The 113,946-nt window shown below is 71.1% G+C and carries 102 protein-coding genes, 1 tRNA gene and 1 pseudogene (2 of these 104 only partly in view); 68 read left to right on the top strand and 36 right to left on the bottom strand.

The features are described from left to right. Positions 1-935 carry the 3' portion of an ABC transporter ATP-binding protein gene (locus tag ACZ5VD_RS22080; RefSeq protein WP_468682988.1) on the top strand. Its footprint begins 190 nt before the window's first position, so the window shows 935 of its 1,125 coding nt (coding positions 191-1,125); the start codon falls outside the window, past its left edge; its stop codon occupies positions 933-935. Positions 936-963: 28 nt separating this feature from the next. Here ACZ5VD_RS22080 and ACZ5VD_RS22075 read toward each other — a convergent pair whose 3' ends face one another. After that, positions 964-1,707, bottom strand: coding sequence for a class I SAM-dependent methyltransferase (locus tag ACZ5VD_RS22075; protein ID WP_468547276.1), 744 nt, complete (start codon positions 1,705-1,707; stop codon positions 964-966). A gap of 121 nt (positions 1,708-1,828) precedes the next feature. On the opposite strand from ACZ5VD_RS22075, the gene ACZ5VD_RS22070 reads away from it, so the two are divergent. Both ACZ5VD_RS22070 and ACZ5VD_RS22065 read left to right on the top strand, forming a co-directional pair. Beyond that, on the top strand, positions 1,829-2,218 hold the full coding sequence (locus ACZ5VD_RS22070) for a VOC family protein (protein WP_468547275.1): 390 nt from the start codon (positions 1,829-1,831) through the stop codon (positions 2,216-2,218). 65 nt (positions 2,219-2,283) lie between these two features. After that, positions 2,284-2,787, top strand: a complete 504-nt coding sequence (locus ACZ5VD_RS22065; protein WP_468682987.1) for a DinB family protein — start codon at positions 2,284-2,286, stop codon at positions 2,785-2,787. Between the two features lie 144 nt (positions 2,788-2,931). Here ACZ5VD_RS22065 and ACZ5VD_RS22060 read toward each other — a convergent pair whose 3' ends face one another. The 5 genes from ACZ5VD_RS22060 to ACZ5VD_RS22040 form a co-directional block, all read right to left on the bottom strand. Then, positions 2,932-3,978 (bottom strand): ABC transporter ATP-binding protein, encoded by a 1,047-nt coding sequence (locus ACZ5VD_RS22060; protein WP_468547273.1) that lies wholly within the window; start codon positions 3,976-3,978, stop codon positions 2,932-2,934. Positions 3,979-4,004: 26 nt separating this feature from the next. Further along, positions 4,005-5,042 (bottom strand): ABC transporter ATP-binding protein, encoded by a 1,038-nt coding sequence (locus tag ACZ5VD_RS22055; RefSeq protein WP_468682986.1) that lies wholly within the window; start codon positions 5,040-5,042, stop codon positions 4,005-4,007. A gap of 48 nt (positions 5,043-5,090) precedes the next feature. Continuing rightward, positions 5,091-6,071: an ABC transporter permease gene (locus tag ACZ5VD_RS22050; protein ID WP_468547271.1), complete on the bottom strand. Its 981-nt coding sequence runs from the start codon at positions 6,069-6,071 to the stop codon at positions 5,091-5,093. Between the two features lie 96 nt (positions 6,072-6,167). Continuing rightward, complete coding sequence (locus tag ACZ5VD_RS22045) at positions 6,168-7,925, bottom strand: ABC transporter substrate-binding protein (protein ID WP_468547270.1); 1,758 nt, start codon at positions 7,923-7,925, stop codon at positions 6,168-6,170. 85 nt (positions 7,926-8,010) lie between these two features. Next, complete coding sequence (locus tag ACZ5VD_RS22040; RefSeq protein WP_468547269.1) at positions 8,011-9,045, bottom strand: ABC transporter permease; 1,035 nt, start codon at positions 9,043-9,045, stop codon at positions 8,011-8,013. Between the two features lie 506 nt (positions 9,046-9,551). On the opposite strand from ACZ5VD_RS22040, the gene ACZ5VD_RS22035 reads away from it, so the two are divergent. The 5 genes from ACZ5VD_RS22035 to ACZ5VD_RS22015 are packed head-to-tail and all read left to right on the top strand — an operon-like array spanning position 9,552 to position 15,145. After that, on the top strand, positions 9,552-11,183 hold the full coding sequence (locus tag ACZ5VD_RS22035; RefSeq protein ID WP_468547268.1) for a peptide ABC transporter substrate-binding protein: 1,632 nt from the start codon (positions 9,552-9,554) through the stop codon (positions 11,181-11,183). Between the two features lie 6 nt (positions 11,184-11,189). Continuing rightward, positions 11,190-12,113 (top strand): ABC transporter permease, encoded by a 924-nt coding sequence (locus ACZ5VD_RS22030; protein WP_468547267.1) that lies wholly within the window; start codon positions 11,190-11,192, stop codon positions 12,111-12,113. Next, positions 12,106-13,119: an ABC transporter permease gene (locus ACZ5VD_RS22025; RefSeq protein ID WP_468547266.1), complete on the top strand. Its 1,014-nt coding sequence runs from the start codon at positions 12,106-12,108 to the stop codon at positions 13,117-13,119. The genes ACZ5VD_RS22030 and ACZ5VD_RS22025 overlap by 8 nt, the downstream gene beginning before the upstream one ends. A gap of 9 nt (positions 13,120-13,128) precedes the next feature. Next, entirely contained in the window at positions 13,129-14,103 is a 975-nt protein-coding gene (locus ACZ5VD_RS22020; RefSeq protein ID WP_468547265.1) for an ABC transporter ATP-binding protein, read from the top strand. Beyond that, positions 14,096-15,145, top strand: a complete 1,050-nt coding sequence (locus tag ACZ5VD_RS22015; RefSeq protein ID WP_468682985.1) for an ABC transporter ATP-binding protein — start codon at positions 14,096-14,098, stop codon at positions 15,143-15,145. Before ACZ5VD_RS22020 ends, ACZ5VD_RS22015 begins: the two co-directional genes overlap by 8 nt. 245 nt (positions 15,146-15,390) lie before the next feature. Here the strand turns inward: ACZ5VD_RS22015 and ACZ5VD_RS22010 are convergent, their stop codons facing one another. Beyond that, positions 15,391-17,511 carry a S9 family peptidase gene (locus tag ACZ5VD_RS22010; protein WP_468682984.1) on the bottom strand — a complete coding sequence of 707 codons (2,121 nt, stop codon included), beginning with the start codon at positions 17,509-17,511 and terminating at the stop codon, positions 15,391-15,393. A gap of 199 nt (positions 17,512-17,710) precedes the next feature. On the opposite strand from ACZ5VD_RS22010, the gene ACZ5VD_RS22005 reads away from it, so the two are divergent. The 8 genes and pseudogenes from ACZ5VD_RS22005 to ACZ5VD_RS21970 all read left to right on the top strand — a co-directional run bounded on the left by ACZ5VD_RS22005 (position 17,711) and on the right by ACZ5VD_RS21970 (position 25,347). After that, positions 17,711-17,905, top strand: coding sequence for a hypothetical protein (locus ACZ5VD_RS22005; protein ID WP_468547262.1), 195 nt, complete (start codon positions 17,711-17,713; stop codon positions 17,903-17,905). Between the two features lie 137 nt (positions 17,906-18,042). Beyond that, positions 18,043-18,900 (top strand): N-acetyl-1-D-myo-inositol-2-amino-2-deoxy-alpha-D-glucopyranoside deacetylase, encoded by an 858-nt coding sequence (gene mshB / locus ACZ5VD_RS22000; protein WP_468682983.1) that lies wholly within the window; start codon positions 18,043-18,045, stop codon positions 18,898-18,900. Beyond that, complete coding sequence (locus ACZ5VD_RS21995) at positions 18,897-19,310, top strand: DUF6113 family protein (protein ID WP_468547260.1); 414 nt, start codon at positions 18,897-18,899, stop codon at positions 19,308-19,310. Before mshB ends, ACZ5VD_RS21995 begins: the two co-directional genes overlap by 4 nt. A 158-nt stretch (positions 19,311-19,468) precedes the next feature. Further along, entirely contained in the window at positions 19,469-21,808 is a 2,340-nt protein-coding gene (locus ACZ5VD_RS21990; protein ID WP_468682982.1) for a hypothetical protein, read from the top strand. Between the two features lie 158 nt (positions 21,809-21,966). Beyond that, a pseudogene (locus ACZ5VD_RS21985) lies at positions 21,967-22,839 on the top strand (ABC transporter ATP-binding protein); the annotation flags it as partial. Continuing rightward, positions 22,836-23,576, top strand: coding sequence for an ABC transporter permease (locus ACZ5VD_RS21980; protein WP_468547257.1), 741 nt, complete (start codon positions 22,836-22,838; stop codon positions 23,574-23,576). The pseudogene ACZ5VD_RS21985 and the gene ACZ5VD_RS21980, both read left to right, overlap by 4 nt. Beyond that, entirely contained in the window at positions 23,573-24,733 is a 1,161-nt protein-coding gene (locus tag ACZ5VD_RS21975; protein WP_468682981.1) for a sensor histidine kinase, read from the top strand. The genes ACZ5VD_RS21980 and ACZ5VD_RS21975 overlap by 4 nt, the downstream gene beginning before the upstream one ends. Next, on the top strand, positions 24,730-25,347 hold the full coding sequence (locus ACZ5VD_RS21970; RefSeq protein ID WP_468547255.1) for a response regulator: 618 nt from the start codon (positions 24,730-24,732) through the stop codon (positions 25,345-25,347). The genes ACZ5VD_RS21975 and ACZ5VD_RS21970 overlap by 4 nt, the downstream gene beginning before the upstream one ends. 105 nt (positions 25,348-25,452) lie before the next feature. On the opposite strand, the gene ACZ5VD_RS21965 is transcribed toward ACZ5VD_RS21970, so the two are convergent. Beyond that, positions 25,453-26,304, bottom strand: a complete 852-nt coding sequence (locus tag ACZ5VD_RS21965) for a transglutaminase-like and tetratricopeptide repeat-containing protein (protein WP_468682980.1) — start codon at positions 26,302-26,304, stop codon at positions 25,453-25,455. Positions 26,305-26,333: 29 nt separating this feature from the next. After that, the gene (locus ACZ5VD_RS21960; RefSeq protein ID WP_468547253.1) at positions 26,334-27,356 is read right to left on the bottom strand and encodes a GNAT family N-acetyltransferase; all 1,023 of its coding nucleotides are present in this window, start codon (positions 27,354-27,356) and stop codon (positions 26,334-26,336) included. A gap of 141 nt (positions 27,357-27,497) precedes the next feature. Here ACZ5VD_RS21960 and fdxA point away from each other — a divergent pair, with 141 nt between their 5' ends. Next, positions 27,498-27,818: a ferredoxin gene (gene fdxA, locus ACZ5VD_RS21955; RefSeq protein ID WP_010474859.1), complete on the top strand. Its 321-nt coding sequence runs from the start codon at positions 27,498-27,500 to the stop codon at positions 27,816-27,818. A gap of 138 nt (positions 27,819-27,956) precedes the next feature. Further along, entirely contained in the window at positions 27,957-29,054 is a 1,098-nt protein-coding gene (locus ACZ5VD_RS21950; RefSeq protein ID WP_468547252.1) for a bifunctional succinyldiaminopimelate transaminase/glutamate-prephenate aminotransferase, read from the top strand. Positions 29,055-29,221: 167 nt separating this feature from the next. Here ACZ5VD_RS21950 and ACZ5VD_RS21945 read toward each other — a convergent pair whose 3' ends face one another. Together ACZ5VD_RS21945 and ACZ5VD_RS21940 are read right to left on the bottom strand one after the other, a co-directional pair. Then, complete coding sequence (locus ACZ5VD_RS21945; RefSeq protein ID WP_468547251.1) at positions 29,222-29,659, bottom strand: ATP-binding protein; 438 nt, start codon at positions 29,657-29,659, stop codon at positions 29,222-29,224. Positions 29,660-29,943: 284 nt separating this feature from the next. Next, positions 29,944-30,942, bottom strand: a complete 999-nt coding sequence (locus ACZ5VD_RS21940; RefSeq protein ID WP_468682979.1) for a VldE C-terminal domain-containing protein — start codon at positions 30,940-30,942, stop codon at positions 29,944-29,946. Positions 30,943-31,027: 85 nt separating this feature from the next. On the opposite strand from ACZ5VD_RS21940, the gene dapE reads away from it, so the two are divergent. Next, positions 31,028-32,107, top strand: coding sequence for a succinyl-diaminopimelate desuccinylase (gene dapE, locus ACZ5VD_RS21935; RefSeq protein WP_468682978.1), 1,080 nt, complete (start codon positions 31,028-31,030; stop codon positions 32,105-32,107). A gap of 122 nt (positions 32,108-32,229) precedes the next feature. Beyond that, the gene (locus ACZ5VD_RS21930) at positions 32,230-32,988 is read left to right on the top strand and encodes an LOG family protein (RefSeq protein ID WP_468547248.1); all 759 of its coding nucleotides are present in this window, start codon (positions 32,230-32,232) and stop codon (positions 32,986-32,988) included. 152 nt (positions 32,989-33,140) lie between these two features. On the opposite strand, the gene folP is transcribed toward ACZ5VD_RS21930, so the two are convergent. Continuing rightward, a complete protein-coding gene (gene folP, locus ACZ5VD_RS21925; protein ID WP_468547247.1) occupies positions 33,141-34,001 on the bottom strand; it encodes a dihydropteroate synthase in 861 nt (286 codons plus the stop codon). A 153-nt stretch (positions 34,002-34,154) separates the two neighbouring features. Here folP and ACZ5VD_RS21920 point away from each other — a divergent pair, with 153 nt between their 5' ends. Continuing rightward, positions 34,155-34,505: a DivIVA domain-containing protein gene (locus ACZ5VD_RS21920; protein WP_468547819.1), complete on the top strand. Its 351-nt coding sequence runs from the start codon at positions 34,155-34,157 to the stop codon at positions 34,503-34,505. Further along, positions 34,502-35,086, top strand: coding sequence for a DNA-3-methyladenine glycosylase I (locus tag ACZ5VD_RS21915; RefSeq protein WP_468547246.1), 585 nt, complete (start codon positions 34,502-34,504; stop codon positions 35,084-35,086). The genes ACZ5VD_RS21920 and ACZ5VD_RS21915 overlap by 4 nt, the downstream gene beginning before the upstream one ends. 39 nt (positions 35,087-35,125) lie before the next feature. On the opposite strand, the gene chcB is transcribed toward ACZ5VD_RS21915, so the two are convergent. Further along, entirely contained in the window at positions 35,126-35,929 is an 804-nt protein-coding gene (gene chcB / locus ACZ5VD_RS21910) for a 2-cyclohexenylcarbonyl CoA isomerase (RefSeq protein ID WP_468547245.1), read from the bottom strand. 376 nt (positions 35,930-36,305) lie between these two features. Between chcB and ACZ5VD_RS21905 the strand changes: the two genes are divergently transcribed. Continuing rightward, positions 36,306-36,473 (top strand): DUF3117 domain-containing protein, encoded by a 168-nt coding sequence (locus ACZ5VD_RS21905; protein ID WP_003966491.1) that lies wholly within the window; start codon positions 36,306-36,308, stop codon positions 36,471-36,473. Between the two features lie 79 nt (positions 36,474-36,552). On the opposite strand, the gene ACZ5VD_RS21900 is transcribed toward ACZ5VD_RS21905, so the two are convergent. Next, the gene (locus ACZ5VD_RS21900; protein WP_468547818.1) at positions 36,553-37,251 is read right to left on the bottom strand and encodes an O-methyltransferase; all 699 of its coding nucleotides are present in this window, start codon (positions 37,249-37,251) and stop codon (positions 36,553-36,555) included. Between the two features lie 163 nt (positions 37,252-37,414). On the opposite strand from ACZ5VD_RS21900, the gene sigE reads away from it, so the two are divergent. From sigE to ACZ5VD_RS21875, 5 genes are all read left to right on the top strand, one after another. Continuing rightward, on the top strand, positions 37,415-38,188 hold the full coding sequence (gene sigE, locus ACZ5VD_RS21895; protein WP_468547244.1) for an RNA polymerase sigma factor SigE: 774 nt from the start codon (positions 37,415-37,417) through the stop codon (positions 38,186-38,188). Beyond that, complete coding sequence (locus tag ACZ5VD_RS21890) at positions 38,185-39,171, top strand: anti-sigma factor family protein (RefSeq protein WP_468682977.1); 987 nt, start codon at positions 38,185-38,187, stop codon at positions 39,169-39,171. The genes sigE and ACZ5VD_RS21890 overlap by 4 nt, the downstream gene beginning before the upstream one ends. Positions 39,172-39,321: 150 nt before the next feature. Continuing rightward, entirely contained in the window at positions 39,322-41,133 is a 1,812-nt protein-coding gene (locus ACZ5VD_RS21885) for a S1C family serine protease (protein WP_468682976.1), read from the top strand. 254 nt (positions 41,134-41,387) lie between these two features. Further along, complete coding sequence (locus ACZ5VD_RS21880) at positions 41,388-41,837, top strand: sec-independent translocase (RefSeq protein ID WP_468682975.1); 450 nt, start codon at positions 41,388-41,390, stop codon at positions 41,835-41,837. Positions 41,838-42,092: 255 nt separating this feature from the next. Further along, the gene (locus ACZ5VD_RS21875) at positions 42,093-42,746 is read left to right on the top strand and encodes a hypothetical protein (protein WP_468547240.1); all 654 of its coding nucleotides are present in this window, start codon (positions 42,093-42,095) and stop codon (positions 42,744-42,746) included. Between the two features lie 73 nt (positions 42,747-42,819). Here ACZ5VD_RS21875 and ACZ5VD_RS21870 read toward each other — a convergent pair whose 3' ends face one another. Genes ACZ5VD_RS21870 through ACZ5VD_RS21860 form a run of 3 tightly spaced genes read right to left on the bottom strand, consistent with a single transcriptional unit; the run spans position 42,820 to position 45,934 of the window. Further along, positions 42,820-43,953: an Mrp/NBP35 family ATP-binding protein gene (locus ACZ5VD_RS21870; RefSeq protein WP_468547239.1), complete on the bottom strand. Its 1,134-nt coding sequence runs from the start codon at positions 43,951-43,953 to the stop codon at positions 42,820-42,822. A 42-nt stretch (positions 43,954-43,995) separates the two neighbouring features. Continuing rightward, positions 43,996-44,601 carry a DUF1003 domain-containing protein gene (locus ACZ5VD_RS21865; RefSeq protein ID WP_468547238.1) on the bottom strand — a complete coding sequence of 202 codons (606 nt, stop codon included), beginning with the start codon at positions 44,599-44,601 and terminating at the stop codon, positions 43,996-43,998. Next, positions 44,591-45,934, bottom strand: a complete 1,344-nt coding sequence (locus ACZ5VD_RS21860; protein ID WP_468547237.1) for a magnesium transporter MgtE N-terminal domain-containing protein — start codon at positions 45,932-45,934, stop codon at positions 44,591-44,593. Before ACZ5VD_RS21860 ends, ACZ5VD_RS21865 begins: the two co-directional genes overlap by 11 nt. Before the next feature lie 262 nt (positions 45,935-46,196). Between ACZ5VD_RS21860 and ACZ5VD_RS21855 the strand changes: the two genes are divergently transcribed. Further along, positions 46,197-46,952 (top strand): hypothetical protein, encoded by a 756-nt coding sequence (locus ACZ5VD_RS21855; RefSeq protein ID WP_468547236.1) that lies wholly within the window; start codon positions 46,197-46,199, stop codon positions 46,950-46,952. Positions 46,953-46,956: 4 nt separating this feature from the next. Here ACZ5VD_RS21855 and ACZ5VD_RS21850 read toward each other — a convergent pair whose 3' ends face one another. Together ACZ5VD_RS21850 and ACZ5VD_RS21845 are read right to left on the bottom strand one after the other, a co-directional pair. Then, positions 46,957-47,499, bottom strand: a complete 543-nt coding sequence (locus tag ACZ5VD_RS21850; RefSeq protein ID WP_468547817.1) for a hypothetical protein — start codon at positions 47,497-47,499, stop codon at positions 46,957-46,959. A 38-nt stretch (positions 47,500-47,537) separates the two neighbouring features. Continuing rightward, on the bottom strand, positions 47,538-48,659 hold the full coding sequence (locus ACZ5VD_RS21845) for a magnesium and cobalt transport protein CorA (protein WP_468547235.1): 1,122 nt from the start codon (positions 48,657-48,659) through the stop codon (positions 47,538-47,540). Between the two features lie 478 nt (positions 48,660-49,137). Here ACZ5VD_RS21845 and ACZ5VD_RS21840 point away from each other — a divergent pair, with 478 nt between their 5' ends. Then, positions 49,138-49,722 (top strand): suppressor of fused domain protein, encoded by a 585-nt coding sequence (locus ACZ5VD_RS21840; RefSeq protein WP_468547234.1) that lies wholly within the window; start codon positions 49,138-49,140, stop codon positions 49,720-49,722. Between the two features lie 30 nt (positions 49,723-49,752). On the opposite strand, the gene ACZ5VD_RS21835 is transcribed toward ACZ5VD_RS21840, so the two are convergent. Beyond that, positions 49,753-50,979: an MFS transporter gene (locus tag ACZ5VD_RS21835; RefSeq protein WP_468682974.1), complete on the bottom strand. Its 1,227-nt coding sequence runs from the start codon at positions 50,977-50,979 to the stop codon at positions 49,753-49,755. A gap of 166 nt (positions 50,980-51,145) precedes the next feature. Between ACZ5VD_RS21835 and ACZ5VD_RS21830 the strand changes: the two genes are divergently transcribed. The 3 genes from ACZ5VD_RS21830 to ACZ5VD_RS21820 all read left to right on the top strand — a co-directional run bounded on the left by ACZ5VD_RS21830 (position 51,146) and on the right by ACZ5VD_RS21820 (position 53,548). Continuing rightward, positions 51,146-51,787 carry a DUF6758 family protein gene (locus tag ACZ5VD_RS21830; protein ID WP_468547232.1) on the top strand — a complete coding sequence of 214 codons (642 nt, stop codon included), beginning with the start codon at positions 51,146-51,148 and terminating at the stop codon, positions 51,785-51,787. 181 nt (positions 51,788-51,968) lie between these two features. After that, the gene (locus ACZ5VD_RS21825; RefSeq protein ID WP_468682973.1) at positions 51,969-52,826 is read left to right on the top strand and encodes a PHP domain-containing protein; all 858 of its coding nucleotides are present in this window, start codon (positions 51,969-51,971) and stop codon (positions 52,824-52,826) included. Between the two features lie 116 nt (positions 52,827-52,942). Then, complete coding sequence (locus ACZ5VD_RS21820; RefSeq protein ID WP_468547230.1) at positions 52,943-53,548, top strand: MarC family protein; 606 nt, start codon at positions 52,943-52,945, stop codon at positions 53,546-53,548. A gap of 105 nt (positions 53,549-53,653) precedes the next feature. Here the strand turns inward: ACZ5VD_RS21820 and ACZ5VD_RS21815 are convergent, their stop codons facing one another. Continuing rightward, positions 53,654-53,806 carry a hypothetical protein gene (locus ACZ5VD_RS21815; protein WP_467510682.1) on the bottom strand — a complete coding sequence of 51 codons (153 nt, stop codon included), beginning with the start codon at positions 53,804-53,806 and terminating at the stop codon, positions 53,654-53,656. 236 nt (positions 53,807-54,042) lie between these two features. On the opposite strand from ACZ5VD_RS21815, the gene ACZ5VD_RS21810 reads away from it, so the two are divergent. Continuing rightward, positions 54,043-54,936: an NYN domain-containing protein gene (locus ACZ5VD_RS21810; RefSeq protein WP_468547229.1), complete on the top strand. Its 894-nt coding sequence runs from the start codon at positions 54,043-54,045 to the stop codon at positions 54,934-54,936. A 25-nt stretch (positions 54,937-54,961) separates the two neighbouring features. Here ACZ5VD_RS21810 and ACZ5VD_RS21805 read toward each other — a convergent pair whose 3' ends face one another. Next, on the bottom strand, positions 54,962-55,858 hold the full coding sequence (locus ACZ5VD_RS21805) for an alpha/beta fold hydrolase (RefSeq protein WP_468682972.1): 897 nt from the start codon (positions 55,856-55,858) through the stop codon (positions 54,962-54,964). Between the two features lie 176 nt (positions 55,859-56,034). Continuing rightward, on the bottom strand, positions 56,035-58,581 hold the full coding sequence (locus tag ACZ5VD_RS21800) for a DEAD/DEAH box helicase (protein ID WP_468682971.1): 2,547 nt from the start codon (positions 58,579-58,581) through the stop codon (positions 56,035-56,037). Positions 58,582-59,045: 464 nt separating this feature from the next. On the opposite strand from ACZ5VD_RS21800, the gene ACZ5VD_RS21795 reads away from it, so the two are divergent. Beyond that, the gene (locus ACZ5VD_RS21795) at positions 59,046-59,801 is read left to right on the top strand and encodes a ferritin-like fold-containing protein (protein ID WP_468547226.1); all 756 of its coding nucleotides are present in this window, start codon (positions 59,046-59,048) and stop codon (positions 59,799-59,801) included. An 80-nt stretch (positions 59,802-59,881) separates the two neighbouring features. Here the strand turns inward: ACZ5VD_RS21795 and ACZ5VD_RS21790 are convergent, their stop codons facing one another. The 4 genes from ACZ5VD_RS21790 to ACZ5VD_RS21775 form a co-directional block, all read right to left on the bottom strand. After that, positions 59,882-60,148: a hypothetical protein gene (locus ACZ5VD_RS21790; protein ID WP_468547816.1), complete on the bottom strand. Its 267-nt coding sequence runs from the start codon at positions 60,146-60,148 to the stop codon at positions 59,882-59,884. Between the two features lie 224 nt (positions 60,149-60,372). Further along, positions 60,373-60,600, bottom strand: coding sequence for a DUF3107 domain-containing protein (locus tag ACZ5VD_RS21785; RefSeq protein WP_468547225.1), 228 nt, complete (start codon positions 60,598-60,600; stop codon positions 60,373-60,375). A gap of 146 nt (positions 60,601-60,746) precedes the next feature. Further along, a complete protein-coding gene (locus ACZ5VD_RS21780) occupies positions 60,747-61,388 on the bottom strand; it encodes a TetR/AcrR family transcriptional regulator (protein WP_468547224.1) in 642 nt (213 codons plus the stop codon). Positions 61,389-61,576: 188 nt separating this feature from the next. Continuing rightward, the gene (locus tag ACZ5VD_RS21775) at positions 61,577-61,801 is read right to left on the bottom strand and encodes a hypothetical protein (protein ID WP_468547223.1); all 225 of its coding nucleotides are present in this window, start codon (positions 61,799-61,801) and stop codon (positions 61,577-61,579) included. Between the two features lie 181 nt (positions 61,802-61,982). Here ACZ5VD_RS21775 and ACZ5VD_RS21770 point away from each other — a divergent pair, with 181 nt between their 5' ends. The 12 genes from ACZ5VD_RS21770 to moeZ all read left to right on the top strand — a co-directional run bounded on the left by ACZ5VD_RS21770 (position 61,983) and on the right by moeZ (position 76,650). Beyond that, on the top strand, positions 61,983-63,059 hold the full coding sequence (locus ACZ5VD_RS21770; RefSeq protein WP_468547222.1) for an alpha/beta fold hydrolase: 1,077 nt from the start codon (positions 61,983-61,985) through the stop codon (positions 63,057-63,059). Positions 63,060-63,067: 8 nt separating this feature from the next. Then, positions 63,068-64,513, top strand: coding sequence for a DUF3152 domain-containing protein (locus tag ACZ5VD_RS21765; RefSeq protein WP_468682970.1), 1,446 nt, complete (start codon positions 63,068-63,070; stop codon positions 64,511-64,513). Between the two features lie 78 nt (positions 64,514-64,591). Next, positions 64,592-64,684 carry an Ms4533A family Cys-rich leader peptide gene (locus ACZ5VD_RS21760; protein WP_468547220.1) on the top strand — a complete coding sequence of 31 codons (93 nt, stop codon included), beginning with the start codon at positions 64,592-64,594 and terminating at the stop codon, positions 64,682-64,684. A gap of 150 nt (positions 64,685-64,834) precedes the next feature. Next, positions 64,835-66,553, top strand: coding sequence for an ABC transporter substrate-binding protein (locus tag ACZ5VD_RS21755; RefSeq protein ID WP_468682969.1), 1,719 nt, complete (start codon positions 64,835-64,837; stop codon positions 66,551-66,553). A 4-nt stretch (positions 66,554-66,557) separates the two neighbouring features. Beyond that, positions 66,558-67,622 (top strand): ABC transporter permease, encoded by a 1,065-nt coding sequence (locus ACZ5VD_RS21750; protein WP_468682968.1) that lies wholly within the window; start codon positions 66,558-66,560, stop codon positions 67,620-67,622. Beyond that, positions 67,619-68,617, top strand: coding sequence for an ABC transporter permease (locus ACZ5VD_RS21745; RefSeq protein WP_468547217.1), 999 nt, complete (start codon positions 67,619-67,621; stop codon positions 68,615-68,617). The genes ACZ5VD_RS21750 and ACZ5VD_RS21745 overlap by 4 nt, the downstream gene beginning before the upstream one ends. Continuing rightward, complete coding sequence (locus ACZ5VD_RS21740) at positions 68,614-70,257, top strand: dipeptide ABC transporter ATP-binding protein (protein ID WP_468547216.1); 1,644 nt, start codon at positions 68,614-68,616, stop codon at positions 70,255-70,257. Before ACZ5VD_RS21745 ends, ACZ5VD_RS21740 begins: the two co-directional genes overlap by 4 nt. A gap of 214 nt (positions 70,258-70,471) precedes the next feature. Next, a complete protein-coding gene (locus ACZ5VD_RS21735; protein ID WP_468682967.1) occupies positions 70,472-72,175 on the top strand; it encodes a DUF3492 domain-containing protein in 1,704 nt (567 codons plus the stop codon). Continuing rightward, positions 72,172-73,404 carry a hypothetical protein gene (locus ACZ5VD_RS21730; protein WP_468682966.1) on the top strand — a complete coding sequence of 411 codons (1,233 nt, stop codon included), beginning with the start codon at positions 72,172-72,174 and terminating at the stop codon, positions 73,402-73,404. The genes ACZ5VD_RS21735 and ACZ5VD_RS21730 overlap by 4 nt, the downstream gene beginning before the upstream one ends. Positions 73,405-73,714: 310 nt before the next feature. Next, on the top strand, positions 73,715-74,674 hold the full coding sequence (locus ACZ5VD_RS21725; RefSeq protein WP_468547213.1) for an NAD-dependent epimerase/dehydratase family protein: 960 nt from the start codon (positions 73,715-73,717) through the stop codon (positions 74,672-74,674). Beyond that, positions 74,662-75,408: a spherulation-specific family 4 protein gene (locus ACZ5VD_RS21720; protein WP_468547212.1), complete on the top strand. Its 747-nt coding sequence runs from the start codon at positions 74,662-74,664 to the stop codon at positions 75,406-75,408. The genes ACZ5VD_RS21725 and ACZ5VD_RS21720 overlap by 13 nt, the downstream gene beginning before the upstream one ends. 63 nt (positions 75,409-75,471) lie before the next feature. Further along, the gene (moeZ, locus tag ACZ5VD_RS21715; protein WP_468547211.1) at positions 75,472-76,650 is read left to right on the top strand and encodes an adenylyltransferase/sulfurtransferase MoeZ; all 1,179 of its coding nucleotides are present in this window, start codon (positions 75,472-75,474) and stop codon (positions 76,648-76,650) included. 65 nt (positions 76,651-76,715) lie between these two features. On the opposite strand, the gene ACZ5VD_RS21710 is transcribed toward moeZ, so the two are convergent. From ACZ5VD_RS21710 to ACZ5VD_RS21700, 3 genes are all read right to left on the bottom strand, one after another. Next, entirely contained in the window at positions 76,716-78,263 is a 1,548-nt protein-coding gene (locus ACZ5VD_RS21710) for an alpha/beta hydrolase (RefSeq protein ID WP_468682965.1), read from the bottom strand. Positions 78,264-78,422: 159 nt separating this feature from the next. Beyond that, positions 78,423-79,967: an alpha/beta hydrolase gene (locus tag ACZ5VD_RS21705; protein ID WP_468682964.1), complete on the bottom strand. Its 1,545-nt coding sequence runs from the start codon at positions 79,965-79,967 to the stop codon at positions 78,423-78,425. Between the two features lie 89 nt (positions 79,968-80,056). Then, positions 80,057-82,822, bottom strand: coding sequence for a lysylphosphatidylglycerol synthase transmembrane domain-containing protein (locus ACZ5VD_RS21700; protein ID WP_468682963.1), 2,766 nt, complete (start codon positions 82,820-82,822; stop codon positions 80,057-80,059). A gap of 186 nt (positions 82,823-83,008) precedes the next feature. Between ACZ5VD_RS21700 and ACZ5VD_RS21695 the strand changes: the two genes are divergently transcribed. The 5 genes from ACZ5VD_RS21695 to nudC all read left to right on the top strand — a co-directional run bounded on the left by ACZ5VD_RS21695 (position 83,009) and on the right by nudC (position 93,222). Beyond that, the gene (locus ACZ5VD_RS21695; RefSeq protein WP_468547207.1) at positions 83,009-83,395 is read left to right on the top strand and encodes an MGMT family protein; all 387 of its coding nucleotides are present in this window, start codon (positions 83,009-83,011) and stop codon (positions 83,393-83,395) included. Positions 83,396-83,709: 314 nt separating this feature from the next. Next, on the top strand, positions 83,710-87,063 hold the full coding sequence (locus tag ACZ5VD_RS21690; protein WP_468682962.1) for an ATP-dependent helicase: 3,354 nt from the start codon (positions 83,710-83,712) through the stop codon (positions 87,061-87,063). A gap of 105 nt (positions 87,064-87,168) precedes the next feature. Continuing rightward, positions 87,169-90,699 carry a UvrD-helicase domain-containing protein gene (locus ACZ5VD_RS21685; RefSeq protein WP_468682961.1) on the top strand — a complete coding sequence of 1,177 codons (3,531 nt, stop codon included), beginning with the start codon at positions 87,169-87,171 and terminating at the stop codon, positions 90,697-90,699. Between the two features lie 10 nt (positions 90,700-90,709). Then, positions 90,710-92,122 carry a dipeptidase gene (locus ACZ5VD_RS21680; RefSeq protein ID WP_468682960.1) on the top strand — a complete coding sequence of 471 codons (1,413 nt, stop codon included), beginning with the start codon at positions 90,710-90,712 and terminating at the stop codon, positions 92,120-92,122. A gap of 155 nt (positions 92,123-92,277) precedes the next feature. Continuing rightward, entirely contained in the window at positions 92,278-93,222 is a 945-nt protein-coding gene (nudC, locus tag ACZ5VD_RS21675; protein WP_468547203.1) for an NAD(+) diphosphatase, read from the top strand. Positions 93,223-93,324: 102 nt separating this feature from the next. Here the strand turns inward: nudC and ACZ5VD_RS21670 are convergent, their stop codons facing one another. Further along, a complete protein-coding gene (locus ACZ5VD_RS21670) occupies positions 93,325-93,567 on the bottom strand; it encodes a mycoredoxin (RefSeq protein ID WP_468547202.1) in 243 nt (80 codons plus the stop codon). A gap of 184 nt (positions 93,568-93,751) precedes the next feature. Here ACZ5VD_RS21670 and ACZ5VD_RS21665 point away from each other — a divergent pair, with 184 nt between their 5' ends. The 5 genes from ACZ5VD_RS21665 (at position 93,752) to ACZ5VD_RS21645 (ending at position 97,651) form a co-directional block, all read left to right on the top strand. Then, on the top strand, positions 93,752-95,956 hold the full coding sequence (locus ACZ5VD_RS21665) for an ATP-dependent DNA helicase UvrD2 (protein WP_468682959.1): 2,205 nt from the start codon (positions 93,752-93,754) through the stop codon (positions 95,954-95,956). A gap of 165 nt (positions 95,957-96,121) precedes the next feature. Continuing rightward, a complete protein-coding gene (locus ACZ5VD_RS21660) occupies positions 96,122-96,442 on the top strand; it encodes a hypothetical protein (RefSeq protein WP_468547200.1) in 321 nt (106 codons plus the stop codon). A 175-nt stretch (positions 96,443-96,617) separates the two neighbouring features. After that, positions 96,618-96,986 (top strand): WhiB family transcriptional regulator, encoded by a 369-nt coding sequence (locus tag ACZ5VD_RS21655; protein ID WP_468547199.1) that lies wholly within the window; start codon positions 96,618-96,620, stop codon positions 96,984-96,986. Then, positions 96,983-97,306: a hypothetical protein gene (locus tag ACZ5VD_RS21650; RefSeq protein WP_468547198.1), complete on the top strand. Its 324-nt coding sequence runs from the start codon at positions 96,983-96,985 to the stop codon at positions 97,304-97,306. Before ACZ5VD_RS21655 ends, ACZ5VD_RS21650 begins: the two co-directional genes overlap by 4 nt. 135 nt (positions 97,307-97,441) lie before the next feature. Further along, complete coding sequence (locus ACZ5VD_RS21645; protein ID WP_468682958.1) at positions 97,442-97,651, top strand: hypothetical protein; 210 nt, start codon at positions 97,442-97,444, stop codon at positions 97,649-97,651. A gap of 16 nt (positions 97,652-97,667) precedes the next feature. Here the strand turns inward: ACZ5VD_RS21645 and ACZ5VD_RS21640 are convergent, their stop codons facing one another. Together ACZ5VD_RS21640 and ACZ5VD_RS21635 are read right to left on the bottom strand one after the other, a co-directional pair. Then, positions 97,668-99,074, bottom strand: a complete 1,407-nt coding sequence (locus ACZ5VD_RS21640; protein ID WP_468550935.1) for an ABC1 kinase family protein — start codon at positions 99,072-99,074, stop codon at positions 97,668-97,670. Next, positions 99,067-100,305, bottom strand: a complete 1,239-nt coding sequence (locus tag ACZ5VD_RS21635) for a TOMM precursor leader peptide-binding protein (protein ID WP_468550936.1) — start codon at positions 100,303-100,305, stop codon at positions 99,067-99,069. Before ACZ5VD_RS21635 ends, ACZ5VD_RS21640 begins: the two co-directional genes overlap by 8 nt. Positions 100,306-100,536: 231 nt before the next feature. Between ACZ5VD_RS21635 and ACZ5VD_RS21630 the strand changes: the two genes are divergently transcribed. The 4 genes from ACZ5VD_RS21630 to ACZ5VD_RS21615 all read left to right on the top strand — a co-directional run bounded on the left by ACZ5VD_RS21630 (position 100,537) and on the right by ACZ5VD_RS21615 (position 104,278). Then, positions 100,537-101,133, top strand: coding sequence for a M48 metallopeptidase family protein (locus tag ACZ5VD_RS21630; RefSeq protein ID WP_468550937.1), 597 nt, complete (start codon positions 100,537-100,539; stop codon positions 101,131-101,133). 139 nt (positions 101,134-101,272) lie between these two features. After that, complete coding sequence (locus ACZ5VD_RS21625; protein WP_468682957.1) at positions 101,273-102,838, top strand: TerD family protein; 1,566 nt, start codon at positions 101,273-101,275, stop codon at positions 102,836-102,838. A gap of 5 nt (positions 102,839-102,843) precedes the next feature. Continuing rightward, positions 102,844-103,521, top strand: coding sequence for an AIM24 family protein (locus ACZ5VD_RS21620; protein ID WP_468682956.1), 678 nt, complete (start codon positions 102,844-102,846; stop codon positions 103,519-103,521). Between the two features lie 19 nt (positions 103,522-103,540). Further along, on the top strand, positions 103,541-104,278 hold the full coding sequence (locus tag ACZ5VD_RS21615) for an AIM24 family protein (protein ID WP_468550940.1): 738 nt from the start codon (positions 103,541-103,543) through the stop codon (positions 104,276-104,278). Between the two features lie 56 nt (positions 104,279-104,334). On the opposite strand, the gene ACZ5VD_RS21610 is transcribed toward ACZ5VD_RS21615, so the two are convergent. Both ACZ5VD_RS21610 and ACZ5VD_RS21605 read right to left on the bottom strand, forming a co-directional pair. Continuing rightward, the gene (locus ACZ5VD_RS21610; protein WP_468682955.1) at positions 104,335-104,856 is read right to left on the bottom strand and encodes an NUDIX hydrolase; all 522 of its coding nucleotides are present in this window, start codon (positions 104,854-104,856) and stop codon (positions 104,335-104,337) included. Further along, entirely contained in the window at positions 104,853-106,301 is a 1,449-nt protein-coding gene (locus ACZ5VD_RS21605; protein ID WP_468682954.1) for a zinc-dependent metalloprotease, read from the bottom strand. The genes ACZ5VD_RS21610 and ACZ5VD_RS21605 overlap by 4 nt, the downstream gene beginning before the upstream one ends. A 191-nt stretch (positions 106,302-106,492) precedes the next feature. On the opposite strand from ACZ5VD_RS21605, the gene ACZ5VD_RS21600 reads away from it, so the two are divergent. The 4 genes from ACZ5VD_RS21600 to ACZ5VD_RS21585 all read left to right on the top strand — a co-directional run bounded on the left by ACZ5VD_RS21600 (position 106,493) and on the right by ACZ5VD_RS21585 (position 109,664). Then, positions 106,493-107,605, top strand: coding sequence for an SDR family oxidoreductase (locus ACZ5VD_RS21600; protein WP_468550943.1), 1,113 nt, complete (start codon positions 106,493-106,495; stop codon positions 107,603-107,605). Positions 107,606-107,741: 136 nt separating this feature from the next. Then, on the top strand, positions 107,742-108,203 hold the full coding sequence (locus ACZ5VD_RS21595) for a molybdenum cofactor biosynthesis protein MoaE (protein WP_468550944.1): 462 nt from the start codon (positions 107,742-107,744) through the stop codon (positions 108,201-108,203). Positions 108,204-108,324: 121 nt separating this feature from the next. Beyond that, positions 108,325-108,516 carry a hypothetical protein gene (locus tag ACZ5VD_RS21590; protein ID WP_468551156.1) on the top strand — a complete coding sequence of 64 codons (192 nt, stop codon included), beginning with the start codon at positions 108,325-108,327 and terminating at the stop codon, positions 108,514-108,516. A gap of 53 nt (positions 108,517-108,569) precedes the next feature. Next, positions 108,570-109,664, top strand: coding sequence for a YlbL family protein (locus tag ACZ5VD_RS21585; RefSeq protein ID WP_468550945.1), 1,095 nt, complete (start codon positions 108,570-108,572; stop codon positions 109,662-109,664). Positions 109,665-109,673: 9 nt separating this feature from the next. Here ACZ5VD_RS21585 and ACZ5VD_RS21580 read toward each other — a convergent pair whose 3' ends face one another. After that, positions 109,674-110,216: a PPA1309 family protein gene (locus ACZ5VD_RS21580; RefSeq protein ID WP_468550946.1), complete on the bottom strand. Its 543-nt coding sequence runs from the start codon at positions 110,214-110,216 to the stop codon at positions 109,674-109,676. Between the two features lie 163 nt (positions 110,217-110,379). Here ACZ5VD_RS21580 and ACZ5VD_RS21575 point away from each other — a divergent pair, with 163 nt between their 5' ends. The 3 genes from ACZ5VD_RS21575 to ACZ5VD_RS21565 all read left to right on the top strand — a co-directional run. Then, positions 110,380-113,343 carry a UPF0182 family membrane protein gene (locus ACZ5VD_RS21575; protein WP_468551144.1) on the top strand — a complete coding sequence of 988 codons (2,964 nt, stop codon included), beginning with the start codon at positions 110,380-110,382 and terminating at the stop codon, positions 113,341-113,343. 65 nt (positions 113,344-113,408) lie between these two features. Beyond that, a tRNA-Met gene (locus ACZ5VD_RS21570) sits at positions 113,409-113,482 on the top strand. 229 nt (positions 113,483-113,711) lie between these two features. Next, a protein-coding gene (locus ACZ5VD_RS21565; RefSeq protein ID WP_468550947.1) for a tetratricopeptide repeat protein crosses the window boundary here: on the top strand, positions 113,712-113,946 show its 5' portion. The gene runs 1,598 nt beyond the window's last position; the window shows 235 of its 1,833 coding nt (coding positions 1-235); its start codon is at positions 113,712-113,714; its stop codon lies off the right edge, out of view.

Genomic DNA, 113,946 nt, shown 5'->3' with positions numbered 1-113,946 from the left:
GCCTGGTCGGCGAGTCCGGCTGCGGCAAGTCGACGACCGGACGCCTGATCACCCGGCTCCTGGAGCCGACCGCGGGCCGGATCTCGTACCGCGGTCAGGACATCAGCCATGCGAGCCGCAAGGATCTGGCGCCGATCAGGTCCGAGATCCAGATGATCTTCCAGGACCCGTACTCCTCGCTGAACCCGCGGCAGACGATCGGGAAGATCATCTCCGGTCCGATGGAGGTCAACGCGATCGAGCCGGAGGGCGGCCGGGAGAAGCGGGTCCGTGAGCTGCTGGAGATCGTCGGCCTCAACCCGGAGCACTACAACCGCTTCCCGCACGAGTTCTCCGGCGGCCAGCGCCAGCGCATCGGTGTGGCGAGGGCGTTGGCCCTGGAACCCAAGCTGATCGTGGCCGACGAGCCGGTCTCGGCCCTCGACGTCTCCATCCAGGCACAGGTCGTCAACCTGCTCAAGGAGGTCCAGCAGGAACTGGGTATCGCGTTCCTGTTCATCGCCCACGACCTGGCCGTCGTACGGCACTTCTCGCACCGCCTGGCCGTGATGTACCTCGGCAAGGTGATCGAGGTCGGCGACCGCGAGTCCATCTACACCCGCCCCCGCCACCCCTACACCCACGCCCTGCTGTCCGCGGTGCCCGAGGTCAACCTCACGGACGCCGACGCGGGCCGCCGCGAGCGGATCCGGCTGGCCGGCGACGTGCCCTCGCCCATCTCGCCGCCCTCCGGCTGCCGGTTCCGCACCCGCTGCTGGAAGGCGCAGGACAAGTGCGCCACCGAGGAACCCCCGCTGGTCCGGATCTCCGGCAACCACGACGGCCATCTGACGGCCTGCCACTTCCCGGAGGAGCCGACGATCGAGGGCCGCGAGCAGGACATCGTCCTGGACCCGGCGCTGGCGGCGCTGGAGGAGGACACGGGGCGCCAGTAGCGGGCCGTACGGCCTGTGAGTGCGGCCGTCAGCGGGGGACGGCCTCCGCCACGACGATGATCTCGGGGCTCGCGGGGGTGCACGGCCCCCGCCCCCAGTCGCCGTAACGCTCGGTGACGCGGAGCCCGGCCTCGCAGAGGAACCGGGACAGGGTGTCGGCGTCGAGGAAGCGCAGGGTGGCCCGGCTGACCGCGGGCCGCTCCCACCGGTGCCCCTGGAACGTCTCGGTGAACGTCACCCGGTCCCCGAGAACCGGCCGCTCGACCTCGTGCCACACCCGTACGACGTCACCGTCCGGGCCGGTGATCTCGTACACGTGCTCCGGCGTCCAGGACTCCCAGGCGCGGGCCGCCGGGTTGCGGGTCTCGAACACGAACCGTCCGCCGTCGGCCAGCGCGGCCCGTATGCCCCGCAGCGCGAGCCGTATCTCCTCGTCGGATACGAGCACCTGGAAGGCGTGCCCGGTCATCACGACGAGCTCGAACTCCCCGTTCCACCGGTGCGTCCGCAGATCCCCGAGCTGCCACTCCACGGCCGGGGCGTGCCGCCGTGCCAGCACGAGCATGGCGGCCGCCGGATCCAGCCCCACCAGCCGCCCCCGGTGCCCGGCCTGGCGGGCCCGCCTGAGCAGTCGCCCGGTGCCGCAGCCGACGTCGAGCACGGACCTGGCGGCCGTCACGAAGCTGAGGCAGAAGTCGTCCCCCGCCCGCCACGGATTCAACGTCTCGTACAGCGCGGCGAGTTCGGGATCCGCGAACGACCGATCGACCATCGCGGCAGTCTGCCACACGGGGGTGCGGCGGATGACAGGATCCGGGGTTCGTACGGTCTTGTCCGTACGGCCTTGTCCGTGAAGTCGAGCCTGGCCCGTAGGGCCTTGAAAGGGGCGGGAGTTGCTGCACCACGTGGAGCTGTGGGTGCCGGACCTGGAGCGCGCGGTCGCCTCCTGGGGATGGCTGCTGGAGCGGCTGGGCTACGAGGAGTACCAGAACTGGGCCGACGGGCGCAGCTGGCGCATGGCGGACACCTATCTGGTCCTCGAACAGTCCCCGGCGCTGCGGCCGGGGGAGCCGCACGACCGGACCCGTCCGGGCCTGAACCACCTGGCCTTCCATGTCCCGACCCGCACGGACCTCGACGCGCTCGTCGAGGCGGCACCGGACCACGGCTGGACCCTCCTCTTCCCGGACCGTCATCCGCACGCGGGCGGGCCGGAGCACTACGCGGGCTATCTGGAGGACGCGGACGGGTTCGAGGTGGAGCTGGTGGCACGGAAGCACTGAGCCGGGCGGGTGGGATGCCGCTTATTCGTTCGACACGCGGGCGCCGGTCCGGGACGATCCACCCGATGACAAGAACAGACACTCCTCCCGCGTGGGACGAGCGCACCCAGCTGACCACGTTCCTCGACTACGCCCGCGACACCGCCGCCGCCAAGTGCGAGGGCGTCTCGGCGGAGAACGCCCGCAGGGCACCCCTGCCGGGCTCCCCGCTGATGACGATGAGCGGCGTGGTCAACCACCTCCGCTGGGTCGAGTACTCCTGGTTCCAGGTGGTCTTCCTCGGCGAGGAGGACGAAGGCCCCTGGACCGACGAGGACCCCGACCGCGAGATGCGCATCGCGGTGGACATGCCCCTCGCGGACGTGCTCTCGGAGTACGCCGAACAGTCCGCCCGCTACCGCGCGTTGGTCGCCGCCCACGACCTCGACACCAAGGCCGAGCGCACGATGCGCGACAACCGCGAGGTCGACCTCCGCTGGATCGTCCTCCACCTGATCGAGGAGACGGCCCGGCACAACGGGCACCTGGACATCATCCGCGAACTGCTGGACGGCGCGACGGGCTCGTAGGCGAGGACCGGCAGCGCCCACAGGTGAAGGCCCGCGCCTGGGTGGGCGCGGGCCTTCGTCCCCTGGATCGGACGCTCAAGGGCTCGGGTCAATGGGCCGGAGAAGTCCGCTCCTTCAGGTGCGGCTGACGGTAAAGGGGTGTTGTCAGGCCGCTGCCTGGGGGTCCTTGGAGAGACGGGGAGCCGGAACGGTTCCCTCCGTCTCGGGATAGTGGCACGCGGTGAGGTGGCCGGGCTTGTTGCCCTCGACCTGGACCAGCGGGGGCGCCTCGGAGGCGCACTTGTCGGTCGCCTTCCAGCAGCGGGTGCGGAACCGGCAGCCGGAGGGCGGGTTGATCGGGGACGGCACGTCGCCCTTGAGCAGGATGCGTTCACGGCGGGGCACGTCGTCCGCGGTGGCCTCCGGCACGGCGGACAGCAGCGCCCGCGTGTACGGGTGGCGCGGATTGCCGTAGAGGTCGTCGCGGTCCGCGATCTCCACGATCTTGCCGAGGTACATGACCGCCACACGGTGCGAGAAGTGGCGGACGATCGCCAGGTCGTGGGCGATGAAGAGGAAGGCGATGCCCAGGTCCTTCTGGACCTGCTGGAGCAGGTTGACGACCTGTGCCTGGATGGAGACGTCGAGGGCCGAGACCGGCTCGTCGGCCACGATCAGCTTCGGTTCCAGGGCCAGGGCGCGGGCGACACCGATGCGCTGGCGCTGGCCGCCGGAGAACTCGTGCGGGAAGCGGTTGTAGTGCTCCGGGTTGAGACCGACGATCTCCAGCAGCTCACGGACGCGCTTCTCGCGCCCGCCCGCCGGGTTGATGTCGTTGATCTCCATCGGGCCCGAGATGATCTTGCCGACCGTCTGGCGCGGGTTCAGGGACGCGTACGGGTCCTGGAAGATCATCTGGATCTCGGACCTGATCGGTGCGAGCTCCTTGCGGCCGGCGTGCGTGATGTCCTGGCCCCGGTAGGAGACCTTGCCGCCCGTCGGCTCCAGGAGCCGGGTGACCAGGCGTCCGGTCGTCGACTTGCCGCAGCCGGACTCTCCGACCAGGCCCAGGCTCTCGCCCTCGGCGACCGAGAAGTCCAGCCCGTCGACGGCCTGTACCGCGCCGACCGTGCGCCGGATCGGGAAGCCGCCCTTGATCGGGAAGTGTTTGGTCAGACCGCTGACGTCCAGGAGGGGGTTCGCGTTGCTCATGATGGTGAAGTCCCGTCTCGTGTCCGTCAGTTGTGCCGGGATCCGGCGAAGTCGGCGAAGAATTCCTGGCGCTGGCCCGGCGTGAGGTGGCAGGCGGAACCCCTGCCGCCCACGACCTCCAGCACCGGCTGCTCGGTCGAGCACAGCCCGCCCGCGACCTTCTCGGCGAAGGTGCACCGCGGGTGGAAACGGCAGCCCGACGGCGGGTTGAGCAGCGAGGGCGGCGAGCCCGGGATCGGCGACAGCGGCACGTCGACCGGACCGTCCAGGCTCGGCATCGAGTTCATCAGGCCCAGCGTGTAGGGGTGCTGCGGGCTGCGCAGCACCTCCTGCTTGGTGCCCCGCTCCACACACCGGCCGCCGTACATCACCAGCACGTCGTCCGCGATGTCGGCGATGACGCCGAGGTCGTGGGTGATGAAGACGATCGCCGTGCCGAACTCCTGCTGGAGGTCCTTGAGCAGGTCCATGATCTGCGCCTGGACGGTCACGTCGAGGGCCGTGGTCGGCTCGTCCGCGATCAGCAGTTCGGGGTCGCAGACCAGCGCCATCGCGATCATCGCGCGCTGGCGCATACCGCCGGAGAACTGGTGCGGGTAGTCGTTCACCCGAAGGTCGGGCTGGGGGATCCCGACCCGCTTCAGCATCTCGACGGCCCGCGCGTGGGCCTCGCTCTTGGAGGCACCGGTGTGCTTGCGGTACGTCTCGCCGATCTGCTTGCCGATGGTGTGGTACGGCGACAGCGAGGCCAGGGCGTCCTGGAAGATCATCGACATCTTGTTGCCGCGCAGCCGCTCCAGCTCCTTCTCGGAGGCGGTGAGCAACTCCTTGCCGTCGAGCAGGATCTCGCCGTCGATCGTGGTCCGAGCACGGTCGTGCAGGCCCAGGATCGTCAGGTTGGTGACCGACTTTCCGGAGCCCGACTCGCCCACGATGCCGAGCGTCTTGCCCTTGGCGACGTCGAAGCTCAGCCCGTCGACGGCCTTGACGATGCCGTCCTCGGTGGAGAAGTGGACTTTCAGGTCCCTCACGGAGAGGAAGGGCTGCTGATCGGTGCTCGTCACGGGGACGCTCCTGAGGGGGGAATGCGAGGGTCGGGGCTGGGGCGGAGGTCAGGCGAGCCGGATCCGCGGGTCGATGAGGGCGTACACCGCATCGACGACGATGTTGAACAGCACGATCGCGCCGGCCGCCACGATGGTGACACCGAGCAGCATGGGCAGATCGCTGTCGGTGACCGCGCGGATGGCGAGCTGACCGAGGCCCTGCAGGCTGAACGTCGACTCGGTGATGATCGCGCCGCCGATCAGGGTGCCCATGTCGATGCCGAAGATCGTCACGATCGGGCCCATGGCACCGCGCCAGGCGAACCGGAAGAAGACGTTGCGGCCGGAGAGGCCCTTGGCACGGGCCGTCCGTACGAAGTCCTCGCTGAGCTGCTCGACCAGCTGGGAGCGGGTCATACGGGTGTAGTTGGCGGTGAAGATGATGGACAGCACCAGCCACGGCAGCAGCAGCCCCGACGCCCAGGCGCCCGGGTTGTCGGTGAACGGCGTGTACGAGGGCTGGTCCAGCACGTGCAACTGCGTCACCAGGAAGAACATGGCGATGTAGCCGACGAAGTAGATCTGCAGCGAGGAACCGACCAGGGAGAACGAACTCGCCAGTTTGTCGAGCGGCTTGCCCTGCTTGACCGCGGCGATCATGCCGGCGCCGACCCCGAGGATCAGGAAGAAGAACGCGGCACCCACGGCCAGCGAGACCGTCAGGGGGAGCCGGTCCATGATCGTGCCGAAGACCGGCTCGCTGTTGATGAACGAGTAGCCGAGGCACGGTGCCTCGCAGTTCCCGACGCCCGCGTAGTCACGGCCCACGAAGATGCCCGCGAGCCAGTGCCAGTACTGCACCCAGATCGGGTCCGAGATACCGAGGTTCTGCTCGACCTGCTTCAGCAGGGGCTCGGGGCAGACCTTGCCGCACGCCATCCGCGCCGGGTCACCCGGGATGGCGTAGAAGAGGAAGAAGGTGACGGCGCTGATGATCAGCAGAATGACGAGCGCGCCGAGCACTCGACGGATCAGAAAACGGAACATGGGTGAGGGCTTTCCGGACGGGGCGCCGTCGCCGGGGGTGGGGAGCGTGGACGGGGCCGGGGCGGCGGTCGCGAGGACCGCCGCCCCGAGGAGGCGTCAGGCCTTGGCGAAGACCTTGCCGATGGCGACGCAGGTGTCACCGGCGTTGTAGACCACGCCGCCGACCTTGGAACCGTAGAAGTAGTTCCGGATCGGGTTGTAGTCCGGGACGCAGGCCGCGAGCTCCATGATCTGCTTGTCGATCGCGCCCCAGGCCGCGTTGGCCTTGTCCGGGTCGGTGATCGCGGTGGCCGTCGCGATGGCCTTGTTCACGCTCGTGTTGTTCAGCTGCGACCAGTTGACGCCGCCGTCGGCGATCTGGCTGCCGTCCCAGCAGGGCTGGATGACCGCGTAGCCGGCCGGCCAGTCCGGGCCCCAGCCCGCGGCGAACAGGTCGAAGCCGTTGTCCAGCTGGCTGATCTCGCTGTAGAAGGACGTCTTGTCGACCTGCTTGGTCACCACCGAGAAGCCCGCCTTGGTGAGGGCGTTCTTGATGGTGACGGCCTCCTTGACGGCCTTGTCGGACTGCTGGAAGGCGATGACGACCTTCTGGCCCTCGGCGCCGGCCTCCTTCAGCAGCTCCTTGGCCTTCTCCGGGTCACCGGTCGGCTTGGTCTTCTTGCCGTACAGGTCGAAGTCCACGTGGCCCGGGGTGAGCGGGGAGATGATCGTGGTCGCCGTCGCGGTGATGGCCGAACCGCCGCGCTGCTGCTTGAGCTGCTGCGCCGGCCACGCCCAGTTGAGCGCCTGGCGGACCTTGACGTCCTTGATGCGCGTCATGTTGATCGCGAAGTAGTAGCAGGTCGTGTCGACCTGGGTCAGCACGCGCTTCTTCAGCGTGGCGTTGCCGAGCACCTTGGTGATGCGCTCGGAGGCGACCTCGTTCAGCAGGGACAGGGCGTACTGGTCGTTGCCGGAGTCCGCGATGTAGCGGTCCGTGGAGGCCAGGCCCTGGAAGCCGAACTGCATGACGACCTTGTCCGGGTAGCCGTTGCGGACCGGGTCCTTGTCGGCCTCCCAGTGCTCGTTGCGCACCAGGGTCAGGGACTTGTCGATGCTGCGGGACTCGACCTTGTACGGGCCGCAGGAGTAGGGGCGCTTGTCGTACTTCTTCTGCGTGTCGTGCTTCTTCGGCACGAGGGCGAAACCGCGCATGGCCAGCATGTACGGGAAGTCGGCGTGCGCCTCCTTCAGACGGAAGGTGACGGTGTTGCCGTCCGTCTCGATGGAGGAGAGGTGCTTGCCCTCGTAGGGGCCCTTGTACTTGTCGCCGCCCTCCAGCCAGCCCTGCGGGTAGCGGGGGCCCTCGGTGACGAAGGAGGCGAAGAGGCGCTCGAAGGTGTGGCGGACGTCGTCGATGCTGACGTCGGCGCCGTCCTCCCACTTCACGCCGTCCTTCAGCGTGAAGGACCAGGTCTTGCCGCCGTCCTTCACCGTGCCCGCGTCCGTGGCGAGGTCGCCGACCAGGGTGGTGTTGCCCTTGGAGTCGACCCGGTAGCCGGTCAGACCGCGCAGGAAGAGGACCGAGCCGGCGCCCGTGTACGAGGAGTAGATCTGCGCCGGGTCCAGGTGGTCGAAGTCGATCTGGTCGAGCGTGTAGATCGTGCCGCCCTTGACCGCGCCGGGCATCTCCGGGGCGGGACCCTGGGAGTCCGCCTTGGTGCCGACGGTGATCTTGGCAGCCTTGCCCTGCGGAGCCTTGGTCGAGCCACCATCGCCGCTGTCGGCGTTGCCGCTGCTGCAGGCGCTCAGAACGGTGGACGCACCTGCCGCCACGGTGGTGGCTATCAGGAAGTTTCTGCGGGAAAAGGACATGGCTACCTGCCTAGACGAGGTGGATGAGAGAGACGGACTACGAGCTGCCGACTGCCGGACGACGATGACCGGGCCGGGGTGTGACTCAGCGCTTGGACTTCGGGTCGAGTGCGTCGCGGACCGAATCGCCGAGGAGGTTGAACGCCAGGACGAAGATGATCATCGAGACGCCCGGGAAGATCATGAAGGTGATGTCGTCCGTGTAGAACTGCGCGCCGCGCTGGATCATGACGCCCCAGTCCGGGGTCGGGTCCTGGATGCCGACGCCGAGGAAGGCGAGGCCCGCCTCCGCGGTCACGAACGCGGGGAGGGCGAGCGTCGACTGGATGAGGATCGGCGTCCAGAGATTGGGCAGCAGTTCCTTGAAGATGATCCGGGCCGACGACGCGCCGGTCACCTTCGCGGCCTCGACGAACTCCCGCTCGCGCAGGGCGAGTACCTGGCCGCGGAGCAGACGGGCGATGGACGCCCAGCCGAAGGCCGTCAGGAGGACGATCAGGCAGGTGACGCGCATGGAGGTCGGGATCTCCTCGTCCGCCGCGTAGAAGACGCCGTAGACGACCGGAGTGAAGGCGATGAAGAACAGCGTGGACGGGAACGACAGCATGATGTCGATGACCCGGCCGATGAGGTAGTCCGTCTTGCCGCCGAGGTAGCCGGCGGTGATGCCGATGACCACGCCGAAGAGGGTGACGAGCAGCGTGGTGGCCGTCGCGATGAGCAGCGAGGTCCGGATGCCGTAGATGAGGAACGTGAAGACGTCACGGCCCATCGAGGGCTCGATGCCGAACCAGAAGTTGCCGTCGATGCCGCCGTTGGGCTTGATCGGGAGGCCCGCGTCGTTGAGCAGCGTCCCGGGCGTAGCCTCCTGGCCGTACTGCGTGTACGGGTCCTTGCCGTAGAGGGCGGAGATCAGCGGAGCGCAGATCGCGATCACGAAGAAGAAGATCACGACGTAGGCGGAGATCACGCCTGTGCGATCCCGCTTGAACCGGGTCCAGGCCAGTCGGCCCGGGGAGCGGCTTTCGGCGCCCTTGAGGGTGGAGGACGCCTGAGGCTTCACGACGGTCTCGTCGGTCACCTCAAGCGGAACAGCCGCAGATGGAGTTGGGGGGGTCATGGCGCTCCTGGCCCACGGGAAAGTCTGATGACTCCGCAGGGCACTCCCCTACGGGCTACGCCGGACTTTTTCAACGCAATTCGTTCAAGGTCAATAAAATCTCGGGCGACTTGGGTTTCTCTTTACGTTTTTTACCCTGCCTTGACCGTACCGTAGCTACGCGTGTAGCGCGCTGTGATCCATCTGTGTCTTACATCCGACTAACAGGACTATCCGGTCAATGAGTTCGATATGCGGACGCCTCCGTGTCGGAATGCGTACACCGGGGGGTTGTTTTCCAACGGTTCTGCATCGCTTGGTGAAGATCCATTGTGCCACCGTCGGAGATCGACCAACTCGGAACCGGATCGTCCGTTTCGTCTCCCGGTGCGGGTGCGTGCATCCGGATGGCGCGTCCCCCCAAAGGGCCGAGTCCATGTGCGGCATCGGTTGTTTGCCCCGATATTGGCCGATAACGGATCGGCGCCCGCGCGCCGGTGTCACAGGGCAGTCATAGGAGGCACTCCATGCGTGGAGCCACGCACGCCAAATGGGTCGCATGCGCGGCGGCAGCAGCCCTCGCGGCGACGGCCTGCGGGGGTGGGGGGAGCGACAGCGGCGGCGACTCCGCGTCCGTGCTCAGTTCCTCCTGGGGAGACCCGCAGAACCCGCTGGAGCCGGCCAACACCAACGAGGTGCAGGGCGGCAAGGTCCTCGACATGATCTTCCGGAGCCTGAAGAAGTACGACCCGGAGACCGGCGAGGCCGAGGACATGCTCGCCGACGAGATCGAGAGCACGGACTCGCAGAACTTCACCGTCACCATCAAGGACGGCTGGACCTTCAGCAACGGCGAGAAGGTCACCGCCCAGTCCTTCGTGGACGCCTGGAACTACGGCGCCAGCCTCAAGAACAACCAGAAGAACGCGTACTTCTTCGGCTACATCGAGGGCTACGACAAGGCTCACCCCGAGGACGGCAGCAAGCAGAGCGCCGACACCCTCTCCGGGCTGAAGGTCGTCGACGCCAGGACCTTCACCGTCAAGCTCAACCAGAAGTTCTCGACGTTCCCCGACACCCTCGGCTACCCCGCCTACGCCCCGCTCCCCAAGGCGTTCTTCGACGACCACGACGCCTGGGTGAAGAAGCCGGTCGGCAACGGGCCGTACACCATCGACTCGTACACCAAGGGCTCGCAGATGTCCCTGCGCGCCTGGGACGGCTACCCGGGCGAGGACAAGGCCCAGAACGGCGGCGTGGACCTCAAGGTCTACACCGACAACAACACCGCCTACACCGACCTGATGGCCGGCAACCTCGACCTGGTCGACGACGTCCCGGCCGCCCAGCTCAAGAACGTCAAGAGCGACCTCGGCGACCGGTACATCAACACCCCGGCCGGCATCATCCAGACCCTGGCCTTCCCGTTCTACGACGACAAGTGGAACAAGGCCGGCATGGAGAAGGTCCGCACCGGACTGTCCCGGGCCATCGACCGCGACCAGATCACGAAGACGATCTTCCAGAAGACCCGCACCCCCGCCACCGACTGGACCTCCCCGGTCCTCGGCGAGGAGGGCGGCTTCAAGGAAGGGCTGTGCGGAGAGGCCTGCGAGTACGACGCCGACGCCGCCAAGAAGCTGGTCGAGGAGGGCGGCGGCCTCCCCGGCGGCCAGGTCAAGATCACGTACAACGCGGACACCGGCTCCCACAAGGAGTGGGTCGACGCGGTCTGCAACTCCATCAACAACGCGCTCGACAACGACAAGGCCTGCGTCGGCAACCCCATCGGCACCTTCGCCGACTTCCGCAACCGGATCGGCGACCGGAAGATGCCCGGCCCGTTCCGCGCCGGCTGGCAGATGGACTACCCGCTGATCCAGAACTTCCTGCAGCCGCTGTACTACACCAACGCCTCCTCCAACGACGGCAAGTGGACCAACAAGGAGTTCGACAAGCTCGTCGACGAGGCCAACGCCGAGACCGACACCGAGAAGGCCGTCGCGAAGTTCCAGGACGCGGAGAAGGTCCTCAGGGACAACATGGGAGCCATCCCGCTCTGGTACCAGAACGGCAGCGCCGGCTACTCGGACCGGCTCTCCCAGGTGAAGCTCAACCCCTTCAGCGTCCCCGTCTACAACGAGATCAAGGTCGGCTGAGCCCGGATGGGACGGTACGTCCTGCGGCGCCTGCTGCAGATGGTCCCGGTCTTCATCGGGTCGACCCTGCTGATCTTCCTCATGGTGAACGTGATGGGCGACCCCATCGCGGGCCTGTGCGGCGACAAGCAGTGCGACCCGGCGACGGCCGCCCAGCTGAAGCGGGACTTCGGCCTCGATAAACCGGTCTGGCAGCAGTACCTGACCTACATGGGGAACGTCTTCACCGGCGACTTCGGCACCGCCTTCAACGGCCAGAAGGTCACCGAGCTGATGGCGACGGCCTTCCCGGTCACCATCCGGCTGACGATCGTGGCGATCGTCTTCGAGGTCGTCATCGGCATCACGCTGGGCGTGGTCACGGGCCTCAGGCGCGGCCGGCCCGTCGACACCGCGGTCCTGATGCTCACCCTCGTCGTGATCTCCGTCCCCACCTTCGTCACCGGCCTGCTGCTCCAACTGCTGCTCGGCGTCGAGTGGGCCTGGATCAAACCGTCGGTGTCCACGGAGGCCACCTTCGGCGAGCTGATCGTGCCGGGCCTGGTCCTCGCGTCCGTGTCGTTGGCGTACGTGACCCGGCTGACCCGCACCTCCATCGCGGAGAACAGACGGTCCGACTACGTCCGTACGGCCGTCGCCAAGGGGCTGCCCAGACGCCGGGTCATCACCCGGCACCTGCTGCGCAACTCGCTCATCCCCGTCGTCACCTTCATCGGCACCGACATCGGCGCCCTGATGGGCGGAGCCATCGTCACCGAGCGCATCTTCAACATCCACGGCGTCGGCTACCAGCTCTACCAGGGCATCCTCCGCCAGAACACCCAGACCGTCGTCGGCTTCGTGACGGTCCTGGTCCTGGTGTTCCTGGTCGCCAACCTGATCGTCGACCTCCTGTACGCCGTCCTCGACCCCAGGATCCGTTATGCCTGAGCCCCTCCCGCAGGAGCCGTTCACGTCGGGCGGGGGCCGGGCCCCCGAGGACGGCGTCATCGCCGCGACCGGGATGGGCGGCGCGATGGACCTCGCCACCAGCGAGGGCGAGACGCTCGAACACGCCCGCGGCGGCCCCACCGGCGGCGGCCCCCAGGACCGGCCCCGCTCCCTCTGGTCCGACGCCTGGCGCGACCTGCGCCGCAACCCGGTCTTCATCATCTCGGCCCTCGTCATCCTCTTCCTCGTCGTCATCTCCCTCTGGCCGTCCCTGATCGCCTCCGGCAACCCCCTCAAGTGCAACCTCGCCAAGGCCCAGGAGGGCTCCCAGCCGGGCCACCCCTTCGGCTACGACGCCCAGGGCTGCGACGTCTACACCCGTACCGTCTACGGCGCCCGTACGTCCGTCACGGTCGGTGTCCTCGCCACCCTCGGGGTGTCCCTGCTCGGCTCGGTGCTCGGCGGGCTCGCCGGGTTCTTCGGCGGGTTCTGGGACTCGGTGCTCTCCCGGATCACCGACATCTTCTTCGCGATCCCGGTCGTCCTCGGCGGCCTCGTCCTGCTGTCGGTCGTCACCAGCAACACCGTGTGGCCGGTGATCGGGTTCATGGTGCTGCTCGGCTGGCCGCAGATCTCCCGGATCGCCCGCGGCTCGGTCATCACCGCCAAGCAGAACGACTACGTCCAGGCCGCCCGGGCGCTCGGCGCCTCCCACTCCCGGCTGCTGCTGCGGCACATCACACCCAACGCGGTCGCGCCGGTGATCGTCGTGGCGACCATCGCGCTCGGCACCTACATCGCCCTGGAGGCGACCCTGTCGTACCTCGGCGTCGGGCTGAAGCCGCCCACGGTCAGCTGGGGGATCGACATCTCCGCCGCCTCCCAGAACATCCGCAACGCCCCGCACATGCTGCTGTGGCCGGCCGGGGCGCTGGCGCTCACCGTGCTCGCGTTCATCATGCTCGGCGACGCGGTGCGCGACGCCCTCGACCCGAAGCTGAGGTGAGCCGCCGTCATGCTGCTCGAAGTGCGTGACCTGCACGTGGAGTTCCGGACCCGGGACGGGGTCGCCAAGGCCGTCAACGGCGTCGACTACGGCGTGGACGCGGGCGAGACCCTCGCCGTGCTCGGCGAGTCGGGCTCCGGCAAGTCGGTCACCGCGCAGGCGATCATGGGCATCCTCGACATCCCGCCGGGGCGGATCACCGGCGGCGAGATCCTCTTCCAGGGCCAGGACCTGCTGAAGCTCAAGGAGGAGGAACGGCGGAAGATCCGCGGCGCCGAGATGGCGATGATCTTCCAGGACGCGCTGTCGTCGCTGAACCCCGTGCTCTCCGTGGGCGACCAGCTCGGCGAGATGTTCGTCGTCCACCGGGGCATGTCGAAGAAGGACGCGCGGGCCAGGGCGATCGAGCTGATGGACCGGGTCCGCATCCCGGCCGCCAGGGAGCGGGTCAAGGACTACCCGCACCAGTTCTCCGGCGGGATGCGCCAGCGCATCATGATCGCGATGGCGCTCGCGCTGGAACCCGCCCTGATCATCGCCGACGAGCCCACGACCGCGTTGGACGTCACCGTCCAGGCCCAGGTCATGGACCTGCTCGCGGAGTTGCAGCGCGAGTACAACATGGGGCTGATCCTCATCACCCACGACCTGGGCGTGGTCGCGGACGTGGCGGACCGGATCGCGGTGATGTACGCGGGCCGGATCGTCGAGTCGGCCCCCGTCCACGACATCTACAAGGCCCCGGCACATCCGTACACGCGCGGCCTGCTGGAGTCGATCCCGCGCCTGGACCAGAAGGGCCGGGAGCTCTACGCCATCAAGGGCCTGCCCCCGAACCTCATGAACATCCCGCCGGGCTGCGCCTTCAACCCCCGCTGCCCGATGGCCCAGGACGTGTGCCGGACGGACGTACCCCCGCTGTACGAGGTGTCACAAGACCGCGACAGCGCCTGCCACTTCTGGAGGGAGTGCCTGCATGGCTGAGTCGATTCTGGAGGTCAGCGGCCTCGTCAAGCACTACCCGCTCACCACGGGCGTCCTCTTCAGGAAGCAGGTCGGCGCGGTGAAGGCGGTCGACGGCGTCGACTTCTCCCTGGGGCGCGGCGAAACCCTCGGCATCGTCGGCGAGTCCGGCTGCGGCAAGTCGACGGTCGCCAAGATGCTGGTCAACCTGGAGAAGCCGACCGCCGGTGAGATCCGGTACAAGGGCGAGGACATCGGCAAGCTGTCCGGCCGTGCCCTGAAGGCCGTCCGCCGCAACATCCAGATGGTCTTCCAGGACCCCTACACCTCGCTCAACCCCCGGATGACGGTGGGCGACATCATCGGGGAGCCCTACGACATCCATCCCGAGGTGGCCCCCAAGGGCGACCGGCGGCGGAAGGTCCAGGAACTCCTGGACGTGGTCGGCCTGAACCCCGAGTACATCAACCGCTACCCCCACCAGTTCTCCGGCGGCCAGCGCCAACGCATCGGCATCGCCCGGGGGCTGGCGCTGCGCCCCGAGATCATCGTCGCCGACGAACCGGTCTCGGCGCTGGACGTGTCGGTGCAGGCGCAGGTCATCAACCTGATGGCGAGCCTCCAGGACGAGTTCGACCTCAGCTACGTCTTCATCGCGCACGACCTGTCGATCGTCCGGCACATCTCCGACCGGGTCGGGGTGATGTACCTGGGCCGGATCGTCGAGATCGGCAGCGACGCCGAGATCTACGACCATCCCACCCACCCCTACACCCAGGCGCTGCTGTCCGCGGTGCCCGTGCCCGACCCCGAGGCCCGCGAACACCGGGAGCGGATCATCCTGGCGGGAGACGTGCCGTCGCCGACGAACATCCCCTCCGGGTGCCGCTTCCGCACCCGCTGCTGGAAGGCGCGGGAGCGCTGCGCACTGGAGGTACCGGCACTCGCGGTGCCCGCCGAGTTCCGCCTCGCCTCCGGCCCGGCGTCCCACGACTCGGCCTGCCACTTCGCGGAGGAGAAGCAGGTGGTGCCGGTGGACGATCACCCAGAGGGCGCGGCATAACAGGGCAAACGCGGGTGAACCGCGTTAACAAGCAGGCAACCCGGCCGACCCGATCTCGATATACGGACGCGTCAGTCTGAACGACGTACGGCCGTGCGGGTGCCGTGAACGGGCCGGAGCGCGCCATGTCGCTCCGGCCCGTTGCTGCCTTTTGCGCCTAAGCCGGCGCCGCTCTCGCGGACCTGGTTGGCGCTTCGTCGTGGTTCCTCAATCGTTGGTTGCGGTGCTCTGTGGGGAGTTGGGGCTCAGCCCAGTCCAAGAGCGCGGCGGAGGAAGTCCAGTTGGAGCCGCAGCAGGTTCTCGGCGACCGTCTCCTGCGGGGTCATGTGCGTCACCCCGGACAGCGGGAGCACCTCGTGCGGGCGGCCGGCGGCCAGGAGGGCCGAGGACAGCCGCAGGGAGTGGGCGACCACCACGTTGTCGTCGGCCAGGCCGTGGATGATCATCATCGGGCGGTGCGGTTCCACCGCGTCGACCAGACCCGTGTCGTCCAGCAGGGAGTTGCGCCGGTACACCTCGGGCCGCTCGCCCGGGTGCCCGAGGTAGCGCTCCTGATAGTGGGTGTCGTAGAGCCGCAGGTCCGTCACCGGGGCGCCGACCACGGCCGCGTGGAAGACGTCCGGGCGGCGCAGCACCGCGAGCGCGGCCAGATAGCCGCCGAAGGACCAGCCCCGGATGGCGACCCGGCCGAGGTCGAGGGGGAAGTCGGCGGCGAGCGCCTGGAGCGCGTCGACCTGGTCCTCCAGGACCACCTCCGCGAGATCGTCCCGCACCGCCTTCTCCCAGGCGGGGGAGCGGCCCGGGGTGCCCCTGCCGTCCGCGACGACCACCGCGAAGCCCTGGTCGGCGAACCACTGCGAGGTCAGGTGCGGGTTGTGTGCGGCGACCACCCGCTGGCCGTGCGGACCGCCGTAGGGATCCAGGAGCACGGGCAGGGGAGTGTCGCCGTGGTAGGCCGTAGGCATAAGCACGGCGCACGGGATTCGCCGTGCGCCCCCCTGGGTGAGGGTCACGCGCGGGGACATACCCGGATCTTCGGCGTACGTGGTGACAGTCGCCGTCGGCTTCCCCTCGTGCAGCACCTGTGCCCGGGCGCCCGGCCGGTCGAGCGTCGCGGACACCAGCACGGTCACGCCCCCGGCGCGCACCGCGGAGTGCACGCCCGGCTCCTGCGAGACACGCTCCAGGCCGAGTTCGTTCACCCGGTAGACGTGTACCTCGCCGATCTCCGGGGACGCGGCGCCCTCGCCCGCCGACGCCGAGACCAACACATCGTCGGCGGAGACGTCCAGGACCGCCCGTACCTGCAACTGGGCACCCGTCAGCGGCCGTTCACCGACCGCGAGCACCCGTGCGCCCCCTTCGTCGGCGATGCGCACCAGCTGTCCGGAGGGGCTCCACGCGGGCACCCCGGGGAAAAGATCAAGCCAAACTGGATCTTCGTCCGCGTGCACCATACGGGTCCCGCCCGTCTCCGGATCCACCGCCAGATACAGCTGACTCCGCTGGTCGCGCGCCTGTACGAGCAGCAGCGGCGCACCCGCCGCTGACCAGTGCACATGCGCCAGATACGGATAGCGTGCCCAGTCCCAGACGACCTCCGTGCGCACCCCGTCCAGCCCGATCACGAACAGCCGGACGTCCGCGTTGTCGGTGCCCGCCGCCGGGTACGCCACCGGGTGCGGCGCCCGCTCCGGATGGGCCGGATCCGCGATCCACCACCGCCGCACCGGCGTGTCGTCCACCCGCGCCACCAGCAGCCGGTCCGACTCCGGCGACCACCAGAAGCCCCGCGAACGGCCCATCTCCTCCGCCGCGACGAACTCCGCCAGACCGTAGGTGACCTGCTCGGACTCGCGTTCCGCCAGCGCCCGGTCGCCCTCGCCCCCGGCGCCCGTCACCCGCAGGGCACCCTTCGAGACGTAGGCGACATGCCGTCCGTCGGGGGAGGGGCGCGGGTCGATCACCGGCCCGGGGACGGGCAGTTCACGTGCCGTGCCGGCCCTGAGCTCCGCCGTGAAAAGCCGCCCTGACAAGGCGAAAGAGGCCAACTCGACGGCGGAGTCGGTGGCGTAGCCGATCACACCGGCGCCGCCCTCGCGACTGCGCTCGCGGCGCGCCCGCTCCTCGGGCGACAGACGCTCCTCGGCGCCGCCCAGCAGGGCCCGCGGATCGGCCGCCACCCGCTCCTCGCCGGCCGGGAGATCCAGCACCCACAGCGAGTTGGCCCGGTCCGTGCCGGAGCCCGAACGCAGGAAAGCGACACGCGAACCGTCGGGCGCCACGGTGAACGCGCGCGGCGCGCCGAGGGTGAACCGCTGGGTACGGGCGTGCCGACGGGGAAAGGAGTCAGGCTCGGTCGTCATGCTCCGACCATATTGGCCATGCGCCCCCTTGTGCGGCCCTTGTGCGGCCGTGCGCCGACCGATGCGCACGTACGGATAGTTATGATCACTAGCGCATAGTGGGTATCAACCTGCTGGCTGCTGTATGGATTTATCTGCCCCCATTGTTCCGTTCCCGTCCGACCCCCCACGTCCCTGGGTTCTTTGGAGGTGAGCCGCCGTGGCGCTCTCGATTTCGGCCGTGGTGCTGCTGGCGATCGTCGTCTTCCTTCTGGTCAAGAAATCAGGGCTGAAGGGCGGGCACGCGGTCGTGTGCGTCCTGCTCGGCTTCTACCTGGCTTCGTCGACCATCGCGCCGACGATCAGTGAGGTGACCACCAACATCGCGGGCATGATCGGCAGCATCAAGTTCTGACCCGCTCCGGTGCCCGCTGCCGGCCGGCGCTGCCGTTCCCGTGGTCGTGCGTGATCCTGTTCCCGCTCTCGTTCCCACTACCTTTCCCGCCTCCGCCCCTGCGCGGAAGCACCGTCGTGGCCTCGTAGGCTGAGGCCATGACGGAACTGCCCGACCGGCGTCTCCTCCTGGTGCACGCGCACCCGGACGACGAGTCGATCAACAACGGCGCGACCATGGCCCGGTACGCCGCCGAGGGTGCCCGGGTGACCCTGGTCACCTGCACGCTCGGCGAGCGCGGCGAGGTCATCCCGCCCGAGCTCGGGCATCTGACCGGCGCCGCCCTCGGCGAGTACCGGCTGCGCGAGCTCACGGCCGCCCTGCGTGAGCTGGGCGTCGAGGACTTCCGGCAGCTCGGTGGCGCGGGCCGCTACACCGACTCCGGGATGATGGGCCTCGCCGACAACGACGACCCCACCTGCTTCTGGCAGGCCGACGTCGACGAGGCGGCCGGACATCTCGTCGAGGTGATCCGCGAGATCCGCCCGCAGGTCCTCGTCACCTACGACGAGAACGGCGGCTACGGCCACCCCGACCACATCCAGGCCCACCGCGTCGCCACCCGCGCGGTCGAGCTGGCCGTTGAGGCGGGCATCGACATCCCCAAGGTCTACTGGAACCGCGTCCCGCGCTCCGTCGCCGAGGACGCCTTCGCGCGCCTCGGGCGCGAGCTGCCCGGCCTCCCCTTCACCGGGTCGGCGGCCGTCGACGACGTACCGGGTGTGGTCGACGAGACGCACATCACCACCGAGATCGACGGCACCGCGTACGTCGCCGCCAAGGCCGCCGCGATGCGGGCGCACGCCACCCAGATCACGGTCGCCGAGCCGTACTTCGTCCTCTCCAACGAACTCGCACAGCCTCTCTTCGCCAACGAGTACTACGAGTTGGTGCGCGGAGAGCACACTGGTACGCGAGAGACGGATCTCTTCGCCGGGATCGAGGAGGCGCGATGAGCGACCGGACGACATCCGCACTGGCCCAGCCCCTGCAACGGCCCTCGGCCGGGCGGGCCGCCGCCTGCCTCGGGCTCTTCGTGCTCGGCGCGCTGGTCGGGGTGGCCGGATCGCTGGTGCAGTCGGGCTGGTTCCCGGGCGGGCTGCTGCTGGCGTTGGCGGGTGAGGCCGGGCTCTGTCTCGGCGGTGCGAGAGCCGTCGGCAGCAGGGCCGGGGCCGTCGCGCCCGCCGGGGGCTGGGCGCTCGCGGTCATCCTGCTCACCGCCAGCCGCCCGGAAGGCGACTTCGTCTTCGCCGCGGGAAGCGGCTCGTATCTCTTCCTGCTCGGCGGTATGGCAGTTGCTGTGATCTGCGCCACCCTTGCTCAGGGGCGGCAACCGGACGGCGCCGCCGTCCGACTTGGCAAGTGACGTACCACTTCGCGGTACGGAGTCCGTGGGAGTCCGGTGATGGTTTCCCCAGCGGTCGTGGGATACACGCCAGAAGTGGCCAGTATGGTGGTGCGCGCCGCCGAGCCGCCCGAGAGAGGTCGTAACGCGGGCGGCGGAGCCAACCGGGAGAACCTGCCTTGAGTCGTGAAACTGACAGTCCGTCCTCCGGGCCCAACGGGCGCGGCGGAGCCGCCTACCCTTCGGGCACACCGCCGTACGGGACGCCCCAGGTGTCCGACGGCGGTCCGGACGCGGACCGCTCGGCCGCGCAGCCGGAGGAACGCAAGACCGAGACCACGCTGACGACCCGGATCCGGATCAACATCCCCGGATCGAGGCCCATTCCGCCGGTCGTCATGCGTGAGCGCGTCACCGAGGCCGAGCCCGCCGACGGCGGTCCGGCCGCCGAGGCGACGCCGCCGGACGCCGCCCTGCCCGTGCGCACCCCCGAACCTCCCGCCGATCCCGGCGGCCCCCCGCCTGCGGGGGAGAAGACGAGCGACTGGTTCGCCCCCCGCAAGTCCGGCCCCGCCAAGGGCGGTCCGGGCGGTCCCGCCACCAACGGGGCCGGTATGGCCGCCGGTTCGGGTGGCCCGCCCACCGGTACCGGTGCCCCGGGCGGTGCGCGTCCCGCTGGTGCCCGACCCGGTGGTGTGGTCGGTTCCATGAGTGCGCCGGGCGGCTCCCGCCCGGGCGGCACGAACGGTGCCGGACTCCCCGGCGGTGCCACCGGCGGCCCCGTCGCCCCCGGGCACGGCGGCGGCACCGGCTCCTTCGACGTGACCGAGGCGTTGGCCCCCGGCGGCCCGCCGCCCGGCGGCGCCCGCCCCGGCCAGGGCCGCGACAACCTCCCGTACTTCGCGGAGAGCGGCAACGGCCAGGGCAACCCGCAGAACGGCGGCCCCGGCGGCGCCCAGAACGGTGGCGCTCCGAACGGCCAGAGCCCGCTGAGCGGCTACGACCGTGAACTGACCCCCTACGGCGGCCAGAGCGGCCCCCAGGGACAGAGCCCCTACGGCGGTGCCCCGAACGCCCCCGACGGCTTCGACGGCCCGAACGGCGCCGGCGGTCCCGCGGGCCCGGCCGGCGGCACGGTCACCGGCGACGGACCGATGGCGCTGCCCCCCGGCTCCGGCCTCGCCGACACCCTCGGCGGCTCCTACGACTTCAACGGTCCGAACGGTCCCGGTGGCCCCGGCGCGCCCCAGGGCTTCGGCGGGCCCACCGGCCCGGGCGGTGCCCCGGCGCTCGGCGGCCCCACCGGCGGTCCCACCGGCCCCGGTGGCGGTCTGAGCGACGACACCGCGATCCTCACCCCGCAGAAGCCGGCCCCCGAACCCGGCACCCCCGGCTACGGCGTCCCCGCCCCGGACAACGTCTCCGGCCACACCGTCACCAGCGGCATCCCCGTGGTGCCGTCGGACCGGGGCGGCACCTTCCCCCCGGGCGGGCAGACCGACACCCCGGCACCGCACGCGACCCCGAAGCCCGATTCCGGCAAGCAGACGGCGTCCGCCGCGGCCAAGAAGCCCAAGAAGAAGGGGCGCAGCAAGCTGGCGCTCCTCGGCGTCCTCGTGGTCCTCGCCGGCGGCGGTGCCTACGGCGCCGGGCTGCTGATGAACAGCTCCGACGTGCCCAAGGGCACCACCGTGCTCGGCGTCGACATCGGCGGCGGCACCCGGGACGACGCCGTCGAAAAGCTCAACAAGGCCTTCGACGGCCGGGTGAACAAGGACCTCAAGCTCACCGTCGACGGCAAGAGCGTCACGCTCAAGCCGGAACAGGCCGGGCTCCAGTTCGACATGGCGGCCACCGTCAGCGGGGCCGCGCACAGCGACTACAACCCGGTCTCCGTGATCGGCTCGCTGTTCGGCAACCACCGGGTCGTCGACCCGGTCATGCCGGTCGACGAGGAGAAGCTGCGGGCCGAACTGGAGGACAGCGCCGGAGGTGCCGGCTCGGCGACCGACGGCACGATCGAGTTCAGGTCCGGCAAGGCCGTCGCCGTGTACGGCAAGGCCGGCAAGGGCATCGACGTCGCCCGGTCGACCGAGCAGGTCGAGGCGGCCTACCGCACGCAGGTGGAGACCGGCACGGCCGCCGCGGTGACCCTCCCGACCACCACCAAGGAGCCGACGGTCTCGAACGCCGAGGTCGACCGGATGATGAAGGAGTTCGCGACACCCGCGATGTCCGGCCTGGTCACCATCCAGACGGACGCGGCGCACAGCATCCAGTTCGGCTCGCTGTCCCTGCCGAAGATCCTCGGCTTCAAGGCCGTCGACGGCAAGCTCGTCGAGACGTACGACCTCAAGGCGCTCCAGGAGGCGTACGGCGCCACCTTCGACGGCGTGCAGATCGACGGCGCGAGCGGGAAGCGCGACGTCCTGCCGCAGGACGTGGCCTCCGCGCTGGGCAAGGCGCTGCGTGCCAAGGCGGCGGAGCGCACCCAGGTCATCGACACCACCCCGAGCTGATCCGCACGGAGTGCCGCACGACATGACATCTGTCATGCGGCACTCCGGACGCCCGACACTGCCCGCGCCCGCACCCCCGAAGCCACCATGGCCGTATGACAACGACAGCCTCGGTGGTCGCGTTCGACCAGGTGAGCAAGGCATTCGGCGCCGTCCGGGCCGTGGACGGCCTGACCCTGACCCTGCGGCCGGGGGAGACCGTCGCGCTCCTGGGGCCCAACGGCGCCGGCAAGTCCACCACCCTCGACCTGCTCCTCGGCCTCAAGCGGCCCGACAGCGGCACGGTCCGGGTCTTCGGTGCCGGCCCCCGGGAGGCCATCGTCGCCGGGCGGGTGGGCGCGATGCTCCAGAGCGGCGGGCTGATGGACGAGGTGACGGTCGCCGAACTGGTCCGGCTCGCCTGTGACCTGCACCCGAGGCCCTACCGTCCCTCCGAGGTGCTGGCCCGCGCCGGGATCACCCAGTTCGCCGACCGCAGGGTAGACAAGCTCTCCGGCGGCCAGGCCCAGCGCGTCCGCTTCGCGCTCGCCACGGCCGGCGACAGCGACCTGATCGTCCTGGACGAGCCCACCACCGGCATGGACGTCACCACCCGCCAGGCCTTCTGGGCCACCATGCGCGAGCAGGCCGACCAGGGCCGCACGGTCCTCTTCGCCACCCACTACCTCGAAGAGGCCGACGCCATCGCCGACCGCGTGCTCGTCCTGCACCGGGGCCGGCTGCTGGCCGACGGCACCGCGGCGGAGATCAAGGCCAAGGCGGGCGCCCGCCGGGTCGCCTTCGACCTGGAGGGCGAGATCGACGAGGCGTCGCTGCGCGCCCTGCCCTTCCTCACCTCGATCACGCTGGCCCACAGCGGCTCCGCCGCGGGCTCGGGCCGCACGGTCCGCATCCAGTCCTCCGACGCCGACGCGACCGTGCACGCCCTCTACGGCCTCGGCCTGTACCCCCGCAACCTCGAAGTCGCGGGGCTCGGTCTGGAGCAGGCCTTCGTCGCCATCACCGCCGCCGAGGAGGCGAAGTCGAAGTGAACGGCCTGATCAAGCTGGAACTCAGCCGCGCCCTGCGCAACCGCAAGTTCCTGTTCTTCTCCGTGATCTACCCGTCGGTCCTGTTCCTGCTCATCGCGGGCAGCGCCGACAGCGCGACGAAGGTCGACGGCACCGGTCTGACCCTGCCGACCTACATGATGGTCTCCATGGCCTCCTTCGGCGCCCTCACCGCGGTCCTGATGGGCAACAGCGAGCGGATCGCGAAGGAGCGGGAGTCCGGATGGGTACGGCAGTTGAGGCTGACCGCCCTGCCGGGCCGCGGCTACGTCCTGGCGAAGACCGCCAGCGCCGCCGTCGTCAGCCTGCCGTCCATCGTCGTGGTCTTCGCCGTCGCCGCCGCCGTCAAGGGCGTACGCCTGGACGCCTGGCAGTGGCTCGCCCTGACCGGCGCGATCTGGGCCGGCAGCCTCGTCTTCGCCGCCCTCGGTGTCGCCATCGGCTACCTGGCGAGCGGGGACGCGGTCCGTCCGATCACCATGATCACCTACTTCGGGCTGTCGATCCTCGGCGGCCTGTGGATGCCCACGACGACCTTCCCGACCTGGCTGCAGGACATCGCCGAGTGGGTGCCCACGCACGCGTACGCTGCCCTGGGACAGGCGATCGAGCAGAGCCAGGCCCCCCATGCCAGGGACATCGCCGTCCTCGCCGTCTTCTTCGCCCTGTTCACCGGCGGCGCAGCCTGGCTGTACCGGAAGGACACCCTTCAGGCGTGAGCGGCGTCGGCATCGGGAAGCGCCCGGAGAACCGCAGACAACGGGCCGTCAAGTCCCTGTGGACCGGCATCTGGCTGGTCTATCTGAGCGCGCCGGTCAACGACCTGCTGCACGGCGGACACAGCGCGGGCGTCCGGGTCCTCGGCTGGACCGGCCTGTTCGCCTTCGTCGTCTGGTACATGTTCCTCGTCTTCCGCACCGGCCGCGGCGAGCGCAACAGCATGGTCCTCGGCTCGCTCGGGGTCCTCGCCGCCCAGTCCACGGTCCTGGCCCTCTCCCTGGGCCGCGAGTGGCTGGTCCTCTTCGTCTACGTCTCCATCGCGTCCGGCGCGGCCCTGCCCCTGCGCATGGCCCGCTGGACCGTCCCCGCCACGTCCGCGCTGATGACCGGGCTCGCCCTCTCCGTGCCGGGCGGCAGGTCCTTCCTGGCCGGACTGCTGATCCCGGCCCTGCTGGGCGGCTTCGCCATGACCGGCGTCCGCGAACTCGTCCGGACGACCATCGCCCTGCGGGAGGCCCGCGCCACCGTCGCCCAGCTCGCCGCCAACGAGGAACGCCTGCGCCTCGCCCGCGACCTGCACGACCTGCTCGGCCACTCCCTCTCCGTGATCACGCTCAAGAGCGAGCTGGCGGGCCGTATGCTCCCCGACCACCCGGACCGGGCGGCCCAGCAGGTCGCCGACATCGAACAGGTCAGCCGCCAGGCCATGGTCGACGTCCGGGAGGCGGTCACCGGCTACCGGCGCCCGCGCCTGGCCGCCGAACTCGCGGGCGCCCAGGTCGCGTTGACGGCCGCCGCGGTCACCGCGGACCTCCCCGCCGAACCCGACCTGGCCGGCATCCCCGAGGAGAGCGAGTCGGCGCTGGCCTGGGCGCTGCGCGAGGCGATCACCAATGTCGTACGGCACAGCGGCGCCCGGCGCTGCACGGTGGAGCTCGTCCGCCGCCAGACCCTCGACGGCCCGGTCCTCGAACTCACCGTCGAGGACGACGGCTCCGGCGGCCCGGGCGGCTGCCCCGGCAACGGCCTCACCGGCCTCACCGAACGCCTGACGAAGGCCGGCGGTCTGCTGGAGGCGGGCGGCACCCGGCACGGATTCCGGCTGGTCGCCCGCGTGCCCGCCGCCGACACCGCGGACATAGGATCCGCCCCATGACGAGCCCCACGATCAAGGTCCTGCTCGCCGAGGACCAGTCGATGGTCCGCGAGGCCCTCGCCGCCCTCCTCGGCCTGGAGGACGACATCGAGGTGGTCGTCCAGGTCGCCCGCGGTGACGAGGTCCTGCGGGCCGCCCGCGAGCACGACATCGACGTGGCCCTCCTCGACATCGAGATGCCGGGCGCCACCGGCATCGAGGCGGCGGCACAACTCCACGCGGAGTTTCCGTCCCTGAGGCTGGTCGTCCTCACCACCTTCGGCCGCCCCGGCTACCTCCGCAGCGCGATGGAGGCCGGCGCCGACGCCTTCCTGGTCAAGGACGCCCCCGCCGCCCAACTCGCCGAAGCCGTCCGCAAGGTACTGGCCGGCGAGCGCGTCATCGACCCCACCCTGGCGGCAGCCGCCCTGGCGGAGGGCGCCAACCCCCTGACGGACCGGGAGCGCGAGGTGCTGCGCGCGGCGGCGGACGGCTCCACGAACGCGGAGTTGGCGGCGGCCCTCCACCTGTCCCAGGGCACGGTCCGCAATTACCTGTCCACGGCGATCCAGAAGTTGGCGGTGAGGAACAGAGCGGAGGCGGTGCGGATCGCCAGGGAGAAGGGCTGGCTGTAGAACGCCGCAGAAGGCGGCCCACCCAGGGGCGCGGGGCTGTGACAGGTGCGGCTCCGCCGGGTGGGCGCGACCGGCCACGACGAGCCCGCAGCCGCCCCGCGACCGTCAGTTGAGCATCGCCCGCGCGGCATGGGCCTGCCCCCGAACCCGTCCCGCAGCCGCCTCGTCCACCGCCCTCACCACCTCCGCGTACGCCTCCAACTCGGCGGCCCCGGCCACGAACTCCCCCCGCTGCACCAACAACTGCGCCCGCTCGTACCGCAACCGCGCGGAATGCGACGGCAGCAGCAGCGACAACTCCACCGCCCACATCGCCACATCCGACCGCTCCGGCCGGGCGGCGGCCCACGCCCGCGCGTTGTTGAGGATCCGCAGCACCACCTCCAGCGGCTCCGCGGGACCCAGCATCGACGGATCCAGCTTCGCCCCCGTCGCCCCCGCCACCAGCACCTCCGCGTCGCCCCCGCTCAACACCCGTCCCCCGTCGAACGGATCAGCCAGCACCTGGTCCTCCGGCGGCCCGAACCCGACCACGAAGTGCCCCGGCAGCGCGACCCCGTACACCGGCGCCCCGGCCCGCCGGGCGACCTCCATCCACACCACCGACAACAGGATCGGCAGCCCACGCCGCCGTCGCAGCACCTCGTGCAGCAGCGAGGACTCAAGCCGCTGATAGTCCGCGGGGACGCCCCGGAAACCGCACCGGTCCCCGAGCAGCTCGCGCATCGACACCGCCCAGGAACGCGGCCCGCCCGGCCGGAACGGCAGCTGTCCGGCCAGCCGGTCCAGTTCGATCTGCGCGGCGTCCAGGCCCGCCTCGTCCAGCGTCCCGTCCGCCTCCGCGCCCACCAGGAGGCACAGCGTGGACAGGTCGGGCCGTTCGGCACGGGCCTCCTGGGCGAACCGGTGACGCAGTTCGGCGGAGCGTTCGGGGGGCGGTGGATAGGGGGGACGCATAGCTGGCTCGTGCCCTTTCACGGCGATCCCTACCGGTCGGTGCCGGCACTTCCGGGCGCGCGGTAGTGGTGGTACGCGTGGTGCGCCGCGAAACCCGTCCGGGCGTACATCGCCCGCGCACCCGCATTGTCCGACTCGACCTGGAGCCACGCCGCCGAGGCGCCCTCCTCCAGGGCCCGGTGGGCGAGCGCGGTCATCACGGCGGAGGCCAGCCCCCGTCGCCGCAGCGCCGGGTCCACCTCGACGGCGGCGAACCCGGCCCACCGCCCGTCCACGACACACCGCCCGATGGCGGCGGGCGCACCACCGGCCTCCGCACTCTCCGAGGCCACGGTCGCGAACCACACCGAGGGCCCGCTGCCCAGCACCTTCAGGGCCACCTCGCTCACCCCCTTGCGCTGATACCGCGCGAGCCACGCCCGGTCCGCCTCCCGGGACAGCGTCACCGGCGGGCCCCCGGCCCGGTCGGCGAGCGGTGCGAGCGCCCCGGTCCACAGCTCGGCGGTCACCTCCCGCGTCCAGCCCCGCCGCTCCAGCTCCGCGCACAGCGGCTCCTGCGTGCCCGCGGCGCCGGTCGCGGTCTGGACGTAGGCGGGCAGACCGCGGTCCCCGTACCAGCCTCGTACGGCGGTCAGGGCCTCGTCGAGAGGCAGGCCCGGGTCACCGAGCGGCAGCACCGAGTTGGCGCGCCGGGTGAACCCGGCGGCGGCCCGCAGCTCCCACTCGCCGAGCCGCTCGCTCTCCACCGGCCGCCAGGCCCGGGAGGCGATGTGCGCGAGTTCCTCGTACGAGGCCGCGGGACCGCGCCGACGGGCCGGGGCGGCCGGTACGACCTTGCCCGCGACCAGCGAGGATTCCGGAATGCGGACACTCTCGCCGTCCCGTCGTGTGATCACCAGCACACCGCTGTCCCATGATGTGAGAACACCCACCGTGTCGGTGAACTTCTCGCCCGTGACGCCAGGTTCGCCCAGGCGCCGTACGGACACCCGTTTACCCACGTCAGCAGCGGTGATGCGGACCACGAGGCGTCCGCTCGCGGAGATTTCCACAGGTAGGTCCACCCCTCCTGTTCGGATCATGCCCAGGAACGGAGATACTAGAGGTGGGCATCGACGACGCCGCGCTCCCGCGCGCCAGGCGGCGGGAGCCTACGGAGGCCCGCCAGCGCCCTATCGAGGAGGAACGACAGCGTGACCTACGTCATCGCGCAGCCTTGTGTCGACGTCAAGGACAAGGCGTGCATCGAGGAGTGCCCGGTCGACTGCATCTACGAGGGCCAGCGGTCCTTGTACATCCACCCGGACGAATGCGTCGACTGTGGTGCCTGTGAGCCGGTCTGCCCGGTCGAGGCGATCTTCTACGAGGACGACACTCCGGAGGAGTGGAAGGACTACTACAAGGCGAACGTCGAGTTCTTCGACGAGCTCGGCTCCCCAGGCGGTGCCAGCAAGCTGGGCCTGATCGAGCGGGACCACCCCTTCATCGCCGCCCTGCCGCCGCAGAACGGCTGAGAGCGGCCCGCGTCACTCGTGCCGCCTCGGTCCCGTACGGCCCGATCGTCCTCGGTCGCCGTGCGGGGCCGAGGCGTTTGCCGTACGAGGGCCGGTGCCGTCGCAGGCCGTGCCGTACCAGAAAGTGAGCTCGAAGCCGTGTCCGCAGTCTCCGACCGTCTCCCCACCTTCCCCTGGGACAAGCTGACGCCGTACAAGGCGACGGCCGCCGCGCATCCGGACGGCATCGTCGACCTGTCCGTCGGCACCCCGGTCGACCCGGTCCCCGAACTGGTCCAGAAAGCGCTGATCGGCGCGGCGGACTCGCCCGGCTACCCGACCGTGTGGGGCACCCCCGAGCTGCGCGACGCGATCACGGGCTGGCTGGAGCGCCGGCTGGGCGCCCGCGAGGTCACCCACCGGCACGTCCTGCCGATCGTCGGCTCCAAGGAACTCGTCGCCTGGCTCCCCACCCAGCTGGGCCTCGGCCCCGGCGACCGGGTCGCGTACCCGCGGCTCGCCTACCCGACGTACGAGGTCGGCGCGCGGCTGGCCCGGGCCGAGTACGAGGTCTTCGACGACCCGACCGCCCTGGACCCGGCCGGCCTCAAGCTCCTCTGGCTGAACTCGCCGTCCAACCCCACCGGCCAGGTCCTCTCCCAGGCCGAGCTGACCCGGATCGTCGCCTGGGCCCGCGAGCACGGCGTGCTGCTCTTCTCCGACGAGTGCTACCTGGAGCTGGGCTGGGAGGCCGACCCGGTCTCCGTCCTGCACCCGGACGTGAACGGCGGTTCCTACGACGGGATCGTCGCCGTCCACTCCCTCTCCAAGCGGTCCAACCTGGCCGGGTACCGCGCCGCGTTCCTCGCCGGCGACCCGGCCGTCCTCGCCCCGCTCCTGGAGATCCGCAAGCACGGCGGCATGATGACCTCCGCGCCCACCCAGGCGGCGGTCGTGGCGGCCCTCGGCGACGACACCCACGTCCACGAACAGCGCGAGCGCTACACCGCCCGCCGTGCCCTGCTCCGCGAGGCCCTGCTGTCCCACGGCTTCCGCATCGAGCACAGCGAGGCCAGCCTCTACCTCTGGGCCACCCGCGACGAGTCCTGCTGGAACACCGTCTCCCACCTCGCCGACCTGGGCATCCTCGTCGCCCCCGGCGACTTCTACGGCGAGGCGGGCGAGCAGTACGTACGCGTGGCCCTCACGGCGACGGACGAGCGGGTCCGAGCGGCGGTGACGAGGCTCGCGAAGTAGCCGCCGTGCCCTGGCTGTGGGCAGTCGTTCCGCAGGGCGGCACGGGTGGGCACAGCCCACGACGCCGGGGGCTCCGGAACACGCGGGGAGCCCGCCGGCGTAGGCCGCACATGGCGACGGGGTCCAGGGAAACACCCTGGACCCCGTCGTCGGTTCGAGCCCGGCGCTCAGCCGATCGGCAGGCTCTTCACCGGCAGCTGGTCCGCACCCGGCAGCCCACCCTTGGTCAGGGAGTCCGTGGGCAGCCCGCCCTTGGTCGCCGTGGAGGCCGTGTCACCGAGGAGGCTCCCGGCGGAGCCCGCGGCGTCACCCGCGGTCTTCTGCGCGGCCGGAGCCGCCTTCTTCACGGCCTTGCCACCGGTCTTGCCCGCGGCCGGCACGGCCTTGCCGCCGGTCTCACCCGCGGTGCCGGTCAGGTTCTGAGCCGCGCCGTCGACCGCGTTGCCGACGCCCGCCCCGTCCAGGGCGGTCAGCCCACCGAGGTTCGGGGCGGCCGGCAGCTCGGGGGCCGCGCTGGCGGAGCCGGCCGCACCGACCCCGGCAGCCGCTCCCGCAGCGACGAGCAGCGCGGCACGGGCGATCCGTCGGGTCAGGGGGAGGGACATGTTGCTCCTTTGACGGGAGGAAACGATCTCTGACGCCGTGACTACCGCTCGAAGCCCGGGAAGGTTGCGGCGGGCCAATGTAAAGAGTTGGCAATGCGTCGCATAATCGTTTCTGGATAAAAACGGGCAAAAAGCGCCCGGCTCGAAAGAGTGCCGACTCCGCACAGCCCTTTGTTCTCAAGGGTTTCGGCGGCCGACGGGGGACAGCGGGGCGGCCCGGCGGAACCCCGCGCACACCCCCGCCGGAACCCGGTCGACGTAACCCTTCCGGGGGATCCCCCGTACTACTGCGCAGTGACGATGCGGACCGCGTCCGTCTCCGGGGCCGTGCCTTCTCGGTCCGCGCTCCCGGCGCCCGCCGTCCCGCCCGGCCGCCACTGGCTGTCCGTGTTCCCGGCCGTCCACTGCCGGCCGGCGTACGAGACCCGTTCGATGCGCAGCGCGGAGGCGTTGGCCACGGCCCAGTGCGCCAGCTGCCAGCCGCGCTCCCCGAGGTCGCGGCCGGAGCCGGAGTCCGTGTCGGCGGTCACGGGCAGCGTGACGGTCCGCCCGCCGCTCCCGCTCGCCGACGGCGTCGAAGTGGGCGTGGGCGTGGGCGTCGACTCCGCGCCCACCTCGGCCGAGGCGGTCTCCAGCACGTCCCGCCCGAAGTCCCGTACCAGCGCGCTGCGTACCGCGTCCGCGCCCGTGGCCCGGGCGGCCGTCTGACGGCCCTCGCAGGTCAGCGTGGCGGCCGACTGCCCGGTGAGGGCGGCGGCGAGCAGCATGGCGTCCGGTTCGTGCTTGGCGTACGCCGTCGGATAGCCGCTGCGCTGCACCTTCTGCGCGGCGACGGTCAGCGGCAGCTCCGTGTAGTCCGCCACCTTGGCGAGGTGCTCGTAGAAGATGTTCGCCGAGTACGTCGGGTCGAGGATCTCCTTCGGCGTGCCCCAGCCCTGCGAGGGCCGCTGCTGGAACAGGCCGAGCGAATCCCGGTCGCCGTGGTCGATGTTGCGCAGCGCCGACTCCTGGAGGGCGGTGGCGAGAGCGATCGTGACGGCCCGCTCGGGCATCCCGCGCCCGGTGCCGACGGCCGCGATCGTCGCCGCGTTCACCGCCTGCTCGGGCGTGAACTCGTAGGTGGCGCCGTCGTCCTTGCCCGAGACGACCTTGCACCCCGGCGTGCCCGCGCCTCCGGTGACGTACTGCACCACGAGGTAACCGGCGACGGCGCACAGGACGACCAGGGCCGCCAGGGAACGGAAGAGGCGGCCACGACGCTTGGGGCGGGACTGGTCTGGCATCGCCACAAGATACTGGAGAGTACTGTGCCCGCTGCGCCGGGTGGGGAAAGTCGGGGGCAACCCCGGGGGAGTTAGGGTCGACAGCATGGCCGACACCCCACTTGACCTGACGCTGGACGGCGCGCGGCTCACCGCGCGGCTTGTCGACTTCCCTTCCGAGAGCGGCACCGAGAAGCCCCTCGCGGACGCGATCGAGACCGCGTTGCGCGCTCTGCCGCACCTCACGGTCGACCGGTACGGCAACAACGTCGTCGCCCGCACCCACCTCGGCCGCTCGGAACGCGTCATTCTCGCCGGCCACATCGACACCGTCCCGATCGCGGACAACGTCCCCTCCCGGCTCGACGACGAGGGCTACCTGTGGGGCTGCGGCACCTGTGACATGAAGTCGGGGGTCGCGGTGCAACTGCGCATCGCGGCGACCGTCCCGGCCCCGAACCGCGACCTCACCTTCGTCTTCTACGACAACGAAGAGGTCGCCGCACACCTCAACGGCCTGAAGCATGTGGCCGAGGCCCACCCCGACTGGCTGCAGGGCGACTTCGCCGTCCTGCTGGAGCCGACGGACGGCCAGGTCGAGGGCGGCTGCCAGGGCACGCTCAGGATGTTCCTCAAGTTCACGGGGGAGCGGGCGCACTCCGCGCGCGCGTGGATGGGCTCCAACGCCATCCACGCCGCCGCCCCGGCGCTCGCCAGGCTCGCCGCCTACGAGCCGCGCAGGCCCGTCGTGGACGGCCTGGAGTTCCACGAGGGCCTCAACGCCGTACGCGTCGAGGGCGGAGTCGCCACCAACGTCATCCCCGACGCCTGCACCCTCGTCGTCAACTTCCGCTACGCGCCCGACCGCAGCGAGGAGGAGGCGGAGGCCTTCGTCCGCGAGTACTTCGCGGACTGCGGCGTCGACGAGTTCGTCGTCGACGACCACACCGGCGGCGCCCGCCCCGGCCTCACTCACCCCGTCGCACAGGCCTTCATGAAGGCCGTCGGCGGCGAGGCCCGCCCCAAGTTCGGCTGGACGGACGTGGCCCGCTTCAGCGCCCTCGGGGTACCCGCGGTGAACTACAGCCCGGGCAACCCGCTTCTCGCCCACAAGGTGGACGAACGGGTGCGGGTCTCCCTCATCCCCGAGACGGAGGAGCGCCTGAGGTCGTGGCTGACGGCGTGAGGGGACATCGCCTCGGGTGACCGTGCGTGGGGGCGCTTCAAGGCGGACATACTCAGGTCCCCCGTCCGTAACCCGCGTAGATCTACGCTGAGGTGGAAAGACGGCAAGCGGAGGGAGCGCACATGGCTACTGGCAACCCCGAGGGCACCAACCAGCCACCGGAGGAGCAGCGCCTGGGACCCGTCCTCCGAAGGCGAGGGCAGGTGCAGGCCAGCACCACCGACCAGCGTCTGCTGGACGCGGGCGGCCCCTCGGACTGGGTCCACACCGACCCGTGGCGCGTCCTGCGCATCCAGTCGGAGTTCATCGAGGGCTTCGGCACACTCGCCGAACTCCCGCCCGCCATCAGCGTGTTCGGCTCGGCGCGGACACCGGCCGACTCGCCGGAGTACGAGGCGGGAGTGCAACTCGGCCGGGGCCTGGTGGAAGCGGGCTTCGCGGTGATCACGGGCGGCGGCCCGGGCGCGATGGAAGCCGCCAACAAGGGCGCCTGCGAGGCGAAGGGCATCTCCGTCGGACTCGGCATCGAGCTCCCCTTCGAGCAGGGACTCAACCCGTACGTCGACATCGGCCTCAACTTCCGCTACTTCTTCGTCCGCAAGATGATGTTCGTGAAGTACGCGCAGGGCTTCGTGGTCCTGCCGGGCGGCCTCGGCACACTGGACGAACTGTTCGAGGCACTCACCCTCGTCCAGACCCAGAAGGTCACCCGCTTCCCGATCGTCCTCTTCGGTACGGAGTACTGGGGCGGCCTCGTCGACTGGGTGAAGAACACCCTGATCGCCCAGGGCAAGGCATCCGAGAAGGACCTGCTGCTGTTCCACCTCACCGACGACGTCGACGAGGCGGTGGCCCTGGTCTCGAAGGAGGCCGGCCGCTAGCGAGCCCCCACGCCGGACGGGCTCCTTTCAGCCCGTCCGGCGTTTGAGGACAAGGCCCTTTCGGGGCCGACAGGGGGTCTGGGGGCGCAGCCCCCAGGGACGGGAAGGGGCGGCGGGGGCGAAAAAATCTCCGGCGGCCCCACCACGGCGCCCTACGCCAGCCCCCGCCGGGCGACCGCGGGAGGACGATGCCCGGCGATCGACGCCACCATGTCCAGCACCTGCCGCGTCTCCGCCACCTCGTGCACCCGGTACACCTGAGCGCCCAGCCACGCGGACACCGCGGTGGTCGCGAGCGTCCCCACCACCCGCTCCTTGAGCGGCTTGTCCAAGGTCTCCCCGACGAAGTCCTTGTTGGACAGGGACACCAGCACCGGCCACCCGGTGCCGACCATCTCGCCCAGCCGCCGCGTCGCCTCCAGACCGTGCCGCGTGTTCTTCCCGAAGTCGTGCCCGGGATCGATCAGCACGGACTCCCGAGGCACCCCCAGCGCCACCGCCCGCTCGGCCAGCCCCACGGTCACCCGCAGGATGTCCGCCATCACGTCGTCGTACGTCACCCGATGCGGCCGGGTACGAGGCTCCGCGCCCCCCGCGTGCGTGCACACCAGCCCCACCCCGTACCGCGCGGCGACCTCCGCGAGGCCCGGATCGACCCCGCCCCAGGCGTCGTTCAGTAGATCCGCGCCCGCCTCGCAGACCGCCTCGCCGACCTCCGCCCGCCAGGTGTCCACGCTGATGACGACCTCGGGGAAGCGCCGCCGGACCTCCGCGACGAAACCGACCGTCCGCCGCGCCTCCTCCTCGGCGGACACCTCCTCGCCAGGCCCTGCCTTCACCCCGCCGATGTCGACGACGACCGCGCCCTCCGCCACCGCCCGCTCCACGCGCGCGAGCGCCGGCTCGTCGAGGAAGGTGGCCCCCTGGTCGTAGAAGGAGTCCGGGGTCCGGTTCACGATCGCCATGATCACCGGCTCGTGCGCGTCGAATTCACGCCTGCCCAGCCTGAGCATCCCCTGTGACCTCACTTCCCACGTCTGTGTCTTCGGCGTCTGCGGCCGCCTGCGACCCTAACTGTCGGACCCGCATGGCACGATCGGACCCTGACACATTCGACGCCGGCGCCCCGCACGCCGGCACCGACCCTGGGGACCTCAGCGATGGTTATGTTCTTGTTCCTGGTCATCGCACTGGCCGTGGTGGTCGCCGCGGTGACGCTCGCCGTCGTCGGCGGCGGCGAGAGCGGCGGGCCGCTGCCCGAGGTCGCGCCCGAGCGCCTTCAGGACCCGCTGCCGCCGGACCGCCCGGTCAACCGCGCCGACATCGAGACCCTGCGCTTCCCGCTGGCCGCCCGCGGCTACCGCATGGCCGACGTCGACGACGCGCTCGGCCGCCTCGGCGCGGAACTCGCCGAGCGGGACGCCCGGATCGCCGACCTGGAGTCCGCGCTGGCCGGTGCGCAGGCCGTCGCGACCCACATCGCCATGGACAAGTCCGCCCCGGAGGACCGGTCATGAGCGAGGGCACCGCGCTCCCCGGTCCGGACGGCGCGCTGCGCTGCCCCTGGGCGCTGTCCACCGAGGACTACGTGACGTACCACGACGAGGAGTGGGGCCGCCCGGTCCACGGCGACGACGCGCTCTTCGAACGGCTCAGCCTGGAGGCCTTCCAGTCCGGCCTGTCCTGGATCACGATCCTGCGCCGCCGCCCCACCTTCCGCGCCGCCTTCGCCGGCTTCGAGATCGCCAAGGTCGCCGTCTTCACCGACGGCGACCGCGAGCGCCTCCTCGCCGACCCGGGCATCATCCGCAACCGCGCCAAGGTCGACGCGACCCTCGCCAACGCGCGCGTGCTGACCGACTGGGCCCCGGGCGACCTGGACGACCTGATCTGGTCCCACGCCCCGGACCCGGCGACGCGCCCGGCCCCGAAGACACTTTCCGACGTCCCGGCGGTCACCCCCGAGTCGACGGCCCTGTCGAAGGCCCTGAAGAAGCGAGGGCTGCGGTTCGTCGGCCCGACGACGGCGTACGCCCTGATGCAGGCGTGCGGCCTGGTGGACGACCACCTGGAGAGCTGCGTGGCCCGACAGGGCTGAGCAGCCCCGTCCGGCGCCTCCTGGAGCCGGCCTCCCGGCTCACCGGCCCAGGTACTTGGGCTTCTCCTTGTTCACGAAGGCCTGCACCGCGATGGCATGGTCCTCGGACCGGCCCGCCCGCGTCTGCAGCTCGTCCTCCTTCTCCAGGGTCTCGGCCAGGGAGTGCGACAGCCCGTAGGCCACCGCCTCCTTGATCGCCCCGTACGCCACCGTCGGCCCCGCGGCCAGCGCCCGCGCCACCTTCTCCGCCTCGGCGCGCAGATCGGCCGACGGCACGACCCGGTTGGCGATCCCGAGCTCGTGGGCCTCCTGGGCCGTGACACTCCGCGGGAAGAGCAGCAGGTCGGCGGCGCGGCCGGGGCCGATCACGCGCGGCAGCGTCCAGGAGACGCCGGAGTCGGCGGTCAGCGCCACGCCCGCGAAGGACGTGTTGAAGGCGGCCGTGTCCGCCACGACCCGGTAGTCCGCGGCCAGCGCGAACCCGAGGCCGGCCCCGGCCGCGACCCCGTTCACCCCGGCCACCACGGGCTTGCGCATCTCCGTCAGCGCCCGAGCGATCGGGTTGTAGTGCTCCCGGACCGTGCTCATGGTCTGCCCGGTGCCCGCCTCGCGGTCGGAGGCCAGCAGCCCGATGTGCTCCTTGAGGTCCTGGCCCACACAGAAGGCCCGCTCCCCGGCCGCGGTCAGCAGCACCGCCCGTACGGCCTCGTCGGCCGCCGCGGCCAGCACCGCCTCACGGAGGGCGACCTTGGTGGCGATGTTCAGCGCGTTCATCGCCTCCGGGCGGTTGAGCACGATCGTCGCGAGTCCGTCGCTCACCTCGTACAGCACGGTGTCGGCCATGGCATGTCCCCTCCGGTTCGCGGCTCGGACGTACCCGCCGGTACGTCCCGGTGTCCGAAGGACAGCATGGCGGAGATCATCGTGCGGGGACCGGACCGGACGTGTGACCTGCGTCAAAGAAATCGGCACCGCATCCGGCCGACGGACGTCCGTGCGGCGGCGCAGTATCGCAGTCACATCGCCGAATTGAGTGGTTTTGCTCGCGCGCGTTGCCCAAGCGATGCCGACTGATGTTGGTCATCGGGTGCTGAGATGCGGGATAATGGCCTGGAAGCAATGTGTTCGACGCCGGTGTCGTGCGTCCCACCCCGGGACGCGCGTGCCCTCCAGGGCCGTCGGCTTTGACTATGAGCTGGTTTCAGGAAGGGGAACGAGCATGGCGGCCATGAAGCCGCGGACGGGCGATGGCCCGCTCGAGGTGACCAAGGAGGGGCGGGGCATTGTCATGCGCGTTCCGCTCGAAGGCGGCGGGCGGCTCGTCGTCGAGCTGACCCCCGATGAGGCCGACGCGCTCGGTGACGCCCTCAAGAAGGTCGTCGGCTGACGCGGGAGCGACCATGCCCTTTCGGAAACCCCGGCACCCCTGAGGTGCCGGGGTTTCCGTTTGCCGTGCGGGCAGGGGGTCAGCGCTTGACCGCGCAGAGCAGCCCGTCACCCACAGGGAGCAGCGACGGCACGAGTTCCTGGCTCTCGCGCACCGCGCGCAGCAGCTCCCGCAGGCGCAGGACCTCCGTGGGCTGCGGACCCGAGTCGACCGTGCGTCCGTTGGCGAAGACGCCCTCGAACACCACCAGGCCACCGGGGCGCAGCAGGCGCAACGATTCAGCGAGGTAGTCCATGACCTCTTGCCGGTCGCCGTCGCAGAAGACGAGGTCGTAGGCGGCGTCCGCGAGCCGGGGGAGGACGTCCAGGGCGCGGCCCGGGATGAAGCGGGCCCGGTTGCTGGCGAAGCCGCAGGCACGGAAGGCCTGGCGGGCGAACTGCTGGTGCTCCGGCTCCGGGTCGACCGTGGTCAGCACGCCGTCCGGACGCATGCCGTACAGCAGATGGATCCCGGACACGCCGGTTCCGGTGCCGATCTCCGCGACCGCCTTGGCCTCCACGGTGGCGGCGAGCAACCCGAGCGCCGCGCCCGTGCCGGGCGACACCGAGCGCAGTCCCGCCTCGCGGGCCCGGTCACGGGCCCAGTGCAGGGCTTCGTCCTCGGCGACGTAGGCGTCGGCGAACGCCCAGCTCGTCTGCCGGTTGCCGGTAATGACCCTCTCCTGTCCCCGTGGTTGCCTGGGCGTGACTGTATCCGTTGGTGCCGGGAACCTGCTGATGGGACCGGGCGTTTAGAGGGGTGTGAGACGGAGCGGCGGGACACAGTTGGATCACGAAGACGAGCAGGCGGTCGAGCAACTGCTGACGCAGCCGTCCGAGCCGTACCAGCACAGATCAATTTCTCGTAAAACCGCTTATCCGGAGCTAACGGGCGAGGTGGCTATGGTAGGGGCTCCACTGGACACCACCAGAGCCGACAGGGGAGGTGCGGCTGTACCTGTGGATCGCGGAGGGGTGCTGAGGCGCTTCCTCGGATCGGCGGGCAGGCCGAAATCCGTGAACGACACCGCTGCTGACCACAGCCACGCCGCTGCATACGCCCAGACCGCGACCTTCTCCACCGAAGCGGACGGGCAGGCGTGGACTCCGCCCACCTGGGAGGAGATCGTCAGCACCCACAGCGGCCGGGTGTACCGGCTCGCCTACCGTCTGACGGGCAACCAGCACGACGCCGAGGACCTCACCCAGGAGGTCTTCGTCCGCGTCTTCCGCTCGTTGTCGACCTACACGCCGGGCACCTTCGAGGGCTGGCTGCACCGCATCACCACCAACCTCTTCCTGGACATGGTCCGCCGCAAGCAGCGCATCCGCTTCGACGCCCTCGGCGAGGACGCGGCCGAGCGACTGCCCAGCCGCGAGCCGTCGCCCCAGCAGGTCTTCAACGACGCGCACTTCGACGCCGACGTCCAGCAGGCCCTCGACACCCTCGCCCCGGAGTTCCGCGCCGCGGTCGTCCTGTGCGACATCGAAGGACTGTCGTACGAGGAGATCGCCGCGACCCTGGGCGTCAAGCTCGGGACGGTCCGGTCCCGTATCCACCGCGGCCGCTCCCAGCTGCGCAAGGCCCTCGCGCATCGCTCGCCGGAGGCCCGGGCCGAGCGTCGCTCCTTCATGGCCCGTGTTCCCGCGCTGGGAGGAGGGGGCGCACCCGCGTGAGTGGATCACGGCCCACCCCGTCCGAACAGCACCTGGGAGACCGACTCGCCGCCCTTGTCGACGGAGAGCTCGGTCATGAGTCGCGCGACCGTGTCCTCGCGCACCTGGCCACCTGTGCCAAGTGCAAGGCCGAGGCCGACGCACAGCGCCGACTGAAGAACGTCTTCGCCGAAGCGGCCCCGCCCGGGCCCTCGGAGAGTTTCCTGGCCCGCCTCCAGGGCCTGCCCGGAGGAGGTGACCCCGACAACGGCGACGATTCGCCGTTCGGGGGATCGGGATTCGCCGCCGGCCTCGCCGGACGAGCCGGGACCACCGGCGTCTTCGGCATGAAACGCGGTGAACGCTTCGCGTTCGACTACGTGCCGGCCCGCTCGCACACCTCCGTGCTCCCGCCCCCACCGGCGAACCGCGGCTTCCGTATCCACGACGTCAGCCGTCACGAGGCCGACCGCTCGTCCTCACGCGGGTTCCGGTTCGCGTTCGTCGCCGCCGGAGCGGTGTCCCTGGCCGCGATCGCGCTGGGCGGGGTCACCACGGTGGCACCGGGCGACACCGCGGCCGACGCGCGCGGCGGAGCGGGCGGCAGCAATGTGACGCCGGCCCGCAGCCAGAACACGGGAGCCACGGCGCCCGAGAGCCAGCGCCGCCGCGGGCTCGCCCCGCTGCTCGCGCAGGGCCAGAGCCAGGGATCGCTCGGTACCACCCCGGTCGCCCCGACCGCGGTCTCGGCACCGCTGCTGCCCGGGGTACCCGCACAGGGCACCGGCCAGATCCAGGCGGCCGTCCACTCCCTGACCGCGCCCGTGATGGCCGGTGCGGCAGCCATGTCCCCTCTGATACGCCCGCTCAGCGAGACCCCGCCGCTCACCCTCACCGACTGGTCCCCGAGCCCGGACCTCCTCACCGGCCCCGGCCTCCTCGCCGCACCCGTCCCCGACGCGACCTCCTCCCCTTCGGCGGCCCCCTTCTCCGCACCCCGCTGAACGCCCTCTGCGCTCCGGCTCGGGAACCTGGTTGAATCCAGGGGAGCCGACGCACCATCGAAACGACACCATGCCTGACAGGGGCGGGTGAGCGCGTGCGTCCGGCGGGTGGGGCGGCTGCAAGCCGGAGCCCGAGCGGTGGGGGAGAGCATGGACGAGGGGAAGCCCGCGAAGGCCAAGTGGTGGAGCCGGCCTCGCCCGCAGGGCCTGGCGGCCCCGGCCGGGGGAATCACACGGACAGAAGACTCCGACGGCGACTTCGCACTGCCGGCGCCGGCCTCCAAGGACGCGCCGGCCGCGGACGGCGACTTCGTGCTGAGGGCTCCCGAGGACAGGCCCGACACGGAGGGCGACGTCGAGCCCGCCCGGCCCGGTGGGGCGGCCTCCACGCCGGAGCGGGAGACCGCGGCGGCCGAGACCGCGGTGGAGCGTCCCCGGCCCGTGCACGAACCGGATCCCTACAGCACCCCGCCCTACGGCGAGCCGGGCCCGTGGGCACCCGCCCCGCCCGTACAGCACCCGACACCGACACCATCGGCGGGCACGCCGGTCGAGACCGCCGTCGCCCCGCGGCCGCAGCCCCCCTCCGTGCCCCTCCAGCCCGGCACGGCCCCTGAGGCGCCACCTCCGGTCCCGGCGCCCGCCGGGCCCGGGCAGGAGCCCACAGAGCCTCCCTCGGCCCTCCCAGCCGCCTCACCCGCCCCTCACGTCCCCGCCCGGGCGCCGTCACCCTCCCCCGCCGAAGTCCCACCGCCCTCCACCCCCTGGCAGAACTACGACCCCTGGGCGCCCCTCCCCGCCGCTCCCCTCCAGCAGAACGGGGCGGCGGTCCCCGGCCCGGAGCAGCGGCGGAAGCGGGCGCGGAAGGCGCTGGTCGGTGGAGCCGTGCTGCTCGCCCTGGTGTCCGGGGGCGTCGGCGGTGTCGTAGGGACCCAGCTGGAGCGCGACGGCGGGGTCGGGGGCGTGGAGTTGCCGCAGGCCGGTGCGGAGTCGGCGGAGCGGGACCCGGACAGTGTGGCCGGGATCGCCGCGCGGGCCCTGCCCAGCGTGGTGACCCTGCATGTGAGCGGGTCCCAGGAGTCGGGTACCGGCACCGGGTTCGTCCTCGACGACCGCGGCCACATCCTCACCAACAACCATGTCGTGGAGCCCGCCGGCTCCGGGGGCGAGATATCGGTGACCTTCCACAGCGGTGACACCGCGAAGGCCACCGTCGTCGGCCGGGACAGCGGCTATGACCTCGCCGTCGTGAAGGTCAGCGGGGTGAGCGGTCTGGAGCCCCTGACGCTCGGCAACTCCGACAACGTGCAGGTGGGCGACCCGGTCGTCGCCATCGGCGCCCCCTTCGACCTGGAGGGCACGGTCACCTCCGGCATCATCAGCGCCAAGGAGCGGCCGATCACGGCGGGCGGCGAGAGCGAGGACGCGAGCGACGTGTCGTACGTCGACGCCCTGCAGACCGACGCGCCCATCAACCCCGGGAACTCCGGCGGACCGCTCCTCGACTCCCGGGCCCGGGTCATCGGCATCAACTCCGCCATCCGGTCCGCCGACGGCGGCTCCGACCCGGACGGCGGCCAGGCCGGTTCGATCGGCCTGGGCTTCGCCATACCGGTCAACCAGGGCAAACGCGTCGCCGAGGAGCTCATCAACACCGGCAGGGCCACCCACCCCGTGATCGGTGTCACCCTCGACATGGACTACGCGGGCGACGGTGCCCGCGTCGGCACGAAGGGCGGCGACGGCGGTCCGGCGGTCACGGTCGGCGGCCCCGGCGACCGGGCCGGCATCGAGGCCGGGGACGTCATCACCGCGGTCGACGGCCGGCGCGTCCACTCCGGCGAGGAACTCATCGTGAAGACCCGCGCCCACCGCCCCGGCGACCGCCTGGAACTCACCGTGGAGCGCGACGGCGGGGAACGGACCGTCTCCCTGGTCCTCGGCTCCTCCGACGGTGACTGACACGAGGGCCCGGCACGGGGGCGGGGCACCGGGCCGGACTCACAGAAACATCACAGTCGAGGGTCCGGCGGCCGCCCCACCAGTGGCCCCATCGGGCAAACATCCCGGAAAACCCTCCACGCACCCGCACTCGGAGGGCTCGGGACAGTACCGGTCGTACGGGATGGCCGGGTACCGTGGACCCGGCCCGGACCACGGAAGACCCACCCAGACCGCCGAGGGCCGAGGACCGAGGACATCGCAAGGAGCTTCAGGTGTTCAATGACATAGGACCGCTCGAGCTGGTCACGCTCGTTGTCCTCGCCGTGCTCGTCTTCGGTCCGGACAAGCTCCCCAAGCTCATCCAGGACGTCACGCGGACCATCCGCAAGATCCGGGAGTTCTCGGAGAGCGCCAAGGAAGACATCCGCAGCGAACTGGGCCCGGAGTTCAAGGACTTCGAGTTCGAGGACCTGAACCCCAAGGCGTTCATCCGCAAGCAGCTGGACAACGACGAGCTGGGGCTCAAGGAGATCCGCAACGGATTCGACCTGAAGAAGGAGATGGCCGAGGTCACGGACGCGGTCCACGGCCGCGACGGCGACTCGTCCTCCTCCTCGTCGGCCTCGGCCGGCTCCTCCGGCTCCTCCGGCGGCACCGTCGACATGACGAAGAAGCCCGAGAAGCCCGAGGAGCGCCCGCCGTACGACGCGGACGCCACCTGAGCCGTCGGCGAGGCTTCCGCGGATCTTCCGGGCGCCCGCCACGCGCCGTCCATGAGCCGTACGTGACGCGTTTCATACTCCGCGGGGCCCCTGTCACGGCCTGAACCGGCCTCCTGGGCGACCCACGCGCCGGGCGCTTTCCCTGCTGCTCGGAGCGGTGTGGCTATGCTGCCGAGTTGTTGTGCGGAGCGGACGAGTACGCCCGAAGGGGGGCGGGCCGTTCGTTCCGACGAGAACGAGGAGGCGTCCGGGCACATGGAGACGACGAGTCGGGCAGTCGCGCAGACGTCCGCGGAGGGTGGACAACAGGTCCCCTCCGCGCGGCGCACGGTCGACGGCTACCTGCTGGCGCCCTTCCCGTGGTACGGCCTCGACGAGGCCTTCACGGGGCCGCGCTGGCTGATGCAGGTCGGTACGTCGGCTGACGGAGCCGTCGAGCACGGTTCGATCGGACACGGCGACGAGCCCTCCGTACGGAACGAGGCGTCGGAGGACAAGGAGAAGTTCGCGGTGGTGGTCACCGTCGCGGCGAATCCGTCCAGGAGGAGCGCGGACGGTACGGGGCTGCTGGAGGCCACCTCGGTCTCCTCGGCGGCCTGGCTCGCCGGGGTGGGGCTGCTGTCCTTCACCTGGCCCGGCCAGATGGACCACAGCCTGCGTGACGACTGGCTGGATCAGCAGACCGAGACGGCGTGGGCCCTCGCGGACGACCTGGACGGTTCCGACTGGTCGTCGCTGTCCCTGCCCGTGGACGGCGTGCCGACGCCCTTCCACTACCGCGAGTCCGAGTTCGGCTGGGTGCTGGCCGGGTCGACGCAGGCCGGGGTGCACGTGGGGGCGTACGGCAGAGGCATGAGCGCGTACGGCCTCGGCTTCGCCATGATCAAGGACATCGGCGACTACGCGTAGCCCGTGGTACGAGGAGGGGGCGCCGTCCGTGAGACGGCGCCCCCTCCTCGTACCCGAGCCAGGCGTACCGGAGCTAGAACTTGTTGCGCGGGGTGATCCCCAGCGACAGGCCCGAAAGACCCCGCTGGCGTCCGCCGAGCTTGCCCGCGATCGCGCGCAGGGCGGAGCCCGCCGGGGACTCCGGGTCGCTCAGGACGACCGGCCTGCCGTCGTCGCCGCCCTCGCGGAGGCGGACGTCGATGGGGATGGAGCCGAGGACCGGGACCGTGGCGCCGGTCGTGCGGGTCAGGCCGTCCGCGACCGACTGGCCGCCGCCGGTGCCGAAGACGTCGATCATCTCGTCGCAGTGCGGGCACGGCAGGCCCGACATGTTCTCGACCACGCCGACGATCTTCTGGTGGGTCTGGACGGCGATGGAACCGGCCCGCTCGGCCACCTCGGCCGCCGCCTGCTGAGGCGTCGTCACGACCAGGATCTCGGCGTTCGGGACCAGCTGGGCCACCGAGATGGCGATGTCGCCGGTGCCGGGCGGCAGGTCGAGCAGGAGGACGTCCAGGTCGCCCCAGTACACGTCCGACAGGAACTGCTGGAGTGCGCGGTGGAGCATCGGGCCGCGCCAGACGACCGGGGCGTTGCCCGGGGTGAACATGCCGATCGAGATGACCTTCACGCCATGCGCCGACGGCGGCATGATCATGTTCTCGACCTGGGTGGGACTGCCGTCGGCGCCCAGCATGCGCGGCACGCTGTGGCCGTAGATGTCGGCGTCGACGACACCGACCTTCAGGCCGTCCGCCGCCATCGCCGCCGCCAGGTTCACCGTGACCGACGACTTGCCGACGCCGCCCTTGCCGGAGGCGACCGCGTACACCCGGGTCAGCGAGCCGGGCTTGGCGAAGGGCACCTCGCGCTCGGTCTGGCCACCGCGCAGCGCGGTCGCCAGTTCCTTGCGCTGCTCGTCGCTCATGACGTCGAGTTCGACGTCGACGCGGGTGACGCCCTCGACCGCCGCGACCGCGTCCGTCACACGCTGGGTGATCGTCTCGCGCATCGGGCAGCCGGAGACCGTCAGGTACACGGCGACCGCGACCGCTCCGTCCGCGCCGATCTGCACCGACTTGACCATCCCCAACTCGGTGATGGGTCGGTTGATCTCGGGGTCGTTCACCGTCGCCAGTGCTTCACGCACCGCGTCTTCCGTAGCCATACGACGATGGTACGGCGCGGTACGGGGCGGCCGGTAAGCCCGTCACCGGTCGTCTACGTCACGCCCCCTCGGCCGTTCCGGCCGTTCTGCCGGGAATGTGACGTGGCCGTCCCGCCGGTGTTCCAGTTCCTTGAGCATGTCCTGCAGCTCGGAGCGGATCCAGTCGCGGGTCGCGACCTCGCCGAGGCCGATCCGCAGCGAGGCGATCTCGCGGGTCAGGTACTCGGTGTCGGCGATGGACCGCTCGTTCGACTTGCGGTCCTGTTCGAGGTTGACCCGGTCGCGGTCGTCCTGCCGGTTCTGCGCGAGCAGGATCAGCGGGGCGGCGTAGGACGCCTGGAGGGACAGCATCAGGGTCAGGAAGATGAACGGGTAGTGGTCGAAGCGCAGGTCGCTCGGCGCGAAGATGTTCCACAGCACCCAGGCGATGATGACGACCGTCATCCAGACGATGAACCGTCCGGTGCCCAGGAAGCGCGCGATGCGCTCCGAGAGCCGTCCGAAGGCCTCCGGGTCCCATTCGGGCAGGAACCGGCGCCGGGGCGCCCGTGGCTGGTCCAGACGGGGGCGGGAGCGGGTGGTGGCGGTCGCGCCCGCCGGGGTGCGCTCCCGGGCCGCCTCGCGGGTGCTCTCACGCTCAGGAGTCATGGGGGGCCACCTCTCCGCGGCCGGCGTCGTCCGCGGCCTCGTCCCCGGCTTCGTTCGCGTCCTCGTCCTCGTCGAGGTGGAACTCCGTCTCCCGCCAGTCCTCCGGCAGCATGTGGTCAAGGACGTCGTCCACGGTCACCGCGCCGAGCAGCGACCCGGCCTCGTCCACGACGGGCGCCGCGACCATGTCGTACGTCGCGAAGAACCCGGCGACCAGCGGCAGTGCCGCGTCCGGATCGAGGGGTTGCAGGCCGTCGTCGATGATCGAGCTGACCAGGGTGTACGGCGGATCGCGCAGCAGGCGCTGGAAGTGGACCGTGCCGAGGTACTTGCCGGTCGGGGTCTCGTCGGGCGGCCGGCAGACGTAGACCTGGGCGGCGAGGGCGGGGGAGAGGTCGGCGTTGCGGACCCGGGCCAGGGCGTCGGCGACGGTCGCGTCGGGACGCAGCACGATCGGCTCGGTCGTCATCAGACCGCCGGCCGTGTGCTCCTCGTAGGCCATCAGGCGCCGCATGTCGGCCGCGTCCGAGGGCTTCATCAGGCTCAGCAGCCGCTCCTGGTCGTCCGTGGGCAGCTCGCCGAGCAGGTCGGCCGCGTCGTCGGGGTCCATGGCCTCCAGGACGTCGGCGGCACGTTCCTCCTTGAGCTTGCCGAGGATCTCGATCTGGTCGTCCTCCGGCAGCTCTTCGAGGACGTCGGCCAGGCGGTCGTCGTCGAGGGCCGCGGCGACCTCGACGCGCCGCTTGGGGGAGAGGTGGTGCAGGACGTTGGCGAGGTCGGCCGGGCGCAGCTGCTCGAAGGTGGCGAGGAGGCTCTCGGCGCCCTGTCCGTGCTCCTCCAGGGCGAAACCGGTGACGGCGGACCACTCGACGGTCAGCGTCTCGCCCTTGCGCCGGAACGCGCCGCCCTTGCCGCCCTTGCGGACGAAGACCCGGTCGATCTCCCAGTCCCGGCGGGCCGGCAGCTGCTGCACCGCCACGTCCAGGACGGTGACCTCCTCACCCGGCTCGCCGTGCTCGACGAGGGTGACCCGCCGGTCGAGGAGTTCACCGAAGACCAGCCGCTCGGTGGGCCGCTGTTCGAAGCGGCGGACGTTGAGCACACCGGTGGTGATGACCTGCCCGGACTCGATGCCGGTGACCCGGGTGATGGGCAGGAAGATACGGCGGCGCGTGGCGAGTTCGACGACCACGCCGAGCAGACGTGGCGGTCGTCGTCCGACGCGCAGCATGACCACCAGGTCGCGCAGACGGCCGACCTGGTCGCCTGTCGGGTCGAAGACGGCGACACCGGCGAGGTGCGAGACGAAGATCCGGGGGGCGCCCGCTGCCATGGCTGTGTTTCCTTTTCGTGCGGGATTCGTGCGGAACCGCATCCCGGGGTGCGTGCACCCGGGATGCGTGGGCCTGCGTCGCGTGGGCCGCTGGGTGGGTCTCTTTTCCGAATTGCCCGCTCGGGTGGGCTTCAGGCTAGCCCGTCCCGATCGGATACGCCCTGGTGAGCGGTCCGGACGGACTGGCTCCGACGGTGGCTCGGGGCCCCGGTACGCTGCCGTACGCCGCTGAAGGACCCTTGTCAGAAAGGCAGCCCCATCTGTGACTGCGATTCCCCGGCGCCGAACCCCCAGGGCCGCACTGCGGGGCGCCGTGTGCGTGCTGCTCGTGACGGGGACGGCCCTGACGGGATGCGGTGAGGACCCGGACGCGGGGACCAACGGCGTCGGCAAGCTGCCGGCCGACCAGATCCAGTCCCGGACCCGTACCGCCGCCGCCTCCGCCCAGGCCCTCCGGCTGTCCGGGAACGTGGCCACCAGCGGGCGTACGTACAAGCTCGACATGCGGCTGAAGGCCGACGGCGGCTCCGGCTCGGTCACCGCGGAGGGGACGACCTTCCAGCTGCTCAGGATCGGCGAGCAGCTCTTCCTCAAGGCGGACGCGACCTTCTGGACCGACGCGGACGGCAAGGGGGACGGCTCCGACGCGGACGCAGCGGCGGCCGACAAGCTCGACGGCAAGTACGTGAAGGTGCCGCAGGGCGATCCCTCGTACAAGAAGTTCAGCGGTTTCACGGACATGGACGTTCTCCTCGACGGGCTGTTGACGCTGCACGGCGCCCTGGGCACGGACGGCCACCACGAACAGGCGGGTGTCCGCACCATCCGCCTCACCGGCGACGAGGGCTCCGGCGGCACGCTGGACGTCTCCCTGGAGGGCAAGCCGTATCCGCTCCTCCTGGTGCGGGCGGGCAGCGCGGGAACCCTCCGCTTCTCCGACTGGGGCAAGGACTTCGCCCTCGACGAGCCGGCGAAGGACGACACCCTGGACTACGGCAGGCAACTGCCCACGTCGTAGGGGGTCAGCGCGGCCCGCGTTTCCTCTTCAGCAGCAGTCGCGGCAGGCCCGCGGGGGCCGGCGCGCGGGTGGTCGCCGACGTCGGCAGCGGCGCCTGGGCGAGGTCCCCCTCGGGCAGCGGCGTGGTCGTGCCGGTCGGCTCCAGGCGCAGGATCCGGCATTCGCGGGCCCAGCGCTCCGTCATGGCCTCGCCGTCCGGGGCGTTCAGCCGCTTGCCCTTGAGCTCGGCGACCGCGGCCTCCCACGCGGGGGACCCGGACGCCAGTTCCACGACCTTCGCCGCCCAGGAGACCAGCCGGCCGCCCTTGTCCTTGCTGCGGACCGTGACCTCGGCCGTCGACCCGTCGGCCAGCCCCGGCAGCGGCTGTTCGCCCGGGCCGTCGCCGACCAGACAGACCGCGCCCTCGTGCCACACGTGCCACAGCGCGCGGGCCGGGGAGCCGTGGCCCGCGCCGTCGGGCGTCGGGGCGTCGCCCTTGACCCAGACGAGGCCGGACTTCTTCGTGGCCTCCTCGACGAGGGCCTGGTCGAGCAGCTCGCGTGTCATGGGCTCGGCGGTCATGGGCCCCAGCCTATCCAGGGCCCTCACAGCCAGCCGTTGCGCTTCAGCGTGCGGTGGATGCCGAGGCAGAGGACCACGGTGACGCCCATGATCGCCGGGTAGCCGTACCGCCAGTGCAGTTCGGGCATGTGGTCGAAGTTCATGCCGTAGACGCCGCACACCATCGTCGGTACGGCGATGATCGCGGCCCAGGAGGTGATCTTCCGCATGTCCTCGTTCTGGGCGACGGACGCCTGCGCGAGGTTGGCCTGGAGGATCGAGTTGAGCAGTTCGTCGAAGCCGAGGACCTGCTCCTGGACGCGGGCGAGGTGGTCGGCGACGTCCCGGAAGTACTTCTGGATGTCCGGGTCGATCAGCCGCATCGGGCGCTCACTGAGCAGCTGCATGGGGCGCAGCAGCGGCGAGACGGCCCGCTTGAACTCCAGGACCTCGCGCTTGAGTTGGTAGATGCCCGCCGAGTCCACACCGCGCGAGACCCCGCCCTTGCGGCCCGGCGAGAAGACCTCGGTCTCCACCTCGTCGATGTCGTCCTGCACCGCGTCGGCGACCGCGATGTAGCCGTCGACGACATGGTCGGCGATCGCGTGCAGCACCGCCGAGGGGCCCTTGGTGAGCAGTTCGGGGTCGTCCTGGAGGCGGTGGCGCAGCGCCCGCAGCGAGCCCTGGCCGCCGTGCCGGACGGTGATGACGAAGTCCCGGCCGGTGAAGCACATGACCTCGCCGGTCTCCACGACCTCGCTGTTGGCGGTGAGCCGGTCGTGCTCGACGTAGTGGATGGTCTTGAACACCGTGAACAGGGAGTCGTCGTAGCGCTCCAGCTTGGGCCGCTGGTGGGCCTGCACCGCGTCCTCGACGGCCAGCGGGTGCAGCCCGAACTCACCGGCGATACCGGAGAATTCGGCCTCGGTCGGCTCGTGCAGACCGATCCACACGAAGCCTCCGTCGCGCCGTACCCGGCGCATGGCCTCGTGCGGGGTGAGCGGCTTCGGGGTCTGGACGCGGGCGCCGTCGCGGTAGATGGCGCAGTCGACGACCGCGGAGGGCGTCGAGGGGTCGCGGGTCGTGTCGTAGACGCTGCCGGTGTCCTTGCGCAGGGAGACGCGGGACGGGCGGACGACGGCGCGCAGGTCGCGGATCATCGACATGGCGGGCTCCTTCGTGACGGGCAACGAAAGGCCTCCGGCGACGGGTGGAACTACCCGGAATGGGGACGTCCTGACTGCGGATGTTTGGCACGTCCACAAAGCGGGGAGCACCGCACCGTCGCGGTGGCGAGCTTCGCTACTGATACAGCTACTGCCTCAGCAGACAGGGCAGTTCGGACAGATCAGGCAAAAAGAAACGAAGCGCTCTTCCGCGGTGAAGCGAGTGCGAGAGGTGGCGGCCAGCCAGAGCCAGAGCAGCTACATCAGCGGCGGGAAGAGCGGGTGCTACTGCACGGTCGACTTCGGTCCATTGCAGCCCCACCTCCTCCGGCCGGTCCCTCGTAAGGGAGTCTCGACGGCGTCAGGGCTTGACCGCGACGCTTCTGCGTGCTGCCCCGAACCACCGGCTCAGGGTATCAGCCGGCCGAAGTGTCAAGGCGCTGCTTTGCCCGGTACTGACGAGTTCTATGCTCGCGACATGGCTGATGTTCTTCCTCTGGTCGAAGCCCGGTTGCGCACCGCGCTGGGCGAGCCGGACGCGCGCGCGGCGGTCACCTTTCTGGGCACCGACCGCATCGAGGTGCTCCGCTTCACCGAGGGCGACATCGTCCGCTACGCCACGCTCGGCATGGCCGCCCGGCCGATGAGCGACCCCACGGCGGCGCTCGCCGACCCGGTCGAGGGGCCGCGCGCCGAACTGGTGCTCTCCGTCCGCGGCGAAGGCGCCGAGACCGACAAGGTGCTCCGCCCGCTCGCCGTCCTCGCCGCGTCCCCGCAGGTCGAAGGCGTGGTCGTGGCCCCCGGCGCCTCCCTGGACGTCGGTGAACCGCTGTGGCCCGGCGCCCCGTTCACCTCGGTCCTGGTCGCCGAGCCCGGCGGCCTGGTCGAGGACCTGGAACTCGACCAGCCCCTCGACCCCGTCCGGTTCCTGCCGCTGCTCCCGATGACCCCGAACGAGGCAGCCTGGAAGCGGGTGCACGGCGCGCAGGCCCTCCAGGAGCGCTGGCTGACGAACGGGACGGACCTGAGGGATCCGTCCCGCAGGTCCGTCCCGTTGGAGTGACTGATCTCACCAACCGGTGGCCGGAAACCGTCAGTTGGCGAACACGGCGACGCCGTCCTCGGTGGCGTGCCGCGGCTCCAGTTCTTCGACGTCGTGCGTCAGTGCCTTCCGTCGTACCACCACGACGACCGCGCCCAGCACCGCCGTGACCGCCGCGACCACGAACGGGATGTGGATGTCGCTCCACTCCTCGATCTTCGGCGCGAAGAAGGGGGCGGCGGCGGCCGCGAACCAGCGCACGAAGTTGTAGCCGGCGCTCGCCACCGGGCGCGGGGCGTCCGACACCCCGAGGGCCAGCTCCGTGTACACGGTGTTGTTCACGCCGATGAAGGCGCCCGACAGGATCGTGCAGACGACAGCGGTCGTGTGGTCGCCGTACCCGAGGGCCAGCACGTCGGCCGCGAGCAGCAGCAGTGAGCCGCCGAGCACCTTCAGTGAACCGAACCGCCGCTGCAGCCGCGGCGCCACGAGCACCGAGAAGACGGCGAGCAGCACGCCCCAGGCGAAGAACACCGCGCCCGACCTGTACGGGGTCATGTCCAGCACGAACGGCGTGAAGGCCAGCACGGTGAAGAACGTGTAGTTGTAGAAGAACGACGACACCGCCACCGACGCCAGGCCGCCGTGGCCGAGTGCCCTGATCGGGTCGAGCAGCGAGGTCTTCCTCGCGGGCTTCGGCTGCTCCTTCAGGAACACCGTGATGCACAGGAAGCCGATGGCCATCAGGAACGCGGTGCCGAAGAAGGGGTAGCGCCAGCTGGCGTCACCGAGCAGGGCGCCCAGCAGGGGCCCGCACGCCATGCCGAGGCCGAGGGCGGACTCGTACAGCAGGATCGCGGCCGCGCTCCCGCCGGCCGCCGCGCCGACGATGACCGCGAGGGCCGTCGAGACGAACAGCGCGTTGCCGAGGCCCCAGCCGGCCCGGAAGCCGACGAGTTCGGCGACCGAGTTCGAGGTGCCCGACAGGGCCGCGAAGGCCACGACCAGGGCGAGGCCGAGCAGCAGGGTCTTCTTGCCGCCGATGCGGCTGGAGACGAAGCCGGTGACCAGCATCGCGATGGCGGTGATCAGGAAGTACGACGTGAAGAGCAGCGAGACCTGGCCGGCGGTGGCGTCCAGCCCGGAGGCGATGGACGGCAGGATCGGGTCGACGAGCCCGATGCCCATGAAGGCGACGACGGACGCGCCGGCGGTCGCCCAGACCGCCTTGGGCTGTCGCAGGAGGCTTCCGGCTCCCGCGTCGAGGGGGTCGTCCATGGTTTCCTCCCCTGAGGAGATGGTTGGTATATGCACATACTAAGTTAGCGTGGCTAATTAATGCAAGCTACATCTACTATTGGGTCGCCCGGACCTCCCGGAACCTCCGCCCGGACGGGTGATCAGTCCTTGACGTGGCGCGGCAGGGGTAGGACCGTGGGGCCCTATGAGGGGCGAACCCAGTTGCCCGAAGTGTGGTGGCCGGGTCAGGGCTCCCGGACTCTTCGCCGATTCCTGGCAGTGCGACGCGCACGGCACCGTGCACCCGGTGCAGCCCGTGATCCCGCCCAGTGTCGAGGCGCTCGACGTCGTGGTGCACCGCACCCACGTCCCGGTGTGGATGCCGTGGCCGCTGCCGGTCGGCTGGCTGTTCACGGGCGTGGCCTGCGCGGGCGACGACCGCAGCGGCGGCCGGGCCACCGCCGTCGCGTGCTCCGGACCCGGACCGCTCGGCGGCCTCGGCGAGCTGATCCTGGTCGCCGAGGAACTCGGCGTCGGCCTCGGCGCGCGGTACGCAGGCGTCGACGGCCCGGACCCGGGCCCCTACCTGAACGTCGAGAAACCACCCCAGGCCAAGGTGCTCGCCGCCGGCCGCCCGACCCCGCTCTGGCATGTGGCCGGCGCGCCGGACGACCGCGCGGTCTTCGCGGGCGAGGCGCTCGGACTGTGGGTGTGGGCCGTCGTCTGGCCCGAGCAGTCGGGGCTGCTGATGTACGACGAGCTGGTGCTGACGGACCTGCGGGACGCGGGGGCCGAGGTGGAGCTGGTGCCGTGCGGGGCGTTGTCGCCGCGCTTGCTCGAGCCGTAGGCGCCCAGGGGAGTGGGGGTGCCGGGTGGGTTGGCGGCTGCGGGCTGTCTTGGGCTGGTCGCGCGGTTCCCCGCGCCCCTGGGTGGGTGGTGTAGGGGGTGTTTGGGGGGTTCGGGGGTGACGGGGAGGCGGTTATCCTTGGGCGTTCTGGTTTGTTCCGTCGTCGCTTGGAGTCCGTGTCGTGCGTATTGACCTGCACACCCACTCCACCGCGTCCGACGGCACGGACACCCCGGCCGAGCTGGTACGGAACGCAGCCGCGGCCGGCCTCGACGTCGTCGCGCTGACCGATCACGACACCACCCGCGGGCACGCCGAGGCGATCACCGCGCTGCCGGCCGGGCTCACGCTGGTCACCGGCGCCGAGCTGTCCTGCCGTATCGACGGTGTCTCCATGCACATGCTGGCCTATCTCTTCGACCCCGAGGAGCCGGCGCTGCTCGCCGAGCGCGAGCTGGTGCGGGACGACCGGGTGCCGCGGGCGCGGGCCATGGTCGCCAGGCTCCAGGAGCTGGGCGTGCCGGTCACCTGGGAACAGGTCGCGCGGATCGCGGGCGACGGCTCGGTCGGGCGCCCGCACGTCGCGACCGCGCTGGTCGAGCTGGGCGTCGTACCGACCGTGAACGACGCGTTCACCGGGGCCTGGCTGGCCGACGGCGGCCGGGCCCATGTGGCGAAGCACGAGACCGACCCCTTCGAGGCGATCCGGCTGGTCAAGGGCGCGGGCGGGGTCACCGTGTTCGCCCACCCGGGGGCGAGCAAGCGCGGGCACACCGTTCCTGAGTCCGCCATCGCCGAGATGGCCGCGGCCGGGCTCGACGGCATCGAGATCGACCACATGGACCACGACCCGGACACCCGGGCGCGGCTGCGCGGCCTGGCCCGGGACCTCGGGCTGCTGACCACCGGGTCCAGCGACTACCACGGCAGCCGCAAGACGTGCGTGCTCGGCGAGCACGTGACGGATCCCGAGGTGTACGGCGAGATCACGCGCCGGGCCACGGGCGCGTTCCCCGTCCCGGGGACCGGCGGGGCCTGAGGCTCGCCGCCCCGGCGGCCGTCCCGTTCCCCTCGCGGCCGTCCCGTTCCGCGGTGCCCGGTCGCGGCCGGTCCCGTCCCGTCCCCTTCCGTCCGTCTGTCACCAGCAAGGCTCCCATGTTCGACCTCGCCGTCTTCGGCTCCCTGTTCCTGACCCTCTTCGTCATCATGGATCCCCCGGGGATCACCCCGATCTTTCTCGCCCTGACCTCCGGGCGTCCCGCCAAGGTGCAGAAGCGGATGGCGTTCCAGGCCGTCTGTGTGGCCGGCGGGGTCATCACCGTCTTCGGACTGCTCGGGCACCAGATCCTCGACTATCTGCACGTGTCCGTGCCCGCGCTGATGATCGCGGGCGGGCTGCTGCTCCTGCTGATCGCGCTGGACCTGCTCACCGGCAAGACGGACGAGCCGAAGCAGACCAAGGACGTCAACGTGGCGCTCGTCCCGCTGGGGATGCCGCTGCTGGCCGGCCCGGGGGCGATCGTGTCGGTCATCCTCGCGGTGCAGAAGGCCGACGGCGTCGCCGGGCAGGTCTCGGTGTGGGCGGCGATCCTCGCCATCCATGTCGTGCTCTGGGTGGTGATGCGGTACTCGCTGCTGATCATCCGGGTCATCAAGGACGGCGGCGTGGTCCTGGTGACCCGGCTCGCGGGCATGATGCTCTCCGCCATCGCCGTGCAGCAGATCATCAACGGGGTCACACAGGTGATCCGGGCGAGCTGAGCTCCCACCGGACACGCGGTACGCGCAGAGCCCCCGCCGGCGTCGGTGCCGTACGGGGGCTCTGAAGTCTGCTTCTCGCGGCGCCCTGCCGCGTACTACCGCGTCTTATGAGGCCGAGGTCCCGGCCGGGCGAATCCAGAGGCGCTGTCCTATGGCGGCGGCCTGCTGCACGATTCGGTTGACGGAGGCGGCGTCCACGACGGTGCTGTCCACGGGCGTGCCGTCGACATCGTCGAGTCGCATGATTTCGAAGCGCATTGGCTTCTCCCTTCGTCTGGTCATCCTCCTGCGGAGAACTACTTGTGGTGCGTCCTGTGGTGCGACGTCTTCTGTAGTGAGTCAACGGGCTGCGTGTTACAAACATTCCCTACGCTAAAGAAATTTTTCGAACAGCTAATTACTGACCGGTAAGACGTCTGGTCTGGCAACGGTGTGAACGGGACTGACCGGGACCGGTTGTGTTCGCAGCGTGACCGCCGGGAGAATGGGCGGCGATGAACGACGACCTCGCATCCCTCGGCGCCCGGATCGACCACGCGAACGAGCTGCTCCAGCGCATGCTCGCCGAGGTGGCGAAGACGCCCTCCACGCATGCGATCTTCGTCGACGCGGGGTATCTGTACGCGGCGGCGGGCCGTCTGGTCTCCGGGACGGAGGACCGCCGGGCCTTCGACCTCGACGCCGAGGGGCTGATCGAGGCGCTCATCGACAAGGCCCGCACCATCTTCGCGGACAGCCGCCTGCTGCGGGTCTACTGGTACGACGGTGCCAGGCGCCGCATTCACACCGGCGAACAGCAGTCCATCGCCGAACTCCCGGACGTCAAGGTCCGGCTCGGCAACCTGAACGCGAACAACCAGCAGAAGGGCGTCGACTCCCTCATCCGCTCCGACCTGGAGTCCCTCGCCCGGCACCGCGCCATCAGCGACGCGGCGCTCCTCGGCGGTGACGAGGACCTGGTCTCGGCGGTCGAGGCGGCCCAGGGCTACGGCGCCCGCGTCCACCTCTGGGGCATCGAGGCCCCGGAGGGCCGCAACCAGGCCGAGCCCCTGCTCTGGGAGGTCGACAGCCAGCGCACCCTCGACCTCGACTTCTTCAAGCCCTACGTGTCCCGCCGCACGGCCGCCGCCCACGAGTCGACGGCGTCCCGCCCCACCCGCGAGGCCGTCCGCTTCGTCGGCGCCCAGATCGCGGCGAAGTGGCTGGCGGCACGGGGCCGCGACTCCCTGGTCGACCTGCTGCCGGGCCACCCGTACCTGCCCGGCTCCGTCGACCAGGACCTCCTGGTCGAGGCCGAGGGTCTGCTGCAGTACTCACTGCGGGGACAGGCGGACCTGAGACGCGCCCTGCGGGACGGGTTCTGGGGACACCTGCAGACGCAGTACTAGCCCCTGTCGGTCGGGGTGGTTTTTGTCAGTCCCCGTCGGTGTCCGGGGTCCGGTGGGGCCGGACACCGTCCCAGAAGTCCGCGAGCGCGCGGGCTGTCGGCAGGGGCCGGTCGGTGTTGGGGGAGTGCTCCGCGCCCGGGACGACCGTCCGCCGCGCCTTCAGTCGTACGGCCATAGCGTCCAGCAGGGGCACCGGCCAGGTGTCGTCGTGCGCGCCCGACAGGACGTGCAACGGGAGCGGTACGGCGGCCAGCTCGGCGACCCGGTCCGGCTCGGTGCACAACTGACCGCCCGTGACCCGGAGTTGGGCGGGCCTGGTGCTCAGCCAGCGGCGGCGCAGCTGCTCCGTGCCACCGATCCCGCGCGCGGGACCGCCGACCTCCTCGGGCGGTCCCATCGCCAGGATGGCCTCCCACACCTCCGCCATGCCCATCACGGCGAGCGCGTCCCGCAACAGCTTCACGCGCTGCCGCTGGGAGTCGGAGATCCGGGCCGGACCGGAGGAGACCAGGGTGAAGGAGCGGAAGGGCGTGTGGTCGCGCAGGACCGCGGCACGGGCGATCTGGCCGCCGAGGGAGTGCCCGAGCAGATGCACGGGCCCTTCCAGGGTGCCGGCCTGGGCGAGCACGTCCTGCGCCAACTCGCCCTGCGCATAAGCGGATTCGTCCTGCTCGGGCCCGTCGGACTCGAACTGGCCCCGCCCGTCCACGGCGACCGTCCGGTACCCGCGCGCCGCGAGCGGCTCGTGCAGCAGCGTGAAGTCCTCCTTGCTGCCCGTGAACCCCGGCAGCATCAGCACGGTGCCCTTCGGCTCGACGCCGGGCGCCACGGGCGATTCGACGACGGCGAAGTCCCCGCGCGGGGTGCGCAGGGAGTGGGCGCGGGCGTGCGGAGGCAGGGCGAAGGAGGCTTGGCTGCTCACGGGGGGAGGGTATCGGGTGGCGATGGCCGGGAGGGGGCGAGGCCCCGGCGCGGACGGGAATCGCCGCTGCGGTGCGCGGGAACGCCTGCGAGAGGGCCTGGGGGGAGTGCCTCTGGGAGCGTTGCGGAAATGCCGAAGGCCCGGTCACCGAGGTGACCGGGCCTTCGAGCGGTGGATCAGTTGTCCGTCGACTCCGTGGCGACCGCGGCCTTACGGGCCCGGCGGCGCGGGGCGGCGACCTTCTCCTCGGCGGCGGCCTGGGCCGGGATCTCGGCGGCCACCGCGGGTACCGCGGCCTTGCGGGCGCGACGACGCGGCGCGGGCTCCGCGGCCTCGACCGTCTCACCCTCGACTGCCTTGGCGGCGGCGGTCTTTCGCGTACGACGCGGCTTGACCTCGGTGGCTTCCGAGGTCTCGGCGACCTCGGTGGTGGCGGCCGTCTTGCGGGTGCGGCGCGGCTTGGTCACCGTGCCTTCCGCGGTGTCGACGGCGGCTTCGGCCGGAGCCGAGGCCGCGGCCTTGCGGGTCCGGCGCGGCTTGGCCACCGTGCCCTCGGCCGTGTCGACCGCCGCCTCCGCGGTGGCCGCGGCCTTGCGCGTGCGGCGCGGCTTGGCCTCGACCGGCTCGGCCTCCGCGGCCGGCTGCGCCGGGATCTCGGTGGCCACGGGCTCCGTGGCCACCGTCTTGCGTGTCCGGCGGCGCGGCGCGGCCTCGGTGGCTTCCGGGGTCTCGGCGACCTCGGTGGTGGCGGCCGTCTTGCGGGTGCGGCGCGGCTTGGTCACCGTGCCCTCCGCGGTGTCGACGGCGGCCTCGGCCGGAGCCTTGGCAGCCGCCTTCCGCGTACGACGGCGAGGCGTGGCCTCCACCGGCTCGGCGTCCGATGCCACGGACCCCTCGGCCGTGTCGACAGCGACCTCGGCCGCCGGTGCGGACGCGGCCTTACGGGTGCGGCGGCGCGGCGCGGCGACGGGGGCCTCGGCCTCCACCACCGCCGGCGTCACCGGCTCCGACACCGTTTCCGTCACCGCTTGCGGCAGCGTGGACCCGGCCGTGTCGACCGCCGTCTCCGCGGACTTGCGGGTGCGGCGGCGGCGCGACCTCGCCGGGGCTTCGGCGGCCGGGGCGGCCGTGGACTCGGCCGTCGCGACGGCGGCCTGGGCCGCCTCCGTGACCTGCGCGACCTCGGACACCGTCGACTCGGCCGTCACCGCTGCCGTGGCCGGCGCGATGTCCGGCGCGGCGCCGCGTGTGCGGCGACGGCGGCGCGGGGTGCGGGTCGTGGTGGCGTCCTCCGCCGTGACGGTCTCCTGCGGGGCGACGCCCTCGACGGGAGCCGTGCCGACGGGAGCCGTCGTGTCCAGCGCGGAACCGTTCCTCGTGCGGCGGCGGCGACGCGGCGTACGGGCCGAACGCTCGCCCTCGGCCGGACGGGACTCGTCCCGGCCGCCTCGACCGCCCCGGTCACCGCGACCATCACGGTCACCGCGACCGCCTCGGTCACGGTCACCGCGACCGCGTGCACCGCGGCCGCCCGTCTCGCCCAGGTCCTCGACCTCCTCCGCGCCGAGCCCGGCGCGCGTGCGCTCCGAGCGCGGCAGGACACCCTTGGTGCCCGCGGGGATGCTCAGCTCCTCGAAGAGGTGCGGGGAGGTGGAGTACGTCTCCGGCGGGTCGTTGAACCCGAGGTCCAGCGCCTTGTTGATGAGCTGCCAGCGCGGGATGTCGTCCCAGTCGACCAGCGTGACCGCGATGCCCTTGGCACCCGCGCGGCCGGTGCGGCCGATGCGGTGCAGGTACGTCTTCTCGTCCTCGGGGGACTGGTAGTTGATGACGTGGGTGACGCCGTCGACGTCGATGCCGCGGGCGGCGACGTCGGTGCAGACGAGGACGTCCACCTTGCCGTTGCGGAACGCGCGCAGGGCCTGCTCGCGGGCGCCCTGGCCGAGGTCGCCGTGGACCGCGCCGGAGGCGAAGCCGCGCTGCTGGAGCTGGTCGGCCAGGTCGGCCGCCGTCCGCTTCGTACGGCAGAAGACCATGACCAGTCCCCGGCCGTCGGCCTGCAGGATGCGCGCGACCAGCTCGGGCTTGTCCATGTTGTGCGCGCGGTAGATGTGCTGCTTGGTGTTGGCGACCGTCGCGCCCGCGTCGTCCGGCGAGGTGGCGCTGATGTGCGTCGGCTGCGACATGTAGCGGCGCGCGAGGCCGATGACCGCACCCGGCATGGTCGCCGAGAACAGCATCGTCTGACGGCGGGCCGGCAGGAAGTTGATGATCTTCTCGACGTCGGGCAGGAAGCCCAGGTCGAGCATCTCGTCGGCCTCGTCGAGGACGAGCGACTTGATGTGCTTGAGGTCGAGCTTCTTCTGGCCCGCGAGGTCCAGCAGCCGGCCCGGGGTGCCGACGATCACGTCGACGCCCTTCTTGAGGGCCTCGACCTGCGGCTCGTAGGCCCGGCCGCCGTAGATGGCGAGAACCCGGACGTTGCGGACCTTGCCCGCGGTCAGCAGGTCGTTGGTGACCTGCGTGCACAGCTCGCGGGTGGGAACGACGACGAGCGCCTGCGGGGCGTCGGTCAGTTCCTCGGGCTGGGCGCGGCCGGCCTCGACGTCGGCGGGGACGGTGACGCGCTCAAGGAGCGGGAGGCCGAAGCCCAGCGTCTTGCCGGTGCCGGTCTTGGCCTGGCCGATGACGTCCTTGCCCGTAAGGGCGACGGGGAGCGTCATCTCCTGGATGGGGAAGGCGGTGACGATGCCGACGGCCTCAAGTGCTTCGGCCGTCTCGGGGAGGATTCCGAGCTCTCGGAAAGTCGTAGTCAGGGTGCTGCCTCTTCTGTGTGCGCGGCGCGAGGCGAGCGCGGGGGTCGTCTAAGACCGTGCTGGGGACGTCGACTACTGCCTTACGGGCGGAGCCGTAGGACACGGGACCACTGCCGACGCTCTAGCGCTCGAACCGCTGAGGGTCCCCCTCCGGATCCCGTACGCACTGTGCCGTACGGGCGAGGAGGTCTGTCGGGTCGGAGCCGATCGGGCCACCGACCGGGCATCCTCATTCGTGCGGCCCGTCGTATAGTCGGCGGGCGCATTACCACTGTACCCCGGAAACGCGCACACGCGATGGCCGAATTGGTCACGTAGTCGTCGTCACACTGATTGACCAGGGACTTCCCTCGCGCGGTGAGCGGGCTATTGTGCGCTTCATGACGACCTCTGACAAGCCTGACAACGCCTCCGCCGAATCTGTCGCACCCACCGGAGTCGCCGCCCAGGACTGGACACAGGCATCCGCCGAACCGCAGTACCGCGCCGCGGTCGTCGACCTGCTCGGGGCGCTCGCGTACGGCGAGCTGGCGGCGTTCGAGCGGCTCGCGGAGGACGCGAAGCTGGCGCCGACGCTGGCGGACAAGGCGGAGCTGGCGAAGATGGCGTCGGCCGAGTTCCACCACTACGAGAAGCTGCGCGACCGGCTGACGGAGATCGGCGAGGAGCCGACCGCCGCCATGGAGCCGTTCGTCGCCGCGCTGGACGGCTTCCACAAGCAGACGGCGCCCTCGGACTGGCTGGAAGGCCTGGTCAAGGCGTACGTCGGTGACTCGATCGCCAGTGACTTCTACCGGGAGGTCGCCGCCCGGCTCGACACGGACAGCCGTGAGCTGGTCCTCGCCGTCCTCGACGACACCGGGCACGCCGGCTTCGCCGTGGAGAAGGTGCGCGCGGCGATCGACGCGGAGCCGCGCGTGGGCGGGCGGCTCGCGCTGTGGGCGCGGCGGCTGATGGGCGAGGCCCTGTCGCAGTCCCAGCGGGTGGTCGCCGACCGGGACGCGCTGTCGACGATGCTCGTGGGCGGCGTCGCGGACGGGTTCGACCTCGCCGAGGTCGGCCGGATGTTCTCCCGGATCACCGAGGCGCACACCAAGCGGATGGCGGCGCTGGGACTGGCGGCGTAGGTCACACGGAGTTCGCGGGGGCGGGGTTCGCAAGCGCGGTGTTCGCGGCGTTCACCGCCTGCGCCGTGATCGGCGACGGATCAGGCGGTCGCCGACCGGCGGAGTCTTCCCGCGGGGCGCAGCAGGAGCGAGAGCGAGGCCGAGGAGACGATCGTCGCACCGACGAGGGTCGCCAGGACACCGCCCGCGTCCAGCGCGCTGTGCGTGACGAAGGCGCCGAACAGGGCGCCGGCCACACCGGTCGCGAGGACCAGGGAACGGGCGGGCAGCCGGTGCGACAGTCGGTGGATCGCCAGTCCCGCCAGGACGACACCCAGCAGAGCGGAGCCGAGCGCTTCCAACAACATCATGGGGTCCCTCCCACACGGCCACACTGCGCTTTACGGTCGTAGCCCGTCATACCCGTGACCTGCGGAATGCAATCCTCCTCTGTGCGTGACTTGTGCTCCATATGTGGAGAAAAGAATCTTGAGGAGAAGCGGAATCCCGCGGAGAACCGAGAGGGGCCCGGCGACACTCGGTCGCCGGGCCCCTCTCGTCGTGCATGGAGCCGCATACGGCTCGGGTGTGACTACAGCGCGCCGAAGCCCACCTTGCGGGTGACCGGCTCGCCGAGCTCGACGTAGGCGAGGCGGTCGGCCGGGACGAGGACCTTGCGGCCGTGCTCGTCCACCAGGCTCAGCAGCTGCGACTTGCCCGCCAGCGCCTCGGAGACCGCCCGCTCGACCTCCTCGGGACTCTGACCGCTCTCCAGAACGATCTCGCGGGGTGCGTGCTGCACGCCGATCTTGACCTCCACGGCTATGTCCCTCCGACGGTCAGTGAAGTGCGCGGCCTTCCGCGCCGTACTCCGCACACATTAGCCCGGTGAGGGGACGTCCATGCTCCGCGCAAGAACGCCAACAGCGAACAGCGGGCGGGAACAAACCCCCGAGGTGGGCGTGGTCAGTGGTGATCGGTGCCGTGCAGCGGGAAACCGGCGATGCCCCGCCAGGCCAGCGACGTGAGCAGCTGGACCGACTGGTCGCGCGGGACACTGCGGTCGCTGTGCAGCCAGGAACGCGCCACCACCTGGGCGAGTCCGCCGAGGCCGGAGGCGAGCAGCATGGACTCCGCGCGCGAGAGGCCGGTGTCCTCGGCGATGACCTCGCAGATCGCCTCGGCGCACTCGTTCGTCACCTTGTCGACGCGCTCGCGCACCGCGGGCTCGTTGGTCAGGTCCGACTCGAAGACCAGCCGGAAGGCGCCGCCGTCGTCCTCGACGTACGCGAAGTAGGCGTCCATCGTCGCCCGTACGCGCTGCTTGTTGTCCGTCGTTGACGCGAGTGCGGTGCGAACGGACTGGATCAGGGACTCGCAGTGCTGGTCCAGCAGGGCGAGGTAGAGGTCGAGCTTGCCGGGGAAGTGCTGGTAGAGCACCGGCTTGCTGACGCCGGCGCGCTCGGCGATGTCGTCCATGGCGGCCGCGTGGTAGCCCTGTGCCACGAAGACTTCCTGTGCGGCACCCAGCAGCTGGTTCCGTCGGGCACGGCGCGGCAGGCGCGTGCCTCGCGGGCGTGCCGCCTCTGTCTGCTCGATGGCTGTCACGCCGCCTCCCAATGTCGTCCTCATGCGGTGTGCGCCGCGTCGCCATCGTACTTTTCGGTAACCGTGGTGTGCGCGGTGCGAGCGCAGAATTTCACGGACCGGACGCCGGTGAATACCCTGCATCACCCCTCAAACCGGGAGGTAACGGTCGACGGCCCGGCCCTGCCGGGCCTTCCCGGGGCCGTACGTCACCGATAGTCGTCCTCGTCGAGGGCGACGACCCTGGCCTGTTCGATGAGGTCGGCCTCGTCGGCGCTGCCCGGATCCACACCGGTCAGCGGGTCGTCGCCGACCGGCCGGAGCTCCGTCAGCTGCTCGGCGGCGTCGGCCTCCGGCGCCTCGACGCCGATCTCGGCCGCTTCCTCGATGTCCTCGTCGGCGAACGTCCCGGGATCGCTGGGGTCGACGGTCATGATGGGCTCCCTTCCTGGAGAATCCCTGCACGGAAACAGGGGACGACGTGCGGGTGCCCTGTATTCGAGCCTAGGAGACACCTGATCCGGACGCCATGCGGTCGAGGTGTCAAGGGATTCGGGTGCCTGTTGTGACGGCGAACACATGAACCAGTGCGTGATCGTCTCGTAACATTGCCGCATGCCTTCGACCGAGCCGCCGTTCGTGCCGCCCGCCACCATGCTTCCCAAGGTGGCGCCCGTCAGGGTCGCGGAGGGTGAGCGGCTCAGGTCGGTGGGGCTGCCCGGGATCACGCTGTCGGTGCGGTCGAGGCCGCCCGCGCGCGAGGGACTGCCGCCTGCGCTGTATGTGCACGGCCTCGGCGGTTCCTCGCAGAACTGGTCGGCCCTGATGCAGCAGTTGGACGACTCCGTGGACAGCGAGGCCGTCGACCTGCCGGGCTTCGGCGACTCCCCGCCCCCGGACGACGGCGACTACTCGCTCACCGGGCACGCGCGCGCGGTGATCCGCTACCTCGACGCCTCCGGACGCGGCCCGGTGCACCTCCTCGGGAACTCGCTCGGCGGCGCGGTCTCCACGCGCGTCGCCGCGGTCCGGCCCGATCTCGTCCGCACCCTCACCCTGGTCTCGCCCGCGCTGCCGGAACTCCGCGTCCAGCGCACGGCGGTACCCACCGGACTGCTGGCGGTGCCCGGAGTGGCCGGCCTCTTCACCCGGTTCACCAGGGAGTGGACGGCCGAGCAGCGGGTCCGCGGGGTCACGGCCCTGTGTTACGGCGATCCCGGGCGGGTGACCCCGGAAGGGTTCCGGCACGCCGTGGAGGAGATGGAGCGCCGCGTCCAACTCCCGTACTTCTGGGACGCCATGACACGCTCCGCGCGCGGGATCGTGAACGCGTACACCCTGGGCGGCCAGCACGCGCTGTGGCGTCAGGCCGAGCGGGTCCTCGCGCCGACCCTCCTCGTCTACGGCGGCCGTGACCAGCTCGTCGGCTTCCGCATGGCCCAGAAGGCGGCCCGCGCCTTCCGCGACTCCCGGCTGCTCACCCTGCCGGAGGCGGGGCACGTGGCGATGATGGAGTACCCGGAGACGGTCGCGGGAGCGGTCCGCGAACTGCTGGCCGACACAGGGGTTTCCGGCGGTGATGCGACGGACCCCGGCGCGGGCGAGGGTACCTTTGGCGGCAGACAGGGTGACAGGGAAGGGGCCTCCGGCGGTGGGGCCGGGATGTCGGGCAGCACGAACTCGGGGAGCTGAGGGGCCAGGTGGGACGTCACAGTCGACGTGGGCCTGCTCCCAAGAGCGCCCCCAAGGGGGATGGCGCCGATCCGACGGGCCCAGGTCGCGCCCAGGGGCCACCGCCCGCACGGCCGGCACCGGCCGCGCCACAGGCGGGGTACGGAACGCAGGCGGGTTCCGGGTACGGAACAAGGACGGGATCGGGATACGGAACGCAGGCCGGACACGGGCCGCAGGCCCGCAGCGGCGCTCCGAGGCTCCCTGAGGGGACGCCCGCGCACGGCTTTCCCCCGGTGCGTGGCGGCCACCCCGAGCAGCGGGAACCCGGCGGTGGCTGGGGGCGGTTGAGCGGGCGAGGCGACTCGGGCGCGCCGAGAGGGGCGGGCGTCGGGATACCGGGACAGCGGCAGACGCCCCAGGCCGGGCCCAGAGGGCCGCGCCAGGACTACGTCGACGCCTTCGAGTGCGACGGCCGTGACGATCGTGATGATCGCGACCACGATGTGTTCACGCCCCGTACCGCCGTGGCCCCGGCGCGGCGCGCCCCGGCCGTCGCCCACGCCTGCGACCCGTACGGCTCCGTCACCGACCGGCCCGCCGAGACCGGCAGCGAGGGCCTCGACGGCGACGACCCGCCTCCCACGGGCGAGCCGGCGCCGGTCAAGGGCGCCAAGGGGCGGACGTTCACCGGGATCGCGGCCGCCGCCGTCACCACCGTGCTGGCGATCGTCGTGGCGGGCCAGGTCGCCGACGGGCGGGACGACGACGCCGTGCGGTCGCAGTCCGCCACCGACCAGGGGCGGGACGCCCGCGACTTCTCCTCGCGCGGGGACGGGCGGCCGACGGCCTCGGGTTCGCCGAGCGCGGCGCCCCTGACGTACGAGCAGAAGATGGACAAGACGTACGCGCTCGGCACCAAGCTCAAGGCGTCGGGGAAGTTCGACGCGGTCAAGGGGATCGCCAAGGCGCCCGGCAAGGGGCAGAAGTACACCTACCGCGTCGATGTGGAGAAGGGGCTCGGGCTCGACGGGACGCTGTTCGCCGAGGCCGTGCAGAAGACGCTCAACGACGACCGGAGCTGGGCCCACAACGGCGCCCGCACCTTCGAGCGCGTCTACTCCGGCACCCCCGACTTCGTGATCACGCTCGCCAGCCCCGGCACCACCGCCGACTGGTGTGCCAAGTCCGGACTGGACACCACCGAGGACAACGTGTCGTGCGATTCGGCGGCCACCCAGCGCGTGATGATCAACGCGTACCGGTGGGCGCGGGGATCGGAGACCTACGGTGACCGCATCCACGCCTACCGGCAGATGTTGATCAACCACGAAGTCGGCCACCGGCTCGGCTACAGCCACGTCACCTGCGACAAGGACGGCGAGCTCGCGCCGGTCATGCAGCAGCAGACCAAGTTCCTCGATCATGACGGAATTCACTGCCGGGCCAACCCCTGGGCCTATCCGGGGAGTTGACGGGCGGCGCTCGGGGCCCACGTGTCACGGCCCGGCACCGCGTTGACATGCGCAGAAAAGTCGTACATATTGCTGCGCATGTCGCCCCGTCACACCTCCGCATGCGCCGCCATCGAGCTGGCGCTCATCGGTGTGACCCCGCTCTGCGTGGCTGACATTCTCTGTCGCTGACGCCCGCCCTTCGGCGTGCGCGTCGCGATATCTCCCTCCGCGCGTGACCCGGTCACGCGTTTTCCGACGGCCCGACGCCGAGGCAGACGTCTGCTCACTCCTGTCTCAACATTCGGCAATCTGTCTCATTTTTTCGAGAGGTCGTCTCCGATGCGTCACCCGTCCCCCACAGCGCGCCGTGTGGTCGCTGCCTCCGTAGGCCTGGTTCTGGCAGCGGGCGCCGCCGCCTGCGGGCCCGAGGACAACGATGCCAAGGCATCCGGCGGCGACTCCACGCCCCACAAGGGCGGCACCCTCACGGTCCTCAACTCCAACCCGCAGCAGGACTTCGACCCGGCCCGGCTGTACACCTCCGGCGGCGGAAACGTTCCGTCCCTGGTGTTCCGCACACTCACCACCCGCAACCGGGAGAACGGCGCGGCCGGTGCCGAGGTCGTCCCGGACCTCGCCACCGACACCGGGCGCCCCAACAAGGACGCCACCGTCTGGACGTACACCCTGAAGAAGGGCCTCAAGTACGAGGACGGCACCGCGATCACCTCGGCCGACATCAAGTACGGCATCGAGCGGTCCTTCGCGCCCGAGCTCTCCGGCGGCGCCCCGTATCTGCGGGACTGGCTGGTCGACGCGGCCGACTACCAGGGCCCCTACAAGGACAAGAAGGGCCTCTCGGCGATCGAGACGCCGGACGCGCGGACCCTCGTCTTCCACCTGAACAAGCCCGAGGGCGAGTTCCCGTACCTGGCCACGCAGACGCAGTTCACGCCGGTCCCGAAGAGCAAGGACACGGGGACGAAGTACGAGGAGCACCCGGTCTCCTCCGGTCCGTACAAGGTCGTCACCAACGAGAACGACGGTGAGCACCTCGTCCTGGAGCGCAACACGTACTGGTCCGCCGCGAGCGACGCCGAGCGCAAGGCGTACCCGGACAAGGTCGACGTACGGTCCGGGCTCGACTCCTCCGTGATCAACCAGAGGCTGTCGGCGTCCCAGGGCGCGGACGCGGCCGCGGTCACCACGGACACCAACCTCGGACCGGCCGAGCTCGCCAAGGTGACGGGCGACAAGGAGCTGGCCGAGCGCGTCGGCACCGGTCACTTCGGCTACACGAACTACCTCGCGTTCAACCCGAACGTGAAGCCGTTCGACAACGCCAAGGTGCGACAGGCGGTCGCGTACGCCATCGACCGGTCGTCCGTGATCAACGCGGCCGGCGGTTCCGCGCTGGCCGAGTCCGCGACCACCTTCCTGCCGGACCAGAAGTCCTTCGGGTACACCCCCTACGACCTGTTCCCGGCCGGGAGGACGGGCAACGCGGCGAAGGCGAAGGAGCTGCTGAAGGAGGCCGGTCACGCGAACGGGCTGACCATCACGCTGACCCACTCCAACAGCAAGGACTTCGAGACCAGCCCGGAGATCGCGACGGCGATCCAGGACGCGCTGAAGAAGGCCGGCATCACCGTCAGGCTCCAAGGTCTGGAGGAGAACGACTACTCCGACAAGATCCACGACGTGAAGACCGAGCCGGGCCTCTTCCTCGCCCACTGGGGTGCCGACTGGCCCTCGGGCGGCCCCTTCCTGGCCCCGATCTTCGACGGCCGGCAGATCGTCAAGGACGGCTCCAACTTCAACTCGGGCTTCCTCGACGACAAGTCGGTCAATGCCGAGATCGACGCGATCAACAAGTTGACCGATCTTGACGCCGCCGCCAAGCGGTGGGGTGCGCTGGACAAGAAGATCGGCGAGCAGGCGCTGACCGTGCCGCTGTTCCACCCCGTCTACAAGCGGCTGTACGGCGGGAGCGTCAAGAACATCGTGATCAGCGACTGGACCGGTGTTCTGGACATCTCCCAGGTGGCGGTCAAGTAACCCCATGAGTGAGGCACTTGTCGCCTCGCAGGCCCCCGGGACGGACATCGCCGTCCCGGGGGCCTCCGGGGCCCGTCAGTTCTGGCGGCGGCTGCGCTCGCAGCGCGCCGCCCTCGTCGCGGCGTCCGTCGTCGCACTGCTCGTCCTGGTCGCGCTCGCCGCACCGCTGCTCACCGCGATCGAGGGCCAGGACCCGACCACCTACCACCCCTCGCTCATCGACTCGGCGCGTGGCGGTGTGCCCGTCGGACCGTTCGGCGGCGTCAGCGGCGACCACTGGCTCGGCGTCGAACCGCAGACCGGGCGCGACCTGTTCGCGCGGCTGGTGTACGGCGCCCGGGTGTCCCTCGGAGTCGCGCTGGCGGCCACCGTCGTCCAGGTCGCCATCGGCGTCGTGGTCGGAGTGGCCGCCGCGCTCGGGAACCGATGGGTTGATCAACTGTTGAGCCGGATCACCGACATCATCATCGCCATGCCCTTGATGATCATGGCGTTGGCGCTGCTCGCGATCGTGCCGGCGAGTTTCCCGCGGCCCGTCCTGGTGGCCCTCGTCATCGGCCTCATAGCCTGGGGCACCATCGCGAAGATCACGCGCGCGCAGACGCTCACCCTCAAGGGGCTCGACTACGTCTCCGCGGCCCGGCTCAGCGGCTGGGGCACCTGGCGGATCGCCCGGCGCGAGCTGCTGCCCGGGCTCGCCGCGCCCGTCATCACCTATGCCGCGCTCCTCGTCCCGATCAACATCACCGTCGAGGCCGCCCTGTCCTTCCTCGGCGTCGGCGTGAAGCCCCCGACGCCCTCCTGGGGACAGATGCTCGCCGCCGCCGACGTCTGGTACCAGGCGGCCCCGCAGTACCTGCTCCTGCCGGCCGGCGCGCTCTTCGTGACCGTCCTGGCGCTGACCGTCCTCGGCGACGGCGTCCGCACCGCCCTGGACCCGCGCGCGGCCTCCCGGCTGCGCGTCGGCACGGGCCGCAGGCAGGAGGCCAAGGCGTCCGCCTCCGTACCGAAGCCGGACGCCTCCGCGTCGAAGCCGGACACCCCCGTGTCGAGGGAGGGCGCGGCATGACCGGCTTCGGAGGCTTCGTCCTGCGCCGCACGATCGGCGCGGTCGTCACCCTGCTCGCCATCTCGGTGATCGTCTACGTCGTCTTCTACGTCACCCCCGGCAACGTCGCCCAGATCACCTGCGGCCCGCGCTGCTCGCCCGCCCAGGTCCAGCAGGTCGCCGAGCAACTGCATCTCGACGACCCGCTGTACGCGCGCTACTGGGACTTCCTGCAAGGCGTCGTCGTCGGGCACGACTACTCGACGGGAACCTCCGTGGAGCACTGCTCGGCACCCTGCCTCGGGCTGTCGTACCAGAGCGACCAGCAGGTCACCCGGCTGATCCTGACGAAACTGCCGGTCAGCCTGTCGCTCGTGTTCGGCGCGATGGTGCTGTGGCTGATCCTCGGCGTCGGCACCGGGGTGCTCTCCGCCTGGCGGCGCGGCCGGTTCACCGAGCGCGTGCTGACCGGCATCACGCTCGCGGGCGTCGCCACTCCCGTCTTCGTGATCGGCCTGGTCCTGATGATCGTCGTCTGCGGCGAACTGGAACTGCTGCCCTTCCCGCAGTACGTGAACTTCGCCGACGACCCCGAACAGTGGGCGTGGAACCTGCTGCTGCCCTGGCTCTCGCTGGCCCTCATCGAGGCCGCCGCGTTCGCCCGGCTGACCCGGGCGGCCATGCTGGAGACGCTCGCCGAGGACCACATCAGGACCTTCAGGGCGTACGGCGTCGGCGAGCGCTCCATCGTGGGGAGGCACGCGCTGCGCGGGGCGTTCGCGCCGGTCATCGCGCTGAACGCCAACAACTTCGGCAGCGCGGTCGGCGGCGCGGTCCTCACCGAGACGCTGTTCGGACTGCCCGGCATCGGCCAGGAACTGGTCCACGCCGTCAACGTGGTCGACCTTCCGGTGGTCGTCGGCATGGTCCTCGTCATCGGGTTCTTCGTAGTGATCGCCAACGCCGTCGCGGACGTGCTGTACGCGGTGGCCGACCGACGGGTGGTGCTGACGTGAGCGACCTCAGGAAGGCTCCCTCCCGGAGCCGCGACAGTCTCGGTGGCCCCGGCAGCCCCGGCAGTCTCGTCGAGGTAACGGGCCTCTCCGTCGAGTTCGGTGACCTGCGGGCCGTGGACGGGCTGTCCTTCCGGCTGGAGCCGGGCGCCGCCCTCGCCCTGGTCGGCGAGTCCGGCTCCGGCAAGTCCACGGTCGCCTCCGCGCTCCTGGGCCTGCACCGCGGCACGGGCGCGCGGGTCGGCGGCTCGGTCGAGGTGGCCGGCATCGACGTACAGGAGGCATCGGACGAGGACCTGCGGCGGCTGCGCGGCGGGAAGGCCGCGATGGTCTTCCAGGACCCGCTGTCCTCCCTCGACCCGTACTACGCGATCGGTGACCAGATCGCCGAGGTGTACCGCGTCCACGCGCGCGGGTCACGGCGAGCGGCACGCGCGCGTGCGGTCGAGGTCCTGGACCGGGTGGGCATCCCCGACGCCCGCCGCAGGTCCCGTTCCCGCCCGCACGAGTTCAGCGGCGGCATGCGGCAACGCGCCCTCATCGCCATGGCGCTCGCCTGCGAACCCGAGCTGCTGATCGCCGACGAGCCGACCACCGCGCTCGACGTCACCGTCCAGGCCCAGATCCTCGACCTGCTGCACACGCTGCGTGAGGAGACCGGCATGGGCCTGCTGCTCGTCACGCACGACGTGGGTGTCGCCGCCGAGAGCGCCGACGAGGTGCTGGTCATGCGGCACGGGCGGGCCGTCGAACACGGCCCGGTCGACGCCGTACTGGGAGCGCCCGCACAGCCGTACACCCGGGAGCTGCTCGGCGCGGTCCCGCGCGTGGACGCCCCGCGCGCCCCCTCGGCGGCGGCCGGGGAGATCGTCCTCGAAGCGACCGGCCTGCGGCGCGAGTTCGGACGCGGAAAGCGGGCGTTCGCGGCCGTGGACGACGTCTCCCTGACGATCCGCCGCGGCGAGACCCTCGGAGTCGTGGGCGAGAGCGGCAGCGGGAAGACCACCCTGGGGCGGATGCTCGTAGGACTCCTGGAACCGACGGCCGGCACGATCGAACCCGCCGGGGGAGTGCGCCCCGACGTCCAGATGGTCTTCCAGGACCCCGTCTCCTCGCTCAACCCGCGCCGCAGCGTCGGCGAGTCGATAGCCGACCCGCTGCGGGCACGCGGCGCCCTCGACGAGGAGCACATCAGGGGGCGCGTACGCGAACTGCTGGAGCGCGTGGGGCTCGAAGGGGCGCACTACGACCGCTACCCGCACGAGTTCAGCGGCGGACAGCGCCAGCGCGTGGGCATCGCGCGGGCCCTCGCGGCCGATCCCCGTCTCATCGTCTGCGACGAGCCGGTCTCCGCGCTCGACGTCACCACCCAGGCGCAGGTCGTCGCCCTGCTGGGCGAACTCCAGCGCGAACTCGGACTGGCGCTCGTCTTCGTCGCCCACGACCTCGCCGTCGTCCGCCAGGTCAGCGACCGCGTCGCGGTGATGCGCGGCGGCCGGATCGTCGAGTCGGGCCCCGCCGACGAGGTGTACGACCACCCGCGGGACCCGTACACCCGGCAGCTCCTGGCCGCCGTACCGGCACTCGACCCGGGGACCGCGGCCCGGCGCCGGGCCGCCCGCCGCGAACCAGCCGTGACCTGAGCCTTCGCACCGCCCGACGGGTGACGATCCGTGCGCACGTGATCTCTTAGCGCGACGGAACGCGACCCGCACGGGAAAGTTACGACCGTTCACCCCTTTTGGTGGTGCGACGGACAACCGTCCGTCGCACCACCGCCTTGTCCGCATACGTTCGTCCCGCTGCGAGCCGCCGGGTCAACGGCGGCTCCCCATACGGGAGATCGGGGGTGCGCTGGTGCGCATAGGACTGCTTACGGAGGGTGGCTATCCGTATGTGAGCGGTGACGCCAGGCTCTGGTGCGACCGGCTCGTACGCGGGCTTGAGCAGCACGAGTTCCACATCTACGCGCTCAGCCGTACCGAACGCCAGGAGGACGAGGGCTGGGTCCCGCTGCCGCCGCAGGTCGGCAGGGTCCGCACGGCACCGCTGTGGACGGCGGAGGACGACGGGGTCGGGTACGGACGGCGCGCGCGCCGGCGATTCGCCGAGTGCTACGGGGAACTGGCGACCGCCCTGTGCGCCGGGGGAGCCGTCGATGCCTCCGAGGAGCCGTCCACCGCCCAGGCGGACCGTTTCGCCAGCGCCCTGTACGGGCTCGCCGAACTCGCCCGCGACGAAGGCGGCCTGGTGGGCGCGCTCCGCTCCGAGGCCGCCGTGAGCGCCCTGGAACGCGCCTGTCGTGCGCCGGGCGCCCTGCGTACGGCCCGTGAGGCGCGCGTACCGGACCTGCTCACCGTCGCCGCACACCTCGAACGCGCGCTGCGCCCCCTCTCGCTCGACTGGTACGAGGACGACGACCTCGGCTCCGTCGACCTGTGCCACGCGACCTCCGGCGGCGCGGCGGCCCTGCCCGGACTGCTCGCGCGCCACTTCTGCGGCGTACCCCTGCTGGTCACCGAGTACGGCGTGCGGCTGCGCACCCACTACCTGACCGCCACGGAGTCCTCGCCCGCCGTACGCGCCCTGCTCACCGCCTTCCACGGCAGGCTCGCCGCCGAGACCTACGGCCGGGCCACGATCGTCACGCCCGGCAACACGCACGCCCGCCGCTGGCAGGAACGCTGCGGCGCCGACCGCGACAAGCTCCGCACGGTCCACCCCGGCATGGACGCGACCCGCTTCGCGGAGGTCGGCGAGTCACCCGGGTGCGCGGACCCGGACACCCTGGTCTGGGTCGGCCGGGTCGAACCGGCCAAGGACCTCGTCTCCCTGCTGCACGCCTTCGCGGAGATCCGCAAGGAGGAACCCAAGACCCGGCTGCGGATCATCGGCGCGCCCGTCGGCACCGAGGGCGCGGCCTACCTGGGCCACTGCAGGGCGCTGGCCGCACAGCTCTTCCCCGACGAGGCGGACGGCCCGCACGCCGTCGGCGACAACCCCGTGTCCTTCGAGGAGATCGGCGGCCCGGAGCTGCCGACCACGGCCGACGCGTACGCCTCGGGTGCCGTCACCGTCCTGTCCAGCGTCGTCGAGGGCTTCCCGATCAGCCTGGTCGAGGCCATGTTCTGCGGCCGGGCCACGGTGTCCACGGACGTCGGCGCCGTCGTGGAGGTCATCGGCGGTACCGGACTCGTCGTCCCCCCGCGCAACCCGAGGGCGCTCGCCGAGGCGTGCGTGACGCTGCTGCGCGACACCGAGCGCCGCGAGCGCCTGGGCGCCGCCGCCCGCGCCCGCGCGCTCGAACTGTTCACCGTCGAGCAGAACATCACGGCATTTCACGGCATTTACCTGGAGATCGTGTCGCAGACCCCGGTCCGCCGCGTCCTCCTCGACGACACCGGCGAACCCCTGCCGTTCGCCGCCCCGGCCGAGGCCCACGTACCCGGCCGCTGGACCGAACAGAACGTGCGCCTCGTGGCCCGCGGCGGCCCCGGCTGGGCCGCCGGCCCGCCCGTACACGCCACCGCGCCGACCGCCGTCACGGAGGGAGCGTCATGAGTGGCCTGGGCGAACTGGACCGCCCCGGAACCCCGGACAGCCCCGGAGCCTGGGACGCACACTCACAGGAGTGGCTCGACACGGCCCCGGAAGACACCGCGGAACCGGTCGACACCACCCCCGCCCCGGTGAAGGCCCGCCGCACCGGCGCGGACCCGGTGAAGGCCCTGATGCACCGCCACCGGGACCTCTGCGAACGAGCGGTGGACCCGCTGGAGATCGCGGCGGGCCTGGAGGCCCACGGCGTCACCGACCGCACCGCGGCCCGCTTCCGCCACCGCGACGTCTTCTCCCTGGCCGAGGAGATGTACGCCCGCATCCCCCGCGACGGCGACACACCCCCACCACGCACCACCCCCGAGCCGACCCCTCGCCCCCGCGCCGACCGGGCCCTGCTCACCCTCCTCCCCGGCGCCCTCTGCACGGCGACCGTGACCGGCCTCCACCTCACCCACGGACAGACCCGCTCGACGGTCGCCGTCGCCGGTGCCCTCACCCTGCTCCTGGCCCTGCGCGCGGTCCTCGCCCGCGGCCCGCTCAGCCCCCGCCCCGGCATGCCCGCGACCGGCACCAGCACCGCGACGTACTGGCTCCTCGCCTACGCCCTCCTCGGCGACGGCCTCCTCAGGACCGCCCTGGCCGGAGGCCCCGACGGCCTGCCCAACGGCACCCCGGACGCCCCGTGGCCACTCACCGCGGCCCCTCTCCTCGCCCTCACCTGGGCCTGCGCACCGGCGGCCTGGAGCACCCACCTCCTCACCACCCGAGCCCGCCGCAAACTGACGGCCAGCCGAGGCCTGGAGGACTTCGCCGCCTCTGTACGCCCCCTACTGCTCGGCACCTTCGCCCTGTTCCTGTGCGCCCTCACCGCCCTCCTCGCCGTGACCGCCACCGCCCTCGCCGAACCCGCCGCCTACGCCCCGACCATCGCCCTGGGCGCCCTCCTCCTCCTGTCCCGCCTCCTCACCATCCACGGATTCACCCACGCCCCCACACTCATCCTCACGACCACCGCCACAGCCCAGGCAACGGCCCTGGCAACCGTCTTCGCGGCCCGCCTCCCCGGCTGCGACGTCCTGGCCGCCCCCGTCCAGGCCCTCACAGACACCTGGGGCCCAGGCAGCGTCCAGACCCTCACCTGCGGCATCGGAGCACTGATCCTCCTGCTCCACACCACCCGCACCCTCACCAGAGCCTCGGCCCACGCCCCGACGGAGAAGCCGTGCTGACGCGGCGGCCGATGGGGCGCCTGGCCCGCGTACGGCGGCAAGGGGACGTGTCGGGGGGTGTCCGCCCGCAGCGGACTGCGCGGCCGACGCCGGCACCCCATCGAGAAACAGCCTCCGCGCCGTTCCGAGGACGGACACCCCCCGACACGGCCCCGACCCCACCACCGGCCCTGGGCAAGGCACCCCACCGACCCTGGGCAAGGCACCCCACCCGCCAGCCGGAGACACCTCCCCCCACGCCCCACCCCCTCGAAGGAGACCACCAGATGATCACCTCCCGACCCGACGCCTCGGCCCCGGGAGCCTCCCGATGAGAGTCCTGCTGATCGGAGCCAACGGCTACCTCGGCCGCTTCGTGGCCGACCGCCTCCTCGCCGACCCGGCCGTCCAACTCACCGCCCTCGGCCGCGGCGACGACGCCGACGTCCGCTTCGACCTCGCGACCGGCAGCCCCGGCGCCCTCACCCGCTTCCTCGACGCGGTCCACCCCGGCGTCGTCGTCAACTGTGCCGGCGCCACCCGCGGCGGCGCCCGCGAACTCACCCGCCACAACACCGTCGCCGTCGCCACCGTCTGCGAGGCACTGCGCCGCAGCGGCTGCGGCGCCCGTCTCGTGCAGGTCGGCTGCGGCGCCGAGTACGGCCCCAGCCAGCCCGGTTCCTCCACCGCGGAGGACGCCGTCCCCCGCCCCGGCGGCCCGTACGGCGTCAGTAAACTCGCCGCCACCGAACTCGTCCTCGGTTCCGGCCTGGACGCGGTGGTCCTCCGCGTCTTCTCACCGGCCGGTCCGGGCACCCCCGCGGGCTCCCCGCTCGGCCGCCTCGCCGAGGCCATGCGCCGCGCCATGCAGTCCGGCGACGGCGAGCTCAAACTCGGCGGCCTCGGCGCCCAGCGGGACTTCGTCGACGTACGCGACGTCGCCCGCGCCGTGCACGCGGCCTCGCTCTCCGCCGCGCAGGGTGTCATCAACATCGGCTCGGGCCGCGCCGTCCGGCTGCGCGACGCCGCCGCGGTCCTCGCCCGTGTGGCCGGGTACGCCGGCACCCTCCACGAACTCGACGGCCCACCCGGCCCGCTGCGGGCCACGATCGGCCACCCCCGCCCCGACTCCGACCACGCGGCTCCGGCCGCGTACCCGTACCCCGACGGCTGCGGCAACTGGCAGCAGGCCGATGTGCGCACCGCGCGCGACCGGCTCGGCTGGCGGCCCCGCATCGGCCTCGAAGAGTCCCTGGCCGACATCTGGATGGAGGCGGCATGCCGTATCTGACCCGTGCCAAACCGGGCACGGCGAGCACCGGCGTCCGCACCGGCCTCGGCATCCCCGGTTTCGCCCACCCCCTCGTCGCCCCGGCCGAGTGGGCCGAACTCACCCGCCCGGGCACCCCCCTGCACTGGGTCGTCCTCGACGTCGCGGACGGCCCCGGCAGCCGCCCCGACCCCCACTGTCTGGAGGCGGCCGGCCGGCTGCGCAACGCCGGCACCCGGGTCCTCGGCCACCTCGACGTCACGTACGGCGCCCGCGCCTTCGGCGAGGTGGTCTCCGAGGCGCAGCGCTATCTCGACTGGTACCAGGTCGACGGCTTCCTCCTGGACCGCTGCCCGACCGGACGCGCCGCGCTGCCGGAGATCCGCCGCACGGTCACCACGCTCCGCGCGCTGCGTGACGACGCCCATGTCGTCCTCGGCCACGGCACCCACCCGTACCCCGGCTACGCCGAGAACGCCGACCAGTTGGTCACCTTCTCCGGGGCCTGGAGCGAATACCGCTGGTCGCAGGTGGCCGAGTGGACCGCCGACTACCCGCCCGAGCACTTCTGTCACTTCGTCCACGGAGTGCCCGGCCCCCATCTGGAGGAGGCACTGCGCGTCGCCCGCTGGCAGGGCGCGTCGACGATCTACTTCACCGACCGCACGGACCGGGGCCGCGGCGGTCCCTGGGAGTCGATGCCCGGTTACTGGGACGAGATCGTCTCGCGGATCGGAACGGGTGTCTCGGAATGAAAAAGGGCATGGCACTGTTACGGGGAGAACAACCGTAATGATTGACCGACCAACGGAGTCCCCGTGTCGCTGCCACCCCTGGTCGAGCCCGCCGCCGAGCTCACCGTAGACGAGGTCCGCAGGTACTCCCGCCACCTGATCATCCCCGACGTCGGGATGGACGGGCAGAAGCGGCTGAAGAACGCCAAGGTGCTCTGTGTGGGCGCCGGCGGCCTGGGGTCGCCGGCACTGATGTACCTGGCCGCCGCGGGCGTGGGCACGCTCGGCATCGTGGAGTTCGACGAGGTCGACGAGTCGAACCTGCAGCGCCAGATCATCCACAGCCAGGCGGACATCGGCCGTTCCAAGGCCGCGTCCGCGCGCGACTCCGTCCTCGGCATCAACCCGTACGTGAACGTGGTCCTTCACGAAGAGCGGCTCGAAGCCGAGAACGTGATGGACATCTTCAGCCAGTACGACCTGATCGTGGACGGCACGGACAACTTCGCGACCCGTTACCTGGTCAACGACGCGTGCGTGCTGCTCAACAAGCCGTACGTGTGGGGCTCGATCTACCGCTTCGACGGTCAGGCCTCCGTCTTCTGGTCCGAGCACGGCCCCTGCTACCGCTGCCTCTACCCGGAGCCGCCGCCGCCGGGCATGGTCCCCTCCTGTGCCGAGGGCGGCGTCCTGGGCGTGCTGTGCGCGTCCATCGGCTCCATCCAGGTCAACGAGGCCATCAAGCTCCTCGCGGGCATCGGCGAGCCGCTCGTCGGCCGTCTGATGATCTACGACGCCCTGGAGATGCAGTACCGCCAGGTCAAGGTCCGCAAGGACCCGGACTGCGCGGTCTGCGGCGAGAACCCGACCGTCACCGAGCTCATCGACTACGAGGCCTTCTGCGGCGTCGTCTCCGAGGAGGCCCAGGAGGCGGCCGCCGGCTCGACGATCACTCCCAAGCAGCTCAAGGAGTGGATCGACGACGGCGAGAACATCGAGATCATCGACGTCCGCGAGATCAACGAGTACGAGATCGTCTCGATCCCGGGTGCCAAGCTGATCCCGAAGAACGAGTTCCTCATGGGCACCGCCCTGGAGAACCTCCCGCAGGACAAGAAGATCGTCCTGCACTGCAAGACGGGTGTCCGCAGTGCGGAAGTCCTCGCGGTCCTGAAGTCCGCGGGCTTCTCCGACGCCGTGCACGTCGGCGGCGGCGTGATCGGCTGGGTCAACCAGATCGAGCCGAGCAAGCCGGTCTACTGACCCCGCATCACCGTCCCGAAGGCGGGGGTCTCGCGCACCGACGGTGCCCGGGGCCCCCGCCGTCGTCATGAGCAGACCTTGCCGTCTTTCGGCACGGTGCCCGTCAGCAGGTACGCGTCCACCGTGGAGTCCACACAGTCGCTCCCGCTGCCGTAGGCACCATGGCCCTCGCCCTTCCAGGTGAGCACGACGCCGACATCCTCGCCCAGTTCGTCCGCCATCTTCCGGGTGCCCTCGTACGGTGTCGCGGGGTCGCCGGTGTTGCCGACCACCAGGATCGGCGCCGCACCGGACGCGCTCACCTCCGGGCTCTCGAACTGCCCGGCCACCGGCCAGTCGTGGCACCAGCCGGCCGTGTCCCAGCCCATGAAGTCGCCGAACACCGGCGAGATCTTCTCGAACCGCGGCAGCAGCTTCCTCGTCTCCTCGACCGTCGGCCGCTGCTTGTCGTCCAGGCACGATATGACCCGTTGCGAATGGGTCCCCGTGCCGTAGCGGCCCGACGGGGTGCGGTCGTTGTACTCGTCGGCCAGCGCCAACAGCTCCGAACCGTCTCCCTGTTCCGCCGCGGCCAGCGCGCTGGTGAGCGTCGGCCAGCTGTCCTTGCTGTACAGCGGCAGGACGATGCCGGTGACGGCGAGCGTCTGCGTCAGCGCGCGCCCCGAGGACGCGGGCAGCGGATCCGCGTCGATCCGCTCCAGCAGGTCGGCGATCTTCCGGGAGCCCTGCGCGGGATCCTGCCCGGTGGACTTCAGGTACTCGTCCAGCGCGCGCTGGAAGCCCCGGGCCTGGTTCTCCGCGTGGCCCACGGTGTCGGCGCTCGGGTCGACGACCGCGTCCAGGACCAGCCGTCCCACGTTCTCAGGGAACAAGTGGGCGTAGACGCCGCCGAGTTCGGTGCCGTACGAGATGCCGAAGTAGTGCATCTTGGTGTCGCCCAGGACGTGGCGCATCAGGTCCATGTCGCGCGCGGTGTCGGTGGTCGAGACATGAGCCAGCAGCTTCCCGGCGTCCTTCGCGCAGCCCTTGCCGAAGTCGACGGCGTCCTCGAAGTACGCCGTCTCCTCCGCCCGGGTGTCCGGGGAGACGTCCACCGACTCGGCCGCCTGGATCTCCTTGTCGCTGCGACAGCGGACGCCCTCGCTGGCGCCCACCCCGCGCGGATCCCAGCTGACCAGGTCGTACCGCTCGCGGAACTGGGAGGCGACGGCCGCGTACGCCGGCATCGTGGTGATGCCGGAGCCGCCCGGGCCGCCGAAGTTGAAGAGGAGGGAGCCGATGCGGTCGTCGCCCCGGGCCTCGGAACGGATCAGGGCGAGGCCGATGGTCTCGCCGTCCGGTTTCGACCAGTCCAGCGGCACCTTGAGCGTCGCGCACTCCCAGTCGCTGCCCGGAGCGGACGCGTCGGCGGTGGCCTTGCAGCGCCCCCAGCCGAGCTTCTGCGAGGTCAGCGAGGAGGGCAGGGCGTCGGCGGCACCGGGGGAGTCGGATGATGCCTGTGGCGGGCCGGTCTCTCCGCCGCTGTCGTCGTCACCGGACGAGCCGTTGCTGCACCCCGCCATCAGGAGTGTGGCGGCGGCGCCCAGGGCAGCCCACCGTACGAAACGCGTCATTGCAGTTCCCCCCTCGCAGGCCGTCCGCCCCATGCCGCGGATGGCTGTCCGGCCATAGTAGGCGGATCGCGAGACAGCCGCTGCGGCCTGTGGATAACGTTCTGACCTGCTCATTCGCTGGGGATTCGGCGGGGCCGCGCCGGGAATCCGGCACGGCTGTCAGGAACAGACGGTCCCGGCGGAGGGAACCTTCCCGTCCAGCAGATAGCCGTTCACGGCACCCTGCACGCACGTGTTCTTGCTGTCGTACGCGCCGTGCCCCTGACCCTTGTACGTCAGCTCCACGCCGACGCCCTCGCCCAGCGCGTCCACCATCTTCCTCGCGCCCTCGTACGGTGTGGCCGGGTCGCCGGTGTTGCCCACGACGAGGATCGGCGCGGAGTCGGGCGCGCTCACGTCGGGATGCCCGGCGGCGCCGTCCACCGCCCAGTCGGTGCAGCTGATCAGGCCCCAGGCCAGGAAGTCCCCGAACACGGCGGAGGCGGCCCGGAACTCCGGCAGCTTCCGCCGTACGTCGTCGGCCGTGTACCGCGGCTTGTCGTCGGCGCAGTTGACGGCGATGTTGGCGGCGGTGATGTTGCTGTACCGGCCGTCCTGGTTGCGTCCGTTCATCGAGTCGGACAGCGCCATCAGGATCTGCCCGTTCCCGTCGTAGGCCTCTTCGAGACCTTCGGTGAGGTATTCCCAGAAGTCCTGTGAGTACAGGGCCTGCGCGATGCCGCCGGTCGCGGCGGTCTGGGTCAGCCTGCGCGGGGCGATGCCGGGGAGCGGCTTGCTGTCGAGGTTCTTGAGCAGCTCGGCGATGCGGTCCTTGACGTCCTGGGCGGTGTCGCCGACCGGACAGTCCTCGGTCCTGGAGGTGCAGTCCTCGGCGTAGTTGTCGAGCGCGAGCTGGAAGCCCTCGGCCTGTCCGAGCGAGCCCTGTTCGGAGTCCTGCGTCGGGTCGACGACCGCGTCGAAGACCGCACGGCCGACCCTCTTGGGGAACAAGTGGGCGTAGACACCGCCGAGTTCGGTGCCGTACGAGATACCGAAGTAGTGCAGTTCGTCGTCGCCGAGGACCTGGCGCATCAGGTCCATGTCGCGGGCCGCGTCGGTGGTGCGGACATGCGGCAGCACCTTCTCGGAGTTCGTCTCGCAGGCCTGGTTGAACTCCTTGGTGTTCGCCACGAACGTGCTGCGCTCGGCCGCGTCGTCGGGGGTCGCGTCCTGTTGGAAATACGCGTCGAGTTCGAGGTCGTTCCCGCATTCCACGGGGGCACTGCGACCGACCCCGCGTGGGTCGAAGCTGACCAGGTCGTAGCGGGTGCGCAGGGTCGAGTAGTCCTCGCCGAAGGCGGGCAGCGTGGTGACGCCGGAGCCACCGGGGCCGCCGAAGTTGAAGATCAGCGAGCCGATCCGCTCACGCGCGGCGCCGCTCGCCCTGGCGCGGATCAGGGCCAGTTCGATCGTGTCGCCCTTGGGCTTGTCCCAGTCCAGGGGTGCCCTCATCGTGGCGCACTGCCAGGTCTCGCCGTCCGGCAGCGGCGACGGGGCATCGCCTCCGCCCTCCGCCGCGGACGGCGCCGGGCAGTCCTTCCAGCTCAGCTTCTGGGCCGCCACGTCCACGTCCCGGGAGTCGTCGCCGCACCCCGCCAGCGCGGTGGACAGCAGCAGGGCGGAGGCGGTGAGGGCAGCGGCACGCAGCCGGGGAGGGTTCGGCATGATCCCATCCTGGGGTCGCTCACGGCGGGCCGCTCGGGGCGCGGGCCGTACGAGGTACGCCGCCGGGACCGCCGTACTCGATCGCCGTCCTAGAGTGCGCCCTTGCGCGTGAGGTGGTTGAAGACGAGCCAGCCCGGCAGCACCGGAATCCACAGCGTCAGCAGTCGGAACAGCAGCACGGCCGGCGCGGCGACCTCCTTGGGGAGGCCGACGGCGATCAGGCCCACCGTCAGGGTCGCTTCCACCGCGCCCACACCGCCCGGCGTCGGCGCCGCGGACCCCAGCGCGTTGCCGGCCAGGAAGACGACCGCGACGCTGGCGATGCTGATCGAGGTCCCCTCGGTACCGAAGGCCCGGATCGACGCGTCCAGGCACATCACGAAGCAGGCCGTCAGGAGCAGCATGCCGCCGATCCCGGTGATCAGCTTCTGCGGCCGCTGGAGCACGTCGAGCATGCGCGGCACGACACCCGCGAACAGCGACCGCACGCGCGTGACGACGAATTTCCGCAGGAACGGCACCGAGGTCACCACGAGCACGAGCACCGCCACCGTGAGCAGACCCGCGATGACCGTCCGGGACGGCGACAGCGACGGGGTCTTCTCGGTACCGGTGAGATAGCCGAAGGACAGCAGCATCAGAATGTGGCAGCCGAGCCCGAACAGCTGCGACGCGCCGACACTCGCCACCGCCAGCCCCGGGCGGACGCCCGCGCGTTGCAGGAAGCGCGTGTTGAGGGCGACGCCGCCCACGGCGGCCGGCGCGACGATCTTCACGAACGATCCGGCGACCTGGGCGGCCACCGTCCGCACGAAGGGCACCCGCTCGGGCACGAAGCCCAACAGGGCCATCGCGGCAGCGAGGTAGCTCAGCGCGGAGAAGGCCACGGCGGCGGCGACCCAGCCCCACTCGGCGTTCTCGATGAGCGGGCCGAACTCGATGTGGGTGAGCTGCGTGAGCAGGAAGTACGCGCCGAACGCGCCGGCGATGAAGCTGAGCAGGGTGCGCGGACGCACCCGCTCCAGCCGGGCCGGCTCCACCGGGGCCTGCGGCCGGATCAGCAGCACCGCATGGCGGATCTGCGTGAGCAGGTCCTCCTCGCGCGCTTCGTCGATGGCGTCGTCGATGGCCCGCTTCTCGGCCCTGGCCTCCGCCTTCACGGCCTTCTTGTCGGGCTTTTCGAGTACGGGCCCGGTCTCGTCCGGCGTCTCCTCCAGATCGGCCTGCTTGGCCTGCCGGGACGCCTCCAGGACCGCTTCCCGCTCCCGCTCGGCCCGTTCCCGGGCCAGTCGGCGCAGTGTCCCGCGCGTGGAGCGGCTCAGCGCGATGGGCTGCAGCATCGGCAGACAGTCGGCCACGGCGTCGGGACCGAGCACGCCCACCGCCGCGGCGACCGCACGCTCGGCGCCCACCCGCAGGCCGAGCGTCACCAGCAGTTGGGAGGTGTCCATGCGCAGGAGCAGGTCACCGGCGGCGATCTCGCCGACGCGCAGGTCGGTGAGGATCACCGTGCCGGAACGATCCACCAGAACCGCGTCACCGACCAGTCTGCGATGCGCGATGCGCCGGGACTGCAGCGCCCGCACCTGGTGCCAGGTGTCGCGCAGCAGGTCGTCGGTGATCTCCTCGTCCGGCAGGGAGTCGAGGGTGCGCCCGCCGGTGTGCTCGTAGATGAGCATCACCGCGTCGGGACCCAGCTCCGAGGTCGCGATCAGCTTGGGCGCGTTGGCGCCGGCCGCGATGGCGGCGTACGCGAGCAGCGCCTCCTGCTCCAGCGCCTGCCGCAGCGACTGGAGGCTGCTGCGGGTCGCGAAGCCGCGCAGCGTCAGGTTGCGCCAGGCGCGGTAGAAGAAGCCCTGGGCCTGCTGTTCCCGGTCGACCACGGTGACGTCCAGCGGTGGACCGTCCTCCAGGGTGACGAAATAGCGCCGGCCCCGGTCTCCGGTCTCGGGGGTCTCCGGAACCTCCTCGCGGGCCGCGCTCACCGGGTGGAAGCCGACATGCCTGAGGCCCGCCATCAGGGTCCGTCCGGTGGGACGGACGTTGGGCGAGCCGACCGCGTAGAGCGTCCCGTAGGCCACGGTCCAGCCGATCAGCACCGTCAGGATGATCGAGAACGGTGTCGTGTAGCCGGTGACGAGCATCGAGAACGCGTCGAGCATCAGCACGATCCACAGGACCGCCCGCCAACGCGGTCTGCGCGACATGCCCACGGCCGTCATATAGGCGATGACGGGCGCCAGATAGCCGTGCACGGGGTCGGTGAGGGCGTGGATGTCGCCGGGGGAGGGCTGGGTGAGCGCCTCCTGGATGGAGCCGGGGGCGGCCTTGGCGACCCACAGGTCGGTGGCGAGGGTCACTCCGTGCGCGAGGACGGCCGCGAGGACGCCGTCGGCGATGCGCAGCCCGTCGCGCTTGATCAGCCGCTCGATCGCGAACGCGACCGGCACCAGCAGGATCGCGATGCTGGACGCCAGACCCGCGATCTTGATCAGCAGATCCGGTGCCTGCCCGGTGCCCTTGTTGATGTCCTGTTCGAGACCCGAGGTCGTGCCGTGCGCGAACGCGGCGACGGCGAGCAGCACGGCCACGGCGAGCACGCCGACCAGGAGCCGCATGAGGTCGGAGGGCCGGTGCACGCGCGCGGGGAGCAGGGGTTCGTCCCCCTCGACCTCGTCGGCGTGTACCTCGTCGGGGTCGCCGACCTCAGGGTCGGACCGCGGGGCGGACGCCTCCTTGTCGGCGTCGGGCGCGCCCTTTCTGTCCGTCTCCGGGTCCGCGTCGGCGGTGTCCGGGCGCGGCGATACGGCAGGGGTGCTCTCCGCGCCCTCGGGATGCACACCCTGCTGTTTCATCGTCTCTTCTTGATCTCGTATCACCGGTCACCGCCCGCACGATGGTGGCATGCCCCACCGACACGCGGGGGTGTCAGGGTGCATGTGCGGGGGCGCACAGTCTGCCCGAAGCGCCGTCCCAGGGCGAGGGACACCCACAGTGGCCAGCGCGTCGCTTTGTCGGTGGGGTGGGGCAGGATGGGTCGGATGAGCGAGGAGAGCCTTCCGAACGACGCCCGCGCGGAGTACGCGGACGGGCTGCCGGAGTACGCCGAGCGGGTCCTCGACGTCACCGAACGGATCCCGCCCGGCCATGTCATGACGTACGGGGATGTCGCGGAGTGGCTGGAGGAGGGCGGGCCCCGGCAGGTCGGCCGTGTCATGGCCCTCTACGGGGGAGCCGTTCCGTGGTGGCGGGTCGTGCGCGCGGACGGTGTCCTGCTCCCGGGCCACGAACTGGAGGCGCTCGGGCACTACCGCACCGAGAGCACACCCCTGAAAGAGGCGAGCAGGGCCTCCGAGGGGCATCTCCCGCGCGTCGACATGAGACGGGCGCGATGGGACGGCGGCGAACGCTCGGAGGGTCACACCTGACAGCTTCGGCCATCGAACGGCCCCACGGGCCGCCCGAGGTCCGTACGGGCGAAAGGGGGAGTGTCCGGGGCATGACGGAGAAAACAGGGCATGTCCGTGGCATGCCGTACGTTCGTGGGGCGGGGGGCACAGGTGTCGCGAGTGCCGTGCGGGCCGCGAGTGTCGCGCGGGCTGTGCGGGAAGAAGGGGAAGCCCTGCTTCCGCGACTTCCGTCGGCGTAGCGTCGGCTGCACGTGTCCCCCTCATCCCGCGATCACCGTCCTCCTCGCACGGAGGACGGACCCACAGCACACCCACCAGGACCGGCGAACCACGTGAGCTCCTTTTCCTCCACCAAGCGCCTGTCGCACCCACAGGGGCGACAGGGGAACCGTGGCGCTTACCGACTGGTGCGTACCCCGCCGGCCCGCATGGACCCCCCTCGTCTGGACGCCGCGCAGCGCTCCGTGGTTGACCACACCACCGGCCCTCTGCTCGTTCTCGCAGGTCCCGGTACCGGAAAGACCACCACGCTCGTCGAGTCCGTGGCGGCACGAATCGCCCGTGGCGGTGACCCCGCGCGCGTGCTGGTGCTGACGTTCAGCCGGAAGGCGGCCGTCGAACTGCGCGACCGCATGGCACTGCGGGTAGGGGCGGCACGCGCGCCCCAGGCGACCACCTTCCACTCGTTCTGCTACGCCCTGGTCCGTGCCCACCAGGACGCCGACCTGTTCGTGGAACCCCTCAGGCTGCTGTCCGGCCCGGAGCAGGACGTCGCCGTCCGCGAACTCCTCGCCGGCCAGCCCGACCTGGAACGGCTCGGGCTCGCGCACGTGCGCTGGCCGGACGACCTGCGCGCCTGTCTCACCACCCGCGGCTTCGCCGACGAGGTCCGCGCGGTCCTCGCCCGCAGCCGCGAACTGGGCCTGGACCCCGGCGCCCTGGACGCCTTCGCCCGCCGGATCGGCCGCCCCGACTGGCGCGCCGCGGCCGCCTTCCTCGCCGAGTACCTCGACGTCCTCGACCTCCAGGGCGTCCTCGACTACGCCGAACTGGTCCACCGCGCGGTCCTCCTCGCCCACCGCCCCGAGGTCGCCCAGCGGCTCGCCGCGCAGTACGACGTGGTCTTCGTCGACGAGTACCAGGACACCGATCCCGCCCAGGTACGACTGCTGCGCGCGCTCGCCGGCGGAGGCCGCACCCTGGTGGCCTTCGGCGACCCCGACCAGTCCATCTACACGTTCCGCGGTGCGGACGTGAACGGCATCCTGGACTTCCCGGACGCCTTCCCGCGCGCGGACGGTCGCCCGGCGCCCGTCGAGGTACTGCGCGTCTCCCGCCGGTCCGGCGCCGGCCTGCTGGCCGCGACCCGACTGCTGACCCAGCGCATGCCGCTGACCCGCCTCCCGGCCGACAAGGTGCGCGCCCACCGGGAGCTCACCCCGGTCCGCGACGGGGGCGGCGTCGAGGTGTACACGTATCCGACGCCCGGCACCGAGCTGGACAACATCGCCGACATCCTGCGCAGGGCGCACCTGGAGGACGGCGTCCCCTGGGGAGAGATGGCCGTCCTGGTGCGCGCCGGATCCCGCACCATCCCGACGGTCCGCCGCGCGCTCACCTCGGCCGGCGTGCCCCTGGACATCGACGGCGACGACCTCCCCCTCCGGCACGAACCGGCGGTGGCACCGCTGCTGACGGCACTGCGGGCGGTGGCCGCGGCGGAGGCGGCCCGCACGGACGAGAGCACGGACGGGCGCGGCGACGGGGACGCCGGGGACGCCGGGGACGCCGCCCCCGAGACCTCCTGGATCGGCACCGAAACCGCCCTCACCCTCCTGACCTCCCCCCTCGCGAGCATGGACGCCGCCGATCTGCGCCGCCTCGGCCGTGCCCTGCGCGACGAGGAGCGGGCCGCGGGCAACGCCCTGCCGCCGCCCTCGGACGAGCTGCTGGCGCGGGCGCTGGCCGAGCCGGAACGGCTGGCCGTCCACGACCCCGCGTACGCCCGGGGTGCCCAGCGGCTCGGCGCGCTGCTCAGGAAGGCCCGTGAGCGTCTCGCGGGCGGCGGCAGCGCCGAGGAGGCGCTGTGGGACCTCTGGGAGGGCACGCCGTGGCCCGCGCGCCTGGAGCGGGCCGCGAAGCGCGGCGGCGCGGCCGGGCGCAACGCGGACCGCGACCTGGACGCCGTGTGCGCGCTGTTCGCGACCGCGGCCCGTGCGGAGGAACGCACCGGCGGCCGGGGCACCCTGAACTTCCTGGAGGAGATCGACGCCGAGGACATCGCCGCCGACACGCTCACGCGGCGTGTGGTACGCCCCGACGCCGTCCGTCTGATGACCGCGCACCGCTCCAAGGGCCTGGAGTGGCGGCTCGTCGTCGTCGCGGGCGTCCAGGAGGGGCTGTGGCCCGATCTGCGCCGGCGCGGCTCCCTCCTGGAGGCCGACCGGATCGGCCGCGACGGACTCGCCGAACCGCTCACCCCGGGCGCACTGCTCGCCGAGGAGCGCCGCCTGTTCTACGTGGCCGCCACCCGCGCGCGGGAACGCCTCGTCGTCACCGCGGTCAAGGCGCCCGCGGACGACGGCGACCAGCCCTCCCGCTTCCTGACCGAACTCGGCGCCGAACCGAAGGACGTCACGGGCCGCCCCCGCCGCCCCCTGTCCGTCCCGGCACTCGTCGCCGAACTCCGCGCCACCACCGTCGACCCGCGCGTCTCGGGCCCCCTCAGGGAGGCCGCCGCGCGCCGCCTGGCACGGCTCGCCGCACTCGCCGACGAGGACGGCCGCCCCCTGGTCCCGTCGGCCCACCCCTACCGCTGGTGGGGCATGTTCGAGCCGACCGAGAGCAAGATCCCGCTGCGCGACCGCGACCAGCCCGTCGTGCTCTCCGGGAGCGCCCTCGACCAGCTCGCCAACACCTGTGCCCTGCAGTGGTTCCTGGGACGCGAGGTGAAGGCCGACGCGCCCGCGACGGTCGCCCAGGGCTTCGGCAACGTGGTGCACGTCCTGGCCGACGAGGTCGCCTCCGGACACACCCCGGCCGACCTCGCCGTCCTCATGGAACGCCTGGACTCCGTGTGGAACGCCCTGGCCTTCGACGCGCCGTGGAAGTCGGCGCAGGAGAAGGAGAACGCGCGCGTGGCGCTCGAACGCTTCCTGAAGTGGCATGTCGATTCCGGCGGTGTCCGCACCGGCCGCACCCCGGTGGCCAGCGAGCACGACTTCGACGTCACCCTCGACGCGGGCGAGGTCGAGGTCCGCATCCGAGGCCAGATGGACCGCGTCGAGACCGACGGCGAGGGCCGTGCCTATGTCGTCGACTTCAAGACCGGCAAACAGGCACCGACCGCGGCCGAGGTGGAGCGCCACCCCCAGCTCGCCGTCTACCAGCTCGCCGTCCGCGAGGGCGCCGTCGACGAGGCCTTCGACGGGGTGCGCCCCGAGCCGGGCGGCGCCGAACTCGTCCAGCTGCGTCAGGGCGCCGCCAAGCGGGACGGCGGCGAGACCCTGCCCAAGGTGCAGGCCCAGGAGCCCCTCGAAGGAGAGTGGGTCGGCGACCTGCTGGCCACGGCCGCCGGCAAGGTCCTCGACGAACGGTTCACGCCGAGCGCGGGCCAGCACTGCACACACTGCGCCTTCCGGGCCTCGTGCAGCGCGCAGCCCGAAGGCCGGCACGTGGTGGAGTGAGCGCCGCAGTGTGACCGGTTGCACCTCGCGTGCTGACCTGCGTTTCTCCCGACCCCGGGGGCGACACGTCCTCGGTTGTCAGTGGGCGCCGCTAGCCTCTCCGACATGCCCGCCCGTATCACCGATCCCGATCAGCTCAAGGAGCTCCTCGGCATCCCGTTCACCCCGGAGCAGACGGCCTGCATCATCGCGCCGCCCGCCCCGCAGGTGATCGTGGCCGGCGCCGGCTCGGGCAAGACGACGGTGATGGCGGCCCGCGTGGTGTGGCTGGTCGGCACCGGCCAGGTCGCCCCGGAACAGGTCCTCGGCCTCACCTTCACCAACAAGGCCGCCGGTGAACTCGCCGAGCGGGTCCGCAAGGCGCTGATCAGGGCCGGCGTCACCGACCCCGACGCCATCGACCCGGACAACCCGCCGGGCGAGCCGGTGATCTCCACGTACCACGCCTTCGCGGGCCGTCTCCTGACCGACCACGGCCTGCGCATCGGCCTGGAGCCCACCTCCCGGCTGCTCGCCGACGCCACCCGCTTCCAGCTCGCCGCACGTGTGCTGCGCGAGGCCCCCGGCCCCTACCCGGCGCTGACCCGCTCCTTCGCCGACCTCGTCAGCGACCTCCTCGCGCTCGACGCCGAACTCGCCGAACACCTCGTACGCCCCGAGGACCTGCGCGCGTACGACGCCGAACTGCTGCGCATGCTGGAGGGCGCCAAGCTCACCAACGACGCCCTGCGCAAGGTCCCCGAGACGGCCACCGCCCGCCGTGAACTCGCCGACCTGGTCGTCCGCTACCGCGCCGCCAAGCGCGAACGCGACCTGCTGGACTTCGGCGACCAGATCGCCCGCTCCGCGCAACTCGCCGGTATCCCCGAAGTGGGACGCGTCCTGCGCGACGAGTTCCGTGTGGTGCTCCTCGACGAGTACCAGGACACCTCGGTGGCCCAGCGCATCCTCCTCGCGGGCCTGTTCGGCGGGGGCACCGGCCATCCCGTGACCGCCGTCGGCGACCCCTGCCAGGCGATCTACGGCTGGCGCGGCGCCTCCGTCGCCAACCTCGACGACTTTCCCGAACACTTCGCCCACACCGACGGCCGCCCGGCCGCCCGGCAGGCACTCAGCGAGAACCGCCGCAGCGGCGGCCGGCTCCTCGACCTCGCCAACCGACTGGCCGAACCCCTGCGCGCCATGCACGCGGGCGTGGAGGCCCTGCGCCCGGCCCCGGGCGCCGAACGCGACGGCACGGTCCGCTGCGCTCTCCTGCCGACCCACGCCGAGGAGATCGACTGGCTCGCCGACTCCCTCGCCCATCTGGTGAACACGGGCAAGGCACCCGGCGAGATCGCCGTCCTGTGCCGCACGGCCACCGACTTCGCCGAGATCCAGGGCGCGCTCGTCGCCCGGGACGTCCCCGTCGAGGTCGTCGGCCTCTCCGGCCTGCTGCACCTGCCCGAGATCGCCGACCTCGTCGCCGTCTGCGAGGTCCTCCAGGACCCCGGGGCCAACGCCTCCCTCGTCCGGCTGCTGACCGGCCCCCGCTGGCGCATCGGCCCGCGCGACCTCGCCCTCCTGGGGCGGCGCGCCCGGCTGCTGGTGACCCACGCGCGCGTGGACGGCGACGACGACCCGGACCGCCGGCTCGCCGAGGCCGTCGAGGGGGTCGACCCGTCCGAGGTGATATCGCTCGCGGACGCCCTCGACACGTTCCTGGAAACACCGTTCGACGGCGGCGGGGACGATGACGGGCTGCCCTTCTCGCCGGACGCGCGCGTGCGGTTCGCCCGCCTGGCCACCGAGCTGCGCGATCTGCGGCGCTCCCTGTCCGACCCGCTGATGGACGTCCTGCACCGCGTCCTCGCCGTCACCGGCCTGGAGGTGGAACTCTCGGCGTCCCCGCACGCCCTGGCCGCCCGCCGCCGCGAGACCCTGTCCAACTTCCTGGACGTCGCCGCGTCCTTCGCCGCCGGTGACAACGAGGCGAGCCTCCTCGCCTTCCTCGCCTTCCTGCGCACCGCCGCCCAGTACGAGAAGGGCCTCGACAACGCCCTGCCCGGCGGCGAGAACACCGTCAAGGTGCTCACCGCACACAAGTCCAAGGGCCTGGAATGGGACGTCGTGGCCGTCCCCGGCCTGGTCACCGGCACCTTCCCCAGCACCCAGGGCCGCGAGAAGTGGACCGCCCAGGGCAAGGTGCTGCCGCACGAACTGCGTGGCGACACCGCCACACTCCCCGACGTCACCTCCTGGGACTCCCGTGGCCTGAAGGCCTTCCAAGCGGCCATGAAGGAACACCAGCACACCGAGGAACTCCGCCTCGGTTACGTCACCTTCACCCGTCCCCGCTCCCTCCTGCTCGGCTCCGGTCACTGGTGGGGCCCCTCCCAGAAGAAGCCCCGCGGCCCGTCCGACTTCCTGCAGGACCTGTACGACCACTGCGCGGCCGGACACGGTGAGATCGAGGCATGGGCGGAGGAGCCCGCGGCGGACGAGGAGAACCCGGCCCTGCACCGGCAGTCCGCCGACCAGGTGTGGCCCCTGCCGCTGGACGAGACGTCCCTCACCAGGCGTCGAGCCGCCGCCGAGACGGTCCTCACCCACCTGGAACACCTCGCCTCCCACGAGGACGGCCACCCCGCGGCCACCCACGACCCGGACACCTACACCGACCCGGACTGGCCCGTGCCACCGGACGACGAGGCGGCTCCCGAGGACGACGGGTTCGACGACCACCGCTACGAGGAGGCCCCCTTCGCGGAGGCGGACCCCTTCGGCGAGGAGGACCCTTCCGACTGGGACTCCTGGACCGCCGACCGCCCGACCGTCCCGCACCAGGCCATGGCCCCGGAACCCGCGAAGCACCCTGGTACGGAACCAGCGCGCCCTCACCCCACCGAACCCGGCGGCAGCCCCCTCACCCCCGAGGAGGCCCGCACCGTCGCCTCCTGGGACCGTGACCTCGACGCCCTCACCGGCGAACTCCTGCGCGCCCGCGAGACCGTCACCGACGTCCCCCTGCCGGCGTCGCTGACCGCGTCCCAGCTGATGCGCCTGGCCGCCGACCCGGACGGCCTCGCACAGGAACTGGCCCGCCCCATGCCCCGCCCGCCGCAGCCCGCGGCCCGCCGCGGCACCCGCTTCCACGCCTGGGTCGAGTCCCGCTTCGAGGCGCTGACACTGCCCATGCTGGAGCCGGAGGAACTCCCCGGCAGCGAGGCCGAGATCGCCGACGAACGCGACCTCGAAGCCCTCAAGGACGCCTTCGAGCGCACCGACTACGCCCGGCGCACGCCCTACCGCGTCGAGGCTCCCTTCCAGCTCGCCATCGCCGGCCGTGTGGTCCGGGGCCGCATCGACGCCGTCTACAAGGAAGGCGACGGCCCGACGGCGACGTACGAGATCCTCGACTGGAAGACCACCCGTACCGGCACCGCCGACCCGCTCCAGCTGGCCATCTACCGGGTGGCCTGGGCCGAGCGGCAGGAAGTGCCCCTGGAGTCGGTCACCGCCGCCTTCCTCTTCGTGCGCACCGGTGAGGTCGTCCACCCGGACGCCCTCCCAGGTCGGGCCGCTCTTGAGCGGCTCCTCCAGGAGGCGCCGGAGGGTGAGGAACCGCACGACGAGGATGTCGGTGCGGGCCGCTAGGCTCGTGACCATGAGCCAGCCCGTTGACAGTGCCGTCAGCGCCGTCCGTACGTACATCGGGCAGCACCGCGCCGCCTTCCTCGACGACCTCGCCGAGTGGCTGCGCATCCCGTCCGTGTCGGCCCAGCCCGACCACACGGCCGACGTGCGCCGCAGCGCCGACTGGCTCGCCGCCACACTCCTGGAGACCGGCTTCCCGACCGCCGAGGTCTGGGAGACCCCGGGAGCGCCCGCCGTGTTCGCCGAGTGGCGCTCCGACAACCCCGAGGCACCCACGGTCCTCGTCTACGGTCACCACGACGTACAGCCCGCCGCCCGGGAGGACGGCTGGGACAGCGAACCCTTCGAGCCCGTCGTTCGCGACCACCGCCTCTACGCGCGCGGTGCGGCCGACGACAAGGGCCAGGTGTTCTTCCACACACTCGGTGTCCGTGCCCACCTCGCCGCCACCGGCCGCACCACCCCGGCGGTGCACCTCAAGCTGCTGATCGAGGGCGAGGAGGAGTCGGGCTCCCCACACTTCCGGAGACTCGTCGAGGAGCGCGCCGGCCGGCTCGCCGCCGACGCCGTGATCGTCTCCGACACCGGCATGTGGTCCGAGGACACCCCCACCGTGTGCACCGGCATGCGCGGCCTCGCCGAGTGCGAGATCCGGCTCCACGGCCCCGACCAGGACATCCACTCCGGCTCGTTCGGCGGCGCCGTCCCCAACCCGGCCACCGCCGTCGCCCGCCTGGTCGCCGCCCTGCACGACGAGCACGCGCGCGTGACCGTCCCCGGCTTCTACGACGGCATCGTCGAGCTCACCGACCGCGAGCGCGAGCTCTTCGCCGAACTGCCCTTCGACGAGCAGGAGTGGCTGCGCACCGCTCACTCCCACGCCACCTGGGGAGAGACCGGTCACACCACCCTGGAGCGTGTCTGGGCCCGTCCCACCGCCGAGGTCAACGGCATCGGCGGCGGCTACCAGGGCCCCGGCAGCAAGACGATCGTGCCGACCTCGGCCATGGTGAAACTCTCCTTCCGGCTGGTCGCGGGCCAGGACCCCGACCACATCGAGAAGGCCGTCCGCGAATGGGCCGCCCAGCAGGTGCCCGAGGGAATCCGGCAGGAGATCACGTTCGCCCCGGCCACCCGCCCGTGTCTGACACCGCTGGACCACCCGGCCCTGCGGTCCGTCGTCCGCGCCATGGGCCGGGCCTTCGACAAGCCCGTCCGCTTCACCCGGGAAGGCGGTTCGGGGCCCGCCGCCGACCTCCAGGAAGTCCTCGGCGCACCCGTGCTCTTCCTCGGCATCTCCGTCCCCTCCGACGGCTGGCACGCGCCGAACGAGAAGGTCGAGCTCGACCTCCTCCTCAAGGGCGTGGAGACCACCGCCTACCTGTGGGGCGACCTGGCGGAGCACTGGGGCCATGCGCCCTGACCGTCCCGCGCCGCCCGGATCGGCATGGCGCGCGGGGCACACTGGAAGAGATGTCCTGTACCCCCACGCCCCGCCGGACCCGGTCGCCTCCCGCCGTACGTCCCGCCGAACCACCCGCTGAAAAACACTTTCCACCGGGGGAGTTGGAAGCACTCGTGACCACCTGGACCGACCACACCGCCGACCGTCCCGTCTCGCTCACCGCCCCGAGCGGCATCGACCGGGCCGCCCACCACCGGCTCGACGAGGCATGGCTCGCGGCGGCGTGGAGCCACCCCACCACCCGCTGCTTCGTGGTCTCCGGCGGCCAGGTCCTGATCGACGAAACGGCCGACGGCCGGACCGAACTCCTCATGACCCCGGCCTTCGAGGCCCCCCTCACCGAGGCACACCGCTACTTCCTCGGCATCGACGAGGACGGCACGCGCTACTTCGCCCTCCAGAAGGACACGCTCCCCGGCCGCATCGACCAGTCCGCGCGCCCGGCGGGCCTGCGCGAGGCCGGTCTGCTCCTGTCGCCCCGCGAAGCAGGCCTGATGGTGCACGCGGTCGGCCTGGAGAACTGGCAGCGCACCCACCGCTTCTGCTCCCGCTGCGGTGACCGCACGGTCATCGCGGCGGCCGGACACATCAGGCGCTGCCAGGCCTGCGGAGCGGAGCACTACCCGCGTACCGACCCCGCCGTGATCATGGCCGTGACCGACGAGGACGACCGCATCCTGCTGGGCCGCCAGGTCCACTGGCCCGAAGGCCGCTTCTCGACGCTCGCCGGCTTCGTCGAGCCGGGCGAGTCCATCGAGCAGTCGGTGCGCCGCGAGGTCTTCGAGGAGGCCGGCATCACCGTCGGCCAGGTCGAGTACGTCGCCAGCCAGCCCTGGCCCTTCCCGTCCAGCCTCATGCTGGGCTTCATGGCCCGCGCCACCTCGACCGACATCGACGTCGACGGGGACGAGATCCACGAGGCCCGCTGGTTCTCCCGCGACGACCTGGGCGCCGCCTTCGAGTCCGGCGAGGTGCTCCCGCCCTACGGCATCTCGATCGCGGCCCGCCTGATCGAACTCTGGTACGGCAAGCCGCTGCCGACGAGGAACTTCGTCTGACGCTCCCCGCCGGTGGGGGACACGGCACGAGAAGGCGGCCCCTGAATCACCTCAGGGACCGCCTTCCGACAACTCGGCCGACAAACCGGGTCGGCGAACCGGTTACGCGCCGATCTTCTGCTTGACCTGAGCCAGCGAAGGGTTCGTGAGCGTCGAACCGTCCGGGAAGAGCACGGTCGGAACCGTCTGGTTTCCGCCGTTCGCCTTCTCGACGAATGCGGCGGAGTCGGGGTCCTGCTCGATGTTGATCTCGTTGTACGCGATGCCCTCGCGGTCCATCTGGCCCTTCAGCCGACGGCAGTAGCCGCACCACGTGGTGCTGTACATCGTCACAGTGCCCGGCATGTCTCTCGTGCTCCTTCGGCGGTCGGCGGATGTGCCCTCGCAGTGGAGGAACGTATGTGAAAGGGCCACCATTCCCGCGCGCCGGGTGCGGCGGGACGTGACGCCTGCCGCATTGGTACGACTGCGAGTGCGCGCCTGTGGACAACCGGCTCACGGGTCTCCGCCGACCTGGCAGCATGGCCGTGTGACAGCAGCAACGCACTCCCCTCTCTTCCCGCAGACCCCGGACTCGGCCGACGCGGTACTCGAAGGGCTCGACCCCGAGCAGCGCGAGGTGGCCACCGCCCTGCACGGCCCGGTGTGCGTGCTGGCAGGCGCCGGCACGGGCAAGACACGGGCGATCACCCACCGCATCGCCTACGGGGTGCGTGCCGGAATCCTGCAGCCCTCCAGCGTGCTGGCCGTCACCTTCACCAACCGCGCCGCCGGCGAGATGCGCGGCCGGCTGCGCCAACTCGGCGCCGACGGTGTCCAGGCCCGCACCTTCCACTCGGCCGCCCTGCGCCAGCTCCAGTACTTCTGGCCGAAAGCCGTCGGCGGCTCGATGCCCCGGCTGGTCGACCGCAAGATCCAGCTCGTCGCCGACGCGGCCGCCGCCTGCCGCATCCGCCTCGACCGGGGCGAACTGCGGGACGTCACCGGTGAGATCGAATGGTCCAAGGTCACCCAGACCATCCCCGCCGACTACGCGCTCGCGGCCGCCAAAGTCGGCCGTGACGCCCCCCGTGACCCGGCGGAGATCGCCCAGATCTACTCCGCCTACGAGGACCTCAAGCGGGCCCGTGCGGTCATCGACTTCGAGGACGTCCTGCTGCTGACCGTCGCCGTCCTCCAGGACCGGCACGACATCGCCCAGCAGGTCCGCGCCCAGTACCAGCACTTCGTCGTCGACGAGTACCAGGACGTCAGCCCTCTCCAGCAGCGCCTGCTGGAGCTGTGGCTCGGCGACCGGGAGAACCTGTGCGTGGTCGGCGACGCCAGCCAGACGATCTACTCGTTCACAGGAGCAACTCCCGACCACCTGCTCGACTTCCGCACCCGCCACCCCGGGGCCACCGTCGTCAAACTGGTCCGCGACTACCGCTCCACCCCCCAGGTGGTCCATCTCGCCAACGGCCTGCTCGCCCAGGCCCGTGGCCGCGCCGCGGACCACCGGCTGGAGCTGGTCTCCCAGCGCACCGCCGGACCCGAGCCCCTCTACACCGAGTACACCGACGAGCCCGCCGAGGCCGAGGGCGCCGCCCGCCGCATCGCCGAGCTCATCGACGCCGGTGTCCGGGCCAGCGAGATCGCCATCCTGGTCCGCACGAACTCCCAGTCCGAGACCTACGAGCAGGCCCTCGCCGATGTCGGAGTCCCCTACCAGCTGCGGGGCGCCGAGCGGTTCTTCGACCGCCCCGAGGTGCGCAAGGCGAGCGTCGCGCTGCGCGGTGCGGCCCGCTTCGGCGGCAACGACTCCCTTCTCGACGACGTCGTCGACCTGCCTTCCCAGGTGCGTGCCGTGCTGTCGGGCGAGGGCTGGACCACCACGCCCCCGGCCGGTTCCGGAGCGGTCAGGGAGCGTTGGGAATCGCTGGCCGCGCTGGCGAACCTCGCGCAGGACTTCGCCGCCTCCAGGCCCGGCGCCACCCTGAGCGACCTGGTGGCCGAACTCGACGAGCGGGCGAGCGCTCAGCATGCCCCGACCGTCGAGGGCGTCACGCTCGCCTCCCTGCACTCGGCCAAGGGGCTGGAGTGGGACGTCGTCTTCCTGGTCGGGGTCGCCGAGGGCATGATGCCGATCACCTACGCAAAGACCGACGAGCAGATCGAGGAGGAACGGCGTCTTCTCTATGTCGGTGTCACCCGAGCCAGAGAGCGGCTGTACGTCTCCTGGGCCCTGTCCCGCTCGCCCGGCGGCCGTCCCAGCCGCAGGCCCAGCCGCTTCCTGAACGGCCTGCGTCCTGGTTCGACCGGCGCCGCCGGCCGAAGCGGGGCGAGCGGCACCGGGGGCGTCGAGCGCGGTTTCACCACCACCGGCGGCCGAGCGGGCGCCGTCCCCCGGCGCACCCAGCGCGCTCCGGCCCGCTGCCGGGTGTGCGGGCGCACCCTCACCGACGCCGGTGAGATGAAACTGATGCGCTGCGAGGACTGCCCGTCGGACATGGACGAGGGGCTCTACGAGCGGCTGCGGGAGTGGCGTGCGGTCCAGGCGCAGCTCAGCGGGCAGCCCGCCTTCTGCGTCTTCACCGACAAGACGCTGATGGCGATCGCCGAGGCCGTCCCCGACGACGACGGAGAGCTGGCGCGGATCCCCGGCGTCGGAATGCGCAAACTCAACCGCTACGGAGCCGATGTCCTGGCGATCTGCGCAGGCCAGGACCTCGGGGGAGAAGAAGATGAGGACTGATGCGAACTCGTCGAAAAAATAGTTTGCGCATGCCCCAGTAATCCCCATAGGTTCGTAGCCACGGGAACGGAGGCCTTCTCGAAGGCCCCGATTTCGTGCTGTACTTACATCTCCGTCGGACTGGCTCACCCCAGTCCCCCAAGACGCCGAGAGGAGGCGATTCCAGTGATCAGCATCAACAGCAGCTCCGTCAGCACCGCCAAAATGACCGATCTCTCGGTCGTCTCCACCTGCACGCTCGGCGTCTCGAACCTGGGCACCGGTCTGTCCGGCATTCCTGCCGTCCGTCCGGCGTCCTCCGTGTCTCTCGCGGGTCTTCCCGTCCGGGAGCGCAATGAGCGACCGACCAAGGCACTGGAAGCAGTAGAGGCACGGGCGCACGCCTATGCCTTTGTGGCCGCCGGTGCCGGAGACCGGAAGCAGACGACGCAGCACCACCTGATGTGGGCCTTCCGTGGGCCAGAACCCTGGAGTGATCCAGCCTGATCGATGATCAGGCCGGCGCCTTCAGGGCCGCGGAACCCCACCCGGGATCCGCGGCCCTTCTGTTTGTCCTCGAACGGGGACGACGGAGCGAAGGGGCCTCGGGACAAGACAAGAACCCGGTACCAGCCGGCACTCGGCCCAACAGGGCCGGAACGACAGACGAGGAAGACCAACCGTGCAACTCGAAGCGCACGCCCCGTCAGTACCGCCTTCCGAAACGATCCCCCCGCCCGGCCTCACGGAGGACTCCACCTTGATCCCGCTCACTGCGCTCACCGCGCTCGACGACGCCATCGAGAACCTCGGCGTACCCGTCCCCTGCCGGTCGTACGACCCGGAGGTCTTCTTCGCCGAATCGCCGGCGGACGTGGAGTACGCCAAGGCCCTGTGCCGTACCTGCCCGCTGGTCGAGGCCTGCCTCGCCGGTGCCAAGGAGCGGCGTGAGCCGTGGGGCGTCTGGGGTGGCGAGCTGTTCGTCCAGGGTGTCGTCGTCGCCCGGAAGCGGCCGCGTGGTCGCCCGCGCAAGAACCCGGTCACAGCATGAACACCGCAGGAACGATCGACCGTCCCTTCACGCACGACCCCAAGAAGCAGGCCCCGATGAAGCCGTCCACCGACGAACCCGCAGGCACCGCGCCTGAAGACTTCACCACCAGTGGTGCGATCGACTCGCGCCAGAACAGGACCCGAGAAATGCAACTCATCCCAGAAGCCCTGGCTCGTGCGCATATGCACGAGCGACTGCACGACGCCGAGCGGGAACGCCGGGCCCTGCGCCTGGCGACCGCCCGCCGGATGCAGCGCAGGGCGGAGCGTGCCTCGCTGCGCGCCCGCCGTGCGCTCGCCATGGCCGTCATGCAGTAGTCCCGAACACACCTGAAGCGGTGGCCTCCCGACCGGGAGGCGAAGCTCTCGCCGCGGGGCCGGTCCGTCCGAACGGACCGGCCCCGCGGCGCGTTGTCTCCACCCATCCGCAGATCGCGCGGATAGGGTCACCGGGTGACCAGTCTTCCCGGAGGCAGTGACGACGACGGCTCCACCAGGGAGCCCGAGCCTCTTGTCTGCGCCCGGTGCGGCACCGCGGCTGAGGGGCCGCGGCCCACCTGGATCTGCTCCGTGGAGAACGGCATCCGTCAGTACTTCTGCGACACCTGCTCCCGGGCGAACCTCAGGGCGATCGAGGGACGGCTGGACTCGGCCTGGTGGTAGGAGCCTGGAGAGGCCCTCACGCCTCCGCGGCCGGTTCTTCCTCCTGAGCCTCTTCCGGGCCCTCTTCCAGTCCCGCTTCCGGGATCTCCTCCTCCGGAACGAAACCCGGCAGCCACTCCTCCAGCTCATCGCGCAGGCGCACCGTCGAGCCCAGCTGACACAGCACACCGATCGTGCTCAGCGTCACCCGGTGGATGAGCAGATACGCCGGAGGCAGGTTGAGCTGCTTGCCCAGCTGGTAGGCGGGGGAGCGCGGGTCGCCGATCCGGGTCGCCTGGCTGCGCATCCAGCCTCGGGTGAAGGTGAACTCCTCGACCTGAGCCGGTTCGATGATCGGCAAGAGGTAATCGAGGACGGCGTCCGGGTCCAGCTCTATGGACTCCTTGACGAAGCCCTCGGCGCGGAGAAGTTCGTAGACGGCGTCCGCGTCGCCGTCCAGTGTCATCCGCAGGGAGGCGCCGATCGGGGTCGGCAGACCGCCGGAAAGACGGTCGACCGTACCGAAGTCCAGGACGCCCAGCCGCCAGTCGTCCTCGCCGTCCGGGCCGCCGGGCAGCAGGCGGAAGTTGCCGGGGTGCGGATCGGCGTGCAGCAGTCCGGTGCGGGCGGGGCCGGAGAAGAGGAAGCGGGCCAGGAGCTGACCGGCCCGGTCGCGCTGCTCCTGGGTGCCGTCGGCGATCACCTCCGACAGCGGGACGCCGTCCATCCATTCCGTGACCAGTACCTGATCGCACTGGTGGACCACCCCGGGCACCGCCACGTCCGGGTCGTCGGCGAACTCCTCGGCATGCGCCTGCTGAGCCTGCGCCTCCAGGCCGTAGTCCAGTTCCTCGGAGACGCGGTCCCTGAGCTCCGAGATCAGCGGCTTGATGTCCACACCGGGAATGAGGGGACCCAGCAGTCGGGCGAAACGGCCCAGTTGGTTCAGGTCGGACAGCAGGGCCTCGCCCGCCCCCGGGTACTGCACCTTGACCGCCACCTCGCGGCCGTCGTGCCACACCCCGTGGTGCACCTGGCCGATCGACGCGGCTGCCGAGGGTTTGTCCTCGAACTCCAGGAACAGCTCGCGCCAGTCCTTGCCGAGTCGCTCCTCCAGTACCGCGTGCACGGTGCGCGTCGGCATCGGAGGCGCCGCCTCCTGGAGCTTGGTCAGGGCCGCCCGGTAGGGGCCGGCGATCTCCTCGGGGAGCGCCGACTCGAAGACGGACAGGGCCTGGCCGAACTTCATCGCGCCGCCCTTGAGCTCGCCGAGCACCTTGAACAGCTGCTCGGCCGTGCGCTGTTGGAGCTCGCGGCCGACCAGCTCGGCGGACTCGCCGACGATCCGCTTGCCGAGTCCCCAGGTCGCCCGTCCGGCGAAACCCAGCGGCAGCGCGGCGAGCTTGGCGGTTCGGGTGACCGCCTTGCGGGGAAGATCAGACATGCGCCCTCCAGGTCCCAGCAAGCCGCGCCGTGTGTGTCGTACGGCGTAACTCCTTCGACGGTCGTTGCTCCTCCATTGTCTCGTGTGACTCCTCGTCGTTGTCGGCGCGTTGCCCCTTACCTTTCTCCGCTGCTCCGCACGGGCATGCGGGGTGCCCCCAGACCGGCCGCGCATGCCAGTGCAGGGTGGGCAGGGAGACCTCCCAACGGGCGCCGGCACTCGACGGGACCTGGCCGTCCAGAAAAGCGAGCGCATGCGCGGCGGCCAGGCCGGCGACCGTCGTGGCCAGGGTCAGATCGCAGGACCGCACCTTGCGCGGGCCGCCGGAGCGCCACTGGGCGACCAGGCGGGGCCAGGCTTCGTCGCGGTCCGTGCGGGCCTCGTGCAGACAGCCGGCGCAGCCCGTCTCACCCGGCAGCACGAACGGACCGACCATCCCGGTCGCCTCGACCACACCTACATACAGATGGGGCGTCCCGGACGTGATCAGGGCTTCGGCGGCGGACGGGGCGGGTGCATGGACGTCGACGTCGTCCCGCGGGGCGAGGATCACCAGGGAGTAGCCGGGGTCGTCGCCCCCGGACGGCGTACCGGGGGTGCGGCGCGGTGGGCGGTCCGGCGCCGCCCGTCGTACGGCCCGCCGTGCCGCCTCCTCCCTGCGGTCGCCGATGGCCTCGGCGGGCAGCCCGCCCGGCGTGACATCCCCGGGCTCGACCGTGCCCGTGTCCCGCACCTCGACCCTGCCGACCCCGGCCCCCGCCAGCAGCGCGGCCAGTACCGCGCCCACCCGGCCGGCACCTCTCACCTGGACACGCAGCGAACGCCGGGCGGCCAGGAGCCTGATCGCCTCACCCGGCTCCGACGTGGTCAGGGAGAGCGAGGCCAGGTCGGGGCGCAGACGGTCGAGGACCTCCTTCTTGCCCCGCAGTGCCTCGGCCGCGGCGCCGCCGCCCTTCGCGTCGTCGACGAGTCCGGCCTGCGACAGCCGCTCCACCAGCGTGTCGACATGCCCGGCCGGCAGATCCATCCGGTGGCCCTCCTCCCGCAGGAGTGGCAGCCCGCGCGTGCCGTTGAGCAGGTCGAGAAAACTGCCCGTCGCCGTGTCCATCGGACCCAGCGTCATCGCGTGCGCCGGCGTCATCCCGAACTGCACGGTGTTGAGGTCGCGCCAGCCACGCCGTAGCGCGGGCTTCACCATCGGCACCTGCGGATATGGATCGATCGACTGCATGACAGGCCCCCGTAGCCCTCGTGGAACATCCCCATATGCCGGTGGCGCTCGGTCGCAGTTCCGCCGACGAGGCCAGCATGCCCGGGCCTGCCGAGCCGTGCCGAAAGTTGTCCACAGGCTGGGGGTATCAGTCATACAAGCCAGTCGTACGAATCAAACACACGTGGGGGATCGGAACCGAACCGTCCCGGAGTCGGGACTTCCCCCGTGTGCAGCGGGTAACGTCGGGGCGTGCCCGCCGATCCACTGCACCGCGCCGGAAACCCACAGCGCAGCACGACGAGCCTGCCACCGAGCGGCTCAGGGGCGAGCGCGATCGAGGTGCGCAGGAGTGCCCGTCGACGTCGGACGGTCTCCGCGTACCGCGAGGGCGATCGCACCATCGTGCTCATCCCTGCCCGGATGTCCGAGGCCGAGGAGCAACGCTGGGTGAGCGTCATGCTCGACAAGCTGGCCGCCCAGGAGAGCAAACGAGTCCTCGGCGACGCCGAGCTGGCCGAGCGCGCCCAGCGTCTGTCGACCCAGTACTTCGAAGGCCGGGCCCGGCCGAACTCGGTGCGCTGGGTCACCAACCAGAACACCCGCTGGGGCTCGTGCACGCCTTCGGAGGGCAGCATCCGGCTCTCGCACCGTCTGCAGGGCATGCCCGAGTACGTCGTCGACTACGTCCTCCTCCACGAGCTGGCGCATCTGCTCGTACCCGGGCACGGGCCGCGTTTCTGGCGGCTCCTTGAGGCGTATCCGCGCACCGAGCGGGCCCGGGGCTATCTCGAAGGGGTGGTCGCCGCCGAGCGGTTGCCGCATCTGCCGAGCACGCGCGGAGAGTGACGAGGGGACCCTCCGGCGGGCCGTATCGAGGACCGTGCGGGATTTTGTACCGGATCTGTACCGACTTCCTCCGGTGTCCGAGTTTGCCGTTAGCCTGTCGCGACGCACTCGTATTCGGGATGGGGGACGGTCGTTACGCATGGCCAGGGAATTCCAACGAGGCCACAAGGCCAAGATCAGTGACCTCACCGCGGGCACGGATCTGTACGTAGGTGTACAGATCACCGGCCCCGGGCTGACCTTCGACATCAGCTGCTTCGGGCTCGACGCCGACGAGAAGCTCTCGGACGACCGATACTTCGTCTTCTTCAACCAGCCGAAGTCCCCCGAGGAGTCCATTCAGCTCCTGGGCGCACAGGCGGGCGACACGGAAGCCTTCCGGATCACCCTCGACAAGATCCCGCCGCAGATCCAGAAACTGTCGTTCACCGCGACGATCGACGGCGCCGGCCAGATGTCGCAGGTCGCACCCGGATACGTCCGGATCGTCGCCGGCGGCGAGGAAGTGGCGCGCTACTCCTTCCACGGCGGTGAGTTCTCCACCGAGCGTGCCGTGATGCTGGGCGACTTCTATCTGAAGGACGTCTGGCGCTTCGCCGCGGTCGGGCAGGGCTTCGACGGTGGCCTCGACGCGCTGCTGAGGAACTTCGGCGGCGAGGTCGCCGAGGAGGAGCCCGCACCCGCCTCCGCTGTCCCGGCGCAGGCCCAGGCGCCGACCTTCGCGCCGCCCCCGCAGGCCGCCGCGCCGTCGGCACCGCCGGCGCCCGACTTCGGTGCACCCGCACCCGCGGCCCCGTCCCTCCACACCGCTCCGACGATCGTCGGGACCACGCCGCCCGCCGGAATCGGCACCCCACCCGGTCTTCCGCAGCAGGCGCCCGCGCCGACCAGCCCGCAGATGTTCACTCCCCCCGGAGCGCCGGCCGGCCAGTTCACGCCCCCCGGGGCTCCCGCGGGCCAGTTCGCACCCCCCGGTGCCCCCGCGGCCTTCCCGGGCCAGGGCCAGCCTTTCGGGGGCTCCACGGTCATCGCGCCGGTGCCGCCCGAGGCGAACGTCCGCGTCGTCCTGACGAAGTACGCGGAAGCCCCCGTGGGCGACCGCTGGACGGAACAGAACCCACAGCTCGTGCGGGCGACGCTGACCAAGGGCGCCGCCATTCTCGCCAAGCAGGGCAGCATGGTCGCCTACCAGGGCGACATCGACTTCGCCCACAAGGGCTCGGGCCTGCTCGGCAAGCTCACCGGGGCGCTCACCGGTCAGGGCATGTCCCTGATGCGCTGCGCCGGCGACGGCGAGGTGTTCCTCGCCGACGAGGGCAGCCGGGTGTTCGTCATCCGCCTCCAGGGGGAGCAGCTCTACACCAGCGCGCAGGGTGTGCTGGCCTTCGACGAGGCCCTGGACACCGAGGTGCGCCGCATCGAGGGCGCGGGACTGCCGGGCGGCGGACTGTTCAGCATGCTCTTCTCGGGCACCGGAGCGGTCGCCGTGAAGACCCGCGGCGTGCCGGTCGTCATCCCGGTGGGACCGGCCACCTACGTCGACGGGAACGCCGTCATCGCCTGGTCCGCCGGTGCGCAGGCCGTCACCACGACCGCGCTCAGGCTGCGCCGCTCCGGGTACTCCCGGCAGAGCACGGAGGCCGTGAACCTCCAGTTCCGCGGCGCGCCCGGCAACTTCGTCGTCGTTCAGCCCTTCGAGGTGTGAGGCCCATGGACACCCAGACCCTCAGCGCGCACCGCGCCGCTTCGACCGGCGTCCGCATGAGCGTGCACAGTTCCAAGACCCTCAAGGTCACCATGGCCACCGGGCACGACCTGATCGCCAAGGCCGGCTCGATGATCGCCTACGACGGCTATGTGCAGTTCGACGGGCCGCCCGCCACACTGCGCCGCTCGGCGGAGGAGATGGTCAGCGGCGAGGGCGGCAGGCTGATGCTGTGCCGCGGCGACGGCGACCTCTACCTCGCCGACTACGGCGGCGGCATCATCGTCCTCCACCTGAACGGCGAGGCACTCTCGGTCAACGGCGCCACGCTGCTGGCCTGCGACGCCTCGCTGGAGCTGACCATCGAACCGGTCAAGGGGCTCGCCAAGCTGTCCGGCTCGGGCCTGACCAACCTCGTGGTGCGGGGCACCGGCTGGGTCGCGCTGGTCAGCCGGGGCATTCCGATGGCTTTGGACTGCGCCGAACGGGAGACATACGTCGACCCGGACGCACTGATCGCCTGGACCACCGGCATGGACATGAAGGCCCGCCGCACCGTCAAGGCGAGCGCCCTCATCGGCCGGGGCAGCGGTGAGGCCTTCCAGATCGGCTTCAAGGGCCAGGGCTTCGTGGTCGTCCAGCCGAGCGAGGACACCGGCGACCGATTCAAGATCCGGGGCTGAGGGGAGCACCAGGCACATCATGCACAGCACACTCTTCGCACACATCCCGGTGGAGTCCACCGGCCGCTACACCCTGCAGAACCCGCAGCTCCTCAAGACCGACGTCACCCAGGGCAGCAGTCCCATCCTCGCCCGCCAGGGCGCCATGGTGGCCTTCGAGGGGCAGGTCGAGTTCGACAGCCAGTACCGCAACCGCAGCTGGCGCAACGTCGAGCGGATGACGGGCGAGCGCCTGGAACTCATGCGCTGCAAGGGCAACGGCATCGTCTATCTCGCCAACCTCGCCCAGCACCTGCACATCATGGAGGTCGGCCGCGGCCTGACCGTCGACAGCTCCTACGTCCTCGCCTTCGACGGCTCCCTGGGCGTCGGCATCGTGGCGGTCGACAGCGCCGTGGAGATCGCCTCCGCGGGCGCCTACAACCTGGAGCTGACCGGCTCCGGACAGGTCGTCCTCATGACCTCGGGCGAGCCGCTGGTCATGGAGGTGACCCCGGAGAAGAACGTCTGCTGCGACGCGGACGCCGTGGTCGCCTGGTCCACCTCCCTGCGGACCCAGCTCCAGGCGCCCACCTCCACGTCCTCCGTGTGGCGGCGCAAGGGCTCCACCGGCGAGGGCTGGGAGATGCAGTTCTCCGGCTCGGGACACGTCCTGGTGCAGCCCAGTGAGCTGCTGCCGCCCACGCATCTGCGCTCGTCGGGGATGCTCGGCCAGTTCGGCATGCGGGGGAACTCGCTCGGGGGAAGCAACGCCTGAGCACCGCCGGACCGAAGACGTAAGGGGCGCCCACTACTGTGGGCGCCCCTTACGCCTCACAGTCGCCCGCGGGTCGCTTCGAGCAGTCGTACGACCGACTCGTCCGCCACGGACGCCACCTCGTCGTAGCCGAACCAGCGCACGTCGAGTGACTCGTCGCTGATCGCGTGCACCGCGTCGGGCGGGGCCAGGACCGCGTACTGGACGTCGAGGTGCCAGTGGCACGGCGCCGGGATCGGATGCCGGTCCAGGCGCACCGGGCCGCCCGGGAGCAGCGTCAGCCCCCCGACACCGGACTCCTCCGTGGCCTCGCGCAGGGCCGCCGCGTCCACGGAGACGTCCTGCGGCTCGCAGTGGCCGCCCATCTGGAGCCACCTGCGCAGCTTCCTGTGCAGGGTCAGCAGCACACGGTCGCGGTCGGGGTCGATCACCAGGGCGCTCGCCGTGAGGTGACCGGCCCCGCAGGCCTTCCACATGCCGTCCGGGTGGGCGGCGAGATGGTCCAGGTAGGCCTGGCGCAGCTCCGGCTGGTCCTCGTAGCCCTTGAGCACGAGGACCGCGTCGTCGTACAGGTTCACTCGGTGTCGTCGCCCTCGTCGTCCTTGCCGACGTCCGTGGAGTCGTCCTTCTTCTTGAAGTCGGGTTTGTCCGCCGCCTCCCCGAGCATCTTGTCCAGCTCGGAGAAGTCCAGCTGCTCGCGGTGCACGAAGCCGTCCGGGTCGTCCAGGTCGGAGGCCGTCGGCAGCATGTCCGGGTGGGCCCACAGGGCGTCCCGGCCGTCCACACCACGCGCGTCGGTGAGCGAGGCCCACAGACGGGAGGCGTCCCGCAGGCGGCGCGGGCGCAGCTCCAGGCCGATCAGCGTGGCGAACGTCTGCTCGGCCGGGCCGCCCGAGGCGCGGCGGCGGCGCAGGGTCTCGCGCAGCGCGTCCGCGGACGACAGGCGCGGCTTCGCGGCCGTGTGCACCACCGCGTCCACCCAGCCCTCGACCAGCGCCAGGGCCGTCTCCAGACGGGCCAGGGCGGCCTTCTGCTCGGGCGTGTCCTCCGGCTGGAACATGCCCTGCTGGAGCGCGTCCTGCAGCTGCTCGGGGTTCTGCGGGTCGAACTGGCCGACCACGTCCTCCAGCTTGGCGGTGTCGACCTTGATCCCGCGCGCGTAGCCCTCGACCGCGCCGAACAGGTGCGAGCGCAGCCACGGCACGTGCGCGAAGAGGCGCTGGTGGGCGGCCTCGCGCAGGGCGAGGTACAGCCGCACCTCCTCCTTCGACACGCCGAGGTCCTTGCCGAACGCCTCGATGTTCACCGGCAGCAGCGCGGCCTTGCCGGCCGGGCCGAGCGGCAGGCCGATGTCGGTGGAACCGACGACCTCGCCCGCGAGCACGCCGACGGCCTGCCCGATCTGCGTGCCGAACATGGCGCCGCCCATCGAGCGCATCATGCCGATCAGCGGGCCCGCCATGGCCTGCATCTCCTCCGGCAGGACGTCACCCATGGCCGCGCCGACGCGCTCGGCGACCGGGTCCACGAGCTCCTTCCACGCGGGCAGGGTCGCCTCGACCCACTCCGCACGGCTCCACGCCACCGCGGAGCCCGCGCCGGAGGGCAGGGACGTCGCGTCGTCGAGCCACAGGTCGGCCAGCCGGACGGCCTCCTCGACCGCGGTGCGCTCGGCGGGACCGACGCTCGCGTCCTTGGTGCCGTCCGCCGTGCCCTGGGCGACCGTCTGGCGGGCGATCTGCTTGGCCATGTCCCAGTTCACCGGGCCGCCCTCGTACGAGAGCATCTGGCCCAGCTGCTGGAACGCGGCGCCCAGGTCGTTGGGGTTCAGCGAACCGAACATGGCGGCGAGCGGATTGTCGGCGCCGGGGCCACCGAAGCCACCGGCTCCGGGCAGCCCGCCGAAACCGAACGGGTTGGCCGGGCCCTGACCACCACCGCTCTGCTGGTCCTTCTTCTTGCCCTCGTCGCCGTCGTCCGGCTCCTCCGGCGGAAGGCCGAATCCGAATGGGGTGTCACTCACGGGATTCCTCGGCTGGTAAGGCCGCCGGTTGTCCCGACGGCACGACTGCCCGATAACACCACCCAGCGTAGACACCATGGGCGCTTCGGGCCTCGGTGCTTCGCCGACTCTCGGCCTGCGGCAGGATGGATGCCACCTGGTACGTACGCGTCACTCGCGTTCGTACTGAAGACAACCGCTGGAGACGCCCGGTGAGTTCCCCAGATCCGCAGGTTCGCGCAGCGCGAAACCACTCAACCATGCCCGGTGTGCGCGGGCCCGTCGTCGCGGTCACCGGTGCCGCCTCCGGCGTCGGCGCGCTGCTCACCGAGCGGCTCGCCGCCTCGGACGCAATCAAGCAGGTCATCGCCATCGACGAGCGGCGCGGCGCGTGCGAGGCGGCGCAGTGGCACATCCTCGATGTGCGGGATCCGGCCATCGCGGAGAAGCTGCGGGGCGCCGACGTGGTGGTCCATCTGGCGCTCGACCTTGATCTGGAGACCGACGCGGCCGCCCGGACGGCGTACAACGTGCGGGGGACCCAGACCGTGCTGACGGCCGCCGCGGCGGCCGGGGTGCACCGGGCCGTGCTGTGCACGTCGGCCATGGTCTACGGGGCCCTGCCGGACAACGAGCTGCCGCTCTCCGAGGACGCGGAGCTGCGGGCCACGGCCGAGGCGACCGGCGTCGGCGACCTGCTGGAGGTCGAGCGGCTCGCCCGGCGCGCCCCCCGTGCGCACCCGGGGCTCAACGTCACCGTGGTGCGGCCGGCCGTGCTGGTGGGGGAGACGGACACCGCGCTGACCAGGTACTTCGAGTCGCCCCGGCTGCTGGTGGTCGCCGGATCCCGGCCCGCCTGGCAGTTCTGCCACGTCGAGGATCTGTGCAGCGCCCTGGAGTACGCCGTCCTGGAGAAGGTCGAGGGAGAGCTCGCCGTCGGGTGCGACGGGTGGCTGGAGCAGGAGGAGGTCGAGGAGCTCAGCGGCATCCGCCGGATGGAGCTGCCCTCCGCCGTCGCTCTCGGCGCCGCGGCCCGCCTGCACCGGATCGGGCTGACGCCGTCCCCGGCGGGCGATCTGGCGTACACGATGTACCCCTGGGTGGTGAGCGGGAGCCGCCTGCACGACGCCGGGTGGCGGCCGCGGTGGACCAACGAGGAGGTGCTCGCGGAGCTGCTGGAGGAGGTGGCCGGCAGGCACACCGTGGCCGGGCGACGGCTGGGCCGCAAGGACGCGACCGCGGCGGGGGCCGCGGGTGCCACGGTCGCGCTGCTGGGCGCGGCGGCGGTGGTCCGGCGGGCCCGGAAGGCCCGGCGCCGGATCTGACCGGGTGTACGCGCGAGTCCGACGGACAACGACACGGGTACGGCCCCTCGCCTGTAGGAGGCTCCAAAGGGGCACGCGCGCGTGCCGGGCGATAGCGCTATTCCCCGTGGTTCGCGGGGTGCGGCACGATGGGGACATGGCACCCACACACGATCACCCCGGTGAGCAGGCCGCGCAGGATCCCGTCAAGCTTCTCGCGATCCGGGAGACGGCACTCTCCCTGGACGAGGTCTTCCGGGCCGTCGGGGACGACGCCGCGGGCGGGACCGCGCTGTTCGTCGGGACCGTGCGGAACCACGACGGGGGTGCCGATGTCGACGCGCTCGGGTATTCGTGCCACCCCAGTGCCGAGGCCGAGATGCGGCGGATCGCCGAGAAGGTCGTCGCCCAGTACCCGGTGCGGGCCCTGGCGGCCGTGCATCGGGTGGGGGACCTGCGGGTCGGTGACCTCGCCGTCGTCGTGGCCGTCTCCTGCCCCCATCGGGGCGAGGCCTTCGAGGCCTGCCGGAAGCTGATCGACGACCTCAAGCACGAAGTGCCCATCTGGAAGCACCAGAAGTTCTCCGACGGCACCGAGGAGTGGGTCGGCGCCTGCTGAGCCCCGACCGGGCGCCAGCCGTCGCGCCGACCGGCCGCCCCACCTCCTCCGGTTGCGTAACCGCACCCCTGCCGTGAGCGTTGTCAGTGCGGACGATTAATCTGCTGATCAGTCAGTTGCGGTGAATCACTGGGGTTGGGAGGTCGGCATGGCGGCGCTCGCCTGGTTGCTGATTCCGCTCATGACCGGGATCGGCGCCGGTCTCTGGGGCAGTTGGGCCACTCGGACCCGAAAGGCGCGCAGCGACGGCCCCGAGCTCGACGGGTACGCCCGTTTCCGTGCCGCCATGGAGAAGCCCCGGTCGGGCACCTGACCCGGACGCGGCCCTGACGGTCCGCTGACAGTGGCGTCCCGTACTGTCGTGCCATGCCACGCCGCACCGCGACGATGCTCGCCTCCACCCTGATGCTGATCGCGCTCCTGTGCGCGGGAGTCTTCATCAAAGTGCCGTACTCGGAGATGTCACCGGGCCCGACGGTGAACACACTCGGGGACCACGACGGCGAGCCGGTGCTGCAGATCTCGGGGCGGAAGACGTACGCGACCAGTGGGCATCTGAACATGACCACCGTCCGGGTCACCAGCGCCGACTACAAGATGAACCTCGTCGAGGCCGTCTACGGATGGCTGGCGCACGACAACAAGGTCGTCCCGCACGACACCCTCTACCCGGACGGCAAGACCGAGGAGCAGTCCACCCAGGAGAACGCCGAGGAGTTCAGCCAGTCCCAGGAGAGCGCCAAGGTCGCCGCCCTCAAGGAGCTGGACGTCCCGGTGCAGTCCTGGGTGATCGTCTCGACGGTCGTCAAGGACTCCCCGGCCGAGGGCCGGCTGCACGCCGGTGACGTGATCAAGGCCGTCGACGGTACGACGGTCAAGGAGCCCGGGGACGTCGCCGAGCTGGTGACCAAGCACAAGCCGGGCGAGGACGTCGTCTTCACGGTCGTGCCCGCCAAGGAGCAGGCCGCCGCCGAGAAGGAGAACAGGACGGCGACCGGGACCAAGGACATCACCGTCACGACGAAGGCCTCCGACGACACCGGCGAGAAGCGCGCCATCGTCGGGATCTCCGCGGGTACGGACCACACCTTCCCGTTCACCATCGACATCAAGCTCGCCGATGTGGGTGGTCCCAGCGCCGGTCTGATGTTCGCGCTCGGCATCTACGACAAGCTCACCCCGGGCAACCTCACCGGCGGCAAGTTCGTCGCCGGCACCGGGACGATCGACGACGACGGCAAGGTCGGCCCGATCGGCGGCATCGAGATGAAGACCGTGGGAGCGCGCAGCAAGGGCGCCCAGTACTTCCTCACACCCGCCGACAACTGCGCGGCCGCCGCGAGCGACGCCCCCGACGGACTCACCCTCGTCAAGGTGAAGACCATCGACGACGCCCTCGGCGCCCTCAAGGACATCCGCTCCGGCGACACCGCCGACCTGCCGACGTGCACGACGAAGTAGCCCCGCGGGCTACTCCTCGAACGTCGCCGCCAGCGCCTGAGCCAGCCCCGGCACCAGGGCGCCGCCCGTGAGGACCTCCGTCGGGGAGTCCTTCTCGCGCAGCCGCAGCGCCGAGTCGCGGGCACCGTCCCGCAGGACCGCGACCGTCATCCGTACCTCCTGACGGTCCGGATGTTCGGCCACCCACTGGGCGAGCTTCTTCTCGCTCAGCCCCTCCGGGACGGACGCCTCCGCGGACGGCGGCAGCATCAGGCGCTCCACGGTGAGCGCGCAGCCGACCACCGCGTCGGGCCAGGCGATCGTGCCGAGGAACTCGTCGAGCGGCTTGCCTGCGGGGATCTCTTCCTGCTCGATCGGGGTGAGGCCGGTGCTCTGCTGCTCCCCGTCGAGGCCGAGCTGGCTCGCGAGAGCGGGTTCCTGGGTGCGCAGTCGGACGGTGTCTACGAGGGCGAAGAGGCGGGCGGGCTGGTCCCAGCCGAGGCCGGAGGCGTACTCGTCGATCTCGAGAACGGCCCGGGTCAGCGGGCTCGCCGCCATGGGAGTGTTGGACATGGTCACAATCCTCTCTCGTTCAGGGCCGGAATCGGGAACCGAGTAAAGCGTGAGTAAGTTGCATAGGTGAGGGCCTACGATCACGTGGCCCACGGACGGCCCGTGACGACGCGGGTCTGACAGACCAACAGCGAACTTCGAGGTGCGCACCTTGGCTTTCCAGATGCCGGACCGCGGCGGAGGCCCGACGGGGCCACGGATCAGAGTGGGCCGCCCGTCCCGGCGTGTCCGGACCCTGCTCATGACACTGGGCGTGCTTGCCGTCCTCGGCATGGCGTTCACCATGTTCGCCGGGTTCTGGACGGACTGGCTGTGGTACCGGTCGGTGAAGTACTCGTCCGTCTTCACGACCACCCTGTGGACCAAGATCGGGCTCTTCTTCGTCTTCGGCCTGCTCATGGCCCTGGCGGTCGGCTTCAACATCTGGCTGGCCCACCGGCTGCGCCCGCCGCTGAGCGCCATGTCGATGGAGCAGCAGAGCCTCGACCGCTACCGGATGGGCATCGCGCCGTACAAGAGGTGGCTGCTCCTCGGTGTCACCGCCCTGGTGGGTCTCATCGCGGGCGCCTCGGCGTCCAGCCAGTGGCGGACCTGGCTGATGTGGGTGAACGGCGTGCCCTTCAATCAGAAGGACCCGCAGTTCCATCTCGACGTCTCCTTCTACGCCTTCGACCTGCCCTGGTACCGGTTCCTGCTCGGCTTCGGCTTTGCCGCCGCGATCCTCTCCGTGATCGCCGCCGCGCTCACCCACTACCTGTACGGCGGGCTCAGGGTCACCTCCCCGGGCGCGCGTGCCACGGCCGCCGCGACCGGGCACCTGTCCGTGCTGCTGGGCATCTTCGTCGCCCTCAAGGCGGTCGCGTACTGGCTCGACCGGTACGGACTGGCCGTGAAGTCCAGCGACTTCAAGGCCACCGACGCCTGGACCGGCCTCAGGTACGTCGACGCGAACGCCTATCTGCCGGCCAAGACCATCCTGTTCTGCATCGCCGTGATCTGTGCCGTGCTGTTCTTCGCCACCCTGTGGCGGCGCACCTGGCAGCTCCCGGTGATCGGCTTCGGCCTGATGGTGCTGTCCGCCATCCTCATCGGCGGCCTGTACCCGGCGATCGTCCAGAAGTTCCAGGTCCAGCCGAACGAGCAGGCCAAGGAAGCGCCGTACGTCGCGAAGAACCTCAAGGCGACGCGCGAGGCGTACGGCATCGACGACACCAAGGTCACCGAGTACGCCGGCAAATCCGACACCACGGACAAGACCAAGCTGCGCGACGACGTCGACGCCACGGCCAGCATCCGTGTCATGGACCCGAACGTGGTCTCTCCGACGTTCCAGCAGCTCCAGCAGATGCGTAACTACTACGCCTTCCCGACCAACCTGGACGTCGACCGGTACAGCAAGGACGGCAAGGACCAGGACACGGTCATCGGTCTGCGTGAGCTGAACCTCAACGGCATTCCGAAGAACAACTGGATCAACGACCACTTCCGCTACACCCACGGCTACGGCGTGGTCGCCGCCAAGGGCACCACCGCGGACGCCGAGGGCCGCCCGGTCTTCACCGAGTCCGACCTGCCGTCCCAGGGTGACCTCGGGACGTACCAGCAGCGGGTCTACTACGGCGAGAAGACCACCACGTACTCGATCGTCGGCGGTCCCCAGAAGGAGATCGACTACTCCGACGACAGCGGCGAGAAGACCTTCAGCTACACGGCCGACAGCGGGGTCAACCTCTCCAACCCGGTCAACCGGGCCGCGTACGCGGCGGCGTTCAGCGAGCCGCAGATCCTGTACTCCGGTGCGATCGGCGAGGGTTCGCGGATCCTGTACAACCGCACACCCAAGCAGCGCGTCGAGGCGGTGGCCCCCTGGCTCACCATTGACGGCGACGCCTATCCGGCGGTCGTGGACGGCAAGATCCAGTGGATCGTCGACGCCTACACGACGACGAACGGCTACCCGTACTCCTCGCGTACGACCCTCGGTGACACGACGGCCGACTCGCTGACGGCGACGAACAACTCGCGCGCGGTGGTGGCCCAGCAGAACCAGGTCAACTACATCCGCAACTCGGTGAAGGCGACCGTCGACGCGTACACCGGCCAGGTCAAGCTCTACCAGTGGGACACCAAGGACCCGGTCCTGAAGACCTGGATGAAGGCGTTCCCCGGCACGGTGAAGTCCAAGACCGACATCTCCGAGTCGCTGATGGCCCATCTCCGGTACCCGCAGGACCTGTTCAAGGTCCAGCGCGAACTGCTCAGCCGCTACCACGTCGAGGACGCCGACACGTTCCTCAGCGGCAGCGAGGTGTGGCAGGTGCCGGACGACCCGACCAACAAGTCGGGTGACGCGGTGCCGCCGTATTACCTGAGCATGAAGATGCCCGACCAGTCGGCACAGGCGTTCTCGCTGACGACCACCTTCTCGCCCAACGGGCGGGACAACCTCAGTGCGTTCATGGCGGTCGACGCGGAGGCGGGGACTCCCGACTACGGCAAGATCAGAATTCTGAAACTGCCGACCAGCACCACCGTCAACGGGCCTAAACAGGTGCAGAGCCAGTTCAACTCCGAACAGGACATCGCCGAGTCCATCAGACTTCTGCAGGGCGGCGACTCCGAAGTGGAGTACGGCAACCTGCTGACGGTGCCCCTCGACGGAGGACTGCTGTACGTGGAGCCCGTCTACGTACGCGGTGGTGGACTCAAGTACCCGCTGCTGAGAAAGGTGTTGGTGACCTACGGAGGCAACACCGCCTTCGAGGACACCCTCGACGAGGCCCTCAACAAGGTCTTCGGAGCGGACGGTTCGACCACCGAGCCACCGGACGAGGGCGACGGGGACGGGGACGGCGCGACCACACCGCCGCCGACGTCCAGCAACCCGACGGTCCAAGCCGCTCTGGACGATGCCCAGAAGGCCTTCGACGCCGGCCAGGACGCCCTGAAGAAGGGTGACTGGGAGGCGTACGGCCAGGCGCAGAAGGACCTGGAGGACGCCCTGAAGCGGGCGGAGGACGCGCAGACCGCGGCGGACAAGACCGGTGGTGGCGGCACCGGCAGTCCCAGTCCCAGCGCCAAGCCCAGCAGTAGTCCGAGTCCGAGCGCCAGCCCCGACAGCGGCTGACCGGCAGCCCCGAAAAAGGCTGGTCAAAGCCCACCCCGCGCCGTGATACGGTTGCAGAACAACGGCGCGGGGTGGAGCAGCTCGGTAGCTCGCTGGGCTCATAACCCAGAGGTCGCAGGTTCAAATCCTGTCCCCGCTACTGAAGTCGACGACATCGGTCGTAGGCCGGCGAAGGCCCGGATCCTGAAAAGGATCCGGGCCTTCGCCGTGTGCGAACGGATGTGCCGACCCCGGTGACGGCCGTGCCGCCGAGGGGAGTTGGGCGATCGGTGTTTGACTTGTCTCTCTGTGGGCATGTCGACAAAACGCTGAAGTGACCTCACTGGCTGCGGTATACCAGGTGTACCCAGGTTGCAGGTGGTGCGACGATGGACGTTATGGGGGACAAGGCAACTCTGTTCGAGACAGGGCGTTTTGTGCAACCTTCCAGGCGCGACGAGGCCGGGGAGGTGGTCGAGGGTGTCGCCGAGGACGCGGCCGAGGAGGTCCGCCGGCGGATCGCCGCCGAAGCGGGCGACGTCGAGGCGATGAGCGTCCTCGGGGCCATGCTGCTGCGCCGCGGTGATCTCGACGGAGCCGAGCCCCATCTGCGTGCCGCCACCG

It is taken from the genome of Streptomyces sp. NPDC032822, assembly GCF_055578825.1.
Note: the sequence above shows the minus strand (reverse complement) of the source record. Positions and strands in the feature narration are given on the sequence as shown.

Excerpts from the sequence above, each read along its gene's own strand:
- ACZ5VD_RS21760 (WP_468547220.1), top strand. The coding sequence starts at position 64,592 with ATGTCGCCCCGTCACACCTCCGCATGCGCCGCCATCGAGCTGGCGCTC.
- ACZ5VD_RS21870 (WP_468547239.1), bottom strand. The coding sequence starts at position 43,953 with ATGGCTACGGAAGACGCGGTGCGTGAAGCACTGGCGACGGTGAACGAC.
- ACZ5VD_RS21775 (WP_468547223.1), bottom strand. The coding sequence starts at position 61,801 with ATGACCGTCGACCCCAGCGATCCCGGGACGTTCGCCGACGAGGACATC.
- ACZ5VD_RS21580 (WP_468550946.1), bottom strand. The coding sequence starts at position 110,216 with ATGTCCAACACTCCCATGGCGGCGAGCCCGCTGACCCGGGCCGTTCTC.
- ACZ5VD_RS21680 (WP_468682960.1), top strand. The coding sequence starts at position 90,710 with ATGAGCCAGCCCGTTGACAGTGCCGTCAGCGCCGTCCGTACGTACATC.
- ACZ5VD_RS22045 (WP_468547270.1), bottom strand. The coding sequence starts at position 7,925 with ATGTCCTTTTCCCGCAGAAACTTCCTGATAGCCACCACCGTGGCGGCA.
- ACZ5VD_RS22065 (WP_468682987.1), top strand. The coding sequence starts at position 2,284 with ATGACAAGAACAGACACTCCTCCCGCGTGGGACGAGCGCACCCAGCTG.
- ACZ5VD_RS22025 (WP_468547266.1), top strand. The coding sequence starts at position 12,106 with ATGCCTGAGCCCCTCCCGCAGGAGCCGTTCACGTCGGGCGGGGGCCGG.
- ACZ5VD_RS21710 (WP_468682965.1), bottom strand. The coding sequence starts at position 78,263 with ATGACGCGTTTCGTACGGTGGGCTGCCCTGGGCGCCGCCGCCACACTC.
- ACZ5VD_RS21750 (WP_468682968.1), top strand. The coding sequence starts at position 66,558 with ATGAGTGAGGCACTTGTCGCCTCGCAGGCCCCCGGGACGGACATCGCC.
- ACZ5VD_RS21860 (WP_468547237.1), bottom strand. The coding sequence starts at position 45,934 with ATGGCAGCGGGCGCCCCCCGGATCTTCGTCTCGCACCTCGCCGGTGTC.
- ACZ5VD_RS21720 (WP_468547212.1), top strand. The coding sequence starts at position 74,662 with ATGCCGTATCTGACCCGTGCCAAACCGGGCACGGCGAGCACCGGCGTC.
- chcB (WP_468547245.1), bottom strand. The coding sequence starts at position 35,929 with ATGGCCGACACCGTGCTGTACGAGGTGAGCGACGGACTCGCGACGATC.
- ACZ5VD_RS21810 (WP_468547229.1), top strand. The coding sequence starts at position 54,043 with ATGAACGACGACCTCGCATCCCTCGGCGCCCGGATCGACCACGCGAAC.
- ACZ5VD_RS21770 (WP_468547222.1), top strand. The coding sequence starts at position 61,983 with ATGCCTTCGACCGAGCCGCCGTTCGTGCCGCCCGCCACCATGCTTCCC.
- ACZ5VD_RS21930 (WP_468547248.1), top strand. The coding sequence starts at position 32,230 with ATGGCTACTGGCAACCCCGAGGGCACCAACCAGCCACCGGAGGAGCAG.
- ACZ5VD_RS21850 (WP_468547817.1), bottom strand. The coding sequence starts at position 47,499 with ATGACACGCGAGCTGCTCGACCAGGCCCTCGTCGAGGAGGCCACGAAG.
- ACZ5VD_RS22075 (WP_468547276.1), bottom strand. The coding sequence starts at position 1,707 with ATGGTCGATCGGTCGTTCGCGGATCCCGAACTCGCCGCGCTGTACGAG.
- folP (WP_468547247.1), bottom strand. The coding sequence starts at position 34,001 with ATGCTCAGGCTGGGCAGGCGTGAATTCGACGCGCACGAGCCGGTGATC.
- ACZ5VD_RS21940 (WP_468682979.1), bottom strand. The coding sequence starts at position 30,942 with ATGCCAGACCAGTCCCGCCCCAAGCGTCGTGGCCGCCTCTTCCGTTCC.
- ACZ5VD_RS21885 (WP_468682976.1), top strand. The coding sequence starts at position 39,322 with ATGGACGAGGGGAAGCCCGCGAAGGCCAAGTGGTGGAGCCGGCCTCGC.
- ACZ5VD_RS21815 (WP_467510682.1), bottom strand. The coding sequence starts at position 53,806 with ATGCGCTTCGAAATCATGCGACTCGACGATGTCGACGGCACGCCCGTG.
- ACZ5VD_RS21970 (WP_468547255.1), top strand. The coding sequence starts at position 24,730 with ATGACGAGCCCCACGATCAAGGTCCTGCTCGCCGAGGACCAGTCGATG.
- ACZ5VD_RS22020 (WP_468547265.1), top strand. The coding sequence starts at position 13,129 with ATGCTGCTCGAAGTGCGTGACCTGCACGTGGAGTTCCGGACCCGGGAC.
- ACZ5VD_RS21865 (WP_468547238.1), bottom strand. The coding sequence starts at position 44,601 with ATGACTCCTGAGCGTGAGAGCACCCGCGAGGCGGCCCGGGAGCGCACC.
- dapE (WP_468682978.1), top strand. The coding sequence starts at position 31,028 with ATGGCCGACACCCCACTTGACCTGACGCTGGACGGCGCGCGGCTCACC.
- ACZ5VD_RS21945 (WP_468547251.1), bottom strand. The coding sequence starts at position 29,659 with ATGTCCCTCCCCCTGACCCGACGGATCGCCCGTGCCGCGCTGCTCGTC.
- ACZ5VD_RS21835 (WP_468682974.1), bottom strand. The coding sequence starts at position 50,979 with ATGGACGACCCCCTCGACGCGGGAGCCGGAAGCCTCCTGCGACAGCCC.
- ACZ5VD_RS21755 (WP_468682969.1), top strand. The coding sequence starts at position 64,835 with ATGCGTCACCCGTCCCCCACAGCGCGCCGTGTGGTCGCTGCCTCCGTA.
- ACZ5VD_RS22015 (WP_468682985.1), top strand. The coding sequence starts at position 14,096 with ATGGCTGAGTCGATTCTGGAGGTCAGCGGCCTCGTCAAGCACTACCCG.
- ACZ5VD_RS21840 (WP_468547234.1), top strand. The coding sequence starts at position 49,138 with ATGGCTGATGTTCTTCCTCTGGTCGAAGCCCGGTTGCGCACCGCGCTG.
- ACZ5VD_RS21670 (WP_468547202.1), bottom strand. The coding sequence starts at position 93,567 with ATGCCGGGCACTGTGACGATGTACAGCACCACGTGGTGCGGCTACTGC.
- ACZ5VD_RS22010 (WP_468682984.1), bottom strand. The coding sequence starts at position 17,511 with ATGACGACCGAGCCTGACTCCTTTCCCCGTCGGCACGCCCGTACCCAG.
- ACZ5VD_RS21640 (WP_468550935.1), bottom strand. The coding sequence starts at position 99,074 with ATGTCTGATCTTCCCCGCAAGGCGGTCACCCGAACCGCCAAGCTCGCC.
- ACZ5VD_RS21595 (WP_468550944.1), top strand. The coding sequence starts at position 107,742 with ATGGCACCCACACACGATCACCCCGGTGAGCAGGCCGCGCAGGATCCC.
- ACZ5VD_RS21790 (WP_468547816.1), bottom strand. The coding sequence starts at position 60,148 with ATGTTGTTGGAAGCGCTCGGCTCCGCTCTGCTGGGTGTCGTCCTGGCG.
- ACZ5VD_RS21830 (WP_468547232.1), top strand. The coding sequence starts at position 51,146 with ATGAGGGGCGAACCCAGTTGCCCGAAGTGTGGTGGCCGGGTCAGGGCT.
- ACZ5VD_RS22050 (WP_468547271.1), bottom strand. The coding sequence starts at position 6,071 with ATGTTCCGTTTTCTGATCCGTCGAGTGCTCGGCGCGCTCGTCATTCTG.
- ACZ5VD_RS21625 (WP_468682957.1), top strand. The coding sequence starts at position 101,273 with ATGGCCAGGGAATTCCAACGAGGCCACAAGGCCAAGATCAGTGACCTC.
- ACZ5VD_RS21845 (WP_468547235.1), bottom strand. The coding sequence starts at position 48,659 with ATGTCGATGATCCGCGACCTGCGCGCCGTCGTCCGCCCGTCCCGCGTC.
- sigE (WP_468547244.1), top strand. The coding sequence starts at position 37,415 with ATGGTAGGGGCTCCACTGGACACCACCAGAGCCGACAGGGGAGGTGCG.
- mshB (WP_468682983.1), top strand. The coding sequence starts at position 18,043 with ATGACGGAACTGCCCGACCGGCGTCTCCTCCTGGTGCACGCGCACCCG.
- ACZ5VD_RS21965 (WP_468682980.1), bottom strand. The coding sequence starts at position 26,304 with ATGCGTCCCCCCTATCCACCGCCCCCCGAACGCTCCGCCGAACTGCGT.
- ACZ5VD_RS21575 (WP_468551144.1), top strand. The coding sequence starts at position 110,380 with ATGCCGGACCGCGGCGGAGGCCCGACGGGGCCACGGATCAGAGTGGGC.
- ACZ5VD_RS21920 (WP_468547819.1), top strand. The coding sequence starts at position 34,155 with ATGTTCTTGTTCCTGGTCATCGCACTGGCCGTGGTGGTCGCCGCGGTG.
- ACZ5VD_RS22040 (WP_468547269.1), bottom strand. The coding sequence starts at position 9,045 with ATGACCCCCCCAACTCCATCTGCGGCTGTTCCGCTTGAGGTGACCGAC.
- ACZ5VD_RS21905 (WP_003966491.1), top strand. The coding sequence starts at position 36,306 with ATGGCGGCCATGAAGCCGCGGACGGGCGATGGCCCGCTCGAGGTGACC.
- ACZ5VD_RS21875 (WP_468547240.1), top strand. The coding sequence starts at position 42,093 with ATGGAGACGACGAGTCGGGCAGTCGCGCAGACGTCCGCGGAGGGTGGA.
- ACZ5VD_RS21700 (WP_468682963.1), bottom strand. The coding sequence starts at position 82,822 with ATGAAACAGCAGGGTGTGCATCCCGAGGGCGCGGAGAGCACCCCTGCC.
- ACZ5VD_RS21635 (WP_468550936.1), bottom strand. The coding sequence starts at position 100,305 with ATGCAGTCGATCGATCCATATCCGCAGGTGCCGATGGTGAAGCCCGCG.
- ACZ5VD_RS21615 (WP_468550940.1), top strand. The coding sequence starts at position 103,541 with ATGCACAGCACACTCTTCGCACACATCCCGGTGGAGTCCACCGGCCGC.
- ACZ5VD_RS21705 (WP_468682964.1), bottom strand. The coding sequence starts at position 79,967 with ATGCCGAACCCTCCCCGGCTGCGTGCCGCTGCCCTCACCGCCTCCGCC.
- ACZ5VD_RS21695 (WP_468547207.1), top strand. The coding sequence starts at position 83,009 with ATGAGCGAGGAGAGCCTTCCGAACGACGCCCGCGCGGAGTACGCGGAC.
- ACZ5VD_RS22035 (WP_468547268.1), top strand. The coding sequence starts at position 9,552 with ATGCGTGGAGCCACGCACGCCAAATGGGTCGCATGCGCGGCGGCAGCA.
- ACZ5VD_RS21730 (WP_468682966.1), top strand. The coding sequence starts at position 72,172 with ATGAGTGGCCTGGGCGAACTGGACCGCCCCGGAACCCCGGACAGCCCC.
- ACZ5VD_RS22060 (WP_468547273.1), bottom strand. The coding sequence starts at position 3,978 with ATGAGCAACGCGAACCCCCTCCTGGACGTCAGCGGTCTGACCAAACAC.
- ACZ5VD_RS21800 (WP_468682971.1), bottom strand. The coding sequence starts at position 58,581 with ATGACGCTCCCCGTCGCCCTTACGGGCAAGGACGTCATCGGCCAGGCC.
- ACZ5VD_RS22030 (WP_468547267.1), top strand. The coding sequence starts at position 11,190 with ATGGGACGGTACGTCCTGCGGCGCCTGCTGCAGATGGTCCCGGTCTTC.
- ACZ5VD_RS21915 (WP_468547246.1), top strand. The coding sequence starts at position 34,502 with ATGAGCGAGGGCACCGCGCTCCCCGGTCCGGACGGCGCGCTGCGCTGC.
- ACZ5VD_RS21620 (WP_468682956.1), top strand. The coding sequence starts at position 102,844 with ATGGACACCCAGACCCTCAGCGCGCACCGCGCCGCTTCGACCGGCGTC.
- ACZ5VD_RS21725 (WP_468547213.1), top strand. The coding sequence starts at position 73,715 with ATGAGAGTCCTGCTGATCGGAGCCAACGGCTACCTCGGCCGCTTCGTG.
- ACZ5VD_RS21585 (WP_468550945.1), top strand. The coding sequence starts at position 108,570 with ATGCCACGCCGCACCGCGACGATGCTCGCCTCCACCCTGATGCTGATC.
- ACZ5VD_RS21820 (WP_468547230.1), top strand. The coding sequence starts at position 52,943 with ATGTTCGACCTCGCCGTCTTCGGCTCCCTGTTCCTGACCCTCTTCGTC.
- ACZ5VD_RS21995 (WP_468547260.1), top strand. The coding sequence starts at position 18,897 with ATGAGCGACCGGACGACATCCGCACTGGCCCAGCCCCTGCAACGGCCC.
- ACZ5VD_RS21745 (WP_468547217.1), top strand. The coding sequence starts at position 67,619 with ATGACCGGCTTCGGAGGCTTCGTCCTGCGCCGCACGATCGGCGCGGTC.
- ACZ5VD_RS21650 (WP_468547198.1), top strand. The coding sequence starts at position 96,983 with ATGAACACCGCAGGAACGATCGACCGTCCCTTCACGCACGACCCCAAG.
- ACZ5VD_RS21685 (WP_468682961.1), top strand. The coding sequence starts at position 87,169 with ATGCCCGCCCGTATCACCGATCCCGATCAGCTCAAGGAGCTCCTCGGC.